Source organism: Maribacter sp. R86514, assembly GCF_044597005.1.
Taxonomy (GTDB): Bacteria; Bacteroidota; Bacteroidia; order Flavobacteriales; family Flavobacteriaceae; genus Maribacter.
In genome coordinates this window covers 4,217,512-4,313,928 of the sequence record NZ_CP138999.1, presented here as the reverse complement: position 1 = coordinate 4,313,928, position 96,417 = coordinate 4,217,512, and the positions used below count along the sequence as shown (strand labels likewise).

91 protein-coding genes, 1 tRNA gene and 1 riboswitch (1 of these 93 only partly in view) are annotated in these 96,417 nt (G+C 35.5%); of the genes, 33 read left to right on the top strand and 59 right to left on the bottom strand.

Features of this window, described 5'->3' with window-relative positions:
* Positions 1-795 precede the first annotated feature (795 nt).
* From SJY30_RS18745 to SJY30_RS18705, 9 genes are all read left to right on the top strand, one after another.
* Positions 796-2,115, top strand: coding sequence for a phage integrase SAM-like domain-containing protein (locus SJY30_RS18745; RefSeq protein ID WP_396633609.1), 1,320 nt, complete (start codon positions 796-798; stop codon positions 2,113-2,115).
* Positions 2,116-2,119: 4 nt separating this feature from the next.
* The gene (locus tag SJY30_RS18740; protein ID WP_396633608.1) at positions 2,120-2,419 is read left to right on the top strand and encodes a hypothetical protein; all 300 of its coding nucleotides are present in this window, start codon (positions 2,120-2,122) and stop codon (positions 2,417-2,419) included.
* Between the two features lie 10 nt (positions 2,420-2,429).
* Positions 2,430-3,203 (top strand): hypothetical protein, encoded by a 774-nt coding sequence (locus tag SJY30_RS18735; RefSeq protein WP_396633607.1) that lies wholly within the window; start codon positions 2,430-2,432, stop codon positions 3,201-3,203.
* A gap of 69 nt (positions 3,204-3,272) precedes the next feature.
* On the top strand, positions 3,273-3,557 hold the full coding sequence (locus SJY30_RS18730) for a helix-turn-helix domain-containing protein (RefSeq protein ID WP_396633606.1): 285 nt from the start codon (positions 3,273-3,275) through the stop codon (positions 3,555-3,557).
* 18 nt (positions 3,558-3,575) lie between these two features.
* A complete protein-coding gene (locus tag SJY30_RS18725; RefSeq protein WP_396633605.1) occupies positions 3,576-4,208 on the top strand; it encodes a hypothetical protein in 633 nt (210 codons plus the stop codon).
* Positions 4,209-4,385: 177 nt separating this feature from the next.
* Positions 4,386-5,729, top strand: coding sequence for a hypothetical protein (locus SJY30_RS18720; protein WP_396633604.1), 1,344 nt, complete (start codon positions 4,386-4,388; stop codon positions 5,727-5,729).
* A 197-nt stretch (positions 5,730-5,926) separates the two neighbouring features.
* Positions 5,927-6,277 (top strand): hypothetical protein, encoded by a 351-nt coding sequence (locus SJY30_RS18715; protein WP_396633603.1) that lies wholly within the window; start codon positions 5,927-5,929, stop codon positions 6,275-6,277.
* A gap of 96 nt (positions 6,278-6,373) precedes the next feature.
* Positions 6,374-8,296, top strand: a complete 1,923-nt coding sequence (locus SJY30_RS18710; protein ID WP_396633602.1) for a phage tail tape measure protein — start codon at positions 6,374-6,376, stop codon at positions 8,294-8,296.
* A gap of 2 nt (positions 8,297-8,298) precedes the next feature.
* A complete protein-coding gene (locus SJY30_RS18705; RefSeq protein WP_396633601.1) occupies positions 8,299-9,015 on the top strand; it encodes a hypothetical protein in 717 nt (238 codons plus the stop codon).
* A 67-nt stretch (positions 9,016-9,082) separates the two neighbouring features.
* Here SJY30_RS18705 and SJY30_RS18700 read toward each other — a convergent pair whose 3' ends face one another.
* From SJY30_RS18700 to SJY30_RS18625, 16 genes are all read right to left on the bottom strand, one after another.
* Positions 9,083-10,015, bottom strand: coding sequence for a helix-turn-helix domain-containing protein (locus SJY30_RS18700; protein WP_396633600.1), 933 nt, complete (start codon positions 10,013-10,015; stop codon positions 9,083-9,085).
* Positions 10,016-10,109: 94 nt separating this feature from the next.
* A tRNA-Arg gene (locus SJY30_RS18695) sits at positions 10,110-10,183 on the bottom strand.
* Positions 10,184-10,249: 66 nt separating this feature from the next.
* Complete coding sequence (locus tag SJY30_RS18690) at positions 10,250-10,693, bottom strand: GatB/YqeY domain-containing protein (protein WP_396633599.1); 444 nt, start codon at positions 10,691-10,693, stop codon at positions 10,250-10,252.
* Positions 10,694-10,782: 89 nt separating this feature from the next.
* Positions 10,783-12,696, bottom strand: coding sequence for a cell division protein FtsZ (gene ftsZ / locus SJY30_RS18685; RefSeq protein WP_396633598.1), 1,914 nt, complete (start codon positions 12,694-12,696; stop codon positions 10,783-10,785).
* A gap of 43 nt (positions 12,697-12,739) precedes the next feature.
* Positions 12,740-14,083: a cell division protein FtsA gene (gene ftsA, locus SJY30_RS18680; RefSeq protein ID WP_396633597.1), complete on the bottom strand. Its 1,344-nt coding sequence runs from the start codon at positions 14,081-14,083 to the stop codon at positions 12,740-12,742.
* 4 nt (positions 14,084-14,087) lie between these two features.
* Positions 14,088-14,807, bottom strand: coding sequence for a cell division protein FtsQ/DivIB (locus SJY30_RS18675; RefSeq protein ID WP_396633596.1), 720 nt, complete (start codon positions 14,805-14,807; stop codon positions 14,088-14,090).
* Positions 14,797-16,152 (bottom strand): UDP-N-acetylmuramate--L-alanine ligase, encoded by a 1,356-nt coding sequence (gene murC / locus SJY30_RS18670; RefSeq protein WP_396633595.1) that lies wholly within the window; start codon positions 16,150-16,152, stop codon positions 14,797-14,799. The genes SJY30_RS18675 and murC overlap by 11 nt, the downstream gene beginning before the upstream one ends.
* 1 nt (position 16,153) lies before the next feature.
* Positions 16,154-17,242, bottom strand: coding sequence for an undecaprenyldiphospho-muramoylpentapeptide beta-N-acetylglucosaminyltransferase (gene murG, locus SJY30_RS18665; protein WP_396633594.1), 1,089 nt, complete (start codon positions 17,240-17,242; stop codon positions 16,154-16,156).
* Complete coding sequence (locus tag SJY30_RS18660; RefSeq protein ID WP_396633593.1) at positions 17,229-18,437, bottom strand: FtsW/RodA/SpoVE family cell cycle protein; 1,209 nt, start codon at positions 18,435-18,437, stop codon at positions 17,229-17,231. The genes murG and SJY30_RS18660 overlap by 14 nt, the downstream gene beginning before the upstream one ends.
* Before the next feature lies 1 nt (position 18,438).
* Positions 18,439-19,827: a UDP-N-acetylmuramoyl-L-alanine--D-glutamate ligase gene (gene murD, locus SJY30_RS18655; protein WP_396633592.1), complete on the bottom strand. Its 1,389-nt coding sequence runs from the start codon at positions 19,825-19,827 to the stop codon at positions 18,439-18,441.
* 55 nt (positions 19,828-19,882) lie between these two features.
* Positions 19,883-21,103 carry a phospho-N-acetylmuramoyl-pentapeptide-transferase gene (gene mraY / locus SJY30_RS18650; protein WP_036156187.1) on the bottom strand — a complete coding sequence of 407 codons (1,221 nt, stop codon included), beginning with the start codon at positions 21,101-21,103 and terminating at the stop codon, positions 19,883-19,885.
* Between the two features lie 31 nt (positions 21,104-21,134).
* Positions 21,135-22,598, bottom strand: coding sequence for a UDP-N-acetylmuramoyl-L-alanyl-D-glutamate--2,6-diaminopimelate ligase (locus tag SJY30_RS18645; protein ID WP_396633591.1), 1,464 nt, complete (start codon positions 22,596-22,598; stop codon positions 21,135-21,137).
* Positions 22,595-24,601, bottom strand: coding sequence for a penicillin-binding protein (locus SJY30_RS18640; protein WP_396633590.1), 2,007 nt, complete (start codon positions 24,599-24,601; stop codon positions 22,595-22,597). Before SJY30_RS18640 ends, SJY30_RS18645 begins: the two co-directional genes overlap by 4 nt.
* Complete coding sequence (locus SJY30_RS18635) at positions 24,601-24,942, bottom strand: FtsL-like putative cell division protein (RefSeq protein ID WP_394330707.1); 342 nt, start codon at positions 24,940-24,942, stop codon at positions 24,601-24,603. The genes SJY30_RS18640 and SJY30_RS18635 overlap by 1 nt, the downstream gene beginning before the upstream one ends.
* Complete coding sequence (gene rsmH / locus SJY30_RS18630; protein ID WP_396635346.1) at positions 24,929-25,831, bottom strand: 16S rRNA (cytosine(1402)-N(4))-methyltransferase RsmH; 903 nt, start codon at positions 25,829-25,831, stop codon at positions 24,929-24,931. Before rsmH ends, SJY30_RS18635 begins: the two co-directional genes overlap by 14 nt.
* Positions 25,821-26,486 carry a division/cell wall cluster transcriptional repressor MraZ gene (locus SJY30_RS18625; protein WP_396633589.1) on the bottom strand — a complete coding sequence of 222 codons (666 nt, stop codon included), beginning with the start codon at positions 26,484-26,486 and terminating at the stop codon, positions 25,821-25,823. The genes rsmH and SJY30_RS18625 overlap by 11 nt, the downstream gene beginning before the upstream one ends.
* A 71-nt stretch (positions 26,487-26,557) precedes the next feature.
* Here SJY30_RS18625 and SJY30_RS18620 point away from each other — a divergent pair, with 71 nt between their 5' ends.
* A complete protein-coding gene (locus tag SJY30_RS18620) occupies positions 26,558-27,322 on the top strand; it encodes an alpha/beta fold hydrolase (protein ID WP_396633588.1) in 765 nt (254 codons plus the stop codon).
* Between the two features lie 11 nt (positions 27,323-27,333).
* Positions 27,334-27,948 (top strand): ribosome biogenesis GTP-binding protein YihA/YsxC, encoded by a 615-nt coding sequence (gene yihA / locus SJY30_RS18615; RefSeq protein ID WP_036156198.1) that lies wholly within the window; start codon positions 27,334-27,336, stop codon positions 27,946-27,948.
* 408 nt (positions 27,949-28,356) lie between these two features.
* On the opposite strand, the gene SJY30_RS18610 is transcribed toward yihA, so the two are convergent.
* A complete protein-coding gene (locus SJY30_RS18610; RefSeq protein WP_396633587.1) occupies positions 28,357-28,719 on the bottom strand; it encodes a GTPase in 363 nt (120 codons plus the stop codon).
* A gap of 275 nt (positions 28,720-28,994) precedes the next feature.
* On the opposite strand from SJY30_RS18610, the gene SJY30_RS18605 reads away from it, so the two are divergent.
* The 16 genes from SJY30_RS18605 (at position 28,995) to SJY30_RS18530 (ending at position 42,320) form a co-directional block, all read left to right on the top strand.
* Entirely contained in the window at positions 28,995-29,663 is a 669-nt protein-coding gene (locus SJY30_RS18605) for a hypothetical protein (RefSeq protein ID WP_396633586.1), read from the top strand.
* 259 nt (positions 29,664-29,922) lie between these two features.
* On the top strand, positions 29,923-30,402 hold the full coding sequence (locus tag SJY30_RS18600) for a hypothetical protein (RefSeq protein WP_396633585.1): 480 nt from the start codon (positions 29,923-29,925) through the stop codon (positions 30,400-30,402).
* Positions 30,403-30,711: 309 nt separating this feature from the next.
* Complete coding sequence (locus tag SJY30_RS18595) at positions 30,712-31,488, top strand: hypothetical protein (protein ID WP_396633584.1); 777 nt, start codon at positions 30,712-30,714, stop codon at positions 31,486-31,488.
* Positions 31,489-31,579: 91 nt separating this feature from the next.
* On the top strand, positions 31,580-32,038 hold the full coding sequence (locus SJY30_RS18590) for a DUF2750 domain-containing protein (protein ID WP_396633583.1): 459 nt from the start codon (positions 31,580-31,582) through the stop codon (positions 32,036-32,038).
* A 161-nt stretch (positions 32,039-32,199) separates the two neighbouring features.
* The gene (locus SJY30_RS18585) at positions 32,200-33,411 is read left to right on the top strand and encodes a DUF5018 domain-containing protein (RefSeq protein ID WP_396633582.1); all 1,212 of its coding nucleotides are present in this window, start codon (positions 32,200-32,202) and stop codon (positions 33,409-33,411) included.
* 424 nt (positions 33,412-33,835) lie between these two features.
* Positions 33,836-34,693 carry a TlpA family protein disulfide reductase gene (locus SJY30_RS18580; RefSeq protein WP_396633581.1) on the top strand — a complete coding sequence of 286 codons (858 nt, stop codon included), beginning with the start codon at positions 33,836-33,838 and terminating at the stop codon, positions 34,691-34,693.
* Between the two features lie 46 nt (positions 34,694-34,739).
* A complete protein-coding gene (locus SJY30_RS18575) occupies positions 34,740-35,255 on the top strand; it encodes a hypothetical protein (RefSeq protein WP_396633580.1) in 516 nt (171 codons plus the stop codon).
* Positions 35,256-35,290: 35 nt separating this feature from the next.
* Complete coding sequence (locus SJY30_RS18570) at positions 35,291-35,683, top strand: AAA family ATPase (protein ID WP_396633579.1); 393 nt, start codon at positions 35,291-35,293, stop codon at positions 35,681-35,683.
* A 165-nt stretch (positions 35,684-35,848) separates the two neighbouring features.
* A complete protein-coding gene (locus SJY30_RS18565; protein ID WP_396633578.1) occupies positions 35,849-36,616 on the top strand; it encodes a zinc-dependent peptidase in 768 nt (255 codons plus the stop codon).
* A 76-nt stretch (positions 36,617-36,692) separates the two neighbouring features.
* Complete coding sequence (locus SJY30_RS18560; RefSeq protein WP_396633577.1) at positions 36,693-37,196, top strand: YegJ family protein; 504 nt, start codon at positions 36,693-36,695, stop codon at positions 37,194-37,196.
* A 3-nt stretch (positions 37,197-37,199) separates the two neighbouring features.
* Positions 37,200-38,099, top strand: coding sequence for a DUF6892 domain-containing protein (locus tag SJY30_RS18555; RefSeq protein WP_396633576.1), 900 nt, complete (start codon positions 37,200-37,202; stop codon positions 38,097-38,099).
* 61 nt (positions 38,100-38,160) lie between these two features.
* Positions 38,161-38,505 carry a cupin domain-containing protein gene (locus tag SJY30_RS18550; protein WP_396633575.1) on the top strand — a complete coding sequence of 115 codons (345 nt, stop codon included), beginning with the start codon at positions 38,161-38,163 and terminating at the stop codon, positions 38,503-38,505.
* Positions 38,506-38,514: 9 nt separating this feature from the next.
* The gene (locus tag SJY30_RS18545) at positions 38,515-38,916 is read left to right on the top strand and encodes a group III truncated hemoglobin (RefSeq protein WP_036156221.1); all 402 of its coding nucleotides are present in this window, start codon (positions 38,515-38,517) and stop codon (positions 38,914-38,916) included.
* A 402-nt stretch (positions 38,917-39,318) separates the two neighbouring features.
* Positions 39,319-39,954: a transglutaminase family protein gene (locus tag SJY30_RS18540; RefSeq protein ID WP_396633574.1), complete on the top strand. Its 636-nt coding sequence runs from the start codon at positions 39,319-39,321 to the stop codon at positions 39,952-39,954.
* A gap of 87 nt (positions 39,955-40,041) precedes the next feature.
* Positions 40,042-40,629, top strand: a complete 588-nt coding sequence (locus tag SJY30_RS18535) for a hypothetical protein (protein WP_396633573.1) — start codon at positions 40,042-40,044, stop codon at positions 40,627-40,629.
* A gap of 1,031 nt (positions 40,630-41,660) precedes the next feature.
* Positions 41,661-42,320, top strand: coding sequence for a hypothetical protein (locus SJY30_RS18530; RefSeq protein ID WP_396633572.1), 660 nt, complete (start codon positions 41,661-41,663; stop codon positions 42,318-42,320).
* Here SJY30_RS18530 and gldC read toward each other — a convergent pair.
* The gene (gldC, locus tag SJY30_RS18525) at positions 42,317-42,658 is read right to left on the bottom strand and encodes a gliding motility protein GldC (protein ID WP_036156228.1); all 342 of its coding nucleotides are present in this window, start codon (positions 42,656-42,658) and stop codon (positions 42,317-42,319) included. The genes SJY30_RS18530 and gldC overlap by 4 nt on opposite strands.
* Positions 42,659-43,597 carry a gliding motility lipoprotein GldB gene (gene gldB / locus SJY30_RS18520; protein WP_396633571.1) on the bottom strand — a complete coding sequence of 313 codons (939 nt, stop codon included), beginning with the start codon at positions 43,595-43,597 and terminating at the stop codon, positions 42,659-42,661.
* Positions 43,598-43,706: 109 nt separating this feature from the next.
* Between gldB and nadE the strand changes: the two genes are divergently transcribed.
* Both nadE and SJY30_RS18510 read left to right on the top strand, forming a co-directional pair.
* On the top strand, positions 43,707-44,495 hold the full coding sequence (nadE, locus tag SJY30_RS18515) for an NAD(+) synthase (protein WP_396633570.1): 789 nt from the start codon (positions 43,707-43,709) through the stop codon (positions 44,493-44,495).
* 166 nt (positions 44,496-44,661) lie between these two features.
* On the top strand, positions 44,662-45,291 hold the full coding sequence (locus SJY30_RS18510; RefSeq protein ID WP_036156232.1) for a response regulator transcription factor: 630 nt from the start codon (positions 44,662-44,664) through the stop codon (positions 45,289-45,291).
* Between the two features lie 73 nt (positions 45,292-45,364).
* Here the strand turns inward: SJY30_RS18510 and dnaG are convergent, their stop codons facing one another.
* Positions 45,365-47,350 carry a DNA primase gene (gene dnaG / locus SJY30_RS18505; RefSeq protein WP_396633569.1) on the bottom strand — a complete coding sequence of 662 codons (1,986 nt, stop codon included), beginning with the start codon at positions 47,348-47,350 and terminating at the stop codon, positions 45,365-45,367.
* 370 nt (positions 47,351-47,720) lie between these two features.
* Between dnaG and SJY30_RS18500 the strand changes: the two genes are divergently transcribed.
* Positions 47,721-47,972 (top strand): zinc-ribbon domain-containing protein, encoded by a 252-nt coding sequence (locus SJY30_RS18500; RefSeq protein WP_396633568.1) that lies wholly within the window; start codon positions 47,721-47,723, stop codon positions 47,970-47,972.
* A gap of 58 nt (positions 47,973-48,030) precedes the next feature.
* Here the strand turns inward: SJY30_RS18500 and SJY30_RS18495 are convergent, their stop codons facing one another.
* The 13 genes from SJY30_RS18495 to rsgA all read right to left on the bottom strand — a co-directional run bounded on the left by SJY30_RS18495 (position 48,031) and on the right by rsgA (position 63,532).
* Complete coding sequence (locus SJY30_RS18495) at positions 48,031-49,113, bottom strand: hypothetical protein (protein ID WP_396633567.1); 1,083 nt, start codon at positions 49,111-49,113, stop codon at positions 48,031-48,033.
* An 89-nt stretch (positions 49,114-49,202) separates the two neighbouring features.
* Positions 49,203-49,952, bottom strand: a complete 750-nt coding sequence (locus SJY30_RS18490) for a hypothetical protein (protein ID WP_396633566.1) — start codon at positions 49,950-49,952, stop codon at positions 49,203-49,205.
* Positions 49,939-50,502, bottom strand: a complete 564-nt coding sequence (locus tag SJY30_RS18485; protein ID WP_396633565.1) for an RNA polymerase sigma factor — start codon at positions 50,500-50,502, stop codon at positions 49,939-49,941. Before SJY30_RS18485 ends, SJY30_RS18490 begins: the two co-directional genes overlap by 14 nt.
* 136 nt (positions 50,503-50,638) lie before the next feature.
* Positions 50,639-51,616, bottom strand: a complete 978-nt coding sequence (locus tag SJY30_RS18480; protein ID WP_396635345.1) for a polyprenyl synthetase family protein — start codon at positions 51,614-51,616, stop codon at positions 50,639-50,641.
* 660 nt (positions 51,617-52,276) lie between these two features.
* Positions 52,277-53,320: a 23S rRNA (adenine(2503)-C(2))-methyltransferase RlmN gene (gene rlmN, locus SJY30_RS18475; RefSeq protein ID WP_396633564.1), complete on the bottom strand. Its 1,044-nt coding sequence runs from the start codon at positions 53,318-53,320 to the stop codon at positions 52,277-52,279.
* A 104-nt stretch (positions 53,321-53,424) separates the two neighbouring features.
* The gene (gene queA, locus SJY30_RS18470; RefSeq protein WP_396633563.1) at positions 53,425-54,474 is read right to left on the bottom strand and encodes a tRNA preQ1(34) S-adenosylmethionine ribosyltransferase-isomerase QueA; all 1,050 of its coding nucleotides are present in this window, start codon (positions 54,472-54,474) and stop codon (positions 53,425-53,427) included.
* Positions 54,475-54,553: 79 nt separating this feature from the next.
* A complete protein-coding gene (locus tag SJY30_RS18465) occupies positions 54,554-55,783 on the bottom strand; it encodes a 3-phosphoshikimate 1-carboxyvinyltransferase (RefSeq protein ID WP_396633562.1) in 1,230 nt (409 codons plus the stop codon).
* 37 nt (positions 55,784-55,820) lie between these two features.
* On the bottom strand, positions 55,821-56,147 hold the full coding sequence (locus SJY30_RS18460) for a nucleotide pyrophosphohydrolase (protein ID WP_036156250.1): 327 nt from the start codon (positions 56,145-56,147) through the stop codon (positions 55,821-55,823).
* Positions 56,148-56,155: 8 nt separating this feature from the next.
* On the bottom strand, positions 56,156-58,132 hold the full coding sequence (locus tag SJY30_RS18455) for a transglutaminase domain-containing protein (RefSeq protein WP_396633561.1): 1,977 nt from the start codon (positions 58,130-58,132) through the stop codon (positions 56,156-56,158).
* A 70-nt stretch (positions 58,133-58,202) separates the two neighbouring features.
* Positions 58,203-60,149, bottom strand: coding sequence for a transglutaminase (locus SJY30_RS18450; RefSeq protein ID WP_396633560.1), 1,947 nt, complete (start codon positions 60,147-60,149; stop codon positions 58,203-58,205).
* A gap of 9 nt (positions 60,150-60,158) precedes the next feature.
* Positions 60,159-62,051 (bottom strand): DUF3857 domain-containing protein, encoded by a 1,893-nt coding sequence (locus SJY30_RS18445; RefSeq protein WP_396633559.1) that lies wholly within the window; start codon positions 62,049-62,051, stop codon positions 60,159-60,161.
* Between the two features lie 78 nt (positions 62,052-62,129).
* Positions 62,130-62,582: a D-aminoacyl-tRNA deacylase gene (dtd, locus tag SJY30_RS18440; RefSeq protein WP_396633558.1), complete on the bottom strand. Its 453-nt coding sequence runs from the start codon at positions 62,580-62,582 to the stop codon at positions 62,130-62,132.
* Positions 62,579-63,532 (bottom strand): ribosome small subunit-dependent GTPase A, encoded by a 954-nt coding sequence (rsgA, locus tag SJY30_RS18435; RefSeq protein WP_396633557.1) that lies wholly within the window; start codon positions 63,530-63,532, stop codon positions 62,579-62,581. The genes dtd and rsgA overlap by 4 nt, the downstream gene beginning before the upstream one ends.
* A gap of 107 nt (positions 63,533-63,639) precedes the next feature.
* Here rsgA and SJY30_RS18430 point away from each other — a divergent pair, with 107 nt between their 5' ends.
* On the top strand, positions 63,640-64,452 hold the full coding sequence (locus tag SJY30_RS18430; protein WP_396633556.1) for a hypothetical protein: 813 nt from the start codon (positions 63,640-63,642) through the stop codon (positions 64,450-64,452).
* 191 nt (positions 64,453-64,643) lie between these two features.
* Complete coding sequence (locus SJY30_RS18425; protein ID WP_396633555.1) at positions 64,644-65,081, top strand: hypothetical protein; 438 nt, start codon at positions 64,644-64,646, stop codon at positions 65,079-65,081.
* Between the two features lie 58 nt (positions 65,082-65,139).
* Here SJY30_RS18425 and SJY30_RS18420 read toward each other — a convergent pair whose 3' ends face one another.
* The 23 genes from SJY30_RS18420 to SJY30_RS18310 all read right to left on the bottom strand — a co-directional run bounded on the left by SJY30_RS18420 (position 65,140) and on the right by SJY30_RS18310 (position 90,807).
* Positions 65,140-67,230: a DUF5723 family protein gene (locus SJY30_RS18420; RefSeq protein ID WP_396633554.1), complete on the bottom strand. Its 2,091-nt coding sequence runs from the start codon at positions 67,228-67,230 to the stop codon at positions 65,140-65,142.
* Between the two features lie 155 nt (positions 67,231-67,385).
* Positions 67,386-68,468: a chorismate mutase gene (locus SJY30_RS18415; RefSeq protein WP_396633553.1), complete on the bottom strand. Its 1,083-nt coding sequence runs from the start codon at positions 68,466-68,468 to the stop codon at positions 67,386-67,388.
* 6 nt (positions 68,469-68,474) lie between these two features.
* Positions 68,475-69,341: a prephenate dehydrogenase gene (locus tag SJY30_RS18410; protein ID WP_396633552.1), complete on the bottom strand. Its 867-nt coding sequence runs from the start codon at positions 69,339-69,341 to the stop codon at positions 68,475-68,477.
* A 4-nt stretch (positions 69,342-69,345) separates the two neighbouring features.
* A complete protein-coding gene (locus SJY30_RS18405) occupies positions 69,346-70,491 on the bottom strand; it encodes a pyridoxal phosphate-dependent aminotransferase (protein ID WP_396633551.1) in 1,146 nt (381 codons plus the stop codon).
* Positions 70,488-71,315 carry a prephenate dehydratase gene (locus SJY30_RS18400; RefSeq protein ID WP_396633550.1) on the bottom strand — a complete coding sequence of 276 codons (828 nt, stop codon included), beginning with the start codon at positions 71,313-71,315 and terminating at the stop codon, positions 70,488-70,490. Before SJY30_RS18400 ends, SJY30_RS18405 begins: the two co-directional genes overlap by 4 nt.
* A 388-nt stretch (positions 71,316-71,703) precedes the next feature.
* Positions 71,704-72,813: a hypothetical protein gene (locus tag SJY30_RS18395; RefSeq protein WP_396633549.1), complete on the bottom strand. Its 1,110-nt coding sequence runs from the start codon at positions 72,811-72,813 to the stop codon at positions 71,704-71,706.
* A 117-nt stretch (positions 72,814-72,930) separates the two neighbouring features.
* On the bottom strand, positions 72,931-73,152 hold the full coding sequence (locus tag SJY30_RS18390) for a serine hydrolase (RefSeq protein ID WP_396635344.1): 222 nt from the start codon (positions 73,150-73,152) through the stop codon (positions 72,931-72,933).
* A 29-nt stretch (positions 73,153-73,181) separates the two neighbouring features.
* The gene (locus tag SJY30_RS18385) at positions 73,182-73,910 is read right to left on the bottom strand and encodes a hypothetical protein (RefSeq protein ID WP_396633548.1); all 729 of its coding nucleotides are present in this window, start codon (positions 73,908-73,910) and stop codon (positions 73,182-73,184) included.
* Between the two features lie 26 nt (positions 73,911-73,936).
* Positions 73,937-75,070, bottom strand: a complete 1,134-nt coding sequence (locus tag SJY30_RS18380; protein WP_396633547.1) for a serine hydrolase domain-containing protein — start codon at positions 75,068-75,070, stop codon at positions 73,937-73,939.
* Complete coding sequence (locus SJY30_RS18375) at positions 75,067-75,807, bottom strand: head GIN domain-containing protein (protein ID WP_396633546.1); 741 nt, start codon at positions 75,805-75,807, stop codon at positions 75,067-75,069. The genes SJY30_RS18380 and SJY30_RS18375 overlap by 4 nt, the downstream gene beginning before the upstream one ends.
* 64 nt (positions 75,808-75,871) lie before the next feature.
* Complete coding sequence (locus SJY30_RS18370; protein ID WP_396633545.1) at positions 75,872-76,969, bottom strand: acyloxyacyl hydrolase; 1,098 nt, start codon at positions 76,967-76,969, stop codon at positions 75,872-75,874.
* Positions 76,970-77,077: 108 nt separating this feature from the next.
* Positions 77,078-78,031, bottom strand: coding sequence for a methylenetetrahydrofolate reductase [NAD(P)H] (gene metF / locus SJY30_RS18365; RefSeq protein WP_396633544.1), 954 nt, complete (start codon positions 78,029-78,031; stop codon positions 77,078-77,080).
* 167 nt (positions 78,032-78,198) lie between these two features.
* Positions 78,199-80,961, bottom strand: coding sequence for a methionine synthase (gene metH / locus SJY30_RS18360; RefSeq protein ID WP_396633543.1), 2,763 nt, complete (start codon positions 80,959-80,961; stop codon positions 78,199-78,201).
* Positions 80,958-81,305, bottom strand: coding sequence for a four helix bundle protein (locus tag SJY30_RS18355; protein WP_396633542.1), 348 nt, complete (start codon positions 81,303-81,305; stop codon positions 80,958-80,960). Before SJY30_RS18355 ends, metH begins: the two co-directional genes overlap by 4 nt.
* Positions 81,306-81,365: 60 nt before the next feature.
* Complete coding sequence (locus tag SJY30_RS18350; RefSeq protein WP_396633541.1) at positions 81,366-82,367, bottom strand: homocysteine S-methyltransferase family protein; 1,002 nt, start codon at positions 82,365-82,367, stop codon at positions 81,366-81,368.
* Positions 82,368-82,478: 111 nt separating this feature from the next.
* Positions 82,479-82,596: riboswitch (SAM riboswitch) on the bottom strand.
* Positions 82,597-82,753: 157 nt separating this feature from the next.
* Complete coding sequence (locus SJY30_RS18345; protein ID WP_396633540.1) at positions 82,754-83,815, bottom strand: NAD(P)/FAD-dependent oxidoreductase; 1,062 nt, start codon at positions 83,813-83,815, stop codon at positions 82,754-82,756.
* Positions 83,816-83,902: 87 nt separating this feature from the next.
* Positions 83,903-84,736 carry a uroporphyrinogen-III C-methyltransferase gene (gene cobA / locus SJY30_RS18340; RefSeq protein WP_396633539.1) on the bottom strand — a complete coding sequence of 278 codons (834 nt, stop codon included), beginning with the start codon at positions 84,734-84,736 and terminating at the stop codon, positions 83,903-83,905.
* Position 84,737: 1 nt separating this feature from the next.
* Positions 84,738-86,828 (bottom strand): nitrite reductase, encoded by a 2,091-nt coding sequence (locus SJY30_RS18335; protein WP_396633538.1) that lies wholly within the window; start codon positions 86,826-86,828, stop codon positions 84,738-84,740.
* A 114-nt stretch (positions 86,829-86,942) separates the two neighbouring features.
* The gene (locus SJY30_RS18330) at positions 86,943-88,190 is read right to left on the bottom strand and encodes a sulfate adenylyltransferase subunit 1 (protein WP_396633537.1); all 1,248 of its coding nucleotides are present in this window, start codon (positions 88,188-88,190) and stop codon (positions 86,943-86,945) included.
* 105 nt (positions 88,191-88,295) lie between these two features.
* Positions 88,296-89,246 (bottom strand): sulfate adenylyltransferase subunit CysD, encoded by a 951-nt coding sequence (gene cysD / locus SJY30_RS18325; RefSeq protein ID WP_051941873.1) that lies wholly within the window; start codon positions 89,244-89,246, stop codon positions 88,296-88,298.
* 48 nt (positions 89,247-89,294) lie between these two features.
* Complete coding sequence (locus SJY30_RS18320) at positions 89,295-89,918, bottom strand: phosphoadenosine phosphosulfate reductase family protein (RefSeq protein ID WP_396633536.1); 624 nt, start codon at positions 89,916-89,918, stop codon at positions 89,295-89,297.
* A gap of 14 nt (positions 89,919-89,932) precedes the next feature.
* On the bottom strand, positions 89,933-90,196 hold the full coding sequence (locus SJY30_RS18315) for a DUF2061 domain-containing protein (protein WP_036156290.1): 264 nt from the start codon (positions 90,194-90,196) through the stop codon (positions 89,933-89,935).
* Between the two features lie 200 nt (positions 90,197-90,396).
* Positions 90,397-90,807 (bottom strand): RrF2 family transcriptional regulator, encoded by a 411-nt coding sequence (locus SJY30_RS18310; RefSeq protein ID WP_396633535.1) that lies wholly within the window; start codon positions 90,805-90,807, stop codon positions 90,397-90,399.
* Between the two features lie 92 nt (positions 90,808-90,899).
* Here SJY30_RS18310 and SJY30_RS18305 point away from each other — a divergent pair, with 92 nt between their 5' ends.
* A complete protein-coding gene (locus SJY30_RS18305) occupies positions 90,900-91,430 on the top strand; it encodes a hypothetical protein (RefSeq protein ID WP_396633534.1) in 531 nt (176 codons plus the stop codon).
* Between the two features lie 60 nt (positions 91,431-91,490).
* Here SJY30_RS18305 and SJY30_RS18300 read toward each other — a convergent pair whose 3' ends face one another.
* The 3 genes from SJY30_RS18300 to thrA all read right to left on the bottom strand — a co-directional run.
* Positions 91,491-92,663, bottom strand: a complete 1,173-nt coding sequence (locus SJY30_RS18300; protein ID WP_396633533.1) for a trans-sulfuration enzyme family protein — start codon at positions 92,661-92,663, stop codon at positions 91,491-91,493.
* Positions 92,664-92,815: 152 nt separating this feature from the next.
* Positions 92,816-93,127, bottom strand: coding sequence for a GIY-YIG nuclease family protein (locus tag SJY30_RS18295; RefSeq protein ID WP_396633532.1), 312 nt, complete (start codon positions 93,125-93,127; stop codon positions 92,816-92,818).
* Positions 93,128-93,275: 148 nt separating this feature from the next.
* Positions 93,276-96,417: the 3' portion of a bifunctional aspartate kinase/homoserine dehydrogenase I gene (thrA, locus tag SJY30_RS18290; RefSeq protein ID WP_396633531.1), read on the bottom strand. It continues 245 nt past the right edge of the window; only the last 3,142 of its 3,387 coding nucleotides appear in the window; its start codon lies beyond the right edge, outside the window; the stop codon is at positions 93,276-93,278.

Sequence of the window (96,417 nt, the reverse complement as noted above, 5' to 3'; positions counted from 1 at the left end):
TAAATAAAAAACGAAAGTTTTTTTACCAAAACATAACTGCATGATTTTGAAAGCGTTGGAGAAGGATAAAATGAGGTGATAATTCAACCATTAAAACCACTGCAGCATTAAGTAACATTTTTCACTAATAATCCTGCTAATATTTTAAACCACAAACCTTAATTCAAAAGCTAGACAAGCTTCAAAAACTCATCATCTCGTCTATCTATTACTCGAATAAAAACAGAAAAACATATCAATATTTAATTTTCGCCCTTACTAATTGACAAAATGGATAGTCAAAAAAAAAGTGTATTTATTTCTACACCTATATAATGTGTCTAATTATTGATGCAAGCAAACAGAAGATTATTAAACAGCTATTCATTAAAAACCATTACAATTTGAGCTTATGCCATACAGAATAATAAATCTTGATTATCCAACTGTACTTATATATTCAAAAAATAACAACATCAAAACATAGTAACACAGGTATACAGATGTGCGTTTTTCTAAAAGTACTCTCACAGAATTAAAACTATCGCATTATTTAAAACAAAAAAAAGGTCCTGCAAAAGCAAGACCTTAGATTCAAGTGACCTCGAAGGGATTCAAAGTTTTAGATTTACTAAAAATTCAAAAACCCGCACAATCATATCAAATAGCCTTTAAACCCATTGTTTTAGGCTTGAAATTGAAATATAAATTAATTTACAAAAACCAAAATGATTCAATAAGTTCTAAAACAATTCAAAAATGTCGGCTAAATGTCGGCTAAATATATATATTTGTAATGTTCAGATTATAAATAAAATGCCAATATCATTTCTCATTCAAAGTAAAAAGAACCCTGCACCTATATATATACGTGTTACAGAGGGAAAACAAATAGATGCTAAGGTCAGAACCAATTTTGTAATTGACCCAGACCGATTTAACAAATCACAGATAAAAGATAGAACATTACCAAAAGGTGCTACACCCGAGATTAAGGCGGAAATAATTAAGGAGAATCAAAACTTATCTGATTTACGCAGTGAACTTGAAAAATTAAAAAAGCAGGTTAGTACATTAATCAATCAAAGGCAAAAAGATGAGGTTGTAAATGCCGATTGGCTAAGAACTATAATTAACCCAAAACAGGGTTTTACTAAAATCCCAACTTTACTAACTGATTTTTTTGAAGATTACCACCAATTTAAAGATGATAACTTAAAGAGGGGTACCATCAAAAATAACAATGTAATAAAGGCTAGAGTTATTGAATTTGAAAAGGATTTTGGAAAAGTCAAAGTTCAAGACGTAAATAAAAAATTCAGTCTTGCATTTCAGAAATGGTCTAAAGAAAAAGGTTACGACCATAACACTACAGTAAAATCCATCAAAACAATTAAAATGATTTGCCGGCACGCTAGAGATAGAGGTGCCAAAATAAGTTTTGAATTAGATACTATCAATAAAGGTCTTAGGTATAAAAACAATGAACCAATCTTTCTTTCTTTAAAAGAAATTGATTTAATAATCAATGCAGAAATGAGTAACGAACGATTGGAAATTGCCAGAGATTGGCTAGTAATTAGTTGTTTTACGGCACAACGAGTATCTGATTTTTTAAGGTTCGACACTAAGCGCATTATTGAATTAGACGGTGTAAAATTTCTTGATATTACCCAAAGAAAAACCCAGTCACAAGTTCTACTACCTCTTACACCAGAGGTATTACATATAATTGATAAATGGAATGGAAATTTTCCGCCATTATATTCTAAAAATGTTGCGAGTAATGAGGCTATGTATAATGAACACATTAAAACAGTTTGCAGTTTAGCCGAAATTGACGAAATGGTAACCGCTAAATTAAAGAATAAGAAAACCAACAGATACGAAACAGTTCAAGTACCAAAGTATAAGGCTGTAAGTTCACATATAGGTCGCAGATCTTACGCAACTAACTATTATGGAAAAATACCCACACCATTATTAATTAGTGCAACTGGTCACAGTTCGGAAACACAATTTTTAAGATATGTCGGAAAAAAAGGAACGCATAACGCAATGGCATTGGCACGTGCTATGAGGAATCTAGCATCAATTTCAGAAGGTACAGTTCAATTAAAAAAAGTAAACAATTAAAATCATGACAGACAACGAAAAAGATCAACAGCTAGCTAAAGAAATTGAATCTAATACTAAAATTAAAGAAACAGATTTACAACAGAGTTTTATGTCTATGTCAATTGATATTGTTCAGCATTTTAAAAAGCAATTAGATGAAATTGAAAATTTGGATGAAACACAACATTCCATTCGAAAGAATGAAATCAAGGCAAGTCTATTTGATTTTTTAATAAATGATAGTTCAATGGTTAAATCAATTAACGAACCATATCGAAATTTAATAACTAAAGAATTTACCCAATTATCAAAATTACTATAAGAATTATTTAATGGACATTTTTGATACGATAGATGATTTTTTTGAAACAATAAAGGATCCTCGGAATATTTCACCTACTGACTTTGCAAAATATTATCCAGACAAGTACAACCCAAAAAGTTTGAATAATGACGAATTATATAATTATTTTGACCAACTGCAAAAGTTTAATAAAACGAGTGAGTGGAAAGGTTTCAAGCCATTAACCCCGAAAATCGTAAAAATCCTTCTAAAAGTAGATTCTGAAAACAAAGATTTTGGATTAAAGGCAATGGCTTATTTTGTTTCTGTCGAAACTAATGCAAATGCTTTTTCTCTTAATTATGCAATTACAGATGGCATACTATCAAAAGTTGAAAGGAATCAATTATTGGCATCGTATTCTGTTTTTTTTGGAAATATAAAATCTGTAGTCTTACTAGAAATGAATGCTATAATATCCAATATTCAAAAACACCATTTTTATTGTGAAATTGGGGCTCTTTTTGCTCAGGATTTTATAAAAAAAACAACTGTCCGAGGATTGGGTGCTACATATTTTTATCAATCTAAAGAATTTTCCAGTGTAAATTCACTTTCTGATTATATAAGAGAAGAGGTTCTAAAAACTTCTCAAAGGGTTCGACCATATATAAAAGACACATTAAACAATAATGGAGAAAAGAACCTTTTTAAAAAAACCCAACTTAATAAAATAATTGAATATTGCAACGAAAAGAAAATTGTTATAGCTCCCGATTTTCAAAACAAAATAGACATTTTAAAAAATATGAACCAAAACTGAACTGGTTCACCCCTACTAAATAAGTAGGTTATTTAAATATTTGTCGAAGTATTAATAAAATATTTCGATATGTCAGGTACAATTCAATTCATTAACACTACACCAGATCACCTCATTTCAGAGGTAGAAAAAAGATTGGATTTAAAAATCAATCTTTTAAAAAAATCATTTACTCCAAAAGAACCAATTGAGTATCTCACTAGGCATGAAACCGCAGAACTTTTGCGTGTCAACGTTTCTAGTATAAATAATTATACAAAGAAAGGATTATTGACATCCTATGGCCTTTCTGGTCGTGTTTACTACAAACGAAAAGAGGTTGAATCTGCAATTATTCAACTTAACAATCAATAATCATAACCAGTATACAAAATGAAAGTAGTAGGAAAACAAGAAGTTTTATCTATTGATGAAAATAGAATCAAAGAAGATATAAAAGAGATATTTGAAACCACTCCAAAAATCTATAATTATTTAATTGATTCGACCGAAAGTTATTTAGGTTTTGAAATATCAGAAGATCAGAAACGATTAGTAATTAAAAGGAAAGTTTCTGCAGTTCTTCAAATTCTAAAAGACAAGCACAACATGCCAACCGCTAAGGATGAATTTATACTAGGCATACACAACAAAGACATCAACCCTTTAAATCTAATTTTTAATAAATACAGAAGTGTAAAAACTTCAAATTTGGACAGGTACTATTTAAATAAAACTGGTTTTGTTGCACACAAAGAGTTGATTGATGAAATTAGAGAGAATCACACCTATTACATCAAGAACGGCAAACAATCTGCAGTATTTAAGCATGCTAAAATAATAGCGGATGCAATCAACAACGCAAGAAAAGATAATGCAATACAGATGCCTGTTACATCTGACAAATGGAATTACCCAGATTATAAAATTTTCGGGTCTCTAAATGATTTTTTAAAGGACCACCCACAGGGTAACGATTATATAGTTGTACCGGATTGGGAAAAAATTTACAGAATCAGAGAATAGTCTCTTGTATAGTTTTTTGATTAAAGGCCTGCGGTATAATGCCAACGGTCTTTTTTTTTAAAAGCAAAAACCGCTACAGCTGCAACGGTTTTTGTGAATTGTTCAGATTCAAAATCAAATGCAAGCACAATGAAGTTTTGTGCATTTAATAATCCAAATATACCAAAAAAACCTAAAGTGTTAGACCACATTAAAATAGTCGTGAAAGACATGGGTGAAGTGAGTCGTATTTGGAACGACCCAAGACTGATTTGGTATAGCAAAACAGAAAATTTATCTACTATAGACTGGGAATTAATCAAGTGTAAGGAAAGAAAAGTATATAAAAATATAAAATTTGGTAAAACTGATTACGGTTTACATGTTCTTTTCTCCCCTCATAAATTCAGAAACAATGATATTACGAACGCCAATGATTTAAAGTCAATAGATTGTATTGAAACCATTAAAACAATCATAGAATTGTTAAAAATAGATGATGTAGAAAAATGGAAAATAATTAATCTTGAAATGGGTCTAAATTTCATTATGCCTGGTTATGGAAAAGATCTGGTAATGTTCACGGAATACTGGAAAAAGACCCTTTTCAAATACGATAGATCACTTGCTTTTTCTAAAAAGGCAGTCAACCAAAGAAACGGTAAGGACTGCACCTACAAGCGTTTAAAATTATATTGTAAATACACACAATACCCTAAGCATTGCCCACCTGATACCGTTAGACTTGAAATTGCTAGTGGTCAAAGTAGATATATCAAAGGAAAATTAAACATTGACAATATTGAATGTCTATTGAACCCACAAGTATATGAGACTATTAAAAATGAACTAATACAAGTGGTAAAAGATGTTTTGATTTTGGACCATAAGACAGGGTTCGAAAATCTGAACAAAAAAGAAAAACTAAAACTAAAAGAATATTTAACTAATCATACATGGTATATACAGACCCAAAAATATGCTAATGGATTTTGGCAAATGAAACAAAGGTATTTTCAACTTTTGGATAAAACTGGTCGAAATATTCACACCGACCTACTCAATATTATTACTACCAAACTAGATGAATTAACAAGGCAAACACGTTTAAATTCCACAAACAAAAAACTAGCTTCAAAGGAACCCCAAACACGTTTAAATTCCACTGTAGATAAGGGTGGTATATCAACGTATGAAGATTTATCCAAATACAGATGTAAAGTAACCGGGTTGATATTAGAAAATGAGGGACCCGTTAAAGAGGGTGAGAGAGTACCGAACTACATAAGATCGAAAACTTTAAGGTACCTGCAGATAAATGACCCACAAACATTTGAACGATTAAGAATGGATTTAATTCCAAACAACAAACATTCACGCCCCAAGTTCGAAAGGTCATTGATAACGCACATGTGTAAGCAAGTACGTAATCGGTTCCACAATTCAATAAGAATAAAACAGAAAGGTTATAACAAACCAAAGCCAAAGTTTAATGAGCAATTGAATCTATACCAGGCATTTGGTTTAGATCATGCGAGTTGATTAAAGCAATAACAATGAGATATGCAATTAAGGTACTGTAAACCAAAATAAGACCCCACGCAATACGTTGCGCACGGCATAATTTATACACTTGACATTTTTTTGACAACTGCAACACCCTCTGCAACAAAATATTAAGTGCAACAGAGAAAATAGACTAAAATTAACGGTGTTTCACCACTTTAAAACAAAACGAAATGTTATTGAATAAAAAAGATTTTGCAGCCGCATTGGAAATAAATTTTTCAACATTAAGGTCTCATATAAAGAGAAATAAAATTTATACAACTGGTGAATTAATAGATACCGAATCTGAATTGACTATTAATTACATTAAAAATCATACTGATAGATTGGGAATAGATTTAACGAAATATCATAGAAATTTAAATCTTCAATTAAAGAGAAAAATAAAAGTTCAATTGATAGATGAAGTAAATATTATAATTGACAATGCAGTAAAATCCATAAAAGAAGATACTGCGAATAAAATTGAACAATTGGTAAATGATTATTTAGTGGCAGAAAATAAAATCCCAAAAGAATAATATTAATAACTCTGTTAATAGCCTGTTGGCAAATCAGTTTTCAAAATGGATTCTACACCAACCATTTGTATAAGTTTATAATCTAAAGTTCAGATAATGAGTACAGCAACAATAAAAATACCTGCAGAGTTTAGAGCCGTCGATAGGTTCAGCCATGTATTGAAAAAAATGGGTGTAGGTACCCAAAAATTTGCCACCGTTGGTATAGCATCAATAAAGAGATTTGACAACAAAATAAACCAGTCATTTAAAGCAATGGGGAAAATTTCCCAACTGGCATTAGGTCTGGGGATAGGTGCAGTTTTCAGTACTGCAATACAGTCAAATTTAGATTATAATGAATCTTTAATGTCCGTTAGTTCTATAACCGGGGCAACCGGAAAGAACCTAACTATTTTAGAGGGGCATGCAATGGACGTTGCCAAAGCCACTAAGATGATGGGTAAAGATGTGTTATTCGGTTTTGAGCAAATTGCAAGCGCACAACCCGAATTACTGCAAACCCCTAAAGCATTGGCGCAAATAACCAAAAATGCAATAACGTTATCTAAAGCAGCAAAAATGGAACTGGGAACCGCAGCTGATTCACTTACTACATCTTTAAATCAATTTGGTTTAGGTGCCAATAAATCGACAATGGCAATTGATGCACTCGCAGCAGGTTCTATCTATGGGGCTAGTAAAATACCAGAAACCGCACAAGCCTTGCAAAAATTTGGTACAATAGCAGGTGCTACAGGAACCAAATTAAATGAATCGATTGCATTGGTTCAATTGGTATCTAAGTTTGAAAAAGGAAGTGAAGCAGGCAGTAAACTTCGTAACATTTTAGCAACCATGGCTAGTGCCAAAATATTACCATCGGCACACTTAAAGGCACTCAATAAAATGGGTGTTGATTTGGACATAGTAAGCAATGCCGCATTACCGTTTAATCAAAGATTATTGGAATTTTCAAAACTTGGTAAGGATAACACGGCAGTACTGCAGGTTTTAGGTAAAGAAAATGCGGCATTAGGTCAGGCACTTTTTAATAATGCCAGTGGGTTTTCTGCAATGTTGACTAATGTAAATAAGGCAGGTGCGGCAGAACAACAGGCCGCAATCAATACAAAGTCATTTACTGAAAGGTTAACCGCAATGAAAAATCAATTTTTAAATGTTACGACCGCCACAAATTCTAACAACAAAGCACTTACTATTTTGGGCAGTTCAATGGATTGGGCTGCAAACAATATGGAAACATTAGTTGGGATTGGTGCAGGTTTGTTAGGAACCTATGCAACCATGAAAGCATTAATTTGGGGTACACAAGGGGCAATTATTGCATATAACATTGCATTAGGTGTACAATCTGCATTGAGCGGTACCGCATCAATAGCAATTGGAAAAAATGCAGTTGCACTAGGAACATATAAAACTATTCAAATGGCAACCACGGGTGCTACTTGGTTGGCAACAGCTGCAACCACCGCACTAGGGGTTGCAATGAATTTAGGTTTGTGGCCAATACTGGCAATTGTTGCTGCAGTCGCAGGTGTAATAGCGTTATTTTATAATTGGGATAAGGTTACCGCATGGTTTGGCAAACAATGGGGAAAATTTACTGATTGGATTGGTGAAGCATGGGGCAACGTTGTAAACTGGTTTAAAGAATTCGATTTTATAGGATTTTTTAAAGGTATTGGGCAGAGTATTTTAAAATTCTTATTAATGCCAATGCAGCAAATGCTTAAACTAGCTAGTAATATACCTGGTAAAATCGGCAACATAGCAACCACGGCATTAGGGAAAATTGGAGATTTAACGGGAAGTGGTGAAATAGCAGTAAAGAACAAATTAGAGCCGTTGGATGGTCCAGAAATAAAAGCAGCGCAAAGGGATGAAGGAATTAAAAATGCTTTATTGAAAGGCTCTTTAAATGTAAATATTTCCGATCCTGGCAATTTTGTAAAATCTACATCAAGCGATACCAAAGGATTACCGGTTAACCTAACAAGAACCCAAGGAGCATTTTAATTATGGAGTGGCCAACAAGAAACGAATTAAGTATTTGCACATGCTACCAAATTATAGGTGCAGGTTGGGCATATTGGAATTCGGAATCTAAAATGATTTATGAATTTGATATAAATGGAAACCTTATTGGAAACGATAAAAGTGAAAAATGCCCTAGTAATTTGTATACACAACTTGGTAGGGTATTTTTAAAATCAATGTCCGGTGTAAATATGTCTTTTCCTAAAAAGGATGTATTAGATATTGAGAATGTATATGATAATACTACGCATGAAATTTTAAATAATGAAATAGCATATTCCATAAGACAAAAATTACATGTCGGAAATAAAACGGGAAAATCTTTACCAATAAAAAATAAAATTATGAATGAAACATATTTAAAGTTGAACGATCAAGCACTATATAATGAAATTTTTAACCTCGGTGTTACTTCCGGTATTACCGCAGAACGAAAAAGAGTTAATTCATGGTTAGAAAGTGGCATAAAGAATAAATGGCAAATAAGAGACGGAATAAAATCTGGAAAGTCATTTGCAGATTTTCATCAATCGGAAATTAATAATTTTTATGGTGTAGTAGATGAAAAGATTGATTCTAAATTTAACTTTACCAACGGTCAACAAAAAAATATTGTTGAAAATAAAGAACCTGATCACTACCAAAGATTAGAGGCAAAAGATTTTTATGATGAGGTTGACAGCCTATTGAGAAGATAGTACGTTTAAGATTGATTATTATTTGGTTTGACCCACTGCACTAATGTAGTGGGTTTTTTATATCAGGCTAAAACAATTTATTTTCTTTGTAATCAATTAAAATTTCATTCACCCGTAAGAATTTCTTAGACTCATATTCATTCTGATAATATAATTCACCATTTAATTCCAGATTATTCAAAAACCCTAGCACTTCAGATTTTTCCACATCTAAATTAAAACTTAATATGTCTAAAGTTTCACCTGGAAAAATATTAGGTGGGTTCTCATTAGTAATTAATACAGCCGCATCAATTAATGAATAAGAGTAATTTTTACCTTGATCTAAAGCCCCCCAATTTAGGTTTGTAAATTGAACTTCACCAGCCCAAATCAAGTTAACTCGGTAATTTTTTACAAATAATTTTCCAATATTACTTATTGAAACTTTAACATTAAAACGATAGCGTGAATCATCATCTTCATTAGTCATTGGATAAATATCAATACCACTAATTTTTAATTTCGGTTTACCCTGCCTATTGTAAAGTGAACGTACTTGGTATTCTTCCATAGCAATTGATTGAAAATTACTTCGGACATAAAATCTATTATCACCACTCATATGTGGAGCCTCAAGACTTTCAGGGATTTGAACCACATAAAGTGTATTTTCAATTTGGTCTTGATATCTAATTGGAAATATTTTTAATCCAGGAATAGTTCTACTAATTTTTGAAGAAATCACTTGTTCTAAAGATTCCTTTGTAAATAGATTACCATTAACGAATGTTAAGTGACTAGCAACATGATTTTTTTCCGATAATCCGTAAATAATAATCCCTCCATTTGAATTGGCCATTGCTGCCACATCCTTAGAAATTTCATTTTTATTTTTTGGATTTTTATCAAGTGCAGGACCTGCTTTAAAATCCATATTTTGATTTTCTTCTATAGAATTATCTATTAAACTTTGAACAAAATCAAAATCGTAAAAATCTCTTTTATGGATATCCTTCATTTTGTTAATTTTTTAATGTCGACTAAATATCGGCTAAAATATAAACCAAAAAACCTCAATAGCCTTTTAAATAGGCTATTGAGATTAAACTAAGTGACCTCGAAGGGATTCAAACCCCCAACCCTCAGAGCCGAAATCTGATGCGCTATTCAGTTGCGCCACGAGGCCATTTATTTATTAGCAATTAGCAATTAGCAATTAGCAAAATTAAAAATGCCCTAATACGAATCTATATTATGCCAATTTCTTTTTTACGATTGTAGAAATCAACTTACCGTCTGCTTGACCCGCTAATTCCTTAGAAACAATCCCCATCACCTTACCCATATCTTTCATACCTGAAGCACCTGTAGCATCTATAGTTTGAACTACAACCTTTTCTACTTCTTCTTCAGTAAGTTGTTCTGGTAAAAATTGTTCTATTACCGCAATCTGAGCTAATTCTGGATCAGCAAGATCTTGTCTTCCTTGTTCTATAAAAATGGCTGCACTATCTTTTCTTTGTTTTACCAACTTCTGGACAATCTGTATTTCGTCATCTTCGGTAATTTCTTCACCTCCACTCGTACTTGCCACTAACAATGCAGATTTTATAGCTCTAAGCGATTCTAGTGCTACGGAATCCTTTGCTTTCATTGCTAATTTCAACTGTTCCATTACTCTTTGCTGCAAAGCCATATCTAATTTATTTTGGTCTGCGAAGATAAAAAATAAAACCCGAAAACTATATTAGTTTTCGGGTTTTAAAAATATTGTAAGACTTACTATTAGTCTACATTATCATGTAAAAATGAGTTGTTAGATCTCAACTGAATATCATCATTACTATCTCCGCTTAAAGAGGTTCTAGAAATCTTTTTTTCTCTTGAGCTTTCATTCAAATCAACTCCTTGCCTTTGGTATGCCGGCTTCTTTTCGTCATAACTTGTAGGCGCGTTGTTTTTAAACTTGTAATTGAAATCTTTTAGTTTTCTTCTGCGCTCGTCAGCTCTATCTCTCAATAATTCTTCAATAGGAGTTTCCATTGGATCTAACGGTTCCTCTGGACTTGTTTCCCTACTTGGCGCTACTGTCTTTCTTTCAAATACCAACTCATCTTCAATAACCTTAGGCTCAAATTCTTCTGCTTTAGACTTGGCTCCAGTCAGTTTACTTTCTAACTGCATATAGTCATCTAAGCTATAGCGTTTTTCACCATTCTTATTGTATTCTAAAACCGGTACGATTTCAATGCTTTCTTTTACATCAATATCTTTTACTTCATCATGTAAGTCAAACATGATTACATTTTCTTTCTCCTCTTCATCTTTTGAAGAAGACTCAAAACCAACCGTGAATTGATCATCCTTTTCCTCAACTTTCAATTCTTCTGGATCAACAACTTCCATATCTCTAAAAGAAGATGGTGCATCTACTATTACAAAATCTTCTTCTGAAACATTTTCGGCTAATACTTCCTCGTAAAAAACATTGAAATTTTTAATATAGTTCGTTGTAGGTATCAAGTCAAAATCTTCTTCCTCAACGAACTCATACTTTTTTACGGGTTTGACTTGTTTTACCTCCTCTTCCTCATCGTCCATTTCTAAAGTATGAACTGTTTTTTGGTTAGATAACAACATTGCTTCTGCACGTTGCCCTTCTTCTAACGTATGGATAATTTTCTTAGACTCGGTATTTACAATATCATCTTGTTGCTCAATATTAAACCCAGTAGCAATTACCGTTACAGCAATAGCCTCACCTAAGCTCTCATCTTCACCAACACCCATAATAATGTTTGCTCCGTATCCTGCTTCTATTTGAATATGATCATTGATTTCACCAATCTCGTCAATTGTAATTTCTTGTGCACCAGAAACAATTAATAACAATACGTTTTTAGCTCCTTGAATCTTGTTATCGTTCAACAACGGAGAATCCAATGCTTTCATGATCGCTTCATTAGCCCTAGCAGAACCAGATGAAATAGCAGACCCCATTATAGCAGTACCACTATTTGACAGTACTGTTTTAGCATCACGTAAATCTATGTTTTGTGTATAGTGATGTGTAATAACTTCTGCAATACCTCTAGCAGCAGTTGCCAATACTTCATCAGCCTTAGAGAACCCAGCTTTAAAACCAAGGTTACCGTATACTTCTCTTAATTTATTGTTATTAATGACGATCAGCGAATCGACATTATTACGTAATTTTTCAATACCACGTTGTGCCTGCTCAACTCTCATTTTACCTTCGAATTGAAACGGCATAGTAACGATACCAACAGTAAGAACATCCATTTCTTTTGCAAACTTGGCAATTACGGGAGCAGCACCAGTTCCTGTTCCCCCGCCCATACCAGCAGTAATGAATATCATTTTAGTAGTTGTATCCAACATACTCTTAATCTCTTCCATGCTTTCCATGGCAGCCTGTTCACCTACTTCAGGATTGGCACCAGCACCCAAACCTTCTGTTAATGATACACCTAATTGTATTTTGTTTGGCACCGGACTATTGTCTAAAGCCTGAGAATCCGTATTACAGATTACAAAATCAACTCCGTTAATTCCTGCCTGGAACATGTGATTAATGGCATTACTACCACCGCCACCTACACCAATGACTTTTATAACGTTGCTTTGATTCTTTGGTAGATCAAAGGAGATATTATCAAATTCGCTGTTCTTACTCATATTCTAATTATTACTGGTTATGTATTCTCTTATGCTATGCTTATTACTCTGCGTTATCTAAAAATTCTTTCAATTTTTCAGACCACTTATCAAAAACGGATTTTCTTTCTTTATGTAAATTAGGGCGAGCTACTGCTTCCGTATCATGATCTGCATATACCAACTCTTCTTCTTGCTCTAGTTCCTGTTCTTGTAAAATCTCTTCTTGCGTCAATTTCAACTTCTCTTGGTTTTTAATGGCATTCATTAAAAGACCAACAGCTGTTGCGTACAATGGACTAGCAACTTCCTCATCAGAATCGCCAGCCAAGTGTTCGTTAGGGTACCCGATACGAGTATCCATACCTGTTATATATTCTACTAATTGCTTTAAATGCTTCAACTGGCTACCACCACCTGTTAACACGATACCTGCAATCAATTTTTTCTTTTGCTCTTCGTGACCGTAGTTTTTGATTTCTACATACACTTGTTCAATAATTTCAACTACACGGGCGTGAATAATCTTAGATAGATTTTTCAACGATATCTCTTTTGGCTCTCTACCGCGTAAACCTGGTATGGACACAATTTCATTATCTCTGTTCTCACCTGGCCAAGCAGAACCAAATCTTGTTTTCAACAATTCGGCTTGCTTTTCAATAATCGAACATCCTTCTTTTATATCCTCGGTAATAACTCCACCACCAAAAGGAATAACCGCAGTATGCCTAATAATACCATCTTTAAATATGGCAAGATCAGTTGTACCACCACCTATATCGATCAATGCTACACCAGCTTCTTTTTCTTCTTGACTCAGTACAGCGTCAGATGAAGCTAATGGCTCTAGTGTTATATTACCTAAATCCAATCCTGCACTTTTAATGCAACGACCTACGTTTTTAATGGAAACTACCTGACCAACAACCACATGAAAGTTAGCTTCTAGCCTACCACCGTACATACCAACAGGTTCACGGATTTCCGCTTGCCCGTCAACTTTGTATTCTTGTGGTAACACATGAATAATCTCCTCGCCTGGTAGCATAATCAATTTGTGCACTTGATTACACAACAAGTCTACATCTTCCTCTCCTATTACCTCCTCAGAATCTTTTCTGGTGATGTAATCGCTGTGCTGTAGACTTCTAATATGCTGACCGGCAATACCAACAACAACAGATCCAATTTTAAGACCAGAATTTGCTTCTGCCTCTTCAACTGCCTGCTGTATAGATTTTATGGTCTGGGTAATGTTATTTACCACCCCTCTGTGTACACCTAAACTTTTGGACTTACCGATACCCAAAATCTCAATTTTACCATACTCGTTTTGTTTTCCGATTATGGCAACGATTTTCGTTGTTCCTATGTCTAAACCGACTGAATATTTAGTTTGTTCCATTTTATTATATTTTAGTGCACACCACCTGGTTATTGAATTCTAAACTTACTTCTGCATAATCCTCCAAGGTCTCATCCTTGTTCGCTTTGGCATAAAATGCCTTAAAATTGCTAAACTTGGCATCTAAATCTTCAATACCGCCTATGTTTACAACAAAATTGTTAAGCCTTAATCGTAACTGATATTCTTCTTCTCCTTTGATATGAATACCAATTACAGATTCCCGAAAAAAATCATCCATATTTATGTGTTCCAATATGACATAAACATCCTCAAGGCTTTTACCACTGATATTGCCTGTGATGATAGGAACTCTAGCCGAATGATTATTTGAAAGAGGCATTCTCTTTCCTTCATCGTCCAAATAGAACTTTGTGTTCCCTTCTATGCGCCCTATTGGTTTCCTTTGAACAATTTTAGACGTTAGCTGACCATCTATTGTTAGATAGACTTGTGCACTTTTCACCATTTCATTGGCCTCAAGGGCCTTTTCTACAGTATTCAAAACTATATTTTCTTTAGGCACATTATCAAGGCTACCGTAATTTTGTATTAACAATTTATTAACCGTTCCTTCAGTGAGGTATAAATTTTGATCCCCAATGAATTCTACCTTCATTCCCGTAACATTTTTAGCGCTATTACGCTCATTTGAAAAAGCATATAACCCCGTGATTACTAGAACTAAAGCCGCTAACTTTATAAAATTCCAATTAACCTGCATACGACATTTCTTTTTTAATTTTCTCAACTTCTAAACCTATATCTCCGGCTCCCATTGTTAGTAAAACATCAGGATCCTGTTTTTTTATTTCAGAAAGGATTTGTTCTTTCAAAATTAATTTTTTATTACCACTATTTACCTTTTCCAACAACCATTCTGATGTTATCCCCTCAAGTGGTTCTTCTCTAGCCGGATAGATATCCAGCAACAAAATATTCTGGAATTGCGACAAGCTTTTTGCAAACTCATCTGCAAAATCACGTGTTCTTGAAAACAAGTGTGGCTGAAAAATCGCCAATACTTTTTTATCCGGATGCATTTCTGCAACTGCTTGAAAAACAGCATTTATTTCTGTTGGGTGATGCGCATAATCATCTATAAAAACGAAATCATCGTTTTTAATTTTGTATGAAAAACGCCTTTGCACTCCTTTAAATGTTGCTAATGCCTTTGCAAGGCGATGCGGTGGGGAACCTGCTTGCATCGCCATTGCGAAAGCTACCAAACCGTTCAACAGATTATGTCGCCCAGGTTTGTTGAATTCAACCCTTTCTAGTTTAAGGTCAGGGGTCTCCAAATCGAATATGTAGGTGCCATGTTCTATTTTTATGTTTCGAATACAATAATCCGAATCGTCTTCTATACCATAGGTCAACCCTTCTAAAGGCAAACCATTACGAACAAATAGTTTACCACCCGGTTTTAAGCGTTTGGTAAAATCAACAAATGTTCTTTCCAATTCTTGCGCATCACCATAAATATCAAGGTGATCAGCATCCATAGACGTAACACACGCTACATTTGGCGTCAACTGCATAAATGAACGATCAAACTCATCTGCTTCGACTACCGAATAGTCTGTTCCTTCTAAAAGGAAATTACTATTAAAGTCTTCTGAAATTCCGCCTAAGAACACCGTCATTTTTACTCCTGTTTCTTTTAACAAATGCGCCAAAATACTAGAGGTCGTTGTTTTACCATGCGTACCGGCAACTGCCAAACAGAAAGAGTCTTTGGTAATTAAACCAAGTACCTCTGAGCGTTTCTTAATCGTGAACCCATTATTTAAAAAATACTGATATTCAGAATGACTAGCAGGTACCGCTGGCGTATACACTACCAAGGTATGCGCTGCGTCATTCTTATATTCATCTGGCACTGTATCAATATCATCAGTATAGTGAATATTCATACCTGAACTTGCCAATTCTTGTGTAAGCGGAGTCTCGGTTTTATCGTACCCTGCAACCGCTTTATCAATGAACGCAAAATAACGCGCCAAAGCAGACATACCTATGCCCCCAATGCCTATAAAATACACCCTATGTATTTGCGTTACGTTCATTTTATTTGATCAATTTTTCTATTTCATCGCAGATATCAGATGTTGCATTTGGTAATGCCAACGACTTAATATTCTTTGATAATTCTTGTTGCTTTTCTGCGGATTTAAATACAGATTCAAACTCCGTTTTAAATGTTGTATCAAGTTCTTTCTCCCTCATCATAATTGCAGCATTATGACCAACAAGAGATAATGCATTCATGGTCTGGTGATCTTCTGCTACAACTGGCGACGGAATAAAGAATGTTGGTTTCCCAACCAAACACAATTCTGACACCGCACCTGCACCTGCTCTTGAAATGATGAAATCTACAGCTACATAAGCTTTATCCATCGAGTTTAAAAAAGCATGTACTTTAATATTCTCTGACTGATGGGATTTGTAGGTTTCATAATACCCTTTTCCACATTGCCATATCACTTGCAATCCTAATGTCTCAAAATATTCTAAATGATCGGCTACCAATTGGTTGATGCGTCTTGCCCCTAAACTTCCACCTAATACTAAAAGTGTTTTCTTATCGGCATTCAATTCAAAATACTGTAAAGCGTCATTTTTAGTAGCTTTCAATTCCACCAAATCTGAACGTACAGGATTACCCGTTTTTACAATTTTATCTTTCGGAAAAAATTTCTCCATGCCATCATAGGCCACGCAGATTTTTTTCACTTTGTCTTTTAATAGTTTATTGGTAATACCCGCAAAGGAATTCTGTTCTTGCAATACACAAGGTATACCCTTAGTGGTTGCCAATTTTAACAACGGACCACTAGCAAAACCACCCGTACCAATTACGGCGTGTGGTTTAAACTTCGATACGATGCTATTTGCTCTCATTAAACTACTTATCAATTTTATTGGAAAAAGTAGATTTTTAAGGGTCAGTTTCCGCTGAATTCCCGTAATCCACAATCCTTCTATTTTATACCCTGCTTGCGGCACTTTCTCCATCTCCATTCTATCCTTCGCCCCTACGAACAAAAACTCCGCATCAGGATATCTCCTTTTCAGCTCGTTCGCTATGGCAATGGCCGGATAAATATGTCCGCCAGTACCTCCTCCTGATAAAATGAACTTATAACTGCCCACTTAAAATCTCTAAAGGGTTCGTTTCATCTATATCAACATCATTGCCAGAAGCACTCTCCTGCGCTATACTTTTATTACTTGCACTTAAAATGATTCCTATTGCCAAACAGGTCATCCAACTAGAGGTACCACCGCTACTGATCAATGGTAAATTCTGTCCCGTTACCGGAAATAATTCTACCGCAACCGCCATGTTTATCAGTGCTTGAAAAACAATAGGTAATCCTACCCCTAGCACTAATAATTTGCTAAAGATCGATGCACATCCGTTAGCGACGACCACTATCCTAAACAACAGAAACAAGTAAAATAGCATCAAAATAAATCCACCTATTAAACCATATTCTTCAACGATAATCGCATAGATAAAATCTGATGAACTCTGTGGTAAAAAGTTCTTTTGCACACTTTTACCCGCTCCTTTACCCATTACTCCACCTGTAGCTATGGCTATTTTTGCTCTTTCTATTTGATAAGTTCCTTCTGAATCTTCAGGATTAGAGAAACTATCGATCCTGCTCATCCATGTATCTACCCTATTAGGAAACAAATCTGGAAACGCTTTTGCCGTTAATATGAATATGGACAAGCACACTATTCCCGTTCCTACAATACCTAATAAATATTTCATAGGATATCCTCCTAAAAAACACAATACCATAACCATAGAGAAAACAATAGCAGCAGTTGAAAAGTTAGCTGGTAATATTAACGCCACTACAGCAAATACAGGCAACCACAATGGCACTATGCTTTCTGTAAACGTTATTTTAATATCTCTAACCTTAGAGAAATAACGCGCTACATATATCATTAACACTACTGCCGCCAAGTTAGAGGGCTGAAAACCGAAACCTACTAAAGGCAGACGGATCCAACGACTGGCATTGGTACCACCACTTGAAGTACCTTGCGCCAATACGAATATGAGCAATACCAACACTATGGGTAGCGCTATCATGGATAGCCCTTTAAAAAAGTGCGTAGGTATTTTATGTACCCCGTAAATAATTCCAAAGCCTAAAAACAACAGTATGGCATGTTTTACCAAGTGCCCAACCGGCGTACCACTACCTACTACATATACTAAATTACTACTGGCGCTATATACTGGCAAAAATGAAAATAAGGCCAAGAGCGCCGCAATGGCCCAAATAGCTTTATCTCCTTTTATATTTTGAAATATATTCAACACCTTATAGGTTCTTTACACAGTTCTTAAATTGATCTCCGCGATCTTCATAGTTCTTAAACAAATCAAAGCTTGAACATGCCGGTGACAATAAAACCGTATCGCCACGCTCAGCAATTTTATAAGCCACTTTCACAGCTTCTTCCATAGCATAGGTTTCTACCAATAGATCCACAGCATTACCAAATACATGCTTGATTTTTTCATTATCCTCACCTAAGCAAATGATCGCTTTTACTTTTTCACGTACCAATGGCATTAACTCCATGTACTCATTGCCCTTATCTACACCACCTACGATCCAAACAGTAGGTGTTTTCATGCTATCCAATGCGTAATAAGCAGCGTTTACATTCGTTGCTTTTGAGTCATTGATATATTCCACATGATGTATTTTCAACACCTTTTCCAAACGGTGGGGAGCCCCTTGAAAATTAGAAACACAAGCTCTTATCGTCTCCTTACGGATACCGACTAATTTGGCAATTGTTGCCGCTGCCATTGTGTTCTTTACATTGTGCTGACCTTCTAAGGCCAAAGTGTTCTTCGTCATGCTAATAGTGTCTGTTGTTGTTTTTATTATTATCTCGTTTTGTTCTATAAATGCGCCTTGTTCAAATACTTTATTCAATGAAAAGGGCATTAATTTTGATTTGACCGGGTGCTTGTTCAGCCATTCTACCAAAACTGTATCATCTGCATCATAAATCAAATAATCGTTTTCGTCTTGGTTTTCTGCAATTCTAAATTTAGATGCTATGTAGTTTTCAAACTCATATTCATACCGATCTAAGTGATCTGGTGTAATATTCGTAATCACGGCAATGTGTGGTTTAAAATCCACTATACCGTCTAATTGAAAACTGCTGATCTCAAGTACGTAATACTCAAAATCATTCTCTGCTACCATTTTCGCATAGCTATCACCAATGTTTCCTGCCATACCCACTTTCAATTCGGCATTGGCCAAAATGTGGTTGGTTAGCATGGTAGTCGTTGTTTTTCCGTTGCTACCTGTTATACCAATAATTTTTGCATCGGTGTATTTTGATGCAAATTCTATCTCTGATATTACAGGAACACCTTTCGCTACCAACTGCTTTACCAAGGGTACTTTGTCTGGTATACCCGGACTCTTCATTACCAAATCGGCTTTTAGTATGCGGTCTTCAGAATGCTGTTCTTCTTCCCAATCAATTCCAAAATGTTCAAGAACGTTTTTATACTTCTCTTTAATTTTTCCTTTATCGGATACAAATACATCGTATCCTTTTTTCAATCCTAAAATGGCTGTTCCTACTCCACTTTCTCCTCCTCCAAGAACTACCAAAAGTCCTCCCTCAATCCCTCCAAGGGAGGGAAGCTTTACTAACTGTTCTTTTTCATTTCCCATTTCTTTACTAATTAACTCTTTTTTCCTTCCCTTCGGGAAGGGTCAGGGATGGGATTTATCTAATTTTTAAGGTCACTACAGTTACAATTGCCAATAGTATACCTACAATCCAAAAACGGGTTACGATCTTACTTTCATGGTATCCCATTTTCTGGTAGTGGTGATGTAATGGAGACATTAAAAATATACGTCTACCCTCACCAAATTTTTTCTTTGTGTATTTAAAATACCCTACTTGTATCATCACTGAAAGCGACTCTGCAAAGAAGATTCCACACAACACGGGTATCAGTAATTCTTTACGTACTATAATTGCGATTACAGCAATTACTCCACCAATAGTTAAACTACCCGTATCGCCCATAAACACTTGTGCCGGGAATGCATTGTACCATAAGAATCCGATCAATGCACCTGCAAAGGCGGTAATGAATACTAGCAACTCACCTACTCGTGGTATGTACATTATGTCCAAATAATCAGAAAAAATAATGTTACCAGATACCAAGGCAAAAATGCCCAACGTAAATACAATGATTGCGGATGTACCCGCAGCGAGACCATCTATACCATCGGTTAAATTTGCGCCGTTAGATACTGCAGTTACAATTAATATGATAATTGGTATAAACAGCAACCAAGCATATTCTTTTGCTCCATCGCCCGCCCATGATATGAGGCTACCATAATCAAACTCATTATTCTTAAAGAAAGGTACCGTAGTCATGGTCGACTTAATCTCAGCGCCTTTTACTTGTTCTACCGTATAGTCTTGCGTAATAATTGTTTTGTCATGATCACGCATGGTCACCTCTGGGTGAAAATAAAGTACTGCACCTACTATTAGCCCTAATACTATCTGCCCTAAAACCTTAAAACGACCTTTTAACCCTTCTTTGTTCTTTTTAAATACTTTGATGTAATCATCTAAAAAACCGATTGCTCCCATCCACAAAGTGGTGAATATCAATAGTATAATGTAAATATTCTCTAACCTTGCAAACAGCAATACCGGTATCAATGTGGACATGATGATAATAACCCCACCCATAGTTGGCGTACCTGCTTTTTGCTTTTGACCATCCAGACCTAAATCGCGAATAGTCTCTCCTACTTGTTGCTTTTGTAAAAATAGAATTACACGCTTACCGTACACTGTCGCAATCATCAATGAAAACAGAATAGCCATTGCCGCACGGAATGTGCTGAACTGAAACAGCGAAGCTCCAGGCAACTGGTATTGTTTTTCTAAATATTCGAACAGGTAGGTTAACATATAATCTGTATTCTTTGCTACTAAGCTTTGGTTATTTTTCTAAGCTTGCTAAAAGCTCTTTTACTATTTTAAAATCGTCGAAATCTATGCGTACGCCATTGGTTTCTTGGTAGGTCTCATGACCTTTGCCGGCTACTAATATGATATCGTTATCGTCTGCTAGTTGACATGCCGTTTTTATGGCTTGCTCCCTATTTTCAATGGATAAAATCTTCTTTACATTCTGAGGTTCTACCCCCGCCTCCATTTCTGCAATAATTTCAGTAGGGGATTCAGTTCTAGGATTATCTGAAGTAAGAATAACTTTATTACTCATTTCAGATGCGATATTACCCATTACCGGACGCTTTGATCTGTCTCTATCGCCACCACACCCCACAACGGTGATGACGTTTTCATTTCCAGTTCTCAACGTGTTGATTGTCTCAAGCACATTTTTTAGGGCGTCCGGCGTATGGGCATAATCAACTATAGCCGTAATTCTTTTCTTTGATATATAATATTGAAACCTTCCATCCACATTCTCCAACTCACTCAATAAGCGAAGGGTTTCTAATTGCTCCAATCCCAATAAATCTGCTGTGGCAAAAATCGCAAGCATATTATAGGCATTGAAATGACCTATTAATTTTGTCCATAGTTCATGGTCATTGATTTTCAACAATTGACCGTCGAACTGATTTTCTAAAATCTGTGCTCTGTAATCTGCATAGTTCTTTAAGGCGTAGCTTGCTTTTCTAGCCTTAGTATTCTGCAACATGACCAAACCATTCTTATCATCAACATTAGTTAATGCAAATGCAGTTTTTGGCAGTTGATCAAACAGTATTTTCTTAGTATCGCGGTACTCTGCAAATGTTTTATGATAGTCTAGGTGATCGTGAGACAGATTAGTGAAAATCGCCCCTTCAAACACCAAACCTTCGGTTCTTTTCTGGTGAATACCATGAGAACTTACTTCCATAAAGCAATACTCTACACCAGCATCGTTCATCAATTTCAAATGCTGATTGATCACCAATGCATCGGGAGTAGTATGTTTTGTTGGATAAACCGTATCATCTACCATAATTTTAATGGTGGACAACAAGCCTACTTTATATCCTGCTTTTTTGAATAACTGATATAACAAACTAGATACCGTGGTTTTACCATTGGTACCCGTAACACCTACTAATTTTAAATTTTTTGATGGCGTACCGTAGTAATTTGAAGCCATCAATGCCAATGCCTGATTACCACTTTCTACTTGTACATACGTAACATCATCTATCATCTCAGCTGGTAACTGTTCGCAAACTATTGCTCTTGCTCCCGCAGCAACTACCTGATCAATATATTTATGACCATCGGTCAACGTGCCTTTTATAGCTACGAAGGCATCGGACTTTTGCACCTCGCGAGAATCAAAACGAACTGATGCTATATCACAAGAGGTAGTACCGCTAACAGCAGTGATACGCACTCCATATAACATGTCCTTTAATTGCTTCATATTAATTCTAATACTATTTTTTTCACTGATTTTAAATCGGTGCCTTTGGTGATGGACTGTTTTTTTACTTTGCCATTACCTCTTACTTCTACTTCAATACCCAAATTCTCAAGAATCGCGACCGCATCCATACCACACATGCCTTTTACATTTGGCATTGCAGAATACTTTTGTTGTGCCACCTTATAGTATCCTTGGTGAGAATCTTCATTTTTAGCAATCAACACATTTTTTACATCTACCTCACTTGTTAAAGGTGATGTTGCATATACTTTTTGTGCTACAGATTTAAATACCGGACCGGATACATCTGCACCATAATACCCAACACTTTTGTCTGGCTTATGGATTACCACGATACAAGAGTATTTTGGATCATCTGCCGGAAAATATCCTGCGAACGATGAAATGTATTCGTACTTAGACTTATCCTTAGATACATAGTTGGTTTGCGTAGTACCCGTTTTCCCTGCCATAGAAAAATTCCTTGAATACATACGGTGACCCGTACCATGCTCCTTCTCTACTACATTCTTTAATATCTGCTGCACTTTCTTCACCGTAGCTTGTGAGCATATTTCAGAATTCAACACTTTTTTATCGAACTTCTCAATCGTCTTGTTCCACTCTTTTACTTCTTTCAACAAACGCGGCTTAACCATTTCGCCATCATTTGCAATAGCGTTATAAAATGCTAATGTTTGCAACGGAGTCATAGACACCTCATAGCCATAAGCCATTTGCGCCAATGAAAGACCTGACCACCCTTTATCACCTGGGTAACGCAATACAGGTTTTCCTTCGCCAACGACTGGCAACCCTAATTCTTTGTGAATACCCATACTCATTAATCTGTTCACATATTTCTCTGGGTCATTCTTATACCCTTCATGTATCATTTTAGCAAAGGCTACATTTGACGATACTTCAAAAGCTTCTGACATGGTAATTTCACCGTGACCACCACGTTTGGTATCTCTAATGGTATGCTTATATAATTTCCAAGCTCCTTTTTCGGTATCGATTACAGAACTGGTATCTATCACCTTATCTTCTAAAGCCGCCACCAAATTCACTAACTTAAAAGTAGAACCAGGCTCATGAGATTCACCGATAGCGTAATTCAATCGCTCGTAATATTTACCTTCTGAGGTCTGACCTAAATTAGATATCGCCTTTACCTCACCGGTTTTCACTTCCATTACTATTACCGTTCCGTGGTCTGCTTGATATTTCTCTAACTGACCCAATAATGCATGGTGCGCTATATCTTGTATATTAATGTCTATGGTAGAATACACATCATAACCATCTTTTGGCTCAATGATATTATCATTACCAATTGGCTTCCACTGCCCTTTTGCAATTTTTTGCTTTAAACGCTTTCCTGAAATTCCTCTTAGGTATTCCCCAAAAGCACCTTCCATACCTACACGGGTATAATATCCGTTTTCATCTACACGCTCATACCCAACACTACGCTCGGCAATTTTACCTAAAGGATGCTCTCTTTTCGTTTTCTGCTCAATAATGAGTCCGCCTTTGAACGCTCCTTTATTGAATAGTGGAAATTCTTTCACCGCCATGTATTCAGAATAATCTAAGTTTCGCACAATTAGCGCATACCTATTTTTATTCTCTCTCGCTTTTCTTAAAAGTTGCTGATAGTGAGAAGATGTTTTACCAAATTGTTTCGCCAAGGCATCTGCCAATGGTTTTACATTTTCCTTAAAATCTTCGCTACTTACCGTTACGGCATCAAAACGTATAGTGTATTTAGATACTGAAGTTGCCAAAAGGCTACCGTCGTCAGAATATAGGTTACCTCTATTCGGTTCAATAGTAAACATACGCTCGGTACGTGTATCTGCAAGCGCTTGGTATTTTTCACCATCTACTATCTGTATAGAAACCAGCTTAAACAACACAGCACCCGCAAAGAGCACCATGAAACCCGCCACTATGTAGAGCCTTTTTAATATGCTTTTATCCGTTGCCGCCATTATTCCTCCTCTTTTAAAGATTTCACCTTAATTTTCTGCGGGGGATTCTCTGAAGGATACAGTCCTTTTTCAGATATTTTACCGGTAATGCTCGATTCTAATTTTAGCTGCTGCACATCTGATCGCATATCTACGAACTCATTACGCAATTCTTTTACTTCTTCATTCAATAAAGCAATGCGGTGTACTTTTTGATCGGCACTATGAGAGCTACTAATCATAACCGTTGCCAAAAACGAAATGAAAATAATGAACAGCCAATTTTTAGGGGCGTCATCGCTCACCAAAAATTTACCCTTCAAAAGGTCAAAAACACCTGTTTTCACTTTACTTTTCGCCATTACGCTCTGCTATTCTTAATTTTGCACTACGTGCTCTATTATTCAACTTTATCTCTTCTCTTGTCGGCACTATCAATCCGCCAACCTTTTTTAACGGTACATCTATATTGCCGTAAAAATCCTTTTCCGGCTCTCCTTCAAACTGACCCGCCCTTATAAATCTTTTTACAAGCCTGTCTTCTAAAGAGTGGTAGCTAATTACACTTAGCCTTCCTTTTTCATTCAATAAATCCGGAGCTTGCTCCAAAAACTCTTTGATCACTTCTATCTCTTGATTCACCTCTATGCGAATCGCTTGATATATCTGTGCCAATATTTTATGCTGCCTATGTTCCGGCAAAAACTGCTTCAACACTGTTTTCAATGCATCGGTAGTCTGTATCTCTTCTTCTTCCCTATTGGCAACAATTACTTTTGCCATGGCGTTCGCGTTTCTGATATCGCCGTACTCGAACAACACTTTACGCAAGTCATCATATGAGTACTTATTCACTACCTCAAAAGCAGATAGCGTATTGCGCTTGCTCATTCGCATATCCAAATCCGCATCAAAACGTGTAGAGAATCCTCTTTCCGCTTGATCGAACTGATGCGATGACACTCCGTAATCCGCAAGAATACCATCTACCTTCTTTATGCCATAGAACTTTAAAAACTGGGTGATGTATCTAAAATTCTCCGCTATCAGCGTAAATCTTGGATCACCTAATGCATTTGCCTGTGCATCTTCATCTTGATCAAAGGCATATAATTTGCCTTCTTTGCCCAATCTTTTCAATATCTCTTTAGAGTGACCGCCACCGCCAAATGTCACATCTACATATATACCATCTTCTTTGATGTTTAAACCGTCTACCGATTCTTTCAGCAATACAGGATTATGATACATCTCCACTTGGTTTTTCACCTAACATTACACGCTTTGCCAACTTCACCTTCTCTTCTTTCGTTGCGTTTATAGATTCGTCATACGCCTTCTTGTCCCAAATCTCTAATCGTTTACCAATTGGTGCAATGACCACTTCTTTGGTTATACCACCTAACGAGATAATGTCTTTAGGGATCAATAATCTACCGGTAGCATCTACTTCTACTTGACGAAGCCCAGCAGTATACATTCTTATAAACTGTAGGTTTTCTTCATCGAACCTGCTCTTTTCGTTCAATTCTGCCATTACTCTGTGCCACTCGTAAGCAGGGTATAATTCTAAACACTCGCTCAAATATGATTTTTTGATAAAGAAGCCATCTTTTAGGATCGGAGCCACTTGATTGCGTAGCGCAACAGGGAGCATAATACGCCCCTTAGCATCAGCTTTGCAGTTAAATGTCCCAAAGAAAAAGATGTCCAAATTGGTTCTGTTTAGTTTATATAACTCAAATATATAAATATTATTACCACATTTTACCACTAAAAACCACTTTGTTAATAAATTACCCCACTTTTGAACACGTTTTTGCACTTCATCGGATTTTATGGGATAATTTTCCCACTCAACCCCTAAATCTTGAAAAAGTGAATTCTTAAAGTTTCTTATGGTCACCTTATCGAAAAGAGTTGTTTGCTATTCTCGGTAATTACCTATATTTGGACAATTACTGATGAGTAGTGCGCATGGAAAACGAATTGATCAACGACGGAGGATTTAAGTATATAGAAAAAGGCGAAGGAAAACCCATTATTATTCTACACGGATTAATGGGCGGACTCAGTAATTTTGAGGGAGTGAATACTTATTTCCCTCCTAAAGGTTACAAAGTACTGATTCCTGAATTGCCCCTATACTCAATGCCGATGTTAAAGACAACGGTAAAGAATTTTGCCAAATACCTTAAGAAATTCATTGACTATAAAGAGCTGGACGATGTTATTCTTTTAGGCAACTCTTTAGGTGGCCATATTGGTCTTTTACATACTAAATTATACCCGGCCAAAGTAAAAGCTTTGGTGATTACCGGTAGTTCTGGTCTTTACGAAAGTGCTATGGGCGACGGTTACCCAAAACGTGGTGATTATGAGTTCATTAAAAAGAAGGCACAAGATGTTTTCTATGACCCGGCAGTTGCTACCAAAGAGATTGTAGATGAAGTTTTTGCTACGGTCAATAATCGTGTAAAATTGGTAAAGACTTTGGCAATCGCTAAAAGTGCCATTCGCCATAACATGGCGCAAGATCTACCTAGCATGAAAACCCCTACTTGTATTATATGGGGAAAAAATGATACGGTTACTCCGCCAGACGTTGCAGAACTGTTCGATGAGCTTTTACCTAATTCAGATTTATTTTGGATGGATAAATGTGGACATGCACCTATGATGGAGCACCCAGACCAATTCAATACCATTCTTGATGAGTGGTTGACGAAAAACAATTTCTAAATACCCTACGGATGAAAATAAAGTCGGCCGACTTTGTAATGAGCAACTCTGATGTTGCCAAATGCCCTAAAGAGCCTTTACCCGAGTACGCCTTTATTGGTCGTTCTAACGTGGGTAAGTCTTCTTTGATCAATATGTTGACCGAGCGTAAAAGCTTGGCAAAAACATCTGGCAGACCTGGTAAGACACAATTGATCAACCATTTTAAGATCAATGAAAATTGGTTTCTGGTAGATTTACCCGGTTACGGTTATGCCCGTGTTTCTAAAAGAGATAAAAATACCTTTCAAAAATACATCACCAATTACTTTTTACAAAGAGAGCAGCTGGTGTGTTCTTTTGTGCTTGTAGATATTCGCCATGACCCACAACCTATAGATATGGAATTCATGCAGTGGATGGGTGAAAACGGAGTACCATTTGCCATTATCTTCACCAAGGCAGATAAATTAAAACCGAAAGCCATTGAGCGCCAGGTAAAACAATATCTGGACAAACTTTTAGCCGATATGTGGGAAGAAGCACCACCACATTTTGTAACCAGCTCTAGCCACCGTAGCGGTCGTGATGAAGTACTGGCGTACATAGATGATATCAACGAGAAGTTTTTTGAGGCAACGAAGTAGTTGTTCGTTGATGGTTGTTCGTTGTTCGTTGTTCGTTGTTCGTTGTTCGTTGTTCGTTGTTCGTTGTTCGTTGTTCGTTGTTCGTTGTTTAACGCTGCGCGTTTTTTGTATTACGTATTAAGTACAAAGTACATAGCTGTTTGTGTTAGTTCTTTGTACTTCGCATTCAGAGCTGTTCGCTTTATGCTATCCTCTTTACACTGCACATCCACTACTTAATACTCTGTACTTATTACTTTGTACTCTTTAATTACTTACGACTTCATACGCTGTACTTTTTACTCTTTAAAACCGAAATGTCACATCGAGCGCAGTCGAGAACTTTGGAACACGAATCACTTCGGCTACGCTCAGCGACCGAGTAAGCTCAGAGACAGAGTAAGACCAACAAATGACGGCCAAAAACCATCAACTAAGCGTAGCGATCAACTCCTCCACCGTCTCCATAGCGTTCAACTTCTCGGCAGACACCAACACCTCTAGGTCATGATCTGTTTCCACCAATATAATAGGATAGGTATACTTATGCCCAAATTTGCTTTTGTAGCTTTCTTGGAATTCATCTTTATGAAAGAATTCTAACTCGTAGCCTTTGGCTAGCAAACTTTCCCTGAACCCTTTCCATTGTTTGTTCTCGGTAAAACTGCCATAGGTTAAACTGCAGAGATTGCAGTTATAGGTAGCTGGGTTAATGATTTTATGGGCGAAATCTAGCATTTTGCTGCCCGTATCGCTATTGGCATTATAGATAAATAGAATTTTCTTTGACATGCTTTTTTTTGTCGTAAAAATACCCAAACCATACATAATCTTTGACCGATTATGGTTTCCCGTAAAGGAGTGTGATTTCAAAATTGTAGGTTTATTCTTTAGTGGTATATTAGGAGAGTGATTGCACATATTTCTGATTATTACCGAATATGTGTAATTGTACACATATTCAATAGTTGCCAACCATTTGAATGAACCGACTGGACGAACTTACCGACATTAATTTTCGACTTATTTGCCAAAGCAAATCTAAGTCAATGTACTCCGTGCATTTTGTGGACGAAAAAGGTGAACAGCTAAAAGGACAAATTTGCAGCCAATTAGCCGAATACATGTCTGAAAATGGACTTGTCAAGATTAATGGTGAAAACTGCCACTTGGACTTAAAATCGGAACATATATGTAAAAGTGGATGGATTGAACATTTGAAATCAGAAAACAATTTACCAAAAAATACAGATTTGAGTTTTGATGCAACTACCTTAGAAAATTTGGAAAGGCTAAAAAATGGACAAACCATTACATTGACCAAGGATAGCCACAAAGAAAGCTCCACACTAATAAGAAATCTCGGTAATCTAGGGATTTTGCACAAACCGACAAGGTTCGGGTATGCATGTGATTTAAAGAATCGGAAATACCTAACCAAACTCATTGAACTAAAATCTTGGGAAAAATTCCTTGAATGGTCGGAAAACGATAATAGCAAATCTGATTTCATAAATGATTTTTCTGGTTCAACAATTGCACAGGTAAATCAGTCGGAATCTTTAAATGTTGAAAAGACAGAAATCAAACAAACTAACCACCCAAAGACAAAAGAAAAACAGCAAAACGCAATCACTTCTTTTATTGTAAAGTTTTGGTGGCAAATACTTATTCCACTTGCAATTGGAATTATATTGATTATGATTGAAAAAGGAATCATCGATATTGGAATTTAAAAATTAAAAAAAACGGTTGGCAACACGGTGTATAATTAATTGCGGTCGGATTTCCCAAAATGGAAATCCTTGCAATCAATTATCTTTATTACTGGCGGACATTTTCCGTTGGAAAAGTCCGCAACTAATCATACACAAACCGTTTTAGCCAATTAAAAAAACCCAATCGTTAATGAACATAAAGAATACGAAAATATCATTTGAATTAGTCTTCAGGCAATGTGTTTTTCTTATTCTCAACGTTTACGCAATTCGAAAAATGTTTGGCGGACAGTTTTATATGAATGGAGAAATACCCACGGAAGTTGCAAATATAACTTTGGGAGAAGTAGATAGTTTCACTTTAGCTTGGACATTTATGGGACATTCCTATTATTATGTTTCGTTTATAGGAATAACTCAATTAATTGGAGCTTGGTTTTTATTGTGGAATAAAACAAAACTATTAGGCGTAATGATATTGATACCAATTATGGTAAATATTATAATGTTTGACCTTATTTTTCTTGGTGTTTATTCTGCATTGGCAATGTCAATAATCATTTTGACAATGTTGTTGATGATAGTAAACTTCAATAAAGAAAAAGTAACTCACGCATTTAATTCATTGACGAGTTTTCAATCAAAGCCAAAAGTTCAATTTAAAAGTAGAGTATTAACAATCGGAATTTCTATAATAACATTAATTTTCATTTTTATTATCTGTTATTTAATCGAAATGAAAACTTGGATTGCTTGAAAATATAGCACAGAATAACTGGCTACAACAATGCCTAAACGTAATGCGGACTTTTAGCTAAACCGAAAGGTCTGTGTATACCTGCCTGCCGGCAGGCAGGTTTATGATGTCGCTAAATCTTTGGGATTTAGCTTTGGACAAAAAAAGAAAAAGCGAAACCAAAAGCTTTAGCTTCGTGCGCAGACGGAAACGAAAAGTTTCCTTACTACCGCACTACGCTTAGCCGAGACGTCAGATTTAATTCAAGACAATAAACATACAATGCATTTCAATTCTAATCAGAAATTTAAAAACTCAAATATTTATAGATTGTCTGAATTGAAACCTGCGGCTACAAAACTCATTTTAGAACCTAAAACTGAGTTAATAGAACTCTTAAAGTTGACATTATTTGACTTGACTTTAAAGCAGGTTTTAAGAATCAAGAAAGCTCAATTAAAATCTCACCCAAGAGACCCATACTTAAGAGAATATGTAGTTGTAGAAACTGGAAAGAATTTCACAAAATATAAGCCAAATAAATTTGAAGAATATTTTACAGAACTGATTGACGAGGATAGTTATTTTAAGTTAAAACCATATTTAAGAGCCATATTCAAAAAAATACCATCTGAATACCAATATAAAAAAGAGATTGTTCGTAATTTAAAACTGAAATCTTATTTTAAAAGTGATTTAGTTTCAAGTATTTTTTCATTGTTCAAAACCAATTTCAAGGGAAATAATCTAAAAAAAGAACTACGAGAGTACCTAGATGAAGTAGACGAAAACATTGTAACTTTTATTGAAAACGAACCAAATAAGGCATTAGAATTAATTCTATTTCTTCAAGGAAACATCTTTCTTCTTAAGAACTTAAAATTTGAACTTTTAGAAAAACTCAAATCAATATCTCCAGTAATCTCAAATAATAATGATGAAGACTTTTTAAACGATTGGTATTGGATCGATTTTATCTACGACCCTGAACTTTCATTTTCTGATTTATTCACTGATATATCTGAAATGTTCCATACCATCGATGATTACTTCGATTTTGACAGTGGCGGAAATTGGGGTGGAGATTATGACTTTGACATTGACTAATAAAAATGGAATGTGAATCACAAAAATTAAAATTACCTTAGTCATCAATTCAACAAATCATTTAAAACAACACTTCCCACAAAAACAAAACATGGAACAACAAGGCTCAGATATCATTGAAAATAGATACCAAAAATTTATAAAAACGGTTTGCAACACAGACATTGTTTATGCACTACAAAATCATGAAGGCTTTGCCACCTCAGCTTCTGCGCATTATGAAAATGAACGTGGTAAACCTGTTGACATTCTATGTTTTTGGGGAGAAGGTGCTAGACCTAAATCTTGCACCATAAACCATTGGGCGAACTACCAGATTACAGAAATAGCATTAGTAGATTTTATAGAAAATTGGGGTGTTGGCATGGAAAACGACGGCATATTAGCCGGTATCGAATTCGATCAAAACATGTTTGGCTATGAAGCAAAACCTTTAGATTTAATTCTTGCCTTAATTGCGGAAATAAAAGCGACCAATAAAAAACTACCGCTTCAAAAATTTGAAAATATTGCCGATTTAGAAGAACAGGCGAAAGAGGCGAATGGGTAAATATTTAATTATAATAAGAATCACCTTTTTCTCTTTATTGAATACTCATTTGTATTAAAGCATCTAGTATTGTAATACTTAGAGTAATTCTAGATCACTGTACTTACAACAAACTAAGATAATGTGCGTTGTTAAGCCATACCAACATTCAAACCCTTTAAATGAAAATCGCCATAAAAAACATTTTTCTGCTCACTTTATTTACATCTCTAATTCTAAGTTTTATTTCTTGTGAGCTTGAAGATGAAATAAATGAGCAAATTGAAGAATCTATAGATACAGAAGAAACTGAAGAAAGTGAGCCGGAAGTTGTTTTAAGTAAAGAAAGTAATATAACTTCTATTTCAGTCATCCTAAACGATGTCCAATATAATGCCAAAATTGATTTTTTAAATAAAACCATTCTACTGACTTTACCTTCAGGAACCAACTTAAGCGAAATCATACCTGCTATAACAATATCCGATTTTGCAACAATCTCACCGGACCCGACTTCTGTAAAAAATTATGAGGAAGGTGTTCTTTTTACGATTACCGCAGAAGATGGTACCACTCAAGAATATGAAGTTACAATAATAGCACCTAGTAATGAAAATAGTATCATTAGCATTACTTTGGATGATGAACTTATGGAACCTATTACAGGTTATATAGATGAAGAATCTAAATCAATTTTATTCGAAGTTCCCAACACATTAGATTTATCGGCCGTAAAGATAAATATTACTATACCTGAGAATGCAGTTGCTTCTCTAGAAACTGAGAGTATCGTAGATTTAAGTAGCACAATTGCCTTGAATATCACTGCTGAAAATGGAGATGTTTCTGAATACTCGGTCAGTAGCTACACGACCAATCTCCTAACGAACCCTTCTGGGGACAATAATGGATCTGGATGGGATTTTGACCCAAATACTGGAATTGAAACCACTGCTGAATATGGTAACATTTTTTATATCACTGCATATGAAGGTGATTCTTCTCCTCATATTTATCAAACTATCACTTTTCCTAGAGATTACAGCGAAAAATATGTTTTGTTCATTGGTAATTTAACTACCGAAAAGGTACTTGAAAATTCTATTACTAGACACTCTTATTTATGGGCTAAGCAAATAGGCGAATTCTCTCCAGATGATTGGATTTACATGCAAGGTATGGGTCATAGTGCTGGTGCAAATGAATGGGAGGTAGTATCTGGCAGTCATAAATTATTACCTAATGTTACTGGTACTTATTTTCAACTTGGTCAAGGTCGTAGAAATGGAGATCCATATGATGGTACTACTTGCAAATTCAGAGATTTAGAAGTAAGGCTTTTTGAATCTGCCGAAGAAGCAGCTATCTATGTAAATCAAGTATATAATCAATAGCAAAACTTACACTTTAACTTTTGACAAACTACCACTTTAAGTAGCTTTTATAATTCGAGGATCTTGGCGATTTAGAAGAACAGGCGAAAGAGGCGAATGGGTAATATAACCTGACCTTTCTTATCGGTGAACCTATTAGATAAGTGATTTTAAAAAATAAAATGGTCAACCTAAATTTGACATAAAGTTTTTAATCACTCAAGAATCAAGCATTAGAAAACTTGAAATTGACAAATGGCATAAATTCTTTAAACTTTTAACGAATACAAAGTGTCATACTTAAGTTTATGCAGATAATATTGGACAAGCTAATTGGTAAGATTTTATTTACAAATTTGATATAATTAACTTAAATTAAGCGAGTATTAATTTCATTTTGATTGTACCTAAACCAATTAAGTTTCTTTTAAACCACTATATATCTATGAAAAATCTAATCATTCTATTACTAGTTATCTGTTTTACATCTTGCAAGGAAAATAAAACTTCACAAAAAACAAGTATTGAAAATGAAGCACCCAAATTAGATGTCGATGTAGACATAAATGTTTTAGAATCGGACTGGGAAAAGTGGTGGGATTATCATGAAAATAACATCATTTTATCTTCAGAATTTATTGCTATAAACGATAAATCTGAAACCATTAGTAAAGACGATTTTCTAAAATCTTTGACTACTGGAGATTATATAGCCGTAAAACTTGTTGCTCCAGACAATGTAAAGAAATACCAACTCTACAAATTACCTAACTCTGCAGTCAAACAAATTGGAAATACTATTAAAACCACTTCAGAGGGAATCTACTCTAAATTTAAAATGGAAGGAACTCCATTTCCTGATTTTAATTTTACCGATTTAAACGGAAAAGTTTACACCAATGATAATACCAAAGGAAAAACTCTAATTTTTAAATGTTGGTTTATTAATTGTAAACCTTGCGTAGCTGAATTTCCTGAGCTGAATGAGTTCGCCGACGAATATTCAAAAAGAGAAGATGTTGAATTTATAAGTTTGGCATTAGACGATAAGACAGCATTAGATAGATTCTTCACTAAGAAAATTTTTAAATATAATACTGTACCAGACCAAGAAGATTTTATTGAACATAAACTTTTAATAAATGTATATCCTACCCATATAGTTGTCAATAAAAATGGTAGTATTGAAAAGGTAGTAAGCAAAGCAACGGAGCTTATTTCTTTTTTGGAAAATGGTGATATTTTACAAACAACAGATTATAAAGAATCCCTACCAACTCCACCACCTCCAGCACCTATGTAATAGTTTTCATAACAAAAACTTCCAAATTAAGACTAACCAAAACCAAATGAAAAAAGCACTATTATTAATTGCTACCCTATTTCTATTCATAACTTCTTGTAGCGAAAGCAAACCTGCAAAATTGGAAAGAGACGGGGTTTTAATAACCAGCCCAACAGGTTGGGAAATTACAGATCAAGAAAACATAGATGATCAAGGATATTACCTTTCTATAGAAAAAGATGGTTTTGATTCTAGTGGCATTGTAACTATGACATGGATCAATGGTGAAATTGACCTTGGTGAATGGGCGTATATTTTTCAAGAAGAATTGACGAATAATATTATTTATAGAAATTCTAATATTCAATTTGAAGATGCCGTTGATGACACCTATAACAACATTGATACTTCTTCCATAAGATTTACCGCAAGTATTCTAGGCTTAGATCATGAAGGTAATATTCACTTCTTTTATAAGGGAAATAAAACTTTTGCAATTCTAATACAAGAAGCTATGGAAGATAATGTGACAAATAAACCAGGCTTTGATTTGATCGAGAAGGGTTTTAAAGTGCAATAAATTATTACATATTTATAAATTTTAGAATTATAATTATGCTACACCTCATCGTCGGGAATACAGGATCAGGTAAAACCACCTACTCCAACAAGCTTAAAAAGAAAACCAAAGGAGTACTCTTTTCTATTGACACTTGGAACAATACGTTGTTTCTACCCGACAAGAAAGAAACCGATGGATTACAATGGTTTTTAGAACGTATAGAGCGGGCGGAGAAATTGATATTGAACGTGGTAAGGCAATTAGAAGAATCTGGTACAGACGCTATTCTAGATTTGGGCTTATCTAAATTTAAACATCGCGAGAAGTTTAGAGCTTTTGCAGCTTCTAATGGATTCGAAATTCAACTTCACTTTTTAGATATTTCTAAAGAAACCAGATGGCAAAGTGTACAACAGCGCAACACCGAAAAAGGAGCTACGTTTTAGTTTGAAGTTAGCCAAGAGAATTTCCATTTCATGGAAACCTGGTTTGAAAAACCTACCGAAAATGAATTAAAAGGTAGTGTCATTATCACCGAATAATACTAATTTTACGCCAGCGTTCTTCGCTAAACCTCAACAAAAAACCATACTCCTAACCAAACCAGTTACTTGAACGTAAAACATACCTTCGTCAACTTTTTTCTAAAATCTAGCAGCAAGCATGAATGCCATGAAGTGCTTAGCAAATGGAACGCGTATTACACCGCCTTATCCAAAAAACACCAACAGTCTTTTGTGGTGAGAACTTTGTTGTTCTTAAATACTACAAATTTTGGTTCTACCGAAGGTTTTGAACTTACAACAGAAATGAAACTAGTCATTTCCAGTGCTTTTGTTGAGATTACTTTTGGTCTAAAGCAAGATGTTTTAAGCATCTTTAAAACCGTATTCGTAACTCCGTCTTCATACACATACACAGGTAGGGATGTTTTGTACGATGGCGATGTTAATACGGTGACCAAGCGTGTAAACATGTCATGGCCTGCCGTAGAGAAGGGTTTTATCATTAACGATGACGGACTAAACATTGCCATACACGAATTCAGCCATTGCCTGATTATTGAACATGCTAAAGGTTCCTATTTCTCTAAGGTATTCAATGATACGGATCTTAACGCTTGGAAAGAATTGGCAACCAAAAAAATACCGCTTATTCGTGCCGGTAAATACACCATTTTCAGGGATTATGGTGGTACTAATCTAATGGAGCTTTTTGCCATTACGTTAGAAACGTTTTTTAGCAACCTCATGAGTTTTATTCTTATTCGCCCACCTTTTACCGTACCACCGCCAAGGTACTTAAACAAGACCCACGGAACGGTAAGAATCCGAAGTAACCTTACTTGGTCTAGAGCTTATAAAATTCTTGTTATTTAAGTGAAACAATAGAAAGAATATTCCGTTGTGCTTGGTAGTACCACAATTTAAATTAAATAATACAGAAACTTATCCTATGAAGAAATCTCTAATTTTTATCGCATCACTACTTTTTATGCTAACTTCTTGCAAAGAAGGTTCTGCCGATAAAACGGAACGCTCTGGTGAACCAGATGTTTACAATGTGGAAGATGATGATGCTAGAATGAACCAAGCCATTGTAGATGCTAAAAATTCTATTGATGAATTTAAAGAGGCATTAGCCAGCGAGAATCCTGATCATTCATTTTTTACAATTAAACAGAAATTTGATGCTGATGGTGGTGCGGAACATATTTGGGTAGGTGACATTCAATTAATAGATGATGACTTTATGGGTATCATTGCCAATGAACCCATGTATACCAACCAAGTTCAATTAGGTGATACCATTACCGTAAACCGAGCTAATATTAGTGATTGGATGTATTATGAAGAAGGCAAAGTAGTTGGCGGATTTACAGTTCGTGCTATCCGCGACGGATTATCCCCTGAAGAACAAGCACAATTTGATGCTGAAAACGGACTAATATTTAAATAACTTATGTTCTCTTTCTTAAAGAAAAAACCGAAACCTATACATATTGTAGGTACTGATGAGCAACTTCTTATAAATGACATTGCCGTAACTTTCCCAACAAACTACGAGACGTTAGTTTCGGCTTTTGGGGAACCTTCACGTACCGGAAAGACAAAACTTTCTAAAAGTCCGGTAATTTGTTGGGATAATGAAGGTGTATACTGCTCATGTGGTAGTTATGGCAACATATTCAGTTTTAGCCTTATACTTTCTAAGAAACATGAACTTGATCTGCCTCCTAAAAATAAATTTTCAGGATCTATCCTCATTAATAATAAAGAAGTGCAGTTCAATGATTTTTCAAAAATCAAGCTCCCCAACTATATAGTCAGTAAACTAACTTATAAAGGTCAAGAAGAACCATACGCGCTTTCGTTAGGTGCCAATTTAGAAGACAAAAAAGAAATACCGAAAGATAAATACATACTACTACCGCTAGCAGAGGAGCATATTGAATTCACGGACTTCGGGTTTAAATTAGCGGTTATTGAAGAATTGATGTACACCCAAGAGATACTTCAGCCTAAATTTGAATTGTATGAATTTATAGAATGGTATACCGAACGAGAAATTGATATTGAAGAAGAGGGCTATGAACCTATTGCAGAAGTAACCCAGTTCTTTAGAGATATTAAAATACCGAAACATATGGCACCCCTTTTGACCGAAATTTACCAAGATGGCGGAAATGATGTTTACATGAACCTACTACGATTTGGTAGTGGTAGTGAAGATTACTGGGATATTAAAAGTGCTGCGGATGCAAAAAAATTTCCCAATCTAAAAAAAGCTACTTTGTGCTATGCCGAAAATGCCGTTTTCGATGAAATGATTGCCCTAGGTATTGATGCCGAGAGTTTATAATTACCTGAGAAGTGTCATAGTTTAGCATACCAATGTTTTATACTATTGTAAAAACACGAGCATGCAAAAGGTATCTTTTACTGAAAATTTAGATTTTAACGATCAAAAAATTATTACCAAGGTTCTTTTAGAAACTTCTTTCTCAAAAGAAATTAGAATTCTTTTAAAAAAAGGGCAACTCATGAAAGAGCATAAGGCTCCTTTTTCCATTATCATCCATATGGTTGAAGGGAGTATTGACTTTGGTGTTGAAGGCAAAGTTCATATGCTAAAACAAGGAGATATCATTACCTTAGCTGCCAATGTTCCGCATGACCTTTTAGCAAAATCCGACAGTATAGTGCGTGTTACCCTTTCTAAACAAGATGCCGCTGAACGAGTAGAAAAAGTTGTTGCCGATTCATAAAAAGAGACTATGACCCAAATTACCAATAGAGAAGATGTGCGTGTATTGGTACATACCTTTTACGATAAAATAAGGCAAAACGAAATGCTAGGACCCATTTTCAACGGACATATTACAGACGAGCAATGGCCTACGCATTTAAGTAAACTCACAGATTTCTGGGAGTCTAATCTTTTTGGTGTCCGCACGTTTAGGGGAAGTCCGTCCAAGGCCCACGTCAAGGTCGATAAAAATCTTCATCACTCTATATCACAAGACCACTTTGCACAATGGCTACAACTTTGGTTCGAAACCATTGACGAACTGTACGAGGGCGAATTGGCTACGAGAGCTAAAGACATGGCCCGCAGAATGTCTACAGGGCAGTATATTCATATTTGGCAGAGTAGACCGGAAGAATTTAAGAACTAGGTTTTTATATTTAGTAGGCAGTATTCAGTAACTGTTGGCTGTTGGCTGTTGGCTGTTGGCTGTTGGCTGTTGGCTGTTGGCTGTTGGCTGTTGGCTGTTGGCTGTTGGCTGTTGGCTGTGTAAACAATTTAGCTTAGCTAAATACAAATTAAAAATAAGTCTAACATCTATTTTCTATCCTCTATTTTCTCTATTCCACTTTACAATTATTATTTAATACTTTGTACTTAATACTGATTTTAAGCTTCTGATAAAACAAGTCTATTCTCTATCCTCTGATTTCTCTATTCCACTTTACAATAGCTACTTAATACTTAATTAAACCCTCTACCGTTGACGAGGCATGTATGCCAAAACTATTTCGTAAATTGAACATGAAACATTTTTCAAATTGAAACTTCTATGGACTACCTATCCCCTACCTATTTTTTTGATTATGAAAGTGACGAGATACAAGATCTAGTATCGGATTTTAAAAACACTTCACTTTCGGAGAAAGAAATTACTATCGCACTTTACAACAAAGTACGCGATACATGGCGATATGATCCATATAGCTTAAGCTTCAACAAAGAAAAATACCGAGCCAGTGAAATCGTAAAAAGACCAAAGGGTCACTGTATCGATAAGTCTATCATCTTAATTGCAGGACTTCGTGCCCTAGGTATACCCGCTAGAATCCATTTGGCGAAAGTTAAAAACCATATTGGCGTAGAACGATTAATAGAGAAATTTGGCTCAAACGAACTTACGCCCCATGGCATGGTGGATGCTTATATTAACGGCAAATGGCTGAAACTCTCCCCTACTTTTAACGCATCGTTATGTGAAATGCTTAATGTTGCTCCTTTAGATTTTGATGGTGAAAATGATGCTGTTTTACAAGAATTCAGTGCAGACGGAACGCAATTTATGGAGTACCTAGAAGACTACGGTCATTTTGAAGATGTACCTATGGAATTTATGGAACGGAATGCACGAGAACACTACCCAAATATTTTTGACCCCAATAGTAACCAGACCGAGTTTCAATTGTAGGTTTTAACAAACTTTAATATTCAAAACTTCACCAATCTACTTTACAGATTATTTTTTATAGTACATTCGATGGAAAATACAATTCCCTTGAAAAAAATCATCTTTACTTTATTTATAGCATTTTCATCTTCATTGGTATTTGCTCAAGAACCCATGGCATGGACGCCAGATTATGAATTACAACTAAGTGACTACCAATCTCCAGAATCGGAAATCGACTCTACGCTTACATCTTATTCCATCTATTCAGGTGCTAAAATTGATTTTAGTTTTAACATGAATTCGGTCTCTTTCATGTTCACCAAAAACTTCAACGACAAAGTAAAAGCTATTTTTCAAAGAAATTTGGCCGTTTTGGTTGCTCCAGATTCGTTGACCGCAAATCAATTACTACAATTTGGACGCTATGATTTTGATCTGGTAGAGTTATACTCCAGAAAAATTCGCAAGAAAATCTATGAGGAAAAAGGTGCTTTTAGCGACGCTAGTTTATTTCAACCTATTTTCAATGAGCTACAAGAAGAAATGAACACCGTAAGTGCCCAAGTCTTTAAAGCAACCGATTTTGGGAAAGATGCCGAATTACTTCAAAGAGAACATAACAAGGTGATTGATGAAATCAATGCCCTTTCCGATTTTTGCATGACCTGTAAGCCGAAGAAGAATAGGAAGTAGTTGTTCGTTGATGGTTGTTCGTTGATGGTTGTTCGTTGATGGTTGTTCGTTGATGGTTGTTCGTTGATGGTTGTTCGTTGATGGTTGTTTAAACGCTGCGCGTTTTTTGTATTAAGTATTCAGTACAAAGTATTAAGCCGTTCGGAATGTCTTTTGTCTATAAAAATTGGTACTACGCACCTTTTACTATGGCAAAATGAAATGTCAGTTCGAGTGAATTTTCGAAGTATGAGAAAATTTGCCTGCCTGCCGATGTGCAGGTATCGAGAACCTATCGTGTTCCCAACCTGTTCTCGATACAATTTTATGCTTCCGCTATGCTACATCATAAAACCACTCGAACTGACATTGTTAATATAAAGACCACAGGTTGCCACGTCGCGAAAAATTCCTAGCAATGACGTTTACTTTTTACTTAATACTCTTTACCATAGCAAAACGTATTGTCAGTTCGAGTGAATTTTCGAAGTATGAGAAAATTTGCCTGCCTGTCTGCCGATGTGCAGGTATCGAGAACATATCGTATTCCTAACCTGTTCTCGATACAATTTTATATTTCCGCTATGCTACATCAAAAACCACCCGAACTGACATTGTTATTATAAAGACCACAGATTGCCACGTCGCGAAAAATTCCTAGCAATTACGTTTACTTTTTACTTAATACTCTTTACCATAGCAAAACGTATTGTCAGTTCGAGTGAATTTTCGAAGCATGAGAAAATTTGCCTGCCTGCCGATGTGCAGGTATCGAGAACATATCGTATTCCTAACCTGTTCTCGATACAATTTTATGCTTCCGCTATGCTACATCATAAAGCCACTCGAACTGACATTGATAATATTAATACCACAGATTGTCATGTTGCGAAACATTGCTCCCAATGACGTTTACTTTTTACTTAAGACTTTATACTTTGTACTCACTACCTCCCAGCACAACTCAGCACCCAAAACTTACAATTGAGTAACTTATCTTCACTTCTGAACAATGATTACTTCATCTTTGAGTAAGATAAAACAAACCGACCATGGAAAACATCATTACAATATTTATTTATATACACGCCTTTTTTGGTGGTGTGGGACTTATTACCGGTATAACAAGTATTATTGTAAAAAAAGGACAGCAAAACCATAAACGCCTTGGCAAATGGTTTTCTTGGTCTATGATTATAAGCTCTGCTATTTCTTTGGTGGTAGCTAGAATGCCCAATCACATCAATACCTTTTTATTCTTAATGGGAATTTTTACCATTTACATGATACTAGCAGGTAATAGAGCACTTACCTTTAAATCTGTCAAAAAAACAAAAGCAAATTTGACCGATATTTTAGTTTCAGCAATTATGGCTGTTTGCGCGCTCTTAATGATTGGCTTTGGTACTACCGGACTTATACAAGGTTATTCTCACAGTATCCTATATCTAGTATTTGGTCTAACCGGTCTCTTTTTAACCTTTGGCGACTACAAACTATTTAAGACCACATTAAAAAACAGAAAACTTTGGCTCATAAATCACCTAAGCAGAATGTTAGGCGCTCTAATAGCCTCTGTTACCGCATTTATAGTTGCAGGTATGCACCAAGATAATCTTTGGGCATGGCTAACTCCGTCCGTTTTAGGAACTGCCTATATTATTTACTGGATAAAAAAAACAAAAGGAAAAAAGAAGTTGAAAACTGCTTAACCTTGATCTTTAAGATTTAGGTTTTCTGCGAAGTAATCACAGAAATCTTTCATGGTAGCAGTCATTTTTTCGTCTTGTGTTGCCTTTAAAAAAGTATCTGACAAAGAAACCAAGGTTTGGTGAAAGAAGGTCTTCATCTCATCTACAGGCATATCTTTAGTCCATAAGTCAATTTTCAAAGACTCTTGGTTTTTGCTATCCCAAACGGATAATAGCATCGCCTTTGCGGCTTCATTCTCTATACCACCGTCTTGTGCAGACCAGTTTAATGTTTCCGGAATTCTATTCTCATCTAATCCTACGCGCAGTGTAATTTCTGAAGTATGTAAATCTGCCATCTAATTTCTCGGTTTATAATTTGATTTCTTAAATATTTCATCCGCAGGCATCGGCATTAACTGCATCATGCTTACATCATTGTTTTCCATAAAGGCACGTACTATTTGCCAGCCTACGTAACGACCTAACCTTCCTGGCGACTCATTGTCCAACTCTAATCCGAATTTAGAAAAGGGTGCTGGTTCTAAAAATCGTTGATTTAATTTGTTATCGGTGCTATATAAATATTCGTTCTCTATAAAGTTTCTCCACATAGGCTCTTCATTCGCAATTGCCCAGTCTATTTCTTCTTGAGAATACCCTATTTTTTTTCCATCGCTGGCCTTGGGCATCAATTTATCCTTAAGGTATAGTTCTTTTCCAAAATAAACCATACGCGCCAGGTATGTGCGGTCTCTAGGTCTTGGCACGACCTGCTTGGCAAATGCGCTTGCAACATCACTAAGTAGATAATTACGATCTAAAGATTGTGCTATGTAACGCTGAAAACCACCATAGTACTTATGCTCAGACCCCAAGTAATTATCAAGGCTGATGAACAACAAACTATCTGTTAAAATAATTCTGTTATTATAATCAACATCATTGGTTACCGTTAGTATTTTTGGAACCTTATACTGCGGAAAATAATATTTAATATGCTTGAACAATTGTACCAAACCTTCTTGCTCATCTTCAAAACTACGAAAGGCATTACCCACCTCTTGAAATAATTCTATTTGCAGAGAATCTTGCATTTTTGCAATCCAAACACTATCTGGCGCAGGAAACAAGTACGGATATGCTTTACGTAATGCCGGCAAACCTTTTTCACCTGCAGCGGCGAACTCACGATCAAATCGAGAAATCTTTAGGTCCATCGGTATAGCGGCAATCTCTTTTGCTACCTTATCACTATCATTACAGCTAGAAAGAATGAAAAAAACTGATAATAGCATAAAAATAGGTTTGACCTTGGTAAGTATTTTACAATACATTTTATTATTTACAGTGTTCAACTTATTTTTAGGGCAAAGTTAATTGATTTTACTAAATAATTAGAGCGGTATGCAAACGGAAAAGGTAATTGAGCACATTGTTAAATGGTTAAAAGATTATGCTACAAATGCAAAACAGAAAGGTTTTGTAATTGGCGTGTCTGGCGGAATTGATTCTGCCGTTACTTCCACCCTCTGTGCTAAGACGGGTTTAGACCTACTTTGTCTAGAGATGCCAATTCACCAAGCGGAGAACCAAAGTGATCGTGCTTCTAGACATATTGACTGGTTAATAAACAATTTTCCGAATGTTAGAAGACAACCGGTTAATCTTACACCGGTATTCGATAGTTTAGTGGATGCTTTGCCAAGTGTTGATAATGAAGAAGACAGATTTATGTCTTTAGCCAATACAAGAGCTCGTTTACGTATGACCAGTTTATACTACTTTGCCGCTCTAGAGAGATATTTGGTAGCAGGTACAGGAAATAAAGTGGAGGACTTTGGTGTAGGATTTTATACCAAGTACGGCGATGGCGGGGTAGATTTGAGCCCGATAGCCGACCTAATGAAGACCGAAGTATATGATATTGCAAAGACCTTAGGTGTAAACGAAGAAATTATTAAAGCTGCACCGACCGATGGCCTCTGGGGCGATGACAGAACAGATGAAGATCAAATAGGAGCCTCTTACCCAGAGCTAGAATGGGCAATGAAAATGAAAGACGAAGGCAAAAAAATCGATGATTTCGAGGGTAAAAAAAAGGAGGTTTACACCATCTTTACGAGGTTTAATACTATGAACCAACATAAAATGTTGCCCATACCCGTATGTGAGATACCAAATGAGTTAAAATGACAACTTATCTAAGAATCAAGGTATTAAAACGAAAATAAATTCCAAAATTTTACGTTAAAAAGAAAATAATGCAACTTTGACTTCTAATTTAGAATTTTAAGCCTTACATTGCATGTTGTCTTTTCAGACATGGTTAAGTCCTGAAATCTATATAAAAAAATAATTAATGATCAAAGTTTTAATAGCGGATAACCACCCTATCATTAGAATGGGAGTTAGGAAGGTTCTAGAATCCGCTGAGGGATTTGAACTGATCGATGAGGTAGCTACTACCGAAGAACTTTTTGAAAAACTCAAAGACACAACCCCCGATGTGGTCATGCTAGAAATGGATATTCCAGATATTAATGGAATAGCGGCATTACGCAAAATCAAAAAAGATTACGCTGACGTAAAAGTACTTATGTATAGCGGTCAATCTGAAGATGTTTATGCCCTTAGCGCCATAAGAGCCGGTGCTTTTGGATATTTATCTAAATCTTCTGGTGTAGAATACATTACTGCAGCAGTAACTAAAGTAAGTGAAGGTAGCATGTTCATTACAAACGAACTTGCACAACGTCTTGCTTTCGATGAAGGAACTAAAAAACCAAGAAGGTTCTTTAGAAAACTATCAACTAGAGAAATAGAAGTATTAAAACTTTTAGCTAGTGGTAAACGTAACAAAGAAGTTGCATTAGGTTTGAACCTAAATGAAAAAACAGTTAGTACCTATAAAGCTCGTTTAATGAAAAAATTAAATGTAGACAACATGGTAGATTTATTACAACAGGCAAAAGCCTTAGAATTGTACTAAATTCTTACAATTGTAGAAAATAAAAAAAGACCTGCTTTTAGCAGGTCTTTTTATTTATACATTCTTCGCTATTCTATGATAGCACCCTATTCAACTTTTTATTCAACAATTTATTCAACTGAATGTAGTTCATAATCTCCTCAAGAACTTCCCTATGATCCGTAGTAGAATCTTCAGTAGTGTTTTGCAAAGTGTTCATCCTCTTTTTTATCAAAAAACAACGTAGCGTAAGTATGGTCTCACTTACTAACTGTGCCACACCTATTTCCTTACTCTTGGGGAAAATTTCCTTTCGCTCCCAATCATGCAAAATGTAACGTTCTTCTTCCATTAAAATAGAAGATATTTGATTGGCCATTTCTTGCTCTAGACTATTAACGAATGTAGTTATGGAAAATTCCTCCTTTTCATTTAAAGCCTCTATTAACCTAGCATACATTTTACGAAAATCTTCATTGGCCAGCTCTATTTCATCTTCCTGCAGATCCAAGTAGATTTTCTCGTACACTTTAATTTCTGATATTTCCGGCTCCAGTACTAAATCTCCGGCATCATTTTCTTTTAAAACCAGGTCTTCAAAATGTTCTTTATGATTACCATACAGCATAAGCGATTCAATAATTTTTCGCTCTAACAAATACTGTACATCTACTTTTTCTTGTTTTTCCTCATTGGTATTTCGAACAACATCAAAAGCCTTTTGCTCCTCTTTTTGTTGTGCTTGTACATTTTTATCTTCCTTTTTGCCTATCTGCGCTAGTGTATTGAACAATACAGCTTCAGATATATTCATGATCTGTGCGCACTCTTGTATATAAATCTCTTTTTGAATACGATCGGGAATCTTAGCTATACTGTTCACGATATCCCTTACCGTATCCGCCCTTTTAATTGGATCGTTATCCGCCTCTTTTACAAGTAGTGACGCCTTAAACTGTATAAAATCTTTAGAGTTGTCATTAAGGTAGCCCATGACATCATCTAGTTCATTATTTTTTGCAAAACTATCTGGATCTTCACCTTCTGGGAATGTACATACACGTACATTCATACCCTGCTCCAAAATTAAATCTATACCCCGAAGCGACGCACGCAGACCTGCCGCATCCCCATCAAACAACACAGTTATATTTTTGGTCAATCTGTTGATCAATCGAATTTGCTCTGGCGTTAATGCCGTACCACTAGAAGACACCACGTTATCAATACCACGTTGCGCAAATTGAATAACATCAGTATAGCCCTCTACCAAATAACAATTGTCTTCTTTTGCAATAGACTGCTTTGCATGATAAATACCATACAACACCTTACTCTTATGGTAAATCTCACTTTCGGGAGAATTCAAATATTTGGCTGCCTTTTTATCGTTCGTTAAAATACGACCGCCAAAACCTAGTACACGACCACTTAAGGAGTGAATAGGAAACATAACCCGACCTTTAAATCGGTCAAACTTTCTTGAACCGTTTGGGTTGTTCGGATCTTCTTTTACAATAGTGAGTCCCGTTTTTGAGAGGTATTCCAGTTTATACCCCTTATCTAATGCTGCAGTTGTAAAACCGTCCCATTGATCAAGACAATATCCTAATTCAAATTTCTTAATAGTTTCATCTGTAAAACCACGCTCTTTGAAATAGCTTAAACCAATTGCCTTACCCAACTCAGATTCCCACAACATTTCCTTAAAATGTGTTTGGGCGAATTCAGATACCAGATACATGCTTTCGCGCTCACTGGCTTGCTCTTTTTGTTCGTTAGACTGTTCTGTCTCCTCTACTTCAATATTATATTTCTTTGCTAAATACTTTATAGCCTCAGGATAGGTGAAATGCTCATGCTCCATTAAAAAAGCAACCACATTACCCCCTTTTCCACTACTGAAATCTTTCCAAATCTGTTTTACGGGAGATACCATAAAACTTGGGGAACGTTCATCTGTAAACGGACTAAGACCTTTAAAATTAGAGCCTGACTTCTTCAACTGTACAAAATCACCAATTACCTCTTCTAAACGAGCGGTTTCATATACTTTATCTATGGTAATTTTTGAAATCATAATCCTCCCTTAATCCCTCCTAAGGAGGGAAACTCTATTATTAAATAATTTATAAAAGTATTAAAATTAAAGCGGTTGACATATGCAATCAAAAATGAATCTACTTTCTAAATTATAAAAAACTAACCTATTTTATTATTTTAGTCTATGTGACCATTTTAAAGTGTGATGAAAAATAATTTGTATGCCTATTCAAATGCTTTATTTGATAATATTATTAATGGAAAAATAAGGTGAATCGAGAACCTTAGCACAAGAAAAGTTCTTGATACAAATTTTGTTCCCGAAAAGGTCTCAAAATTCACTCGAAGTGACAACCGTTTTTAAATACCATTTTAAATTGTTCTCCGAAAAACACTGATAATATACTATGATTCTATTCTTTGGTACTAGACCTGGAAAGCCCGAAACTAAACATCTTTTTAATTGTGAATGCCCATATTGTAAACAACTAGGGACGTTGATCGCTGTTACCGAAAAGAACTACTTTCATATTTTTTGGATTAAGCTTTTTAAAATCTCTAGTGCTACTACCATAGAATGTAGTCACTGTAAACGTGGTTACTATGAGAACGAGTTTACCGAAGAGATGAATTTAGAACTTTCTAAAACAACTGATTAGCTGCAGTTACCAGTAATTGAACACGGCACCACAGCTAATTAGATTGATGAATATTTTATTAAAGGTCGAAACGAAGACCTAAGGAAACATTTCGTTGTTCTACAGCTGCATCTTTGAAAATAGGATTTAAATCATACTTCACGTATAATAGAAAACCGTCAACACCGGCGTAGGCGCTTAAACCATAAATTAAATCATTGGTATTGTAGCTACGCTTCAACTTATCCTTTACATTATCACCGTCAAGGTTGTATTTTAATTTTTGACGTGTGCCTAAATTAAATCCTCCATACCCCCCAATTCCGACTCTGAATTGGTTCTTTAAAGAGTACCTCATCTTTTTCTCTGTAGTAGTTTGCTTGGAAGGTCCAAACTCTAAATGCATAGGGAAAACAAGATTATCCATTCTGAATTTCGACTTATCTAACTCATATTCAAACTCCTGTAGTTCTGATTGTCCGTTTTCCAGTGACACCAAATACTGATTATCTTTAGGTTTTAAACCATTAAACTGAAATGAGAATCCGTAATTGAATCTTAAGAAATTTGTGTTTTTAAATACTCTGGTACGCCACTGCCATCCCATTTCAAAAAATCTACTACCGCCTATTTTATAAGGTGAATCATTAAGAGACTGACCTTCAACTATTGCATTATTTAGACCCACTGCAATTACCAAATCTGAATATGTTCTTCTATCATAAATAGGTTCTTTTCTATTCTGGTTTTCATTAAGTCTAAAACCCAGTAGTTTACCTCCATCCTTATCATCATCACCAAATCCGATTTGAAATGCAAATTTATAATTCAAGGTATCCAATTCTTTCACTTCGCCGTTGTTCCTTTCTAGCAATGAAATTTTATTGTTGATAATAGCGATTCTATCTTCAATATTTAACGCATGCTTTTCAGCTGCTTTCATTTTCAAATCATCCGCCTCTTCTTGTGTAATTTCTCCACCCTCTAACTGTTTTACAATTTTCGCTATTTCAAATTTTAATGCTTCTTTCTCTTGCCTAGTAATACTAAGCTTTTGCTCATTTAAAACATCGATCGTCTTTTGATAATCTTCTTGCGCTACTGAATTTTGCACCATAAAGAGTGTCAGCAACACCATTAAATACATTGTAATTGTTCTCATTTCGATATTGATTTTTTTGATGAATAAAACTCCGCTCCCTGTCCCTATAGCATTTTATAGAGATGTAGGATAAAACGATTTGTGATTGATTAATTATTGCGGTCTGCCACTGCAGTTCGCACTTTTATAAAACCGGCTTTTAGGGAATCAAAAATTTGGTCTCGGAAAGATTGATCAAGTTCTTCTTCAACCTCTGTCAACAAAGCCATAGCATCGACAGTATTATCTGTATTAAATATTCGCTCTCTTAAAATTTCATCTTGTGCCCGTTTCAATAATGAATCTACTTCTGCATCTGTAACCACGCTACTTTGCTCCAAAACATCTACTTGAGCTACTATATCCGCAACTTTTGAATTAATGATTTCATCTGATACTTCTAATCTAGTATTGGAAATATCTGTAGACACATGTTCTACTGCAGCTACTTCTATAGCATCATTTAAAATGATATTTTCTTTTGTATTAGACACTTCAACTTCTACCTTTTCTACAGGTATACTCTTTGGCTTAGTTTCTGTTTGCAGAACAACTATGTGTTTTTCTTTAAGATGAACTGGGTCTTTAGTGATTACTTCTTCAACCTTATCTTCGTTTTCTATCTCTACCAATTCTATTGGAGATTCGTTTAACTCATTAATACCATTAAAATAAAATAATGCAACACCCAACAACACTATAACGCTAGCGGCAACACCCATCCATAAATACACAGGTTTCTTCTTTGTATCATCATCTTTTAATTCTGATGCTATTTTAGACCACCCATTTTCTGACGGATTAATCTCCCGTTCTTGAAACTTGGTTTTTATATGTTTTTCAAATTTATCGGTTTCCATACCCTATAATATTTTGTTGCCTTAATTGATCTTGAAGCAATTTTCGGGCTTTTAATAACTGAGTTTTTGAAGTGCTTTCGGTTATAGAAAGCATTTCTGCAATTTCTTTATGCTTATACCCTTCTACGGTATACAGCACAAATACCATTTTATAGCCTTGTGGCAAAACATCTATCAATTGTTGAATATGCTCTGTATCTAAATCTGTACTTTGCGATATTTCTTCAGATTGATTCTTTTCGTACACCTCATCATCATACACTACAAACTGTTGTTTTCGTAAATAAGAGATACTTTCCCTGATCATTATCCGCCGTAACCAACCTTCAAAACTACCTTCAAACTTAAATGTATCTAGCTTGTTGAATATTTTTAGAAAACCTTGCACCATTACATCTTCTGCAAAATGAATATCTTTAATATACTGACGGCAGACACTCAACATTTTTGGAGCATGTTTTTTATACAAACGCTCTTGCGCATCGCGGTTACCCGATGTTGCTTTTTTAATGAGCTGCTTCTCGTTTTTATAAAAAGGTATAATTTTCAAAATATTGGTTTGGTCTTCTATTAGCATAGACGCAGAAGAAGAACATATAGTTGCCTGAAGATAAATAAAAATTAAAAATAATTTACAACTAACTGAAATACAATTAATTAAACTTAAAAATTATTAATAGAAATATTTACTTTTTACGATCTACCACATAGTTTACCATCAATTCCAATGCACTTTTGTACTCAGATTCTGGATATTCACTTAGCAGTCCCAAAGCCTCATCTTTATACTGTAACATTTTAGTTACCGCATAATCCAATCCGCCTTTTTCTTTTACAAAAGCAATAACTTCCTTGACGCGCTTTTTATCTTGGTTATGGTTTTTGATAGAATTGATGACCCAGCTTTTCTCTTTTTTGGTACAGTGGTTTAGCGCATATATTAATGGCAAAGTCATTTTTTGCTCTTTAATATCAATACCGGTAGGCTTACCTATTTGTTTGGTTCCATAGTCAAAAAGGTCATCTTTGATTTGAAATGCCATTCCGCAGAGTTCTCCGAATTTTCTGAAAGTTTCTACATCTTCGCTTTCTGGCTTTACTGAACAAGCACCGAGAGAACAGCAGGCTGCTATCAATGTTGCCGTTTTTTGTCTGATAATATCATAATAGACATCTTCGGTGATATCTAAACGTCTAGCTTTCTCTATTTGCAACAACTCGCCTTCGCTCATTTCACGAACGGCAACAGAGATAATTTTAAGTAAATCGAAATCTTCATTATCTATAGAAAGTAAAAGACCTTTAGACAACAAGTAATCGCCTACTAAAACAGCTATCTTATTTTTCCACAGCGCATTTATGGAGAAGAATCCTCTACGTTTATTACTTTCATCAACCACATCATCATGTACCAATGTTGCGGTATGTATCAGCTCTATAACCGATGCTCCGCGATAGGTACGCTCGTTCACCTCTCCGTTATTCAGCATTTTTGCCGTTAGAAAAACGAACATAGGGCGCATTTGCTTTCCCTTGCGGTTTACAATATAATGGGTGATTCTATTGAGTAGTGCAACCTGAGAGGTCATTGAATCTCTAAACTTCGATTCAAACAGCTCCATTTCCTGATAGACAGGTTCCTTTATTTGTGCTACTATTTTCAGTTGCTCTGTATTAGAACGCTAAAATTAGTCAAAAGCTAGCAGTTAACAGTACTAGGAAAGGAGATAATGGTTTAAAGGGATTGGTTGTTGGTTGTTGGTTGTTGGTTGTTGGTTGTTGGTTGTTGGTTGTTGGTTGTTGGTTGTTGGTTGTTGGTTGTTGGTTGTTGGTTGTTGGTTTAAACGCTTCGCGTTTTTAGTATTAAGTATAAAGTACTAAGATGTTACGTTAGCAATTACTCCAGTAATTCATATTAATTAATACCTTGTATTTTCTAAGTTTAGCTTTGCTAAATACAACACTTCGCAACAAGTCTGTTTTCTAAACTCTATTTTCTCTTTTCTTACTTCAGACTTCCTACTTAATACTTTGTACTCTTTACTTTGTACTTTCTAAGTTTAGCTTTGCTAAATATAACACTTCGTAACAAGTCTATTTTCTAAACTCTATTTTCTCTTTTCTTACTTCAGACTTCCTACTTAATACTTTGTACTCTTTACTTTGTATTTTCTAAGTTTAGCTTTGCTAAATATAACACTTCGCAACAAGTCTATTTTCTAAACTCTATTTTTTCTTTTCTAACTTTAGACTTCCTACTTAATACTTTGTACTCATTACTTTGTACTTTCCACTTCGTACCTTGCACTTATTACTTTGTACTTCTAACTTTTATTCGCCAACTGCCCACATGCGGCATCTATATCCTTTCCTCTAGAACGACGAACGGTTACTATAATATTATTCTTCTCCAATGAATTTACGTAGCGGTCTATGGCTGCGTTAGAGGCTTGTTTGAACTCTCCGTCATCAATAGGATTATATTCTATCAAATTTACTTTTGATGGTGCAAATCGACAGAATTCCACCAAAGCATCTACATCTTTCTGTGTATCGTTGATTCCGTCCCAAACTACATATTCATACGTAATCCGACTTCTTGTTTTTTCATACCAATACTGTAACGACTCTCTTAAATCGCTCAAGGTAAACTTGGCATTGAATGGCATTATAGAAGTACGTATTTCATCAACTGCGGAATGTAAAGAAACCGCCAGTTTGAATTTTACTTCATCGTCTGCCATTTTACGAATCAACTTTGGCACTCCGGAAGTGGAAACCGTAATTCGCTTTGGAGACATTCCCAATCCGTCAGGGGAAGTAATCTTATCAATTGCCTTTAAGACATTGTTATAGTTCATTAAAGGCTCTCCCATCCCCATAAAAACGATATTGCTCAACGGTCTTTCAAAATACAATCTACTTTCATTGTCTATAGCAACTACTTGATCGTAAATTTCATCGGGATTCAAATTACGCATTCGTTTTAAACGAGACGTTGCACAGAACCTACAGTCTAAACTACAACCTACCTGACTAGATACACAGGCAGTGGTTCTTGATTTTGTAGGAATCAATACCGACTCCACAATTAAATCGTCATGCAAACGAACGGCGTTTTTAATGGTACCGTCACTACTACGCTGCATTTGATCCACCTTAATATGGTTGATAACAAAATTAGCTTCTAGCATTTCCCTGGTTTCTTTTGACAGATTTGTCATTACATCAAAAGAATAAGCGGCTTTTTGCCATAACCATTCGTAAACTTGATTACCACGAAAAGCTTTGTCACCATTAGAAACAAAGAACTCCCTAAGCTGCTCTCGCGTTAGTGCCCGGATATCTTTTTTCTTTATTTCTTCCATCTGTTTAAAGGTAGGTATTACTAGTGATAAAAATCCCGCTTTCTCAATATGTAGATAAAGCGGGATTTTTTAATTGTCCTTTTAAAATAAGGAATTTTGTATACTTAGATAATCAACATGGCATCACCATAAGAATAGAACTTATAGCTTTCCAATATTGCTTCTTTATATGCTTTGTTCATTAAATCATGACCCATAAATGCAGATACCATCATCAATAATGTCGATTTTGGTAAGTGGAAATTGGTAATCATGGCATTTGCAATACTAAAATCATACGGAGGGAAAATGAACTTATTCGTCCAACCTTCATATGTATTCAATGTTTGCTTAGAAGAAACCGCACTTTCCAATCCACGCATTGCAGTTGTACCTACAGCACAAATACGACGCTTCTGTAACTTTGCATTATTAACGATTTCCGCAGCTTTTTCATCAATGAACATTTCTTCACTGTCCATTTTGTGCTTAGAAAGATCTTCAACCTCAACTGGGTTAAAAGTACCTAAACCAACATGCAATGTAAGCTCAGCAAAATCAACACCTTTAATTTCTAAACGCTTTAATAAGTGCTTAGAAAAGTGAAGACCAGCAGTAGGGGCAGCAACTGCACCTTCATGTTTTGCATAGATAGTTTGGTAACGACCCTCATCTTCTGGCTCAACATCTCTCTTTATATACTTAGGCAAAGGTGTTTCACCCAGCTCTCTCAATTTTCTTCTGAAATCTAAGTAAGCACCATCATATAAGAAACGTAATGTTCTACCTCTAGATGTAGTATTATCAATAACCTCAGCTACCAACGTTTCATCATCACCAAAATATAGCTTGTTACCAATACGTATTTTACGTGCTGGATCTACAAGAACATCCCAAAGACGTTGCTCTTCGTTCAACTCACGTAAAAGAAAAACCTCGATACGAGCACCTGTTTTTTCCTTGTTACCGTATAAACGTGCAGGAAAAACTTTAGTGTTGTTCAAAACCATAACATCACCTTCATCAAAATAGTCGATCATGTCTTTGAACATCTTGTGCTCAATTTTTCCGGTATCTCTGTGGATTACCATTAATTTAGACTCATCTCTATTTTCAGATGGATGCTCCGCCAATAATTCTTCTGGAAGCTCAAAATTAAAATTTGATAATTTCATGTAGCTGTTATATTTAATGTAGCAAATTGCGGCTGCAAATATACAATCTGCAGGTAGGCCTTGTCAAGTAAAACACTAATTATAATTCTTTTATCCCGAAATCAAGCTGTTTTAAGTCGTTCCAAAAATCTGGATAAGACTTTGAAACTACTTCTGCATCATTCACAAACAGCGTAGTTTTCATAGCCAATGGAGCAAAAGCCATAGCCATTCTATGATCGTTATAGGTATCTATAGCCACATCTGCATTGATTTCAGTACTTGGCACTATGGTAAGCGTTTTATCAGTTACTGAAATATTTGCCCCCAATTTAGATAGTTCTGTATTAAGAGCTTCCAATCGATCGGTTTCTTTAATTTTTAAGGTATGTAGACCTGTTAAATGGCACCCTACTCCTAACCCGAAACACGTTACCGCAATTGTTTGTGCAATATCAGGTGCGTTGGCCAAATCGATTTCATTTTCTGTCAATACCTTTTTGTCTGTCTTTTTTAAGGTAACCTTATTTTCGCCAAAAGTAGTTTCTACACCAAATGCCGTATAAATATCCGCAAGAACGCTATCTCCTTGAAGACTTTTCTGCTTGTATGCAGATAACGTGATTTCAGTACCCGGAGCGCCAAGTGCACAAATTCCATAAAAATAAGATGCTGAACTCCAGTCAGATTCAACCACTAATGTTGTTGGCTCTACTTTTGCTTTCGGCCATACTTTAATAATATTACCTTCAAAAGAGGTTTCTACACCTATTTCTTCAAGTAATGCCAAGGTCATTTTTATATATGGTACCGAAGTAATTTTACCGACCAGTTCTAATTCCAATCCGTTTTCTAAACTTGGTGCAATTAACAACAAAGAAGATATGTACTGACTGCTCACATTTGCAGGTAAACTTACTCTCTCTTTTACAATACGTTGACCTTTTATTTTTATAGGTGGATAACCTTCATCTTGAACATAAGAGATTTCTGCCCCTAAGGTTCTTAATGCTTCTACAAGTATTTTTATAGGTCTTTCGGTCATTCTTTTGGATCCCGTAAGAATAACATCTTTACCTTCTTGAGAAGAGAAATACCCTGTTAAAAAACGCATTGCCGTACCCGCATGATGAATATCTACCGTACCTTCTGAAATTTCCAATCCCTTTGCCATTACCTGGGCATCATCAGAATTTGAGATATTCTCTATTTTGATATCCGGAAATAATGCAGCCAATAATAAACTACGGTTAGATTCACTTTTAGAACCTGTAATAGTTATTGTATCTTTTAATTGATGATTTGACGGACCAGTTAGGTGAAGTTTCAAAGCGTATGGTTTTAAAAATAGAACGCCAAATATACGCCTATTTCAACTTTTTATTGTTGTGATGACGGTCATGATCACGCTTTGTTTTTAAATCTAACTTTTTATCAAAAGCTTGTTGTAAATCGATACCAGTTTGATTTGCCAAACACAGCACTACAAACATTACATCTGCCAATTCTTCACCAAGATCTTTGTTCTTGTCAGATTCCTTTTCACTCTGCTCACCATAGCGTCTAGCAATAATTCTAGCGACCTCTCCTACTTCTTCGGTTAACTGCGCCATATTGGTAAGCTCGTTAAAGTAACGAACGCCATGTTCCTTAATCCAATTATCTACTTCTAGTTGTGCGTTTTTGATGTTCATATGATATTCTAAATTTTTTCAAAAACAATTAAGGATTGATTTTGACTTTTTACGGCTTCATTAAAAATTTGTTTTAATCCTGTATAATATCCATTAGGATAATGTGCTGAATTCAAATCAAAAGTAAAAAATAAATTAAGGGTACCACTTGTATTAGCAGATACATTTAACTTTAGAACACCTCCATTATCTGGCATGGTAAAACTTTTATTTTCCGGTATTGATTTTACCTGATACCCATCTGGTATTTTAATGTTCACAACATATTGATATTTCATTGGATAACCAAAATCAACCGGGTAGTTTCTCTCTGAAGCTACAAAAGGATTCTTATCAAAGAATTTAATCACAAATGGATTTAAGTAAATATTATCTCCCTGAATTAAATTTTCAATTTCAAAATTAAACCTTTCGGTAATTTTCTTTTCATTAGAGTATTTTAATATTTTTTCGTGTGAAGTAATATAGAAATCGTCTGAAATCTCTTCTTCTAATTTTTCAATATAACTTTCTTCCTTTACTGTTGACAATACTTCATCTTGAGCTACTTTGTTATACCCAGAATTTATTAAATCAAACATCCCTGTTAGCTTTTCTTCATTTGGATCGATAGTCATTTGAGCACGTAACATAACAGCATTTGACTTTTCTGGCATAATATCATACCAATAACTATTATTATCAAAATCCATAACCCTACCGTAGTAATTTAAACAACGAAAAGGTAGCATTCCAAAAGGCATATACTTATCAGTAGCATCCAACAAATATGATTCACCATCAATATCAACTTTTGCAACTATATAATTAAAATCGTTCATTACCGGATGGGTCTTCTTTGGTAATCCTCTTTTTCGAGTGGCCATAACCATCATATTTGTTTTAATGCCAGCAGCGTTTAAAAGGTTTATTAACGCAATATTTATTTCGGCTACATTACCTTTTTTTTCATCAAAAGCCTTTTTAACCTTATTACCTTGCCAAATACTATATTTTTCATTCCAAGTGAAATGATTTTTCACAAACTCATAAATGTTCTTGGCACGGGTAATTTCATCACCTTCCGTCAATAAACTTACATCTACATTCTTTTCGAAAAAATTCTTCTTCCTTAGTTGACTACCTATATCCTTGTCCGTTTTAAATTCTTTATCTACATCTTCCCAAGATTTGGTATATCTATCTGTACTGCCGTAAAAACTTTTATATTCAGAAAGTTCAAACTCTAACTTAGATTTATAGTTATTAGATGAAAGCATAAATTCTTCAGAATCTTTAAATGCAGGAATATCTTTCATGATATATTTTAAAGATTCGCAATCGCTATCATCTTTAGTACCTGGAAAACTAAAACAACCTTTTACAATATCAGCGTCATTTACATCTAAATCCAAACTTCCTTTCAAACTTCTATTATAAAGCCAATTACCGGGTATTTTAGCATTAAATTCAGAGTACAGCTTAGGAATATCGGATTGAAAATCCCAACCTGTAAAATTAAAGTAAAAAGGAGATTGCATTTCATATTCATATTCAACGATAGACCCTTCTTTTACATTAGGAAAAGTGAATTTTGTTTGCGTCCATTTATCATTAACTTCCTCATTGAAAAACTCACTAGTCTTTACAGAATGCTTAATTTCTCCGTTATGTGTAAAAGCCTTTATATTAACAATTTTCTCTTTTCTCTTCTTGGAACGGTACAATGGTATTTCAATATTTGTATATTCAAAACCTTCTTTTTCTAGTATTTTAATCTTAGCATGATACTTTGTTATTAAGTAGATATAATCATCTCTAATTTCAAAATAATTGTCACCATACTCATACAGATAAACTGCTGTTGCTTCCGCATCTTTTTGATATGAAGCAAATTCACTTTCTGATTTTGAAATAACACCGAATTCTGGCTTTTCTTGAGAGATACCGCTTTGAAAGTAAAAAAATAATGCGCAAAAGATTGTTGTTACTCTAAAATAGGGCATAAATAAATAGTAATAAATTGATGAATATTATTGGATAAAGATTTATCCTCAAACTTGATTCTTGAGTTTCCTAAATTTTCTCTAACATGACTTTTTCCGAGTGTTTCTCAATAATCTGGCGATAAAATTCTTTCAGCTGCTCGTAATTCTCACTAGAAACCAAAGATTTATTAAAACTGATTTTAGAAGAAATTTGAAGGGTATTTTTCAAATTAGTTACTTGAAAGTGAAATTGCCCTAATTTATTTGGTAAAGAAAGTATTTTATTCTCCGGTAAAGCTCCTACTTGATAATTTTCTGGAAGTTCAATATTAATTATAAAACGATCTTCCCATGGATAACCAAAATCAACTGGAAATTCCCTTTTTTCAGTTTTAAAAGGCGACTCTAGTTGAGATAAGTATAATAATGGGGAAAAATATAATTTATCTCCAGTATCATCAACACTCTCTTCTATATTAACATTATAAGCTTGATTTAAATTTTTGTCTGGTTGAACTGCATCCTTAATGTTAAAATCAGATATTTCAACTCCAACATATTCTGTTTCCAAATCTTGAATATATTCTGCTTCAGTTATATTATTATACCTTTCCCTTAAAAGCATTGCATAATAATCTGAATAACGTTGTTTTACAGAACCTTCAAAATTTAAAGCATCATTAAGAACCAAGTTCACCATAGTGGTCTCTATAGATTTTCTTTCAGGGGACATATCAACCATCTCTCCGGTGCCGTCTTTTTTAATCGCTCTCCCAAACCAATTTAAATCTCGCATGGGCAAAACATCGACAGCACTATACTTTTCAGTAGCATCTAAGACAGTATAAGAATCGCCATTTTTTATACCAGCGATTACATAATTGAACCCTTTTAAGGTAGGAAATAATTGAACTCCATGATCTCTGGTGCTTAAAATTACTGGGTAAGCGTCTAGGCCGGCATATTTTAGACAATTCACTAACAATAAATTTATGTCACCAGTATTACCTATCCCCTCTTTATATGCCTTTTTTACACCTTCCTCAGTCGCAACACCGTAATTTTTGTTCCATTTGACCTTGTCTTTTACAAATTGTAGAACGGTCTGCGTTCGTTGTTTATCATCTGTAATCGCTTGCAAGGCTTTGTCCAAATCCTCTTCAAAAAAGTTTTTCTTTTTCAACTCATTTCCAAATGAAGTATTCTTGTAAATCGTCTCCACAACATTTTCCCAAGATTTTGCAAAATTTTCCGTCATCTCACCCGGAAATTGAACAGATACAATTTCAAAATCTACTCCTGCTCTGTAATTGTTAATATTGCTAACATAGCTCTCATCTATTAAAGCTGGAATATTTGTAAGGCTATATGAAGTTACAATATCATAGGTGCCAACTTGATTGTTCATTACTCGATCTGTTTTTGGGTTTAGTACCAAAAAACCTTTTTGACGTTGATTGAATCTGAAGTAATCGAAAATAGCCATACTAGCTTTAAGTCGTTTTACGGGTATTCCTTCTTGAAAACGAAACTCATCAATACTGCCATAGTAAGGAGATATAATTTTATACTTATACTCCAAAACACTACCTTCCTTCACCTTTGGCATAGTAAGTTTTACTTGGTTCAAACCTTTTGAAAACTCAGATTTAAATATGCCATCTTTTTCTAACTTAGTCTCAACTATTTTATCATCTATTAAAGAGTACGTAAAACCCTTTATCTTGGAAACCACCTCTGAACTGCCAACACCTTTACTTAAATTTATAATTTTGGTCGCGTAATCAAAGCCGGCTTTATCATAAATCTTTACACGCTCATGTATGTCTGTTACAAGGGACAATCCGCTATTTTGAGTGTAGACGTAATAAGACTTTCTATATTTATAAAGGTAAGCTGCGACAGCAGAAGAATCTGAAGGATACGATTGCTCGATTAATTCTTCTTTCGACACCTTTCCAAAATCAAACTCTTGAGCATTACATATTAATGAAAAGAACAGAGTTATGGATATAACTATTTTAATCTGAGACATATTTACTAATTATTTATTTAATACAATTTTCATGTTATCATACTTTTTAATTTTCTTTCGAAAATCGCGATAACCATCATATTTACTTTTATCGTAGAGCCCGCTCTTCATCTGAATTTTTCGTTTGTAACGCAATTGATTTTCAGCAATTCTCTCTATTGACATTTCATAATTGCCAAACTCTGAAGTTATGATTACTGGAGTGGGTAATTTTCCGAGCTTATAATTTACAGGCAGTTTTATATCTATTTCATCATTGTCTGTATAACCTCTATCTATTTCAAAAGATAATTTCCTATCATTATACCGACTTGGAACATATTTACTCGCATTAAAAGCATTGGGTTTGAACAATAAGTCATCTCCCATTTTCGTAACGTATGATTGTGTTGACAACCTTATTTTTTCAGTTAATCGAATATTGTTCTTATCATGGTCAAAAATTATCTCATCTAAGTTTAAGCCATTGATATTACTCCAATATTCAGTATAATAGTCGTTTTTATCTTTTTCAGATAGTGACAATACTTCAGCATGACTATCATACTGAATACCATAGGTTTCCATTTCTAAATTAGCGGTTATACCTCCAGAATCAGTAACTTCCATTTCACCTATGGTTTTCTGTAAATTATTGTCGTTCAAATATTTGTGGGTATGCTTTATTTCACCTCCAGATGGTTTAATCACGAGCACGTCCCTATCATCTGTAAAATCACCTAAAAATCCGAATGGAATCTTTTGACTTGTACATTCTAGCCATATATCATTTTCTTCGTTAGGTACATTCAGAATAACATGGTTACCTTGCATGATCGCAAAATCTTTTTCCATGCTAAGTTTTGATCTACCAGCATGTACCACACTGTAGTAAGATTCTATACCTTGAGATTTTAGTAGTGCTTTTGTGTAATTTGTTAAACCCTTACAATCCCCGTATTTTACTCTATCTACTTCTTCTGCCGAGATTGGCTGCCAACCTCCTATACCAAGTTGTACCGAAATATAGCGCGTATTATTTTGAACATATTCATATACTTTCTTTATTTTTTCAACCCTGTCTGTAATCCCAGTAAGCTTTTGTTTCATTAGGCTGATAGTAGCCTCAGGTAATATATCACGGTTAACCAGTAAACTATTATACTGCCAATTCCCCATCGATTCCCAATCTTTAGCGACCCCATCAACTCCTTCTAAATGAAACTCTTCTAAAGCAATCATAAGCTGAGGTTCGTAGTGATAAAAAGAAGGACTTAAAGCTTCTCTTTTTTGTGCAGCTATATCGTTCATTTCATAACTTACATGAAATTCAGATGATTTATTTACAATAGCATAATTATCAAAATTCTTTTCTTTTTTCCTCCACTTTAATGATTTATCAATCTGCATATTAAAAAGACTTCGCTCAACACTAACCATATAGTCATCAATAGGCATCCATCGAGGTAAGAATGCCGTGTTAGGTGTTGTATAAGTATATGAAAAATCAACAGTATAAGGGTAGGAAGTCGGTGTATATCGAAATACCTTGACCCTAGAATCGCCATACAATGTTCCTCCATCAACTGCACTAACATCTATAAAATCCTTTCTTCTTATTTTTTCAATTTCTACCCCTCTATCATTATAAATATGCGCTATTATATCTGTTATTTTAGTTTTGGGATTGTAAAACGCGTAGGGTTTTATCGAACTCTCACCCGCTTTCTTTAGAATGGTAATAACCCTACGATTGGTTACCTCCATTTTATTTTTTGCAGTGATTTCAACATATGTTTCATCTAACCGAACTACCGCATTGGCATTTTCTTTTAAAGAGTCATTTATTGAAGAGACAGAGTAGTTTGTTTGAGCGCTTAAGACCGTAGTAAAGATCAAGCTCACTAATAAAAAAAATCGCATTATTTTTAGTTTGGCTGAGCAATACTAACGATAAAATATAATTTTTCTTACAAAATTTTTAAAAAAAATTAATAATGCTTATTCTTTATTTTTCGTATCTATTTGTATGGTAACAGGTCCATCATTCAACAGTTCTACCTTCATATCCGCACCAAATATACCTGTACCTATTTTCTTCCCCAACTTTGATTCTAGCGTAGAAATGAAAGATTTATATAACGGAATAGCTACGTCAGGTCCCGCTGCTCTTATATATGAAGGGCGATTCCCTTTTTTTGTACTGGCATGTAAAGTAAACTGACTGACAACTATTGCATCACCTTTTGTAGCTAAAAGCGACCTATTCATCACTCCGTCTTCATCGTTGAAAATACGTAGGTTTGCTATTTTATTCGTTAACCAGTCAATATCAACTTGGTTATCTTCATCCTCAATTCCTACAAAAATGAGCAGTCCTTCATTTATGGAACTGATTTTTTTCCCTTCAACCGTTACACTTGCTTTTGAAACTCTTTGCAGTACTACTCTCATTTTTTCTCGTCATGTATATCTACCCTGTAATTCTCGTCTTCGCCTTTTATCATCTGTAAGTAACTATTATACCTACTCCATGCAATATCACCATTTTCCAAGGCATCTTTTACAGCACATTTTGGTTCGTCTACATGAATACAGTTATTGAATTTGCAATCTTGTTTCAGTTCAAAGAACTCTGGAAAATAGTTTCCTATTTCCTCTTTTTCCATATCTACGATCCCGAATCCCTTAATACCCGGAGTATCTATAATTCTGGCATTAAAACTCAGGTCGAACATTTCTGCAAAGGTGGTTGTATGCTGACCTTGAGCGTGCTGTTGAGAAATTTGTTTGGTCTTAATATCTAAATCTGGTTCAATGGCATTTACCAATGTGGATTTACCTACACCTGAGTGACCGGAAAACATAGAGGTTTTACCTTTCATCATTTCTTTGACCTTATCTACATTCTTACCTGTAGCCGCAGAAATACCAATACAGGTATAACCTATATTACGATATAAGGCTGCCAAAAATTTAATCTCATCTAACTCCTCTGGCGCATATGTATCCACTTTATTGAAAAGTAATACTACAGGAATCTCATAAGCTTCGGCAGTAATTAAAAAACGGTCTATAAAAACCGGATAGGTTGGCGGGTTGTTCAACGTAACCAATAAAAAAACTTGATCTAAATTGGCTGCTATGATATGGGTCTGTTTAGAAAGGTTTACCGACTTACGTATAATGTAATTCTTGCGGGTTTCAATTTCATTGATAATACCAATGGTATCATCGCCAATTGTCTCAACCTCAAAGCGAACGCTATCACCAACAGCAACCGGATTCGTACTTTTAATTCCTTTAATTCTAAACTTCCCTTTTATTCTACATTCATAGAAATCACCATCTTCTGCCTTAACAGTGTACCAACTCCCCGTAGATTTATAAACAATTCCTACCATTTACCCTTAAATCCGTCCATTTATACAAAGTAAGTGCTTTAAATATAAAAATTAATATAAATTTGAAAATAGAACTACAATAGTAAATAATAACCAAACTCTAGAAAATGAAATTCATTAAAAAATCATTACTGATACTATCGTTATCGGTATTCACTTTTGGGGCCGCCCAAGAAACTATCACGAATGAATCTGTAGTACAAATGGTCGAACTTGGTTTTGACGATTATATGATCATAGATAAAATAAATACTTCTGATGTTAAGTTCGATGCCTCTATTACAGCATTGGGTCAAATGAAAAATGCAGGTGTTTCATCTGAAATTCTGTCATTGATAATGGATAAATCAAAACAGAACACAAAATCAAAAACAGGTATCTATTATACCGATGCCAATGGTGAAGATAAATTGGTTCAGCCAAGTGTTTTCTCTGGTTCCAACTCTAACCAAGTAGCACAGAAACTGGTTTCTAGTTTTATCAACGCAAAGAAAAAAGCACAATTGCCTAAAACAAAATCTAATAATGTTATTCGCCAAAGTCAGCCTGAATTCACCTTTATCTTTGACCCAAGTGTAACCGAGGTTGATAACATGCAGAACAACCAAGGTAATAACGCAGGTATATTTAACTGGTGGTTTAGAATGGCAAGTAACCCTAACGAGTTTGTTTTGGTTAAACTTACGGTAAAAGAGAAAAAGAATCTTAGAGAGGTAATTACCGGCAAAAGCAGCTGGGTCACTAGCAGTAGCGGTATTGACCCAAAATACGCCCTTAACTTCGCTATAGAGGAAATTGAAGGTAACAAGTTTAAAGTTACTCCTGATTCTTTAGAGCCAGGTGAATATTGCTTCATCTACCAAGGTCAAGTACCACAGGGTAGAGAGAACCAATCTGTTTTTGATTTCTCGATTCAATAGAACAAGAACATATAATTTATAGTCTGTCCCGATGCTTTCAGTATCGGGACTTTTTTTTTGACTACTGGTTTTTAGGTATTTTTTCGTGATGGTTTCATATTATTTTACAATGATATTAAGGGTATTTCTTGCTGTTCTTTATTTTACATTTTACTTTTCATGCTAAATAAACTTTAAGAAAAATCACTATCATGAAAAAAATCATTTTACTCAGTTTTGCCCTTATGGGAATGGCTACAATTACAGCACAGGAATACAAGGTCATTACCAGTGTTGAATCTATTGTACCTAGCGGATTAGGCAGATCAAGAATCATAGATGCCAATGCCGATAGAGATTTTAAGGAATTTACGTCTGAGCAGACCGAAGAAGACAATACACGAAACAAATCTAAACGTGGAGATATTAGGGTTGAGGATTTTGAAGAAACCAAATTGCTTAACTTTTATAATATTGCGGGAATTCGTTTTCAGAACATTGCAGCAAATGATGCCCTTATCTCTTCAAAACTAAGTGATATGGCACAAAATGGATGGGAGCTTGTTTTTGTTACCAGTGGTGTTGAAGCAGATGCAGGTAATACAGATGGTCAAGGTATTTTCATTACCCGTTATATCTTTAAAAGATAAAACCAAAAAGCATAAAAAGCCCGGTAAAACCGGGCTTTCAATTTTTATCTACTTGAGTTTACTGCGCTAAGTTGATCTCTACACGCCTGTTCTTCTGCCTGCCATCTTTATACATATTGGTAGCAATTGGTTTGCTTTCCCCATAACCTATTGCGGTTAATCTAGAGGGTGAAATACCGCCGTTGATTAGAAATTGTAGTACGGCTTGTGCTCTTTTTTCTGATAATTTTTGATTGGTTGCTTCTGAACCTATACTATCCGTATGACCTTCAATAGTGAAATTAGCATTTGGGTATTCATTTAAAATACCAATAATATCTACTAAAACAGGTGTTGATTCATCTTTAAGTGTTGATCTACCTGTGTTAAACAAGATTGTTTTTGCATACTCGTTCAATGATTTTTGAACCTCAGCGGTAACCACCGGCTCAGGACAACCCTTATTAGCCACAGTTCCCATTTCATTAGGGCACTCATCATCTTTATCTAAAACAGCATCGCCATCAGAATCTGCCCAAGGACAACCGTTATTTTCTGCCGGACCAACCTCATCAGGACATTGATCTTCATTATCCAATATACTATCACCATCACTATCAACCCATGGACAACCGTTATTTTCAACTGGTCCGGCTTCATCTGGGCATTGATCTTCATTATCCAAAACAGAATCTCCGTCCGTATCTCCCCAAGGGCAACCATTATTTTCTATAGGTCCGGCTTTTTTAGGACAACCGTCTTCTTTATTTGGTATACCGTCTCCATCAGAATCTTTTGGCTGACCATAATAAACAGGCACTTTTAAACCTGCATATACATCCGCCCCTTGAATTTCATTTCTTGTAAATGTAGATATCAACGAACCTGAGCCGATATAAAGTGGCCCAGCACGTAACCCCGCACCTATTTGCATACCGCTATACTGATAGCTACTAAAAGGCAAATAGAAACTAAACCACTTACTTTCAAAACGAGGAGTCAAAGAAAATACATTTGCGACCCTTTGATTGTTTTCACCGGCCGAACGCATTGACAAATCTGTATTGAAGTTTAAATAAAAATGGTTTTTGATATTCCAATCTGCATTGAAATGTAAAGCCGTAGGCAAACCTGCCTTTAAATCTTCTGTAGCTTCTGTAAACGTGTACAAATTTTGTAAATCATCAGAATCTTCGATATTATCGTAATCTTCTTGCGTAATGGTGTTATTGATATTGTATATATCTACCAAACCAGCTTTATAATTTACCGACCCTACATCTGTAAGTGACAAGCCAAACTTAAGCTTGTACTTATTCTTATCTTTCATTACTGTTTTTTCACCGTCAGCACCGGTAACTACATAATCTTCATAATTAGGTCTCCATTCATAAACGAAACCTAAATCAAAGCCAAATCCGTTTGCATCGGGTACTTCATAATCGTAATTATCATCATCATAGTCATCTGCACGACCGTAAATTAAATCTCCGGTAGATTCCAACGTACCTATTGTTGAATTATCAGGTAAGGTGGCACCATCAGCATCATAATCAATGGTTACATTTCTTCCGCTTCCATAGGCATTACCAAATCCTTTTAAGTATTTCAACGAAAGACCCGCTTTTAAAAAATGCTCGTCTTTGTTCCATAATTCTTGTGCGTAAGTAACACCTACTTCTGCCCAACCGTGACCAGAGGCAAAGAAATCGCCCTCATCGACCAAAAAGTCTTGACTTTCATCAATACTGTCATCAAGGTCGTCAATACTTTCACCGTTAAATTCATTACCGGTAACAAAACTTCTTGCTCTGGTAAATATGGCTATAGATGATTTTTTACCTATGTTGAACATGAATGATGGTCCTAATATATCTACGTTACCAGAAAAATTATTATTGTCGGTCAACATGAGGTTGGCATCCCTATCAAAATCAAAATCGCTTGAAATTAAATCTGAATAACCTACACCTACGTAATCATTGGCAAGAAAACCACTAGCCCCTATTAAGTTGATATCGGTTTTAAAACGAGAATCGGCTATGTTAGCCGGGTTTGATATTACACTGTTTACACCACTGTAATTGTCAGTCAAAAACCCAACGTACGATTGTGCTTTTGCCGATAATGAGGCAATCATTAAAATTGCCACTAATGCTACTTTCTTCATATTTTTTGATTGATTAAAAATGGTTCTTTAGTCCCCTAACGATACCTATTTAAGAATATTGTTAAAATGTATTATTTTTCTTACTTGTAAAAATTTAGGCATAAAAAAACATCCGCATATTACGGATGTTTTGTTTATATAAAGTTAAGCTAACCTTAAGCGTTTACTATCTTCTCTTGGTGGTTGATAGACTCTTGGTGAATAGCTTTGAACATGCGAAGCACAAACTCTTCGCTAAGCCCTTTGCTTTCCCCTTCTAATATCATAGCACCTAAAATCTGGTTCCATCTATTAGACTGAAGAACAGCAACATTCTTCTGCTTTTTAAGCTCCCCAATACCATCGGAAACCTTCATTCTCTTTCCTAGTATTTCTATCAATTGGTTATCGATAACATCGATTTGAGCTCTTAGGTTACTCAATTCTGAGTTATATTCCGCTTCTGGATCACTTTCTTTTCTTATTCTAAGATCTCTCATGATTTGAACAAGTTTCTCTGGCGTAACTTGTTGTGCAGCATCACTCCATGCGTTATCTGGATCATGGTGCGTTTCAATCATCAATCCGTCGAAATTCAAATCTAAAGCTGTTTGCGATACATCAAAAATCATATCACGCTTACCGGTAATATGTGAAGGATCGTTTATTAATGGAAGATCAGGAAACTTGTTCTGAAATTCAATCGCCACTTGCCATTCTGGTATATTTCTATACTTAGTTTTCTCGTACGTAGAAAAACCTCTGTGTATTGCACCTAATTTTTTTATACCTGCCGTATGCAATCTTTCGATACCACCTAACCATAAAGCTAAATCTGGATTTACCGGATTCTTAACCAATACGATTTTGTCAGTACCTTTTAAGGCATCTGCCAATTCTTGCATGATAAAAGGACTAACGGTTGATCTTGCACCGATCCACAATAAATCGATATCATGTTCCAATGCCAACTCTACGTGTGCACGGTTTGCAACCTCGGTAGCTGTTTTTAAACCTGTTTCTTCCTTAACTTTTTGCAACCATTTTAGCCCTAAAGCACCAACACCTTCAAAATTTCCTGGGCGAGTACGAGGTTTCCAAATACCGGCTCTGTAATAATTTACATCGGTATCTTTTAAAGAGTGTGCTATACCTAACACTTGTTCCTCAGTCTCTGCACTACATGGCCCTGCTATTACTAGTGGATGGTCAAGGTTTAAATCATCCAACCATGTTCTCATTTGTTTTGAATTTTCCATTTTTACTTATTCTATTTCTTGTTTAACGGTATTTCTTTTTAATATTCCTTTAATCTTATTCGTATTGTTCATTTCATTATAAATGCCCTCGTAATCATCTTTCTGCAACATTTCTTTAAATGCCGTAAGGTTGTGAATGTACTCTTCTAATGTCTCTACCACATTCTCTTTGTTCTGCTTAAAAATTGGTGTCCACATTGCTGGCGAACTCTTTGCCAAACGTACCGTACTTTCAAATCCACTACCCGCCATATCAAAAATATCACGCTCGTTCTTCTCTTTTTCAATCACCGTTTTACCTAACATAAATGAACTTATGTGCGATAAATGAGAAACGTAGGCAATGTGCTTATCATGAGCAACAGGGTTCATATACCTTATTCGCATACCAACTGCTTGAAAAACTTTCAAAGCTCTTTCCTGAAGCTTAAATGCGGTTAATTCTACCTCGCAAATGATATTGGTTTTGTCTTTGAACAAATTGTTTATCGCCGCAGACGGACCTGAAAATTCTGTTCCTGCAATGGGGTGACATGCTAAAAAATTTCTTCTCTTTGGATGATTCTCTAAAACCTTACAGATTAAAGATTTGGTTGATCCCACATCAAAAACTACGCAATCTTCATGTACAGCATCCAATATTACCGGAAGCTCTGTAACCATAACATCAACAGGTATACTTACAATGACCATATCCGCTAATTGTAAATCTTGATAGGTTGCCGTCTTATCGATGATACCCAAAGACAATGCCTCAGCTAAATTTGCTTCATTAGATTCTATACCAAAAACGGTAACATTTTCAACTGTCGACTTTATGTCTTTCGCTAAAGAACCCCCTATTAAACCGATACCTATTACAAATACATTCATCACACTAAAATCTTGCGATTGCCTCTTTAATCTTTCCTTTATTTATACACAGTGAAAAGCGAATATACCCTTCACCATTACTACCGAATATAGTACCCGGTGTAATGAACAAATCTTTTGTATACAATATATTGTCTATAAACTCTTCTGATGATACACTACCCTCTGGTAATTTTGCCCAAACGAATAAGCCAACGGCATTTCTATCATACGAACAACCAAGCTTGTCTACCAATTCATAAATCAGCTCTCTACGTGCACTATACACTGCGTTCAAGTCTGCAAACCAATCATCACTGCTCTCTAATGCTACTATTGCACCTTTCTGTATACCGTAGAACATACCAGAGTCCATATTGCTCTTCACTTTCAAAATAGCGTTTATATGGGCTTCGCTACCCAAAACAAAACCAACGCGCCAACCGGCCATGTTAAAAGTTTTGCTCAATGAATTCAATTCTAAACACACCTCTTTTGCATTAGGTATGCTCAAAATACTTGCAGGTTCGTCATTTAAAATAAAGCTGTACGGATTGTCGTTTACCAACAGTATACCATGCTGTTTCGCAAAGTCCACTATTTTCACAAACTGTTCTTTCGTTGCCGTAGCACCTGTAGGCATGTGCGGGTAACTCAACCACATGATCTTTACCTTAGATAAATTTTGCTTTGACAATGCATCTAAATCTGGAAACCAGCCAGCATCTTCAGTTAAATCATAATACTTGGGCACTGCGCCTACCAAATTAGTTACTGAAGTATACGTTGGATAGCCCGGATTAGGAATTAGAACCTCATCACCTTCGTTAAGAAAAGAAAGGCTAATATGCATTATACCCTCTTTTGATCCCATTAATGGTAAAATCTCAGTATCTGGATCAGCCTTTACGTCAAACCTTTTCTTATAAAAATCTGAGATAGCTCCCCTTAACCGAGGTAGCCCTTGGTAACTTTGATATTGGTGCGCCCCACTTTCAAGTACGGCTTCCTGTATGGCATTCAACACTTTTTGGGACGGAGCCAAATCTGGACTACCGATACCCATATTTATGATAGGTTTACCCTGCGCCATTAAACCGCGTACCTCTCTCAACTTTTTTGAGAAGTAGTATTCCTGTATGGTATTTAACCTTTCAGCGGTACGTATCATTGTCTTACATTTTTATATTCACCCAAAATCTTAAAGTCTTCTGCCATGATGTTCAATAGACTTTTAGCCTTTGTAAAATCTGTATAATCGGTAAAAGTGACATCCACAAAAAATGCATATTTCCATGGTGTTTCTATCACCGGTAACGACTGTATTTTTGTCAAATTCAATCGGCAATCGCTCATAACATTAAGCACAGCAGCCAAACTTCCCCTTTTATGGTCGGTAATAAACCTTACCGAAGCCTTGGTAATTTCAACCTCTGGCAACGCATTATTTTTTGTCTTTACAATGATAAAACGAGTAGCATTATTTTTAATAGTCTGTATGTCGCTCGCTACGATGTCCAACCCATATAATTCTGCCGCAACGTTTGGTGCTATCGCAGCAACATGTTTTAATTCTTGCTCTTGAATTCTTTGTGCAGTCTCGGCAGTATCTACATCTTCTACCAATTTTATATGCGGATATTGCCTAAAATATTCTTTACACTGCAACAAAGCCATCGGGTGAGAACTAACCTCTGTTATATCTTCTATTTTCTGCCCTTGTAACACCATTAAATTATGATGAATATTCAAATAATACTCGCCAATAATATGTAGATCATTATGGTTTACCAACGCGTAATTAGGTATTATAGAACCTGCTATTGAATTCTCTATAGCCATAACACCTTGATCCGCTTCGTTAGACAATAACTTGTCTACCAAAACATCGAAAGAAAGGCATTCTACCAACTCGATATCATCACCAAAACAATCTTTAGCTACCTGATGATGGTTGCTTCCTTTAATTCCCTGTATGGCTATTTTTAAACTCATAATTCACATTTCAACTTACCGCAAAACCCTTCTACTACGTTCAGGGTGATTTCAATTTTTGAACAAAAAAAAAGTTCCGATACATATCGGAACTTAGATTCTATTTTATTTTTAAAATATACTACAACAGTCCCGTACCTCTCTTAAAAAAGAAGTAAAAATAAAAACCGTTCCAGAAATATTGTTTTGTCATTGTGCTTGTAAACTTTGGCTAAAGTAGTAATTATATTTAAAAATGGTCGTTTTACATTTTATTATTTTGAAAAATTCAATTTCTATCTCAAAAAGCGAAGGTTTTGTGTTAAAAATTAAATTAATTATGAATTACCAATAGAAACAAAAAAGACCTCTAAAAAGAGGTCTTTTACGTATAATATAGAATTACACTTTATTTTTTACTGAAAAAATATTCGTAAACATCTGTTTCACCATTAAACGTATCTGATTCAGAAATAATTAATTCATTAGCTGAAAGTGTTATTTCTCCTTCTAGCAATAAGTAACCATCTGGTTCTACGTCAGTATAAGTTTCACCGTCTCCAGTTTCAGTATATTCAAATTCTACCAAGGTCAAAATATTCTCCTCTTCGTTAAAAGCCCAATTACCTGAAGATGTATAAGCCTCACCACCATCTTCTTCATATATAACCTCGCAAGCCTCATTAGATGCAGCGTAATCATAGCTTTTATAATTAGATTCTTGACTAAAGAAATAAGTTCCGTTTTCATTAAATGTTATGGCCAGGTCGTTAAGGGTATAGCATTCTTCTAACTCAACATCTAATTGAGCTCCATTTTCACAGTACAATGTAGAATCATAGCTATCGCAAGACTCTTCACCGACGTTAATGGTTTCGCCATTATCAATTTGCTTTGTAAAATCCCAATTACCTACAAGATTTACATTACCTCCCCAAGATTCAACTGTTACACAAACTTCTTGTGGCTGACTAATATTACCTTGACTATCATAAACGCAAATAGCATAACAGAATGTACCGGCTGGGACAGTATTAGAAAAATTGACATCTATTACCGTATCTTCATCTTTCTGAGTAGATGCTCCCTTTTTAGCGAAAATATCTTTTCTTTCTTTTGATAAAAATTTACCACCATAATAACTTTCTGTGGCGCTTGAAGGTACATCTATATAACTATCGGCCATTCCGTTTTCATCGAACAACTGAATATAGGCACCGGCAAAATCTGTTGGTGCATCTAAAATTATTTCAAATCCGTAATCTTGAAATGCAGTTTGGGAAGTATAATCTAAACTAAAATCTATACCTCCTGTTGGCGTTACCCCGCCATCATTCATTGTTGCCCCCTCTATTGCTAAACCAGAAGAGGTTGCATTTACATCTAATAAAACTTCTTCTTTCACATTAACTCCATCTGGATCAATGTCACCAGAGAGACCTTCATTACCATCATCTTTTGAACAAGAAAAAATGATAAGACTTAAAAAGAACAGGATAAATAAATTCGGTTTTTTCATAATTACAATTGGTTGTCTTTTAATATTAACTGTATGAATATTAAGTACTAACTGAAAATTTAAATGAAAATTGTAGCAGTAAAGCATTTAGCAGCAATGGTAACTTTTTATTAAAGTTTATTTTGCACTTAAAATACTATCAATAACAGCACCTAAATCTTCTTGTATTTTAGGATCTGTACAATTTATAAGAATCGAAAACACCACTTGCTCTTTAGGGTAGACAAAGAAATTAGCATAGCCTCCTACTCCGTTACCAACATGCCCAAAGAACTTTCTTCCTTTTGCATCTTGGCTTACCTGCCAACCTAAGCCGTAGTACGTAGAATTACCAGCTATTTGCCGAGCGGTTAAAAAATAAATAATTCTTATTTATTTAAAATGAGCTTTAAATACCTAGTTTCCGAATCACTTAATACTCGAGGACTACTAAGACCGTGAATTTTCATTTTATCATCAAGCTTTTTAATTAGAAAATATAATGAAATTAAATCTTCTTTATATTCACTAATTTTTCCGTTCATCACATAATGATATTCCTCCAACATTTTATAAAAATACTTCTCTAAAATAATGTTCAAATTTAATGTCGGTTTTTGCGAGTTGAGATAATTTAGTGCATTTATCAAACCTTGCTTTCTTTTCTTCGAATTTTCTATTTCAATTTTTAAGTAATCTTCAATCTTATTAACTTGAAGACTTTCATATCTTGATTCAGTCTTTTGATTAATTTCAAATCTAGAACTTAATGGAAAAAAACCTTTATGAATAGAATAATTTCTTAGTTCTTTGATGAAACAATGGAAATCGTCTTTAATATCTTCCTGAACATATTGCTCAGTAAAAACTCTTGCGCTAGACAAGTAATTATGGTATAGTCTTATTAATTTTTTTTGACTTGTTCTTCGCAACAAACCATTTTCCAACTCAAAAGTTTCTGAATAGTATATTTGAATTTCTTTTTTTAACTCAATATAATTATTTAAAAAAATGTAGAATACAGTGCGTGGATTCGTTAATGACTTGAAAATATTATAAACACGTAAAGATTTAGTGTTTTGTATTTCACTTAAAACCTCTATTAATTGTTTATCCATAACTATTAAATAAATATTCAAAACTCTTAAAAAAAACAATCTATTATTGCATCTAGCTCTTCTTGTATTTTAGGATCTGTACAATTTATAAGAATCGAAAACACCACTTGCTCATTAGGGTAGACAAAGAAATTAGCATAGCCTCCTACTCCATTACCAACATGCCCAAAAAACTTTCTACCTTTTGCATCTTCGCTTACCTGCCAGCCTAAACCGTAATATGTAGAATTCCCTTCAACTTGTCGTGCAGTTAAAAATTGATTTAGAATAGCCTCTTTGACTTCAACTTTATTGTCTAAAAATGCTTGTCCGAATTTTGCGATGTCCTCTGAAGTAGATAAATAACCGCCGCCTGCTAGTTTATAAAAATTGTCGACAGGTATCGCTTTTCTAAATCCTGAAATGCCCTTAGTGTAAAATTTAGCTACTTGGTTTTGTTCTTCGGATGTAGAAATAATATTTACCGCACAATCGTCAAGTTTTTGATTACTGTTCTGTGAGCCGGACTCATTATAACATTGGGGGCAATAAGTAGAATTCATCCCTAGCGGATTCAGCACCTTCTCTTGCACATATTCCTCAAACGGAATTCCGCTTGCTTCTTGCATTGCCGCAGAAATCATTGCCCAGTCAAAACTATTATATAAATATTCGGTACCTGGTTGGTATACCAAAGGATCATCTTTAAATATCTTAAGACCCTGTTTGATGGATAATGGTTCGTTCAAACCATATTCCTTGCCTTTATAAACACGTATACCTGCGGTATGACCAGCTAATTGGCGAATGGTAAAATCCCATTCTTTCTTAGGGTAATCTGGAAGGTAAGTATAGTAAGACTCATCTAAATCAATAAGTCCTTCTTGTACCATATGCGCCAAAGCTGTTGCTGCAATAGGCTTTGAGACACTAGCGATTCTAAAAATAGATTTTTTAGCGTCTATATACTGTTTCTCGTCAATATTGGCATACCCATACCCTTTTTGGAAAACTGACTTTCCCTCTTTTAAAACCGTAATTGCAATTCCGGGTACTTTATCTTCTATTATTAATTGTTGAAGTAAGTAATCTGCTTTTACCAATCCTGTTAACTCAGTATCATCCGCCAAAATACGTTTAGCAGCAAACACGTTTTTTAGATATTTGAGTATAGGATTCATTCCACAAAGATCAAGCGACCATTATACAATTCTTCAACATCCACTGTTGCCGGTCGGTTATAACTCTGTAAGTCTCCCGTACCTCTTAAAACTCCGGTTAAACTTTCTTGCGGATTTACTAAAATATCATTTGAACCTCTATGGTTAAAATTTATCCGCTGGGTTATAAGTTCTTCTGCCTCTACCCTAGAATCGCCTGCTGCAATACTTACATTAAAGCTATCTGCGCTACCCTTTAACTTGAAATATGATATTCCGTTGCTTGTTATACTTAAACTAGTAACGTCTAATTCTAAATTGAATTCCCCATCTGTAGTTTCTGCTTCTGGATCTGTAAAACTCTCTGACAGCAAGCTTAAACTTTCAAAAGCCAGAACTCCATCACTTTGAATAGGAAAACCGGTACTACTACGTATACTGATTAAATTGGGAGTGGTCACATAAACTACCGTGGTACCATAATCACGTACATAATTACAGTCATTTGTATCAGTCAATAACAATTGTTCATCCTCCACAACCGCAGCTACTTCATTACGCAAATTTTCACCGGTTTCAATTTCTACTTTTTGTGTATCTCCTTGTTTAATAACTAGAGCTACATTCTCAAAAACTGTTATTGAAGAGAACTCGGCAACAGAAACTTCTTGTCTTGTAATCTCACCAGTGCTTTGAAAACAATCTGTCGCATTTTCAGAATCGCAAGAAACAAATAGGGAAACCAAAATTACCTTCAAGACAATAAGGTCTCGACTGCGCTTGACCAGACAACTAAGTGAATTATTTATCATTTTTATCATCTTATAATCGTATTCCTATCCCGAATTCTACCGCTTCTGCTTTTGCTCCGTGAGATTTTAAGGTAACCGCCCCAAATATCTTTTCTCCAAAATAACGTTTTAGCCCTACACGTAGATATGTACGCCCTTCAAAATCAAACGGATAATAAACATAATATCCGAATTGCGAAACTACCGAAGTTCGATTTATGAACAACTCATGTCCAGCAAATATTCCTACTCTTTTATAATCGTCATCTGCAGCAACACCATTTTCTGGAAAAGCTATACTTTGATAGCGAATCAACTCCTTTAAAAAATTAGAGAAATAGGCATCTACTCCAAATTGTAGCGCACTTTTTCTTCCCACCCTTTTATCTGCATAGGCAGAGAAGACAACAAAACCATACTGACCGGAATCAATGACATCACTTTCATTTACGCCTGTTCTAAAAGCAAAATTATAACGCAAAGGCTCTGTTACTTTTTCTTTTTCGCGATGTATATATTCTATTTCTTTTCCTCCATCTAAATCGTATACTACTCCGGCATTGAAAGCCAAGGTATTGGTAGAGGTATTTGGAGCCCTAAAATTAGCATTTGAATAATGTATTAAAGAAATACCCGCTTTGAGTCCTAGTCCTTTAATAATATTCTCTTTATGATAATTGAACATTAAATACGTAGAACTTAATACATCTGATCCGTATGCGTTATTTCTAAAATTTGTTACTTTATCATATGGGTTAGTAGCATACGAGATGCCTTGCCCAACGCGAAGCTGCACGTTAAGCTTAAAAAGATAAAAATTATAATGCGCGTAGAGTCCGTAATTATCACCTAGTGTGCTATTATTAGAATTCTGATAAATGAAAGAGTATCCAAAATCAGGATAGTTATATAACTCTTCCCATGCATTTAAGCCATAGGTTTTTCTATTGTAACTCAAAATTACACCCGCAGGGTGCGAAGTGATTAAATGCGAAATATCAGGATTATGTAAAATTATAGACCCGTAAAACTGACTAGCATCAAGGGTATACTTTTTTTGCTCACCAGATTCTTGTGCGAAACAACAACTTACTGAAATCAGTAAAATGGATAGAAACTTAAAATTCATTGAAGGCAAAAATAGTTATAAGTATTAAGTACGAAGTATTTAGTAAAGAGTATTATCATTAACGAACGCTTTATACTTAATACTCGTTACTTAATACTATTTTACAAATTAAAAAAGTGCTTCCGCTATCGCCTTAATATTATCGGATTTCCCCATAGAATAGTAATGCAATACAGGCACACCAGCAGCTTTCAGCTCTCTAGATTGCTGAATTGCCCATTCAATACCTACTTTTCGCACATCTTTGTTTGTTGCACAACCATCTACCGCTTCTATTAAATCTTGCGGCATATCAATTCTAAATACCTGTGGTAATAATTGCATATGTCTTTTAACTGCAATAGGCTTTATTCCCGGAATAATCGGTACGGTAATACCCATACTTTTTGCGGCTTCTACAAACTCAAAATACTTTTTATTATCGAAGAACATTTGTGTTACCACATAATCGGCACCTGCATCTACTTTCTCTTTCAATCGTTTTAAATCTGATTGTAATGAAGGTGATTCCAAGTGCTTTTCTGGATAGCCCGCTACACCTATACAAAAATCGCTACAGTGTTCGCTTTCTATGGTTTCATGCAGATACTTACCACAGTTTAATTCTTGAATTTGTTTTACCAAATCAATCGCAAAAGGGTGCCCCCCTTCCGTAGGCTCAAAATACTTTTGCTCGCTACGGGCATCACCACGTAAAGCCATTACATTTTGTATGCCTAAATAATGACAATCAACCAACATATATTCTGTTTCTTCTTTAGTAAAACCTCCACAAAGAACATGTGGTACGGTATCTACATCATACTTATGCTGAATAGAAGCACAAATACCCACTGTACCTGGTCTCATACGTGTAGTTTTCTTATCTAAAAGTCCTTCTTTCTTAATATAGATAGTTTCTTCACGAGATGTGGTCACATCAATAAATGGAGGTTTAAATTCCATTAACGGATCGATATTATTGTACAATTCTTGAATATTCTTACCCTTTACCGGAGGCACTATTTCAAATGAAAAAAGTGTCTTTCCGTTAGCATTATCGATATGGTCTGTTACTTTCATAAGCCCCCTAGCCCCCCAAGGGGGAACTTTTACTCGGGTATTTTTAATTATCTAATAATTTATTTAACTATTTGAGTATAACTCAATTTACTATTTTGCCTCCAATTTTCATTATTAATCAACTGCAAATGCTTTTTATAATAAGAAAATAAGTCCCCCTTTGGGGGCTAGGGGGCTTCTACGATATTCGGCGCTAGCCATCTTTCGGCATCCTCTAAGGGTATGCCTTTTCGTTCTGCGAAATCTTTTACCTGATCGTCTTTTATTTTTCCTAACCCGAAATATCGCGCTTGCGGATTTCCAAAATAATATCCACTTACAGATGCTGCCGGCCACATAGCCAAACTATCCGTCAGTTCAACACCAATGGTCTCTTTCACTTTTAAAACATCCCAAATGGTCAATTTCTCTAAATGATCAGGACAAGCAGGGTAACCTGGTGCAGGACGAATTCCCTTGTAAGATTCCTTAATTAAATCTTCATTGCTCAACTCCTCATTTGAAGCATAGCCCCAATGTTTCAGCCGAACTTCCTTATGTAAATATTCCGCAAAGGCTTCTGCCAATCTATCTGCAAGAGCTTTAACCATAATGGAATTATAATCATCTAAATCGGCTTCATATTTCGCCGCTAATTCTGCAGTACCAAAACCTGTAGACACGCAGAAGCAACCCATATAATCTTGTTTCCCTGATTCTTTAGGTGCTATAAAATCCGCCAGGGCATAATCTGCCACACCTTCTCTACGCTCTAATTGTTGGCGTAGGGTTCTGAAAGTGTAGCTCTCTTTCGCTTCGGCTCCGCTCAGCGACCCAGTATTCTCATCTGGATTGGAGCTTGTGTCAACTAAAATATCGTCATCGTTGACGGAGTTAGCAGGAAAGAGTCCAAAAATACCTTTTGCCTTTAATTTCTTCTCAGAAATTATCTTGCTCAGCATCTCTTGGGCGTCTGCGAATAAATCTGTTGCTTGTTCTCCAACAACCTCATCGGTCAATATTGCAGGGTATTTTCCATGCAGTTCCCAACTTCTAAAGAATGGAGTCCAATCTATATACGGCACTAGAATATTTAAATCTAAATCTTCTATTACCTGTATACCAAGCTTATTCGGTTTTACGATTTCTGAAGTTTCCCAGTCTATTTTAAACTTATTTCTACGGGCCGCAGAAATAGATTTATACGTTTTACTTGATGAGCGATTTAAAAACTTCTCACGAAAAACGTCATAATCATCTTTAATGCTTTTCTTATAACCATTAGAAGTTTCTTTCTGCAGTAAATCTCCCACTACAGTAACCGCTCTAGAGGCATCATTTACATGAACTACAGCTTCTTTGTATTGTGGATCAATTTTTACTGCAGTATGTGCCTTACTGGTTGTTGCCCCACCAATTAGCAATGGAATCTTAAAGTCTTTACGTTCCATTTCCTTTGCCAAATGCACCATTTCATCCAAAGAAGGTGTAATCAATCCGCTAAGCCCTATAATATCGACATTGTGTTCTATGGCTGCGGCAATAATTTTTTCGGGAGGTACCATCACTCCCAAATCAACAATCTCATAATTGTTACATGCCAGTACAACACCCACAATATTTTTGCCGATATCATGGACATCGCCCTTTACCGTTGCCATTAATATTTTACCGGGAGCCCCTGACCCATCTGTGACAGGATTCAATAACTTTTCTTCTTCAATATATGGCAATAAATAAGCTACCGCTTTTTTCATTACACGGGCAGATTTAACCACTTGTGGCAAGAACATTTTTCCGCTCCCGAATAAATCGCCTACCACGTTCATACCGGTCATTAAATTACCTTCAATGACCTCAATAGGTTTATCTGAAGCAACTCTAGCTTCTTCTACGTCTTCAACAATATATTGGTCAATACCTTTTACCAAGGCACGTGTAATTCTATCTTGTAATGGCTCTTCTCTCCATGAAAGATCTATCTTACTTTCTTTAGTTTTCCCAACTACAGATTCTGCAAAATCAAGTAATCGCTCGGTTGCATCGTCTCTTCTATTTAAGATAACATCTTCAACACGCTCCAATAAATCTTTAGGTATATCATCGTATACCTCTAACATACTTGGGTTTACAATACCCATGTTCATACCTGCTTTTATCGCATGATATAAGAAAACCGAGTGCATTGCCTCACGAACAGGGTTGTTTCCCCTAAAGGAGAAAGAAACATTACTTACCCCTCCACTTACACTGGCAAGTGGTAAATTTTCACGTACCCAACGTGTAGCTTCTATAAAATCGATGGCGTTGAGTTTATGCTCATCCATACCTGTGGCCACAGGAAATATATTTAAATCGAAAATAATATCTTCTGGTGCAAAATTCACTTTGTTCACCAAAACATCATAAGAGCGTTTTGCTATTTCAATTCTACGGTCATAATTATCTGCTTGACCTACCTCATCGAATGCCATAACGATTACCGCGGCACCATATCTTTTTATCAGCTTAGCATGATGTATAAACTGTTCTTCACCCTCTTTTAAACTGATAGAATTCACCACACATTTACCCTGAACTACTTGCAGACCCGCCTCAATGATTTCCCATTTAGAGCTATCTATCATTATAGGTACACGAGAAATATCTGGCTCAGAAATAACAAGATTCAAAAATTTGACCATGGCTTCCTTACCATCGATCAATCCGTCATCCATGTTAATATCAATAACCTGTGCGCCATTCTCTACCTGTTCTCTAGCAACAGCCAATGCCTCTTCAAACTTCTCTTCTTTTACAAGACGTAGAAACTTTTTTGAACCAGCAACGTTTGTCCGTTCACCAACGTTTATAAAGTTGGTTTCGGGAGTGACTATCAGGGGTTCTAAACCGCTAAGCTTTAGAAAGCGTTGCTCGTTGTTCGTTGTTCGTTGTTCGTTTTCTATACTCATAATTTCTTGTGATAATTTATGAATCCGTTCAACAACTTTTTCACTCTTTCTATTTCTTTCAAAACGTTATCTATATCTGAAATATAATTTAAATCTCCTGCTAAAATTAACTGAGTCTCCAACTCAAACAAGGAGCCTCTTGCTATATGTAAAAAATGGATTGTTTCTATATTGGATTGCCTTCCACAACCTTCAGCAATATTTGATGGCACAGAAATAACACATCGTCTAACCTGTGCGGTTAATGAAAATTGTTCATCACGAGGAAAGGACTTAGTCAAAACATAAACCGTTTTCACTAGCATTCTAGCCTGCACCCAAATATCTAATTCTTTATAATCCATTTATTATTTGAAAAACTACGATAAACCATTAACGAGAAACGAAAAACGATTTATCAACCATCAACCGACAACTGTCAACTTTCTAGGTTCAAAATTCTCAACAATCTTCGCTATTGCAGAAATATGTTCCGGAGTGGTACCGCAGCATCCACCTACTATATTTACTAATCCTTTTTCTGCGTATTCTTTAATTTGTTCTGCCATTTGATCAGGAGTCTCATCGTACTCTCCGAATGCATTTGGTAAACCTGCATTGGGGTGTGCCGAAACCGCATGCTCACTTTTGGTTGACAGTACCTCTAGATGCGGAACCAATTGATTAGCTCCTAATGCACAATTGAAACCGACCGATAAAATAGGAATATGGGAAATGGATATAAGAAATGCTTCTGCCGTTTGACCAGACAACGTTCTACCTGACGCATCGGTAATGGTACCACTCACCATGATGGGCACATCTATATTTCGATCTTCTTTTACTTCTTCTATGGCAAACAAAGCCGCTTTTGCATTTAACGTATCAAAAATAGTTTCTACCAATAAAATATCCGACCCACCATCTAACAAGGCTTCTACTTGTTGTTTATATGCAATACGTAGCTCATCAAAAGAAACTGCTCTATACCCCGGATCATTTACATCAGGGGACATACTTGCCGTTTTGTTCGTAGGACCGATACTACCGGCTACAAATCTTGGCTTATGCGGTTCTTTAGCTGTGAATTCATCTGCTACCGTTTTAGCGATACGCGCAGATTCATAATTCAACTCATACACCAAGTCTTCCATGTAATAATCTGCCATCGCTATCGTGGTTCCAGAAAATGTATTGGTCTCTACGATATCGGCACCCGCAGCGAAATACTTACGATGAACCTCAGCAATTGCATCAGGCTGAGTTAGTGACAACAAATCATTATTGCCTTGTAATGGGTGTTCCCAGTCTTTAAAACGTTCTCCCCTAAAATCTTCCTCAGTAAATTTATAACGCTGTAGCATAGTACCCATGGCACCATCTAATATGAGAATTCGCTCTTTTAATATTTCCTTTATATCCTTCATTTTACGGTGTAAAATATTATTGGTTCAATAAAAATCTAATTCGTAATCAAGTAAGGAAAGTTCGGCTAGATGCCTTTTCTTAAGTTATCTGTCTTTGTAATGCCATATAGAATAACATCTTCTGCACAAGTACACAGAATAAAGATAGAATGTAGCACCTTCTTTTCCATATTGGAAAGGGTTGCCAAGGTTTCAATGGGTCTAGTCCCTCCACCTTTCTTGATAACGTTTCAATCTATTTATGAACGATTTGCAAAGTAACGGCACAGTATACTCTTATCCAAGAGTAAACTTGTTTTTTAGCCAACGAAATTTTTAAAAAATGTCATAAAAAAAGCCTCTAGATTCATATGGAGTCTAGAGGCCTTATTAATCAAATAATAACTTTATGCTATACTCTGTACTACTTCTTTCTTAGCTTCTTTCTTAGAACCATCAAATCCTTCGACACCACCAACAGTTGTATACTTCATTACATAGCGCTTACCTGGATTAATTTGTTGGTATGCAAACTGACACATTACCGCAGCTTCATGGAAACCTGAAAGGATCAATTTCAATTTACCTTCATAAGTATTTACATCACCAATAGCGTATACTCCCGGTATATTTGTTTGGTAATCCTTTGCATTGTTTACCTTAATGGCATTCTTCTGAATTTCTAGACCCCAATCCCCAATAGGACCTAATTTTGGTGAAAGACCAAATAACGGAATAAAATTATCTACCTCTAAATAAGTATCTTCCTTTTCCTTATCGGTATGTTTAATCACAACAGCTTCCAAATGATCTTTGCCGTGCAATTCTTTTACCTCTGCTTTTGTAATTAATTTTATTTTACCAAGCTTTGCCAGTTCAGATGCTTTTTCAACAGAATCCAAAGCCCCTCTAAATTCATCTCTTCTATGTACCAAAGTTACTTCTGAAGCTACATCGGTTAAAAATATAGCCCAATCTAAAGCTGAATCTCCACCACCTGCAATCACTACTTTTTTGTCACGATATACTTCTGGATCCTTAATCATATAAGAAACACCGGTATCTTCAAAATTTACAATATTTGAAATAGGTGGTTTTCGTGGTTCAAATGAACCTAACCCGCCTGCTATAACAACAACTGGCGCATTATGCTGAGTTCCTTTATTTGTAGTAACTACGAATGAACCATCTTCTAATTTATCTAAAGTTTCTGCTCTTTCACCTAAGGTAAAACCTGGCTCAAAAGGTTTGATTTGCTCCATTAAGTTATCTATCAAAGTACCTGCCAAAATTTCTGGAAATGCAGGAATATCATAAATAGGCTTCTTAGGATATATCTCTGAACACTGCCCACCTGGCTGTGGCAATGCATCTATTAAATGCGTTTTTAATTTTAACAATCCTGCTTCAAACACCGTAAATAAACCGGTTGGTCCCGCTCCTATAATGAGCATATCTGTTTTAATCATAATTTTCTTTTTAGTAAAAAGTAATTAGAAATCACTTTTCAACTTCTTTTAATTTCACTTACACTATGTACTTAATACTTTGCACTTTTATACTTCGCTCAACTTAGCATTCTCATTTGAATACTGATTCTTTGCCTGAATTAATGCCTCTCTATGTTTTACCACTTCACCTATGATGATAATTGCAGGGTTCGATAATTTTTCTTTTTCTACAACCTCAACAATAGTTTCAATAGTTGCAATGCCCAGTTTTTCATTCTTACGGGTCCCATTTTGAATAATGGCTATTGGCATATCCGATTTTCCCTCACCTTTGAACAGTTCTACAATTTGTGGAAGTTTTGACATTCCCATTAATATAACTACCGTTGCACTACTCTTTGCAGCTAAAGCAACATCTGTTGATAGCTTATGCTCTTTTGTTGTACCTGTAATTACCCAAAAACTTTCTGATGCTCCTCTTTTTGTTACTGGAATATTCTGATAAGCCGGCACACTTAAACTTGAAGAAATACCTGGTACCATTGCTACCTCTAAACCATGTGAAGCTGCATATTCCATCTCTTCAGAACCACGACCGAATACAAAAGGATCACCGCCTTTTAAGCGCACCACATGTCCCGCAGATTTTGCCCGGCTAACAATCAACTCATTTATTTGTTCCTGCTGATATGCATAACATCCTCTTCGCTTGCCCACAAAAATCAATTCTGCATTATTGGCATACTTCAGCAACTCTTCGTTAACCAAAGCATCATACAAAACCACATTGGCATTTTCCAGCGTTTTTATTGCTTTTAAAGTGATGAGCTCTATATCGCCAGGTCCCGCGCCTACAACAGTCAACCTCCCTTGACTCTGCGAGGGAGTATCAACTATTGAATTGATTGTTTTTTGATTGGATAGATTATCGGTATGCATATTATGCTTCTGCTAATTCTTGTTCTCTAAACTTTGCAACCGTCTCTAAAAATACTTTCGCATCTTTGATATATGACTCGGCAAATTCTTTTGTTGGTTCATTCTGATTCAATTGCAGTACCAATTTCTCGAATCCGCCAGCAACGGCAATTCTTCCATCGGCTACAAACTTCTCATCAAAATCTTTAATGATACTTACATGTGTATTCACTTTTGTATTCTCTGAGGTTAACATCGCTTTCGCTGAATTCACCATTGAAGAATATGCGTGGTAGATACTTGCAGACCATTTCTCTGCATCGAACATAGCTTGGGCATTCTGTATTTTCTCTTCACTTTCAAAAAGAAGTGTAGCAATCAAGTCAATAACCACACCTGCGCACTCACCTACACCAATTGCTTTTTCATAACGTTCTGTATTCCCCCAGTCGATGAAATCTTCTGGCGTTAAATCATCTACAGATGATAATGGCGTTAGAAAATCATAGAAATACATTTGTCCTTTTTCAGCATAGTAATCCGGAAATGATAAATCGCCACCATTAGCATCGTAATCATTCAAGATTAAACGTAATGCTTCAGGACCTCTTTTACTAGGCACTTTTACCACTTTATCAGCAAAACGACCTTGACCGTTACCATCTGTGCTACCACCTAACAATACTTGTAGTGCCGGAGCAACTAATTTATCTTTTGTACGAACGGACATTCCCTGAAAACCAATATTTGCCATATTGTGCTGTCCACATGCGTTCATACAACCACTGATTTTTATTACAACATCTTCGTTATTGATATAATCAGGATATTCTGTTTTTATAACTCTTTCCAGTTCTTCTGCAATACCTGTACTACTAGCGATACCTAAGTTACAGGTATCTGTACCTGGGCAAGCTGTAATATCAAGCGCTTTATTATAACCCGCCTCTGCAAAACCTAATTTCTTTAATTCTGTATAGAAAAATTGAACATTCTCTTCTTTTACGAAAGGAATTAAAATGTTTTGACGTAAAGACAACCTTAATTCACCTGCTGCATATTTCTGCACCAGATTGGCTAATAAACGTGCCTTGTCGGTATAAAAATCACCTAGCAATACTTTAATACCCAAAGCAACATAACCAGGTTGTTTTTGAGGAACAACATTCGTTACTTTCCACTTTTCAAATTCTTTTAAATCTTCTATTTCTACTGCAGGGACTTTTAAATCTGACACTTTAGTCTTTGGATAGTCTTCTGGATCAATAGGAAAAGTATCAAAAGGCACAGCCGTTTTCTCAGCAGCCAATAATTCTTTGAACCCGTCCAAGCCTAAATCTTTCAACAAAAATTTCATTCTTGCCTTTGCTCTACTCTTACGTTCACCGTAGCGATCAAAAACACGTATTACCGTTTCCATTAACGGAATAATCTGATCTGCAGGTAAGAAACTATATAATTCGTCCGCATGTCTTGGCTGAGAACCTAATCCGCCACCCAACATCACTTTAAAACCGACTTCTCCATTTTCAATTTTGGCGATAAAACCTAAATCGTGCATGTATGATAATCCTGTATCAGCATCACTTGCCGAGAAAGAAACTTTGAACTTACGTCCCATTTCTTGACTTATAGGGTTTCTAAGGAAATACTGAAATAATGCATGTGCATATGGCGAAACATCAAAAGGCTCATCTACATCAACACCAGCCGTTTCACTTGCCGTTACATTCCGTACGGTGTTACCACAAGCTTCTCTCAACGTAATATCGTCTTTCTCAAGTTCTGACCATAACTCTGGAGTTCTGTTCAAATCTACATAGTGAATCTGAATATCTTGACGCGTTGTAATATGTAATCTACCAGTAGAATATTCATCGGACACATCGCAAATACGTAGCAATTGCTGAGAAGTCACCTTACCATATGGCAATTTTATACGGATCATTTGAACGCCTTCTTGACGCTGACCATATACGCCACGAGCTAAACGAAGGCTTCTAAATTTCTCTTCATCTAATTTGCCGCCATGGAACTCATGAATCTTGCGTTCCAATTCTAAAATATCATTCGCAACTACTTGATTCTCTATTTCTGTTCTAAAACTCTGCATGCTTCGGTATTAAGTATTCAGTATAAAGTACTGAGATGTATTATTACTATATTTTGCCTATAGATTTTATAGACTTAATGAAAATAGCCAATATTAAAATTGACCTTTTTTTATTTAACTAATGAAACCCGCACCTACGGTACTATTGGATTTTGTATCTATCAAAATAAAAGAACCGTTTGTTCTATGATCTTTAAATTGATCGAAAAAAATTGGCTTATTTAAACGAAAACTTACCTGGGCAATATCATTCATACCTAATGAATCTGTTTCTGTATCGATACCCGAATAATCAGGCGCAATTTTATGATGTACCTGTTCCACTTTTGCCAATACTTTATTGACACCGTGTTGTACAATATATTTATTTCCAGCAGCCAACGGTAATGAATCCATCCAAGAAATAGTAGCGGTAAATTGCTTATCAACCGTTGGTAAATCTCCAGCTTTCACTAACATATCTCCACGACTCAAGTTAATTTCATCTTCTAAAGTAATCGTTACCGATGAACGTCTAGAAGCAGTGTTATACTTCTTGTCATGAAAATAGATTTCTTTTATTTTAGAACGTGTTTGGGAAGGAAGCGCTACCACTTCATCACCTACACTCAACTCGCCACCATAAACCTTGCCGGCAAATCCTCTGAAATCATGATGCTCATCCGTTTTTGGACGGATAACATATTGTACCGGGAAACGAGGTGTACCTGCATTGAAAATATCTTTTCTATCTAAGGCTTCAAAATGTTCTAACAAAGTAGGACCAGTATACCAAGGTGTCTTATCTGTTTTATTAACTACATTATCACCCTTCAATGCACTTACCGGAATGAAGGTTATCTTCTGATCCTGGTAATCTCTTTTCGCCATCAATTCTTCAAAATCAGCTTTGATAGCGTTGTAAGTTTCCTCAGAATAATCTACCAAATCCATTTTATTAATAGCCACTACAACATCTTTAATACGTAATAAGTTATTGATAAAAAAGTGTCTGTTCGTTTGTTCGATAACACCCTTTCGTGCATCGATCAATATAATCGCTGCTTGTGAAGTAGATGCTCCTGTAACCATGTTACGGGTATATTCTACGTGACCGGGAGTATCTGCAATAATGTAACTTTTCTTTGCTGTAGAGAAATAGATATGGGCAACATCTATAGTAATACCCTGTTCGCGTTCTGCTACCAAACCATCTGTAGCCAAAGAGAAATCTAAATAATCGTATCCCTTTTGCTTACTAGTCTTTTCTATTGCTTCTAATTTATCGCTGGTCAAAGATTTTGTATCGTAAAGCATTCTCCCTATCAAGGTACTTTTACCATCATCTACACTACCTGCCGTTGCTATTTTTAGTACTTCCATTCTTATGCTGTTAGCCCTTAGCTTTTAGCTTCTGGCTATTAAATTATTAATTAAGGCTAATAGCCGATAGCTTAAAGCTAAAGGCTGAATTTTCTAAAGAAAATTCTAAAAATACCCTTGTTGTTTTCTTTTCTCCATGGCAGCTTCTGAACGCTTATCGTCAATACGCGCACCACGCTCTGAAATAGATGAATCTCTAATTTCTTCTACTACTTTATCAATTGACTCTGCATCTGAAAGTACGGCTGCTGTACAAGACATATCACCTACTGTACGGAAACGAACCAATCTTTCTTCTACAACCTCATCTTCTTCTCTAAATACAATACCGTCTTCTGCAGACCATATCATACCATCTCTTAAAAATGTCTTACGCTTATGTGCGAAATAGATTGACGGAATTTCAATTTGCTCTTCTTTTATATAAGACCACACATCTAATTCTGTCCAGTTAGATATTGGGAACACTCTTACATTCTGACCCAATTCTATTTGTCCGTTTAACATATCGAACAACTCTGGGCGTTGGTTACGCTCATCCCACTGTCCGAAATCATCACGAACAGAAAAAATACGTTCTTTAGCACGAGCCTTTTCTTCATCTCTACGCGCACCACCGATACAAGCATCGAACTTAAATTCTTCAATTGCATCTAATAATGTCGTAGTCTGCAAGCTATTTCTACTTGAGTATCTACCTGACTCTTCTTTAACCTTACCTTGATCGATTGAATCTTGAACATTACGCACAATTAACTCTAACCCTAACTCCTTAACCAATCTATCTCTAAATTCGATAGTTTCAGGAAAGTTGTGACCCGTATCTATATGCATTAATGGGAAAGGAATTTTCGATGGCCAAAATGCTTTTTGCGCCAAACGAACCAGTGTAATAGAATCTTTTCCTCCTGAGAATAAAAGAACCGGCTTCTCAAACTGAGCGGCAACCTCCCTAATGATATAAATTGCCTCATTCTCAAGTGCATTTATATGGGCTGTATCTTTTAAAAGTTCTTGGGAAGGCGTTACTTCCAATTCCGTACTTGTATTACTCATTCTATATTTTCTTAGATAAATTATCTTATTCTTTTCTACCACCTTAGATTAACTATGCAATCCGCATTCTCTGTTCTCCAACACCTTGGTTGGGTCAAAATAGTTATGCTCGTTAGGAAGATTATATTTTCTTAAATAGGCATCTAATTGTGTATCGTTCCAGTGGTAAAACGGACTTACCTTCAACACTCCGTCTTTACTTAGACTTAAAATATCTAAACTATCGCGGTGTGTGGTCTGCCCTTTTCTTAGGTTCGTAAACCACACATCTGGTTGGAATTCTGCCATGGCTCTTTTAAAAGGCTCCAACTTTACTTGCTCAGTAAACTCGGCATGCCTAGGGTCATCAATTTGTGGAATACCCATTACAGCATCTCTATGTGCAGTGGTTTGTTTTGGCACAAACAATTTTACGTTCAAATTCAATTTGCCGATTATTTCATCTGCGTGTTTATATGTTTTTGGAGTGTTATAACCCGTATCGCACCAAACTACAGGAATATCTTTTTTCACTCCTGATACCGCATGTAAAATAGCAACTTCATAGGGTCTGAAGTTTGTTGTAACTACAGGCGTTTCCGCATGCTTTACTGCCCAAGAAATAATTTCTTCCGGCGGTATACCTTTAAATTGAATGTTCAACTTCTGAACTTGTGCTTCTGTCAATGCCATAATACTATTCTTTATTATTTACCCCACTTTACTAAATTCCAAAAACGCTCGTGAAAGAAATACAAAATCATTTTTGTCACGAAATCTATAGAGGCTATTGATGCTGCTACTGAAAACTCACCTGTAAGTATATAAGATATAATCAGCGTATCTACTGTTCCTATTACTCTCCAACTAAAAGCCTTGGCTATACTACGAATTGGCTTTTCAGATGTTTTATCATCTTGATACGTAGTTTTGTTTTCTTTTTTATTTAATATAAGTTGATCTGCAATCATCTTTTACTCAATTTTTATTACCCTACTAATTTAATAGAGTTTTCAAAAATAGTATTATTTTCCAATGTAGTCGCCCTAATTTCAGATAAATTTCATTTACCCTATAGATTTAGTAGATTATTAACAAAAGCCCATGAAAAATTAATATTTCGCAACAAACTGAAGCATCGCGAATTGCAGAATGAAATAAAAATATGATTTTATGAGATGATGTCTTTCAGTGTATTATTACGGTATACATCTAAGGCGCTATCACGCACTTGCAGCATTAGCTTATGAACGGAACAAGTGTTTTCATCGGGACAATCATCACAGGTTTCATAAAAATTTAGACTTACACAGGGCACCATGGCAATTGGACCTTCTAAAACCCTCATAACATCCGTCATCGAAATTTCCTCAGATGTTCTTAACAAATAGTAACCGCCACCTTTACCTTTTTTTGAACCTAAGAATCCTGTCTTTCTTAAGCTAAGAAGTATACTCTCCAAGAATTTTTGGGAGATGTTCTCCTTTTCGGCTATTTCTGATATTTGAACTGGTTTCTTATCTGGCTGTGCCGCTAAGTAGGCAAGCGCTTTTAACCCATATTTTGTCTTTTTCGAGAGCATAACGCTAAGATAGCCAAATAATAAAAATATCAGCAAAATACTTGAGCACACCATTTTTACGTTATAAGTTTCCAAATCAATTCTACCTACTTATGAAAAAAGTATTTTTATTATCGCTTATAGGCGTATTTACATTAGTTTTTACATCTTGTTCAGATGACGACAGCGTTGGCGTTTCCAACGCAAGTGAATCACAAATTATCGGCACATGGAACCTTACCGCTCTTGAAACAAGAGATGGCAGGTCTGACACTAATTTTGATGGAACATCAATACCCACTACGTTTACAGCTGTTGGTAAAGATTTTGATACTGTTGTTATTTTTTCTGAAGAACCACAAACAGTAACGAGTGAAGGATCATATACAACGGTGATAACCACTACTGTTATGGGTGAAACCTCAACAGAAGAAGAAACCGGAGAAGACTTTTTCGAAAGTAATGAATGGAGACTGAATGGAAGCATCCTTTATTTTGGTTCTGGCGAAGAAGAAATTGGTTTTACGATTACAGAATTAACAGATTCTCAAATGTCATTACGATATGAGTTAGATGAAACTGTAGATTTTTTAGGGTTCGAAACTAGTGTTAGCGCGACCTACAATATGACTTTGAGTAAATAAACACTTTAATTTATCATATAAAAAAAACGCCCGGCACATACCGGGCGTTTTTTGTTTCTACTATCCTAATGCCTGAGCAATATCTGCGATAATATCATCTATATGTTCTAACCCTACAGAAATACGAACTGTGCCATCAGAGATACCTACTGCAGCACGTTCTTCTACACTCAACTTACTATGCGTTGTAGATGCCGGGTGCGTAACTATAGTTCTTGAATCTCCTAAATTGGCAGAAAGTGACAACAGTTTAATAGAGTCAAAGAACTCTCTACCTGCATCTAATCCTCCTTTAACTTCAAAAGCTACTACACAACCACCTGCTTTCATTTGCTTAATAGCTATCTCATATTTTGGATGCGATTTTAAGAACGGATATTTCACCCAATTCACTTTATCGTTCCCCTCTAGATACTCCGCTAATTTCAATGCGTTTTCACAATGCCTATCTACTCGTATAGCCAAAGTCTCTAAACTTTTAGACAACACCCATGCATTAAACGGTGATAAAGCGGGACCTGTAATTCTTGAAAAACGATACACCTTATCCATCAACTCTGCACTACCCACTGTAATACCTGCTAATACTCTACCTTGACCATCCATCAGTTTTGTGCCAGAATGAATGACCAAATCTGCACCAAACTTTATGGGCTGCTGTAAATAAGGCGATGCAAAACAGTTATCGATCACAAGTATTAAATTATTCTTTTTTGCAATCTTACCCAACTCTTCTAAATCTAACACATCAACACCAGGATTCGTAGGAGTCTCTGCATAAATGATTTTTGTTTTCGGAGTAATTAGACTTTCGATTTCCTCTAATGCATCTATCTTGAAATAGGTATGGTCAATATTCCACTTTGGGAAGAAGTTCGTAAACAACGAATGCGTTGAACCAAATATGCTTCTTGCCGAAAGTACATGATCACCACTATCCAATAACGCCGCCAAAGTTGAAAACACTGCCGCCATACCCGATGCAAATGCGAATCCGCTTTCTGCACCTTCCATTTGGCAAACCTTATCTATAAACTCAGATGAATTAGGGTTTGAGTATCTTGAATATATATTACGATCTTTCTCTTCTGCAAACGACGCACGCATATCTTCAGCATCTTCAAATACAAAGCTTGAAGTCAAGTACAACGGAACCGAATGTTCCAAGTTTTCACTTCTTTTTAGTTGCGTACGGATCGCATTCGTTTCAAATTTATTGTTGTTTTTGTTCATTTCTTTACTTTTTGGCTTCGGCTACGCTCAGCCATTTACCTTCACCTTATTTAATCTTATCCAACTTATTTGGCTTCGGCTACGCTCAGCCACCTGTCTTAAACATACTACCTTTTTTTATGCTGATCGTTAAGCTCCGCCGAATTGACATTTTACTTTTCTTTAAAATATCTATAATGTGTATCGTTTATACATTCTGCTAAACTAGGCAACTTCTCTAATTCACCATTTATTAATGCTTCTTTCTTTTCTCTTCTCCAACCTTGTATTTGCTTCTCTCTGTAAAATGCAGAATCAATTCTTAAATACTCTTCTACATAAACCAATTTCACAGGTAATCTTTTTCTTGTATGATTAGCCCCTTTACCATCTTGGTGTTCTAATAATCTTTTATCTAAGTCTTTTGTACTACCTGTATAATAACTTCCGTCTGAACATTCCAAAATATACATGAATCCTGACATACAATTATCATTTATCGGCTTCGGCTACGCTCAGCCACCAACATTAAAATTTCTTACTTTCATTCATCTGATTTGGCTTCAGCTACGCTCAGCCATCAGCCTTTCACCTAACTACTCATTTGTACGCGATGACTGAGCGGAGCCGAAGTCATCCTTTCTCCGCAATCCTCAATATATCTCCAAATACCCCTCTTGCGGTAACGGCTGCCCCGGCTCCGGCTCCTTGAATTACTAACGGATTTTCTCCGTAAGATTCGGTATAAATTTCTATGATAGAATCTGATCCCTTTACCTGCCCCAAGGCACTTTCTTTTGGCACTGATATCAACTTCACATCTAATACTCCTTTTTCCTTTTGAAGGTTTCCATGTAAATCACCAACATATCGTAATACATGATTTGGCTTCTGATTCTTTTTAATTTCACTGAATTTAGCATCCAATACATCTAAATTCTCTAAAAAGAAAGCCACTTCCCCATCTTGTAATTTCTTCGGGATAAGGTTATCAATATTTATATCTGCAAACTCATTATGCAAATCTAGTTCACGTGCTAAAATCAACAGCTTTCTACCAACATCATTTCCAGATAAATCTTCACGTGGATCTGGCTCTGTAAATCCTTGTTGCATCGCATCTTTTAAAATGGATGAAAATGGCACATCGCTTTCTGAAAAAGTATTGAATATATAACTTAAAGAACCAGAGAACACTCCTTTAATTCTGGTTATATTCTCACCTGATAAATGCAATAACTTAATGGTATCTATCAATGGTAATCCTGCACCTACATTAGTTTCATACAAATATTGCTTTTGATTCTTTTGCAGCTCTTCTCGTAGCAACTGATAAAAATCATAACGTAAGGTATTGGCAATTTTGTTTGAAGACACAATGTCAAAACCATGTTCTACGAATTCAAAATAGTTAGCCACAAAGTCTTTACTCGCCGTATTGTCAATAACGATCAGGTTTTCTAAATGATGTCGTTTTGCAAAATCAAAAACATCTTCTACTTTATACGCCTTACCTTTTTGTTTTAAATTCGTTTTCCAGCTTTTGGTAATCCCCTTTTCATTCAACAAAATCTTCTTGGAATTGGCGATACCAAATACGCGCAAATCTAATTTCTTACGATCCTTAATTGTTTTGGCTGATTTTAGAATTTGATCGATCAGTGTTCCTCCTACATTCCCATGCCCAAAAATTAGAATATTTATTTTTCTACTGATACCAAACACTTGTCCGTGCATGACATTTACCGCCTTGTGTAAATCTGCTTTCTTCACCACCAGACTCACATTATTACCTGATACCGTGTTATTAAACAACAAAGGCACAATCTGGTTTTTGATCAGTGCGTTAAAAGGATTATGGAACGTACTTAAATCTTGACCTACAATAGATATGATAGACACATCATCTATTACCGTGATCATATTTACATCTTTAGATTCAAAATCATTACTGAATTCATTCTCTAAAGCCAATTTCGCTCTTTTCGCCTTGTCTTTCTTCACCACAAGACCAATACCCCTTTCTGAAGAACCTTGAGATATGATACTAACACTAATATTACTTGCTTCTAAAGCCTTAAATATTCGTGCATCTACACCTACTTTACCTAACAAACCGCGACCTTCAATATTGATCATCGCAACATCTTCAATAACAGAAAGTGATTTTATTCCTTCTTTACTAGATTTTGCACTAATCAATGTTCCTTCACTATCATCATTATACGTATTTAATATACGTAACGGAATGTTCTTTTCAATAAGCGGAATTATAGTTTTCGCATGTAAAATAGTTGCTCCGAAATTCGCCAACTCATTTGCCTCTTCATAAGACAAGTTTTCCAACTTTTTAGCTTCGGGCACATAATCTGGGTTTGCTGTGTAAATTCCGTCTACATGTGTATAATTCTGTAATTCTTCAGCATCTAGAAAATTCGCTAATAAGGCTGCTGAATAATTACTGCCGTTTCTACCCAATGTTGTTGTCTCCCCATCTAAAGTAGATGAAATAAAACCGGTTACTACCGCAACAGTATCTTTAGGAATATCCGCAAACTTTAATAATACCTGCTCTTTAGACTCTGCCTCCAATACCTTGGCATCACCAAATGTATTATCGGTCTTTATCACCTTACGCGTATCTACCAGCTCTGCATTGATACCTTTACCTATCAATAATTTAGTAACCAATTTGGCTGAAATTAATTCACCATAAGCCAGTACCTCATCTTTAATCTTAGCACTATAATCTCCAAGTAAAGAAACACCTTCGTACAATTTCGCCAAGCCTTTAAACTCTGCCGACAAACTGATATTCTTATAAGTATGCTTTTGATATTTTTCTAAAGCCTCAAACTGAGTTTTATAGTCTTTACCTTTTGCGGCTTTCTCCAGCATCTCTTCTAACTGATCCGTTGCTTTTTCCCTAGCGGATAAAACAATGGCAATGTTCTCTTCATTCTTAACCTTATTGGCAACGATATCCAATACTCGCTCTAGTCCTTCTCCATTGCTCAGGGACTTACCACCAAACTTCAGAATCTTTATTTTCTTGATATTGCCGTTGGTATTGAAAATACCACCGAGCAATTTCTCCATTTGATCGAACTCGATCAAAAAGGCATCATGCCCATGTAGCGACTGTACTTCGCCATAGGTTACGTTGCTTTTCGCTTGCGCCAATTGCTTAAACGTATCTTTATTTTCTTGAGCGGTAAAGAACATATCAGAATCGACACCTATGATATGAATATTGGTATCGCTATTTTGAAGTCTGATGAAATTCTCATCTCCACCTCTAGTGACATCAATGGTTTTCAATAACTGATTCATCAATTTATATGCAGATAATTGAAAACGCTCTTGCAACTTATCGCCATGATGCATTAACCAACTTTCTACATTAAAGACCTGCAGCTCTTCGTTCGTGCTTCTTTTGAAACGCTCTTTAAAGGACGCCGGAGTTCTATAACATAACATTGCATGCATACGGGCATCATGTACAGGTTGCTTAGAATTCACCAAAAACTGCTCTTGAATCTGACAATTGGCAATTAACCAGTCGGTCGATTTCCAGTCGGATGCCACAGGTATTAAATGCTCGGTTAAATCTGGTTGTAATGCTGCCATTTCCCAGGCAATACCACCACCTAAAGAACCACCGATCAAAGCAAAAAGACGTTCTACCTTTAACTGCTGCAAACCCAATAAAAACATTCTCGCTACATCGCCAGCAACAAAATCCTTATAGTTTTTAATCACGAATTTATCATGA

Excerpts from the sequence above, each read along its gene's own strand:
- SJY30_RS18745 (WP_396633609.1), top strand. The coding sequence starts at position 796 with ATGCCAATATCATTTCTCATTCAAAGTAAAAAGAACCCTGCACCTATA.
- SJY30_RS18740 (WP_396633608.1), top strand. The coding sequence starts at position 2,120 with ATGACAGACAACGAAAAAGATCAACAGCTAGCTAAAGAAATTGAATCT.
- SJY30_RS18735 (WP_396633607.1), top strand. The coding sequence starts at position 2,430 with ATGGACATTTTTGATACGATAGATGATTTTTTTGAAACAATAAAGGAT.
- SJY30_RS18730 (WP_396633606.1), top strand. The coding sequence starts at position 3,273 with ATGTCAGGTACAATTCAATTCATTAACACTACACCAGATCACCTCATT.
- SJY30_RS18725 (WP_396633605.1), top strand. The coding sequence starts at position 3,576 with ATGAAAGTAGTAGGAAAACAAGAAGTTTTATCTATTGATGAAAATAGA.
- SJY30_RS18715 (WP_396633603.1), top strand. The coding sequence starts at position 5,927 with ATGTTATTGAATAAAAAAGATTTTGCAGCCGCATTGGAAATAAATTTT.
- SJY30_RS18710 (WP_396633602.1), top strand. The coding sequence starts at position 6,374 with ATGAGTACAGCAACAATAAAAATACCTGCAGAGTTTAGAGCCGTCGAT.
- SJY30_RS18705 (WP_396633601.1), top strand. The coding sequence starts at position 8,299 with ATGGAGTGGCCAACAAGAAACGAATTAAGTATTTGCACATGCTACCAA.
- SJY30_RS18700 (WP_396633600.1), bottom strand. The coding sequence starts at position 10,015 with ATGAAGGATATCCATAAAAGAGATTTTTACGATTTTGATTTTGTTCAA.
- SJY30_RS18690 (WP_396633599.1), bottom strand. The coding sequence starts at position 10,693 with ATGGCTTTGCAGCAAAGAGTAATGGAACAGTTGAAATTAGCAATGAAA.
- ftsZ (WP_396633598.1), bottom strand. The coding sequence starts at position 12,696 with ATGAGTAAGAACAGCGAATTTGATAATATCTCCTTTGATCTACCAAAG.
- ftsA (WP_396633597.1), bottom strand. The coding sequence starts at position 14,083 with ATGGAACAAACTAAATATTCAGTCGGTTTAGACATAGGAACAACGAAA.
- SJY30_RS18675 (WP_396633596.1), bottom strand. The coding sequence starts at position 14,807 with ATGCAGGTTAATTGGAATTTTATAAAGTTAGCGGCTTTAGTTCTAGTA.
- murC (WP_396633595.1), bottom strand. The coding sequence starts at position 16,152 with ATGAACGTAACGCAAATACATAGGGTGTATTTTATAGGCATTGGGGGC.
- murD (WP_396633592.1), bottom strand. The coding sequence starts at position 19,827 with ATGGGAAATGAAAAAGAACAGTTAGTAAAGCTTCCCTCCCTTGGAGGG.
- mraY (WP_036156187.1), bottom strand. The coding sequence starts at position 21,103 with ATGTTAACCTACCTGTTCGAATATTTAGAAAAACAATACCAGTTGCCT.
- SJY30_RS18645 (WP_396633591.1), bottom strand. The coding sequence starts at position 22,598 with ATGAAGCAATTAAAGGACATGTTATATGGAGTGCGTATCACTGCTGTT.
- SJY30_RS18640 (WP_396633590.1), bottom strand. The coding sequence starts at position 24,601 with ATGGCGGCAACGGATAAAAGCATATTAAAAAGGCTCTACATAGTGGCG.
- SJY30_RS18635 (WP_394330707.1), bottom strand. The coding sequence starts at position 24,942 with ATGGCGAAAAGTAAAGTGAAAACAGGTGTTTTTGACCTTTTGAAGGGT.
- rsmH (WP_396635346.1), bottom strand. The coding sequence starts at position 25,831 with ATGTATCATAATCCTGTATTGCTGAAAGAATCGGTAGACGGTTTAAAC.
- SJY30_RS18620 (WP_396633588.1), top strand. The coding sequence starts at position 26,558 with ATGGAAAACGAATTGATCAACGACGGAGGATTTAAGTATATAGAAAAA.
- yihA (WP_036156198.1), top strand. The coding sequence starts at position 27,334 with ATGAAAATAAAGTCGGCCGACTTTGTAATGAGCAACTCTGATGTTGCC.
- SJY30_RS18610 (WP_396633587.1), bottom strand. The coding sequence starts at position 28,719 with ATGTCAAAGAAAATTCTATTTATCTATAATGCCAATAGCGATACGGGC.
- SJY30_RS18600 (WP_396633585.1), top strand. The coding sequence starts at position 29,923 with ATGTTTGGCGGACAGTTTTATATGAATGGAGAAATACCCACGGAAGTT.
- SJY30_RS18590 (WP_396633583.1), top strand. The coding sequence starts at position 31,580 with ATGGAACAACAAGGCTCAGATATCATTGAAAATAGATACCAAAAATTT.
- SJY30_RS18585 (WP_396633582.1), top strand. The coding sequence starts at position 32,200 with ATGAAAATCGCCATAAAAAACATTTTTCTGCTCACTTTATTTACATCT.
- SJY30_RS18580 (WP_396633581.1), top strand. The coding sequence starts at position 33,836 with ATGAAAAATCTAATCATTCTATTACTAGTTATCTGTTTTACATCTTGC.
- SJY30_RS18575 (WP_396633580.1), top strand. The coding sequence starts at position 34,740 with ATGAAAAAAGCACTATTATTAATTGCTACCCTATTTCTATTCATAACT.
- SJY30_RS18570 (WP_396633579.1), top strand. The coding sequence starts at position 35,291 with ATGCTACACCTCATCGTCGGGAATACAGGATCAGGTAAAACCACCTAC.
- SJY30_RS18560 (WP_396633577.1), top strand. The coding sequence starts at position 36,693 with ATGAAGAAATCTCTAATTTTTATCGCATCACTACTTTTTATGCTAACT.
- SJY30_RS18555 (WP_396633576.1), top strand. The coding sequence starts at position 37,200 with ATGTTCTCTTTCTTAAAGAAAAAACCGAAACCTATACATATTGTAGGT.
- SJY30_RS18550 (WP_396633575.1), top strand. The coding sequence starts at position 38,161 with ATGCAAAAGGTATCTTTTACTGAAAATTTAGATTTTAACGATCAAAAA.
- SJY30_RS18545 (WP_036156221.1), top strand. The coding sequence starts at position 38,515 with ATGACCCAAATTACCAATAGAGAAGATGTGCGTGTATTGGTACATACC.
- SJY30_RS18540 (WP_396633574.1), top strand. The coding sequence starts at position 39,319 with ATGGACTACCTATCCCCTACCTATTTTTTTGATTATGAAAGTGACGAG.
- SJY30_RS18530 (WP_396633572.1), top strand. The coding sequence starts at position 41,661 with ATGGAAAACATCATTACAATATTTATTTATATACACGCCTTTTTTGGT.
- gldC (WP_036156228.1), bottom strand. The coding sequence starts at position 42,658 with ATGGCAGATTTACATACTTCAGAAATTACACTGCGCGTAGGATTAGAT.
- gldB (WP_396633571.1), bottom strand. The coding sequence starts at position 43,597 with ATGCTATTATCAGTTTTTTTCATTCTTTCTAGCTGTAATGATAGTGAT.
- nadE (WP_396633570.1), top strand. The coding sequence starts at position 43,707 with ATGCAAACGGAAAAGGTAATTGAGCACATTGTTAAATGGTTAAAAGAT.
- SJY30_RS18510 (WP_036156232.1), top strand. The coding sequence starts at position 44,662 with ATGATCAAAGTTTTAATAGCGGATAACCACCCTATCATTAGAATGGGA.
- dnaG (WP_396633569.1), bottom strand. The coding sequence starts at position 47,350 with ATGATTTCAAAAATTACCATAGATAAAGTATATGAAACCGCTCGTTTA.
- SJY30_RS18500 (WP_396633568.1), top strand. The coding sequence starts at position 47,721 with ATGATTCTATTCTTTGGTACTAGACCTGGAAAGCCCGAAACTAAACAT.
- SJY30_RS18495 (WP_396633567.1), bottom strand. The coding sequence starts at position 49,113 with ATGAGAACAATTACAATGTATTTAATGGTGTTGCTGACACTCTTTATG.
- SJY30_RS18490 (WP_396633566.1), bottom strand. The coding sequence starts at position 49,952 with ATGGAAACCGATAAATTTGAAAAACATATAAAAACCAAGTTTCAAGAA.
- rlmN (WP_396633564.1), bottom strand. The coding sequence starts at position 53,320 with ATGGAAGAAATAAAGAAAAAAGATATCCGGGCACTAACGCGAGAGCAG.
- queA (WP_396633563.1), bottom strand. The coding sequence starts at position 54,474 with ATGAAATTATCAAATTTTAATTTTGAGCTTCCAGAAGAATTATTGGCG.
- SJY30_RS18460 (WP_036156250.1), bottom strand. The coding sequence starts at position 56,147 with ATGAACATCAAAAACGCACAACTAGAAGTAGATAATTGGATTAAGGAA.
- SJY30_RS18455 (WP_396633561.1), bottom strand. The coding sequence starts at position 58,132 with ATGCCCTATTTTAGAGTAACAACAATCTTTTGCGCATTATTTTTTTAC.
- SJY30_RS18450 (WP_396633560.1), bottom strand. The coding sequence starts at position 60,149 with ATGTCTCAGATTAAAATAGTTATATCCATAACTCTGTTCTTTTCATTA.
- SJY30_RS18445 (WP_396633559.1), bottom strand. The coding sequence starts at position 62,051 with ATGCGATTTTTTTTATTAGTGAGCTTGATCTTTACTACGGTCTTAAGC.
- dtd (WP_396633558.1), bottom strand. The coding sequence starts at position 62,582 with ATGAGAGTAGTACTGCAAAGAGTTTCAAAAGCAAGTGTAACGGTTGAA.
- rsgA (WP_396633557.1), bottom strand. The coding sequence starts at position 63,532 with ATGGTAGGAATTGTTTATAAATCTACGGGGAGTTGGTACACTGTTAAG.
- SJY30_RS18430 (WP_396633556.1), top strand. The coding sequence starts at position 63,640 with ATGAAATTCATTAAAAAATCATTACTGATACTATCGTTATCGGTATTC.
- SJY30_RS18425 (WP_396633555.1), top strand. The coding sequence starts at position 64,644 with ATGAAAAAAATCATTTTACTCAGTTTTGCCCTTATGGGAATGGCTACA.
- SJY30_RS18420 (WP_396633554.1), bottom strand. The coding sequence starts at position 67,230 with ATGAAGAAAGTAGCATTAGTGGCAATTTTAATGATTGCCTCATTATCG.
- SJY30_RS18415 (WP_396633553.1), bottom strand. The coding sequence starts at position 68,468 with ATGGAAAATTCAAAACAAATGAGAACATGGTTGGATGATTTAAACCTT.
- SJY30_RS18410 (WP_396633552.1), bottom strand. The coding sequence starts at position 69,341 with ATGAATGTATTTGTAATAGGTATCGGTTTAATAGGGGGTTCTTTAGCG.
- SJY30_RS18405 (WP_396633551.1), bottom strand. The coding sequence starts at position 70,491 with ATGATACGTACCGCTGAAAGGTTAAATACCATACAGGAATACTACTTC.
- SJY30_RS18400 (WP_396633550.1), bottom strand. The coding sequence starts at position 71,315 with ATGAGTTTAAAAATAGCCATACAGGGAATTAAAGGAAGCAACCATCAT.
- SJY30_RS18395 (WP_396633549.1), bottom strand. The coding sequence starts at position 72,813 with ATGAAAAAACCGAATTTATTTATCCTGTTCTTTTTAAGTCTTATCATT.
- SJY30_RS18385 (WP_396633548.1), bottom strand. The coding sequence starts at position 73,910 with ATGGATAAACAATTAATAGAGGTTTTAAGTGAAATACAAAACACTAAA.
- SJY30_RS18380 (WP_396633547.1), bottom strand. The coding sequence starts at position 75,070 with ATGAATCCTATACTCAAATATCTAAAAAACGTGTTTGCTGCTAAACGT.
- SJY30_RS18370 (WP_396633545.1), bottom strand. The coding sequence starts at position 76,969 with ATGAATTTTAAGTTTCTATCCATTTTACTGATTTCAGTAAGTTGTTGT.
- metF (WP_396633544.1), bottom strand. The coding sequence starts at position 78,031 with ATGAAAGTAACAGACCATATCGATAATGCTAACGGAAAGACACTTTTT.
- metH (WP_396633543.1), bottom strand. The coding sequence starts at position 80,961 with ATGAGTATAGAAAACGAACAACGAACAACGAACAACGAGCAACGCTTT.
- SJY30_RS18355 (WP_396633542.1), bottom strand. The coding sequence starts at position 81,305 with ATGGATTATAAAGAATTAGATATTTGGGTGCAGGCTAGAATGCTAGTG.
- SJY30_RS18350 (WP_396633541.1), bottom strand. The coding sequence starts at position 82,367 with ATGAAGGATATAAAGGAAATATTAAAAGAGCGAATTCTCATATTAGAT.
- SJY30_RS18345 (WP_396633540.1), bottom strand. The coding sequence starts at position 83,815 with ATGATTAAAACAGATATGCTCATTATAGGAGCGGGACCAACCGGTTTA.
- cobA (WP_396633539.1), bottom strand. The coding sequence starts at position 84,736 with ATGCATACCGATAATCTATCCAATCAAAAAACAATCAATTCAATAGTT.
- SJY30_RS18335 (WP_396633538.1), bottom strand. The coding sequence starts at position 86,828 with ATGCAGAGTTTTAGAACAGAAATAGAGAATCAAGTAGTTGCGAATGAT.
- SJY30_RS18330 (WP_396633537.1), bottom strand. The coding sequence starts at position 88,190 with ATGGAAGTACTAAAAATAGCAACGGCAGGTAGTGTAGATGATGGTAAA.
- cysD (WP_051941873.1), bottom strand. The coding sequence starts at position 89,246 with ATGAGTAATACAAGTACGGAATTGGAAGTAACGCCTTCCCAAGAACTT.
- SJY30_RS18320 (WP_396633536.1), bottom strand. The coding sequence starts at position 89,918 with ATGGCATTGACAGAAGCACAAGTTCAGAAGTTGAACATTCAATTTAAA.
- SJY30_RS18315 (WP_036156290.1), bottom strand. The coding sequence starts at position 90,196 with ATGATTGCAGATCAACTTATATTAAATAAAAAAGAAAACAAAACTACG.
- SJY30_RS18310 (WP_396633535.1), bottom strand. The coding sequence starts at position 90,807 with ATGCTCTCGAAAAAGACAAAATATGGGTTAAAAGCGCTTGCCTACTTA.
- SJY30_RS18305 (WP_396633534.1), top strand. The coding sequence starts at position 90,900 with ATGAAAAAAGTATTTTTATTATCGCTTATAGGCGTATTTACATTAGTT.
- SJY30_RS18300 (WP_396633533.1), bottom strand. The coding sequence starts at position 92,663 with ATGAACAAAAACAACAATAAATTTGAAACGAATGCGATCCGTACGCAA.
- SJY30_RS18295 (WP_396633532.1), bottom strand. The coding sequence starts at position 93,127 with ATGTCAGGATTCATGTATATTTTGGAATGTTCAGACGGAAGTTATTAT.